Below are 106757 nucleotides of genomic sequence, written 5' to 3' on the forward strand. Positions count from 1 at the left end.
TGCTCCAGCTATACCTTGCGGTCCTGTTAGATTTGGRGTYGTGAAAGTGCTACCGTCCGTATAAGTRATSGTGAAAGTGCCGTTTCCGTTATCGGTTGTGCTGGCAATTCCTTTTCCGTCTGCTCCGTTAGCACCATTGGTTCCGTTTGCTCCAGCWAYACCTTGCGGTCCTGTTAGATTTGGGGTCGTRAAAGTGCTWCCGTCCGTATAAGTGATGGTGAAAGTGCCGTTTCCGTTATCKGTTGTGCTGGCAATTCCTTTTCCKKCTGCTCCGTTAGCACCATTGGTTCCGTTTGCTCCAGCTATACCTTGCGGTCCTGTTAGATTTGGAGTTGTAAAAGTGCTTCCGTCCGTATAAGTAATCGTGAAAGTGCCGTTTCCRTTATCTGTTGTGCTGGCAATTCCTTTTCCGTCTGCTCCTTTTGCTGCAACAGATATATTTATAGTTACCGGAATACCGTTTTCATTTGTATAAGTAATCGTACCATTACCATTATCTACCAATGTAGTAATTGTCTCGGTACCTGTAGTACCCAAGCGATACCACTTATTAACGTACCAATAATAGTAACCTGGTGTAATATCGGCAATTGTTTGTGTATTAAACACCAACAAACTATTTACATTACCATTAGTAATAGTTGCTGCATCTACTGTACTTGTTAACGAAACTCTAGGAATCAAAATCCCCTTATTTACAGAAACAACATCAAGTTGAGATGACCCATTTGGTAAAATCGTCCCTATGCCGACTTGCCCATAACCACAAAAACCAATTCCTACAAAAAGAAGTAATAAGTAATAATTTCTCATAATGATAGTATTTTAAAAGAAAAGCATACTTTTAAGGAAAGTGCTTTTGAATTAGATTTTTTTTAACTTTTTTAATTTGATTAATCACAACTAATGCTTAATAAATATTAACTAATGATAAATTAATATTAGCTAATGCTAAATTAATATTTGCAAGAATTAAAGCTTGTAGAATGTTTTGCTGATCCTTGTAGAACTATATCTACAACGGCGTAGATCGCTTTTTAATAAAAAAATTATCCCGAAAAGTAATCCAAGTGTTAGAAAATAATTACTGGAAAATTTTAAAACTAGACTTCCAAACTTATATTCATAAAAAAGATTTCAATTCCGATTTAAAAAATTACAGAATTGATTCTTAGAAAGAGAATTTAAAGAAAATGGCGCATCTATGGCAGTGGCGGTGCGTTGAATTGATAATGCAAAACGACAATGTTTTTTACTGAAGATAATTCTTTCAAACCAAACAATCCTAACCCAAGTGAGTCTATCCAATCTGGTAACCACGCAGAGTAATACTGAAACACAAAAAAAGTTCCAGACAAATAAAATTCAAAAAAAAGATTCAACGCAGAGCCATCGTGCAACTATAATTAAATCAAGTAAAATGTATTTCTTCTGTATCCTCAAAATACAGTTGAAAAATTTCAATTAAATCAGCCAGATTATCAATTTCTAATTTTTCAAAGGCTCTATTTTTAAAAGTACTAACTGTAGTTTTTTTAATTTGCAGGCACTCTGATATTTCTAAGTTGCCATATCCTTTTATTAATAATCTTGCAACTTCAAGCTCCCTATTAGATAATTGTTCTAATGGATTTATTGGTTTTTTGGAGATGTAGAAATCTGAAATCCTGTCTTTAATATTTTGGTTTATATATTTCCCCGATAGAATCATACTTGTGAATGCTTTTTTCATTTCATCTTCAGAACACCCTTTATTCAGGTATCCGGAAGCTCCGGCATTTAAATATCGCATAGCATAAATATTTTCATCATAAGCTGAAAATATCAAAATTTTGATACAGGGCTGAATACTCTTTACCTCTTTAATAATATTTAAACTATTACCATCACGAAAATTGATATCTAAAACCATTAAATCAATTTTTATTTCTCTTACTACTTTAAAAATATCTTTAGTTTCTGAATGCGTAATTTTAGGGTTAAAAAATAATTCGTTAACTAATAGTGAAACCCCTTTTCTTACTATGCTTTGGTCGTCGGCAATTAAAAAACTATGTGTATTGGATAATCTCATTTTTCTTTTTATAATAAATTTAAAATTATTTGTAAAACGCCTCTTTTTACTATTAAATAGCATAATATTTACAGTATTTACGCATAACTGCAATTTAAATTGATATTTATATATTTTTTTATAATCAATTTCTATTTTAGCAACGGGTGTTTTTTGTCAGAAATCAATAACAGGAGTACTACTGACCCTAATACTATTTTATTTTTCTTCATAGATTTTAAATATTGTCTTATATATTTATTTACAAATAGTTAGTCTCCGCCTTTGATTTAAAACATCCAATAATTTCTGCTTTATTAATCACTATAAAATCATAATTAAATTTGTTTTTATTATTGGTGTTATAAGATTTTGTACCGATTAACGTAGGTTTTGAGACTTATTGTCATTTTGAATATAAAGCAAAAATATATATTTTTACCCCACAAAATTAAACCCTTACCTAAAGGTAACTACTTACTTTTAAACAACCACCCCCTATTATTTATACTATGACAGTTAAAAAAAACAAAAATGATGAAAATAAAAACATTAGAGTGGAAAAAATTATACTATGCAAAACGGAATTAATTCCAATTGTGGATGCTATTTATATCATTACTGGAAAATGGAAAATTCCGATAACAATAGCCCTTATGGAAGGTAATAAAAGGTTCGGTGAAATCATAAAAGAGATTCCTAAAATCACTTCTAAAGTACTTGCACATGAATTAAAAGTAATGGCACAAAATGGATTTGTTGAAAAAAAGGGTTATAATGAAGCCCCTGTAAGAATAGAATATGAACTTACTGAGTATAGCTGGTCTGTGAAACCCGTTATATTATCCTTAAGAGATTTTGGCATTATACACCGTGAAAAACTACGAAAAGAAAGAAATAGAGAAGAGTAAATAAATTACCCAATAATCACTTTCAGAATTGATTCCTCATAAAAAGAGATAAAATCAGACTATTCAAAAAAAATTAAACAAATCGATTAACCAGCAACTTGAATTAATTACTTTTTTGATAACGAGAACATTCTTTTTCGTTCGGTGATAAAAAGAAAGTTTTTCATAATTAGAAATGTCCTTAGTAAAATGATGCAAACAAAGACTTCAGTTTAGGTATACTTGGACTAAATGAAAGTTTTGTGAATCTGAATGAGATAATCGGTTATTAAAAATAAGGCTGTCCGAAAAGTAATTTTCGGGCAGTTTTTTTGCTTTTACTTTGCTTTTCTTTATTTTTTAAGTAGAAAAATCATGATTATCAGCCAGTTTTTAGACCTCATTCGGTTCATCAGCAAGACCTTTTTTCATTGAATCTAAAGAATTTGAATCCAGAGAATTCTGCCAAATTAATAGACAGTGTTGTTGAAAAGTTAGAAATTTCTGCTATTCTCACGCAGTTTAAAGCAGGCGGAAGATCCGGTTATATTCATCCTGGCAATTTTACTGCTGTTTTTGACTTCATAAACCTCCTATACAAGCTTATTGAAGATCATTTTAGCTCAAATTTACAGTTTTCAAGAAAGTCTCTGTAAAAAATCAAATGATATTAAACAAAAAAGAGATTGTCCTTTAGGACAACCTCTTTTGTATAAAACAAAAAAAATATTTTAATATTTTATGAAATGAAATCTATTAACAAACATAAGTCCAATTACAGGTATGGGTTTTCTATTTTGATTAACAGCATTCACTATTCCAGAAATCAAAATAATTAATATCCCAAAACACAATACTGTAAACAGCGTTGAAATAAAAGGGTCAATTGGAATTATTGGAGTAAAAAAGATACTTAGTATTACGCCCAAAACACCCAAACCAAATGATTGTTTTAAATGGTATTGCGCAAATGTAGATCTTCCGCCATTGTAATAAACAACAAAAGATATTACCCACCCTACAATAGTGAGATAACTAATAATTGAAATAGTTTTTCTGTTCATTTAATTTTTTGTTATGATAAGCCGGTTTTTGTTTCTCATTTTGTTTATATACTTTAATTAATCATTTCAAATGAAGCAATACGCACCATCTTTACTGACTTTTTTGATCTGTCTTCAATTGAAGCATCAGGGGCTTTCTTTTTAAGGCATTCAATTCCTTTGTCACGTGAAAATCTGTCTTTAAACATTTTACTTACTCCAATAATTTTTCCGTTGAAGGCTTTTAAATTAAAGTATGTTTCATTATTTAAAGATGTCTTTCGAAAAAACTTTATACTGTCCAGCGAATTACGTTTTACAGATTCGATTCCTTTTAGACACATTAATTTTCTTGTATATCCCCCACTGCTTAGAATAACTTTGCCCTTTTTGTCTATAAAATCAAACTGAAATTCTCCATTTGCCTTTTTATTAATTACAAATTTTTCCATTTTAAAATTTATTTTTTTAGTAATTGATATTAAATTTAGATTCTAAATAATAGAAGATCTAATCATTAAAAATGATTTTAAATGTTGTCCCCTTCCCTACCTCACTCTCAACAGTAACTGCTCCTTTCATAGACTCAATCTGGCTTTTTGTCATATATAGACCTATACCGTTAGCCTTTTCATGTTTATGAAATGTTTTATACATTCCAAATAACAAATGCCCATATTTTTCGAGATCAATTCCTAAACCATTATCTTTTATGGTTAACACTTTTTTTCCTTTTTCCAGGAAGAAAGTGAATTCAATTATTAGAAATTCATTAGGATTAGCATACTTTATTGCATTTGTGCATAAATTCTGCAAGATGCTTTCGAGATAAGCAGGATTAAAATTTATTGTGGTATCCTTTGGAATATTGTTTATAATAGTAGCACTATTTCTATAACTATAAGCATTAACAATATTGAGTACTCTGTTCAAATAAACGTTTAAATTCAATGGCTTAACAATAATATCAACATTATTTTCTACATTAACTATTTGAGATAAATCTTCGATTGTTTTGCTCAAATCATTGGAAACCGTACGCAGATATTTCATCATTTCGCAATTTTGATCAAAACTCTGATCCAAATCAATCATGTCCAGAAGCATTTTAAAATTTCCCGCATGTGAATTTAAATTATGAGATGCGATATGAGAAAAATTCAATAACCTATTATTTTTTTCACTGTATATCTCCATCTCTTTCATAAGTTCCAACTCTTTTTCTTTTTGAGATGAAACATCAGTGTCTATTCCATTTGAAACATCGGAAGTTGAAGTTTCAAGCGCAAACCTAAAATGCTCTTCTAAAACTTTAAGTCTCGATTCTTGGGTCTTAAAATCTGTTATATCGGTTATTTGTCCATAGAACGCAATGCTGCCATCACTATTTAATTCTCTTTTTGCTGAAATCCTGAACCAACACAATCCTTTTGTTGGCAATTGTGCCCTAAAAACCAAATTCCATCTCTTTTCTTTAATAGAATCAATTAAAGATTGCCTTACTAAACACTTGTCTTCCTGATGAATTTGATTATAAACAGAAAGTGTTGTATCCGTAAATACATCATCTGATAAAATTTCAAACATTTTATAAGCAGAATCGTTTATAAAAGGTATATCATAATTATTATCAGCTGAAATTGTCAATACAAAAAGAGCATCCTGAATTTCATCAAACAATTTAGATTTCAAACTATTAATAGTTTTTCCTTTTTTGATTTTATAAAAATCAAATTCCATACTCTTATTTTTAATATCATTCATTAAATTCTATTAGATTAGACTAATCAAAACCTGAACACATTTTCCTTTATAATCAATAGTATTATGCATTTGAATATTATATATTGTTCCTTTAAAATGAAAGTTTAATTGATATTATATTTCCAACATGATGTTTGAAGTATCAATAAAAATATATTATCCAAATCAATCAAAACATCCGATATTCTAATTACTAATATGTTTATGTCACTGTAGAAATAATAAAAAAGAAGAGATTTCATCAAGTTTTAATACCAAAAACTAAATAGCTAATTCTATCGTACACATTCTCTCTTTCCTCTCATCTGCCTGCAACAAAAAAGACCATCCTTAAAACAGAAAAATCCAGAATTAATAATTTAAAAAACACATTAAAACTAACCCATTTGCAATTTTTAATACTTTATCAATCCCTGACATTACAAAAATACTTCCAATAAAATCAATGGCTTGTAGAATGATGAGGAGTCTGTTGTAGAATTATTTCGACAACAAATAAGCTGCAATCAAATATTATTTCACAAAAAAAACAGGGATTTATAAATCCCTGTTTTTTTTGTGTAAAATCCGATAAAAATATTCTAACCCTTTATTTGATCATAAAKTAATTTAAAAGACAGTTACTTCTCATAATATAGCTGGAAAAATTTAATTAAATCGGCTAAATTGTCAATTTCCAATTTTTCAAAAATTCTGTTTTTATAAGTGCTTACCGTAGTTTTTTTAATGTTTAACAATTCTAATATTTCCAGGTTGCCATAACCCTTAATAAAAAGCTGAGCTACTTCAATTTCTCTATTCGATAGCAGATCTAATGGATTAGCAGGCTTTTTTGAAATGTAACAATCTAAAATTCTGTCTTTAATATTCTGAGTAATATATCTCCCTGATGAAATCATACTATTGATCGCATATTTTATTTCATCTTCAGAGATTTCTTTATTCAGGTATCCAGATGCTCCTGCATTCAAATATCTCATTGCGTAAATATTCTCATCGTAAACCGAAAACATTAATATTTTAATGTCTGGCTGAATTGCTTTAATTTCTGACATAACACTAATACTATTTCCTTCTGAAAAACTTACATCTAAAATCAATAAATCAATTTTAAATTCTTTCAGTACATTTAAGATATCTTTAAAATTTCCTGCCTTGTAAATTGAGGCATTTAAAAACATCTCTTTGATAATTAAAGAACCCCCCTGCCTGACAACACTATGGTCATCTGCAATTAAAAAACTATAACTATTTGGTAATATTGTCATTTATATTTCAGTAAAATTTAATGTAGAATTCATCTATTATTTAACTTTTATCTCTTTTAGAATTGCACAATACATGCAACACTTATTACATTTTTATATTCTAAACTAATTTCAGTATCAAATTAAATACAACCGTTGTTCCATTCCCTTCTTCACTTTGAATACTAATTTCTCCGCCAAATAATTCAACAATTTCTTTACATAAATTCAGCCCTAAACCAACACCCAAATCATTTACCTTTCCTGAAACAATACCCTGATAATACAACTCAAATATATTTTTTAAATCATTTTCTGAAATTCCAATCCCATTATCCTGAATTACTACTTTTAAGTTTAACTCCTTGTCCTTTATATTTTCAAGATCAATAGCAATTGAAATAAGTCCGTGGTTTGTAAATTTATTAGCGTTACCAATTATATTATAAAAGAGTTGATGAATTTTCACAGCATCTGAATAAACTTCATAGTCTGAAACTAAATTAGTATGGACTTTTATTTTATTTCCTTTGCTCTCCACTAATGAACTCATGGAAGAAATAATCTGGTTTATTTCGTTTTTTAAATAAAAATTTTTGCTTTTTAATTTAGGCGACTGATTTTCATCTTTAGAATACTCTAAAATTTGATTTGCCAAAAGAAGAAGCGAATTTGTTGTAAATTGAATCGATTCAAAGGTTTCTTTCATCTCAGTATCTTTTACAGACGAGCTAATCTTTTTACTATAAATAGAAATTATGCTTAAGGGAGATCTGATTTCATGGCTTATCATACCCACAATCCTATTTTTAAAATTCAGGCTTTGTCGAATCTGATTTTTTGCATTGGTCAATCTTTCTTCATATTCAAAAGCCATTCTCGTAAAGCTTAAAAGTATAATGGATATAATAAACATCAATACTATCACTATTGCTATCGCATAATTCCTTACTTTTTTATTGGCCTGATATTGAATCTGTAACTGAGTCTGAGCGTCTTTTTGAAGAATGTCTAAAGATTTATTATAAGTAGGTATTATTCCATCTTCCAAATTCAACAGTTCATTATTAAGCTGAATCAATTTAAGGTCTTGCTCTTTTAAACTTGTAAAAGAGTTTTTTAAATTTATAAATTGATTTTTATAATACTTATTAGTAACTGTAAACAAATTTACTATCTGATCTTCAATACTTCCAGACACTATCTTATCAGTATACTTCATTGTCACAATTATATTTAACTGTTCCTTTTGTATATTGATTTTTCCTGCTAATGCATCACCTAATCTTGAAAACAGTCCTTTTCGCGATACACTGTCAGTTTTTATATAAGACTCTATCCCAATACTATTTAAAATCTTTTTGTATTCAAATTTGTTGAGTTTAAATACTTTTGAAGGATTGTTTTTATCAAGGTTAAATTGTATCTCAATAATAGAATCAATGTCAGATTTTAAAGCTGAAATATTAGATTCTAATTGATGTTTTTCCATCAGAATCTTCATAAACTCCTTATTGTCTCTACTATTAGTAATTAGACTATCTAGTAAATAGCTCATCTCTCTTAAAGAAGCAGTATATTTTTGTAACGAAACCTGATTTTTATTACTGCTATAATTATTAAAATTCCTCTGAGATTCAATAAATGAATTATTTACTTTGCTCGTAAAATGTGATATTTTATTCAAAGAATTCATAGAATCCAAAGCTCTTGATATCTTGGATTCATTTGTTGATTCATTATACCAGACAATAACAGCAATTACTTGTAAAAAAATAACACTTGCCAGTAAAGTGTAGTGGATTATTTTTCTATACCTGAATTTTAGCTTTAATAAACTAAATGTATTATTTATTAAAAATTTTCTAATCAAAATTTATATTTTAAAATGATACAAAAAATAATGAGTTAAGAAAGTAAAAACTCATATAATTGTTGTAATTACGTATTATCATTAATGTCAAAAATTTTAACACTTTAAAAAAACTAGCTTTAAATTAAAACATCAACACTAACTTAATGACAGTAAATATTCAAAGAGATTGGGGGAGTCTTTGTAAATGAATAAATTGTCTCAAACAATTCACATAATTATAGTTCATTTTTAGAATATATTTTTAAAATAAGTTGCAAAAATACTCTGTTTAAATAAAATATTATGTAGAACATTATAAAACCAAACGTAGAATTAGTTCTACAAAATGGTTTCTTTTACTATCTAGAATTTTATAAAAAAGCAAATAAATATTTATTATCTGCTTAAAATCTTTATAAAAACTACTTCACTAAACCAGTTTAGAAATAGTTGTTTTCTAAAATTCTTAACAATTAACCTAAATCGCAATATTTGTAAAAAATTAATCTCTTTATAAAATAAAAAACAACGAACTGATTAACAAATAATTAATTTTTTGTTTTATTGACTATCTGTGACAATTAACATCCAGAATTCTGTTTACAATTTACTGCTCATTTTTTTCATTTAACATTGCTTTTTAATTTTGCCGAAAATTTTAAAATTTAATAAAATGAAAAAAAACATAATTACATTCCTTTTTGTATCTGCTGTAACCGCTTTAAACGCTCAGAATAAAATTGAAGAAACTCCAAAAAATGACTTTAACAAATGGTCTGTTGAATTAGCCGGCGGTGTTAACAAACCACAAAGACTAATGTCTCCTGGTTATTTTACTTCAACTCCAAGTCCTTACGTTGTTGATTTGGGAGTAAGATACATGTTTAACAACAAATTTGGTTTGAAAGCTGACTTTGGCTATAACAGTTTTACTGGAAAAAGCAATTCTGTAGATTTTGATACTAAATATTACAGAGCAGACCTTCAGGCTGTTGCTAACTTAGGAAGGATCATGAGTTTCGAAACCTGGACTAATACTATTGGTTTATTAGGACATGCAGGTTTTGGATTAACACAATTAGAAGATGAAAACTCTGCAATAAAAGACAGAATGGGTAATTTTATGACTGGTGTAACTGGTCAGATTAAATTATCTAACCGAATTGTTTTGACTGGAGATTTTACAACTATACTTAATGCTGCTCAGGATCGAACTTTTGATTCAGCAAGTAATACTAATTCCAGAGGATTCTCAGGAATTCTTTTTAATGGAACTGTTGGCTTAACTGTTTATTTAGGCAAAAATGAAAAACATGCAGATTGGGTTATTGACAGCGAAAATGAAGAATTGAAGAAAAAAATTGCTGATATTGAAACTTCAATGTTAGATACTGACAGAGATGGTGTTCCTGATTATTTAGATGAAGAACCAAATACTATTTCAGGTGTTATGGTTAACACTAAAGGAAAATCAATTGATGTAAATAACAACAACATACCTGATGAATTAGAAAGTTATTTATCTAAAACGTATGGAAAAAATACAGATAAGTCTCCTATTGTAAGCAATAATGATTTGGTAAAAAATCTAATCAATGATAATTACATATGTACATATTTTGATTTCGGTAAATCTAATCCAACAAACGTTTCTACAGAAGGCATCGATTTTATTTTAACTTATTTGAAAAATAATCCTGCTGCCTCAGTTGATATTATTGGTCATGCCGATGAAATAGGAAAATCAGCTAACAATGATAAATTATCCAATTCAAGAGCAAACAGTGTCAAAAATATTTTGGTAAAAGCTAACATTAATCCTTCAAGAATAAATGTTATTGCAGCAGGTGAAGACAGTTCAGTAGACAAGGATTCAGAGGGTGCCAGAAAATTGGTCAGAAGGGTAACATTTAAAGTTAAATAAGACGCTTTCAAAACATAAACAATATTTTATTATTTAATTTCGAATCATCCATAAAATGGCTTAAAAATTACCTGAGGGGGCATTAAGAAAGCTTCAGAGAAATCTGAAGCTTTTATTTTTTTCAGAACTAGTACTTGAAAGCCAAATCATATAAGAATTCAGCATCTTTTTTTAATTCCCTGCCATCGAGTAATTCAATCTACAGGAATATTTGGCGGATATATGTGGGGAAATACAAGAAAAACAGCCATCATTGGCTGGGAGGCTGCAAAAAAAAATATTGAGCAAGAAACGGATTTTTTAAAATAAGAATCAGTTGCAATTTTGCATCATAAAATTTAAAAAAATGATGACAAAATTAAAAAACAAATTAGCATTAATTACAGGTGGAACAAGCGGAATAGGAAAAGCCACAGCAATTGATTTCATAGAAAATGGAGCATCTGTAATTATAACAGGGCGATTTCAAAACACTATCGACGAAACTATAAATGAATTAGGTGAAAAAGCCACAGGCATAGTTTCTGATGCAGGGAAAATGGCAGACCTATTGCAATTAGGAGAGAAAGTAAAATTAATTGCACCTCAAATTGACATCTTGTATGTAAATGCAGGTTTTGGAAAGTATGCTTCAATTGAGCAAATAGACGAAAACCATTTTGATGAGCAGTTTAATGTAATTGTGAAAGGAACATTATTTACTGTCCAGCAAATTTTGCCGTTAATGAAAGAAGGCGGTGTTATTATTTTAAATACTTCCATTGTAACAGAAATTGGAATGCAAAATTCTTCTGTTTATTCAGCAGCAAAAGCTGCAGTTCAATCATTTGTAAAAACATTTGCATCAGAATTAGCCTCAAAAAAAATCAGAATTAATGCCGTTAGTCCAGGACCGATTGCAACTAATTATTTTGACCGTTCCAATTTAACAGCTGAACAAATACAAGGTATTTCAGGTGCAGTACTGCCACAAGTGCCGCTTGCTCGTTTCGGAAAACCTTTTGAAGTAGCAAAAGTAATTACTTTCCTGGCATCAGAAGATGCCTCTTTTATGCACGGAACAGAAATATTTGTCGATGGTGGATTTCCTAAAATCAAATAATGGAAAATATAAAAACCAAAATAATGAATATTGACTGGCAGGCAATAACAGAAGAAATGAACGATAAAGGATTTGCAATTGCTGCTGATTTATTATCAAGTGATCAATGCAATGAGATAATTGGCAATTATACAAACCTAAATGCTTACAGAAAAACGGTAGTGATGGAACGCTACCGTTTTGGTTTGGGCGAATATAAATATTTCAATTACCCATTGCCAAATCTTATTCAAAACATCAGAGAAAGCATATATCCAAAACTGGCACCTATTGCAAACTCTTGGATGAAAGTGTTAAATATTGATACAATTTTTCCAGAGACACATCAAGAACTTTTGGAACAGTGTAATGCAAATAATCAACTAAAAGCAACTGTTTTGATTTTGAAATATGGTAAAGGCGGACACAATACTCTGCACCAAGATTTGTATGGAGATGTGTATTTCCCTATTCAAACCGTTTTATTTCTTAACGAGCCAGATCAAGAATTTACAGGTGGTGAATTTGTATTGACCCAACAAATACCAAGGGCACAATCAAAAGCCATTATATTAAAACCAAAGAAAGGAGATATGCTTATTTTTACAACTAATTTTAGACCAGTAAAAGGCAGTAAAGGTTATTACCGTGTAAATATGAAACACGGAGTAAGTGAAATTCATAGTGGCGAACGTCACACTTTGGGAATTATTTTTCACGACGCATTGACTTAAAAAATGATTAAACATCTTTCAATAAACGATGATGATTTACGATATCAAATAAAGCAAAAAGAAATCTGCTTTGGCGGTAATAGCAAATTAAAAATCTATGGGACACTACAATGTAAATCTGGTAAACGGATGAAAAAGGAGAATCGTGTTTTTTTTATTTCTAAAGAAGAAGCTGTTAAAAATGGTTTTCGTCCTTGTGGGCATTGTATGAAAACCAACTATCAAGAATGGAAAAATGAATTTATTTAGCAACGAAATGGACTATACAGAAAATATATTGCCGAGTGACGGAATGGTAAATTATTTTGGAAAACTATTTACACAAAAAGAAGCTGATAATTATTTAGAATGTTTTCTTAATACTATTGAGTGGAAAAATGATGAAGCTATTATTTTAGGTAAACGTATTATTACTAAACGAAAAGTTGGTTGGTATGGAGACACTAATTTTAATTATACCTATTCCAAAACAACCAAACAGGCATTGAGCTGGACAAAAGAACTGCTGGAATTAAAAAACAGTATTGAAAATCAAACTGGAGAAAAATTTAATTCCTGTTTGCTTAATTTGTATCATAATGGAAATGAAGGAATGGCTTGGCATAGTGATGCAGAAAAAGACTTAAAAAAGAACGGAGCAATCGCTTCATTGAGCTTTGGAGCAGAACGGAAATTTGCTTTCAGGCATAAAAGAACTAAAGAAACTGTTTCATTAATTCTTGAACACGGAAGTTTATTAGTTATGAAAGACACGACTCAAACAAACTGGCTTCATAGACTACCCCCTGCAAAGCTGATCACAAAACCAAGAGTGAATTTAACTTTCAGGACAATTGACTATTGCAATGAAACTTGTTGCCGAATTTTGGCCGACAAATACTGAGCTGACAAAAATAATAGCGATTACATCCAAACAAAACGACGGAGCAATAAAGCTTCTTGAACGTGTAAATTTTATTAAAACAGCAGATCTTGAAAATGATGAAATTGAATATCTGTTTGTAAAATAACTTTTGATAAGTATAACTTATATTTAACCAATATCAGGACTTTTTTGTAGTTTCGCAGCTTAGCAGGTTTAGGTCAAACAACTAAGTAATGTTTAAAGAAAATGCAGAGCATATCAAAATAAATCAGACCATATTATGCCGCATTTAATAGGAATCATCATTTCCTTTTTTCTTTCTATCATCCTTTTTACAAAAAAAGGAAAATCACAAGCTGATCTTATTCTGTCGTTTTGGTTATTCTTCATTGGTACCCATTTGTCTTTATTTTACATTCATATTACCGGTCAATATGTTAGATTCCCATACTTCCTTGGTTTTGAAATTCCTCTACCACTAATCCATGGACCTTTTTTGTATTTATACACGAGATCTTTAACAAGTCAAAACAATAAAAATGAACATTGGCTAATCCATTTTTTGCCGTTTATTATCGCAATTGGGGTGTTGTATCAATTCTTTCTCCTTTCTTTTGATAAGAGAATCGAGGTATACATAAATGCGGGTGCTGGTTTTGAAAATATCATGAAATTGATGTACCTAGCTACATTGTTATCAGGTGTGATATATGTTATTTTATCATTGTCACTGCTGAAAGAATATTCCGCATATATTTCTAATCAGTATTCAGACCTGGAAAAAATAAATTTAAACTGGTTAAGGTATTTAATTTTTGGAATTGGCGCAATATGGATATCTGTATTTTTTGCCAATGACATTTATACCTTTACTATACTCGATATTTTCATCCTGTTTGTTGGGTATTTTGGAGTAAAGCAAGTTGGTATTTTTACAAATAGTAATATGACCAGTCAGTTAATTAATGAGAAAGAAGATGAAGTGGACGCCGCTAATATTACAGGAAAAATCAAGTATCAAAGTTCTACTGCAAATGAAACTTTACTATTAAAAATTCATCAGGATCTGCAAGACTTAATGCAGGAAGAAAAGTTATATAAGTATCCGGAACTAAATTTAGAAGAATTGGCGCAAAGATTAAATGTAAATTCCAATATTTTGTCACAAGTAATTAACTCAATTGAGAACAAAAACTTTTTCGATTATATCAATGAACTGCGAATCGCTGAATTTATAAAGATTTCAGTCCTGCAGGAGAACCAAAGATTCACCTTGCTTTCTTTAGCTTTCGAAGTAGGTTTTAATTCTAAAACCTCTTTTAACAGGAATTTCAAAAGAATAACCGGACAAACCCCAACAATGTATTTAAAGGAACAAAAAATACAGTTAAAATAAGTACCAACTTACCCTTTGGAACGATGGGATACGATGTTTAGTTCATTTTTGCAGCTTTATTAAAACTCAAAAAAATGTATCGAAACAAATTACTTTCATCCGTCCTTTTCCTCTCAATTTTTGTCTTTTCTTGCGAAAACGAAATGAAAATTGATGAGCCTGGTAACTTAGTTCCAAAAACAGTTGATCAGGATTCCAGTCTTCCTTCGATTGTGATTAATAACGCAAAACTACATGCCGAAACTTTTGGAAATCCAAACAATCCAATTATTTTCATTTTGCATGGTGGGCCTGCATCAGATTATCGATATCTGCTAAATTGCAAGGAATTTGCAGATAATGGATATTTTGTGGTCTTTTATGATCAGCGTGGAACGGGTTTATCACAACGATTTCCGCGTTCGTATTACACAAGTATTCAAACCTCTTTCGATGATCTGAGTAGTGTAATTGCCTATTACAGAAAATCCCAAGCGCAGAAAATTTTCTTATTAGGGCATTCCTGGGGCGCTATGCTGGCTGGAGCTTACATCAACCAATATCCAAATGCCGTAAATGGTGCCGTTCTGGCAGAACCTGGTGGCTTAAAATGGAAGGATATCGATGACTATGTCAAGCGCTCCCGTAAGATGGACATTACTGGAGAAGCATTAAATAATGCGATCTATATGGATCAATTTCTTACAGGTAAAGAAGATGAACATGCCGTTTTAGATTATAAATATAAATTACTGGCGTCAACTGGCGACGAAAATGCGAATGTAGGTAATGAGGGAACCCTACCTTTCTGGCGTCCAGGTTTTATATTACAGGATGTCTACTTTGACATTATTAAAAAAGAGAATTCCGATTGGACAGCCCATTTAGACCAATTTAAAACAAAAATCTTATTTATATATAGTGAGCGAAACAAAACTTATGGTTTAGTCCACGCCCAAAAAGTATCATCATCCTTTCCAAATGTTCAAATGTTTGAAACAAAAGGAGCTGGRCATGATATGCTTTCTTTTCCAACTGGCTGGAACAATACTTTTCCAACAATCCTTAACTATTTCAACGCTTTAAAATAAGCTCTACAAAGAAAACATATTCAAATGAAACATAAAATTATCATTATTATAACGGTATTATTGTACTCAATAAGCAATTACTGTCATGCGCAAAGTATAAACTGGGCGGGATTAAAAGAAGAACAGCGACACTTGATAAACCTGCAGTTAGGAATAGACTATGGTGTAATTTACGGTCTTGGTTATGGCTATCACCTCAAGTCAAAATTACCTTTAGTAATAAACGCAGAGTTTTCAATACCATCAGGAAATAAGTTTTTTGATGATTTTAAAACTAAAATCGGGATGCATGCGAAGCTGCTTAAAGTAAATAATGTTGCAGTTAGTTTAAATATTAACGGCATTTTCAGGAGGTATGAAAATACCTTGGTGAGTCTTTCAAATTTTGGAGGTTCTGCGAATATTATTATTGGTTATTACAACCCCAAATGGTATGTGAACGGAGAGTTCGGTTTTGACAAGGCAATTGTTACTCATTTTAAGCATACGGATGTTTACAAAAACAACTTTCCTGAAGTTAAAGATGGATGGTATGAAACAACAGGAGGAAATGCTCAACTTGGGATGCAGATTGGTTATTCTTTTACTAAAAGTGATATCTATTTAAAAGGAGGAAAAACTATTTCACAGGATTTTAAAACATCACCAACTATCCCTATTTATGTACAATTAGGTTACAACCTTAAACTTAAATAAGTTAAATCTAGCCTGCGAACATATATTCACTTTACATTTAGCATAGCACTTTAAAAATGACCCTATCTGGTAAACTTGCCCTTAAATAGCATATAGAAAGCCTGTAATTACAGTTACTACTATAAAGCCATCTAAGCCATTTTCTCTAGGAACTATATTATTTTCATGATTTTTCCGAATTTGACATATTTATTTTTTAATTTTGTTTTATTACATATGAATTATAGCATTCATTTTAAACAACTTAACTCTTAAATTTCTCTGTAAAAATGTTTAAAAAACTGGTGTTTTGAGTTTCATGGCAACATCGTGGCGTAATAGGTTAAAAAATTAAAAAAATGCAGGATATACGCGGGTTCTAGCTTATAAGTTCGAATCCTGCTCTCCCCACAAAAAACGTTTCAAGCAATTGAAACGTTTTTTTTTGCTTTATACTTAAAAAATCCAATCTCATTTTACAATGATATGGATCAGGAGCAAAAGCTGGGGATTAGGCAAAAAGATTGGATAATCTGAACAAGAAGAAATCCATTTTCTTTTTGAAAATCCCCGCAATGAAAATAAAATTAGAACAGTCTATCTTAGGATAACTGCTGATGGAATCCAAAGGGAAACATCCACCAAATGAAAATAGAACAGCACTCGCTGGGACCAGAAAACCGAAAGAGCTATCAGTACAAAGAAAGATGCAAGATCTCTTATTTTTTCTGGATTCACTGATTTTAAAAGTCAATGAATGCAAAACAGAAATTATCTATAGCTGCAAGCTGGTAACTTCCGAAAAGGTCATGGACTATGCACTGGGAAAGATTACTCTACGGATTAAGGTACTGAAGGAATTTCAAAGGCATAATGATGAATGACAGCCCTGTTAGGAAAATGATATGCTAAAGAGACTTTTGATCGGTTCACCATCACTAAAAATCACTTAACAACATTTATTAAATTTAATGCTGGTGATTTTGAATTTGCAGACATAAATCTTGAATTCATTAAAGACTTTGAATTTTATCTCAGATCAGTTCGTGACTGCAGTAATTATATCGCGCTTAAATACATTGCTAATTTCAAAAAAAATGTAATTCGTGCAATTGATGATCAACTTTAAATGATGAAAAATTTAAAAAATTCAGCGGAATTTTCATTTCAGGAAGTAATGAATCTTTTTCGGGAAAATGGGCTATGATAGTTATCAATATCTTGTGAGTGGAAAAATGAGGTATAATAAACTCAAAAAGGCCATTCAAGGCATTAATACAAGGATGTTGGTAAAGACTCTTAATGAACTGGAATCAAAGAAAATAGTAAAAATAAAAGCACATACAACGGTTCCTCCAACTGTGGAATACTCTTTAACGGACAAAGCTGCAAACCAAAACCTTAGGTTTTTGCTTTTGACTCGCGAAAGATAGTTGTGTGCAAAAATGACTATCATTGATCATCTTCTGTCAAAATCAATTGACCACCAAAATTCAGTTTAAAATGAACAGCAAATTTTGAAATATTATCCTTAAATTAGTTTGCTTAAATAAAATACTAAAAATCAATACTTTACAGTATAAATACATTCATTTTTAGGACGCTCTTCCTAAACTTAAACTGGGTGATCACTTACTCTGAACCTGATGGTCATATTAGACCAAAAAAAATGGTCAATTTGTCCGTTTTTCATCCACAGCACTAAATACATCAAAAAACATAGATTTAATTAAACGCTATTTGTGATTATCGATTTATTTGAATAAAAATAAAGATGTTAATAATTTTACGACATATCGTAAGTGAAAAATTCATAAACAATATTTAAATACTTGAAAATAAAACACTTACATACAAAGGCATATTCTTTGAAAATAGTATTGAAAACAATAGTATTATTATGAAATATGAAAACAGCACTTAAAAATAAATAAGTCGAATGCAAGATTATTTTTTTCTTAATCTACATTAATCGACAGCCTTTTGCACCTTGGCTAAGTTTGTAAAAGAAATTTAACAACATTTATCAAATCAAAATTAAATTGAATTGCCATTCTGATTTTGACATTTATCAACAAAAATTAATCTAAAACCATAAAAACAATGAGCACATTTAAAGTACAAGACGGAACAGAAATTTTTTACAAAGATTGGGGAACAGGACAACCAATTGTTTTTCACCACGGATGGCCATTATCTAGTGATGACTGGGATGCACAAATGATGTTTTTTCTAAAACAGGGATACAGAGTTATTGCACATGATCGTCGCGGACACGGTCGCTCTGGCCAAAGTTCAGAAGGGAACAATATGGAAACATATGCATCAGACATAGCTGAATTGACAGCAGCTCTTAACTTAAAAGATGCAATTCATGTTGGTCACTCAACCGGTGGTGGAGAAGCAATACGTTATGCCGCAAAATATGGAAAAGGACGTATTGCAAAAGCGGTAATAATTAGTGCTGTAACACCAATTATGATTCAAAATGAAACAAATCCTGAAGGTCTGCCATTAGCTGTTTTTGATGAAATAAGACAAGGAACCGGATTTAACAGAGCACAGTATTTTCATGATTTTCCTATTCCATTTTACGGATGGAACCGTGAAGGAAAATCAGTTCAGGAAGGAATTAAACACAATTGGTGGCGTCAGGGAATGATGGGTTCCGTACTTTCACATTATGAAGGAATAAAAGCTTTCTCTGAATCAGATTTTACAGAAGATCTTAAAAGTTTAGATATTCCGGTTTTGGTATTGCACGGAGAAGATGATCAAATCGTTCCTTACGGTCAGGCACCAAGAGCTGCAGCACTTTTGAAAAACGGAAAACTAATTTCGTATCCTGGATTTCCTCATGGAATGCCAACTACAGAAGCAGAAACAATCAATAACGATATTTTGGCTTTTATTAAATCATAAGCAAAATATTAAATTAATCGAAACTGCCTGTAAAGGTTCGCTTTAAAAGGCAGTTTTAAATTTTCTAATTATGAGTTCGTTTCAACAACCCGCCTTTGATACCGTTACAGAAGCTTTACAATGGCTGAATCAGCAAGGTTTTACAGAAAACTTTAATCTTGATGAAAACTGTATCCGTTATAATAATAACAAACAAACTATGTCTCCGGAAGAATTCAAAATTGAATATGTATTTCGTTTTGAAGGAGATACTGACCCTGGTGATGAAGATATTGTGTACGGAATCATATCTGAAATCTATAATATAAAAGGTGTTTTAACAAGCGCTTTTGGAATTTATGCCGACGCTGTTTCTGCAGAAATGATCAAAAAACTTTCAACACATTAATAATAATTTCAATAAGGCAATAATAATTTTACGAAATATCGTAAGAAAAAAATAGTGCTTTAAAACATAAACATCAATATAACAGCAAATTACAAACTTGGTATTTTATTGGCTTAATTAATAACATTAAATATAAAACTTATGAAACCATCAGTAAACCTATTATCTCCAGAAAACCACGCTTTAGTATTAATTGACTTCGAAGGGCAAATGGCATTTGCTACAACGAGTATTGCGTTAAGCGAATTACGTAACAATGTTGCCATCATTTGTGGTGCGTCAAAAATTTTTAATGTGCCAACAGTCGTTACAACAGTTGCAGAAGAAAGCTTTTCAGGTCCGGTATTCCCGGAAGTTGAAGAATTTTATCCAATCCCAACTTCAGGATATATTGACCGTACAACAATGAATACGTGGGAAGATGAGAATGCTTACAAAGCTATTACCGGCACAAAAAAACAAAAAATAGTACTTGCAGGATTATGGACAGGTGTCTGCATCGTTGGGCCTGCCCTATCTGCAATTGACGAAGGTTATGAAGTTTACATCATTACAGATGCTTGTGGAGACGTAAGCAAAGAAGCTCACGAACGCGCGATACAAAGAATGATACAAGCAGGCGCAAAACCAATAACTTCGATCCAATATTTGTTAGAACTTCAAAGAGACTGGGCACGTCAGGAAACGTATGTTCCGGTAACGAATTTAATGAAAAAACACGGTGGTTCTTACGGTTTAGGCATTCATTATGCGCATAATATGTTGAAACACTAATTCAACTTTTTCATTCATTTTATTATAAATCTCTCACGCTTCATTATGTTGGAATCATCAAAATCCATATTGCAAAAAAAGAACTTCGGAATCATCATAATGTGTTTTCTTTTACTAGGAAGCATTGCATCGGCACAAAATTTTAAACTTTTGCGCTATGACGAAAACTACGAATTTCTAAAAGATTCGAGCAGAAACTTTTATCAGAATTTAAAATTCATTCCTTTAAACAAAGAGAAAGATTTTTATATGTCTCTTGGAGGTGAAGCCCGATATGAATATGTCGATTTCAACAATGAAGACTGGGGAAGACTTAATATTGGCCACAACAACTTTTTATTGCAGCGTTACGATCTTCATGCCGATCTTTATTTAGGAAAAACCTTTAGAGTATTTGCACAATTACGAAGTGCCTTACAAGACGGACGAATCAACGGTCCGCGTGGTATTGACAAAGATCAATTGAATGTTCAGAATCTTTTTTTAGACGTCAATTTATATCAGAAAGAAGATAAAAAGCTAACTATTCGTGCCGGAAGACAAGAATTAGATTATGGTTCCGGAAGATTGATTTCGGTTAGAGAAGGTCCAAATGCGAGACTTTATTTTACAGGGGGAAAAATAATGTACTCCTCTGCCCGATTCTCAATTGATGGATTTGCCATGATGGCGGATACCGTTTACACAGGAGTTTTTGATAATAAAATGTCGAAACAGCTTAATCTTTGGGGAGTTTATTCTAAAATAATATTTCCAAAAGCAGGAAATCTTGATCTTTATTACCTCGGATTCAGGAGAGACGAATCGCTGTTTGAAGAAGGAATCGCTCCGGAAAAACGACATACCATTGGCACAAGATTTTGGAAATATGGCGGTGGTTTTATTTATAATCTGGAAGCGGCAGATCAATTTGGTTCTTTTGGTTCTGGCGACATAAATGCGTGGACTGGATCGATTGATATAGGCTATTCTTTTGAAAACGTGAAATTTAAGCCCACAATAAATCTGCGAAATGATTATATTTCAGGTGATAAAAAAGAAGGTAACGGAAGTCTGCAAACGTTCAATCCGTTATATCCAAAAGGAGGGTATTTTGGTTTTAGTCCGCAAGTGGGCCCGGTAAACCTTATAGATATTCATCCTTACGCCACCATGGATTTATTACCACAGTTAAAGATGCAGCTCGATGTGGTTTTTAACTGGAGATATTCACTGCAGGATGGTGTTTACAGACCAAGTGGCACACTAAACCTTCGCGGAAGTTCTTCGACAGAACGCTATATCGGGACAGCTTATCTTGCCAATTTTACTTATAGCGTAAACAAATATATTTCTGTTGTAAGCGGTATTCAATATTTTAAAACTGGTGCCTTTATCGACGATATCATTCCAAATTCTAAAGATGGCGTTTTTTTTAATGCCAGACTAGGATTTAAATTTTAAAAACAATTAATTTAAACACATAGAAACATAGATTTTGAAACCGCATAAAAGGCGTTTCACTTGCCTTAATACACATAGCTATGTGTGAGAAACTAGTTTCTTTTTATATTCTTTTTTATTCATTTCAGAATATAAATCTATGTTTCTATGTGTTAAAAAAAATTCACGATTACACTGATTACACTAACGTTACCTAAAATTCACAACTATGAAAAATTTATCGATTTTCTCAAAATACAGACTTAGATATACTGCTCAAATTCTTTTTATAACAATATTTGCAAATACTGCTTTAGCACAAACTGCTTCTCTTGGAACTACTGTTACTTGGGGAAAAGTAGACGGAGTTGCCGTAAACGGATTGGTTCAGGGACCATCTGCAGCCGAAGCCGATTTACAAGTTGCCTGTGTTTTTGAATACACAGAAGGTGATATTTTTAACCCTCCTGCCCTTCCTGCAAACCTAAACGGAATGGTACATTTGGATGATGCCTTAAAAGGAATTATTACTGAATTACGCAAAAACGGAAAATTTACAGGTCATTCACTTGAAACTTTACTGATTACACCTCCAAAAGGTACCTTGGCAGCCAAACAATTATTACTTATTGGTCTTGGTGACCGCAATAAATTCACACCTGATTTAATGATTAGTGTAGGAAGTACTGCAATGCGCGAAGCACTGCGTTTAGGTGTTAGTAACTATTCTTTTGCAAGTGATATCAAAGATGCGGGAGTCGATTCTCCAACCGCTTTAGTAGCTGCAAATGTAGTTTTGGGTTCTTTTGAAGCTTATAGAACTCAAACCTATTTAAAAGATAAAAAATTATCAGATTATAAGCCATTAACCAAAATTATTCTGCTTGCCGGACCAGCATTTTATAATGTTGCGGGCGAAGGAATAAAAGAAGCCATTGCTAAACTTAACGCTAAATAACTGAATTATGAAAGCAGATCTCATTTTATTCAACGGTAAAATTCATAGTTTCAATGCCAAAACACCAAATGTTACGGCCGTTGCCATCAAAGACGGAAAATTTATTGCAGTTGGAAGTGACAGCAACGTAATGGAATTTGCATCTGAGGAAACCAAAATAATCGACCTTCAACATAAAACTGTGGTTCCGGGAATCAACGATTCGCACATTCATCTTATTCGAGGCGGTTTAAACTATAATTTAGAATTGCGCTGGGATGGCGTCCCTTCGCTTGCAGATGCGCTTAGAATGCTAAAAGAACAAGTTGATCGTACTCCAAATCCGCAATGGGTTCGTGTTGTTGGAGGCTGGTCTGAGTTTCAATTTGCTGAACGCCGAATGCCAACTTTAGAAGAAATAAATGCAATTGCTCCTGAAACTCCGGTTTTTATTCTGCATTTATACGATCGCGCTATTATGAACAGAGCCGCACTAAAAGCGGTTGGTTATACTAAAAATACGCCGGCACCTCCGGGAGGACAAATTGAAAGAGATTCTAATGGAGAACCAACCGGACTTATTATCGCCACACCAAATGCCATGATTTTATATTCGACTTTGGCAAAAGGCCCAACGCTTTCTTACGAACATCAAATCAATTCTACCCGTCATTTCATGAAAGAATTGAATCGTTTTGGGATTACAAGTGTTATTGATGCCGGAGGAGGTTTTCAGAATTTTCCCGACGATTATAAAGTAGTCAACGAATTGAATGAAAAGAAACAATTAACGGTTAGAATCGCCTATAATCTTTTTACTCAAAAACCAAAAAACGAATTTGAAGATTTTGAGGATTGGATTGATACTGTAAAACTATATCAGGGAGATGATATGTACCGCCATAATGGTGCCGGTGAAATGTTAGTTTTTTCTGCAGCCGATTTTGAAGATTTCCTGCAGCCAAGACCAGATCTTCCTGAAAACATGGAAGCAGAACTGGAAAAAGTAGTTCGTCTTTTGGTAGAAAACCGCTGGCCGTTTCGACTTCATGCAACTTACAATGAAAGCATTACAAGGTTTTTAAATGTATTTGAAAAGATCAATCAGGAAATTCCGTTTAACGGATTACCGTGGATATTCGATCACGCCGAAACAATTGACGAACGTAATATTGAACGTGTCAAAAATTTAGGTGGCGGTATCGCTGTACAAAGCCGAATGGCGTATCAAGGCGAATATTTCACAGACAGATACGGAGCAAAAGCTGCAGAAAATACTCCGCCAATTAAAAAAATGCTCCAAATGGAAGTTCCTGTTGGAGGAGGTTCTGATGCAACGAGAGTTAGCAGTTATAATCCATGGGTTTCAATGTATTGGATGACCGTAGGAAAAACTGTTGGAGGTTTACAATTATATAACGAAAGCAGATTAAGCAGAAAAACGGCTTTAGAATTGTACACCAGAGGCAGTGCCTGGTTTTCGCAGGAACAAACAAAAAAAGGAGACATCAGAACAGGAATGTTTGCTGATCTCGTAGTTTTAGACCGCGATTATTTTTCAATTGATGACGAAGACATTAAAAAAATCGAAGCTGATTTGACTATTGTCGACGGAAAAATTGTCTATGCAAATGGTGATTTCTCTTCTTTTTCTCCACCACATATTCCGATTTTACCAGATTGGTCACCAACAAATATCTATAACGGATATCCGGCTAGAAGTAATTTTCAGAGCACTATCGAAAAAAATTCGAAAGCAACGGCAAAACCCGGCTTAACTTCTCAAATACACAGTTGCAGCGGAAGCTGTGATGTTCACGCTCACAGCCACGACATTGCCAGAATGAGCAACGTGCCGGTAAATAACTATAATGCATTTTGGGGCGCACTTGGGTGTTCTTGCTTTGCATTCTAAATTAAAAGAAATGACTGAGATTATAAAACAAATCCTTTATTCTGATTTAGGATCATCCTTCAATAATACAGCTCTTTTAGTTTTTAGAGTACTGCTTGCCGTTGAACTTTTTAGAGTACACGGAATGAAGAAATTCAGAATCGAAAACGGACAAAGAGAACAAGTCCCCAATCCGCTGCATTTACCGGAAAAATTAAACGGATTAGTCGCTACTTTTTCTGATACTGTAGTTCCATTTCTAATAATTCTCGGACTCGGAACCCGGCTTGTTGTATTACCAACCATTGGCGTTACAGCCATAGGTTATTTTGTTGTACACAGAAAAGATTCCCTCGAAGTACGCGACGTTCCTTATATGTACACATTATCTCTACTATTAATTCTTGCGCTAGGAGCAGGAAAATATTCACTTGATTATTACTTATTAACATTCCTAAACAATTAATTTAAACACATAGAAACATAGTTTTTTGACCGCATAAAGAGGCGTTTCACTTGCATTAATACACATAGCTATGTGTGAGAAACTAGTTTCTTTCATTATCTTTTTTCAAAATCAAAGAAAATCTATGTTTCTATGTGTTTAATATATTCATAATTACCATAACATATTATTTATTAAACTTTATTTAAAATGAAAGCAAACATCGGAATCAAACAAGAAAGCATTACAAAAGTAGTGGATGTATTAACAAAAGTTCTGGCTGACGAATTTGTACTTTATACGAAAACCAAAAAAGCACACTGGAATGTAGAAGGATCTGATTTTTACAACAAACACCTTTTCTTTCAACAGCAATATGAAGCATTAGACGAAATTGTGGATGCTGTTRCAGAAAGAATCAGAACTTTAGGTCATTATGCAGCAGGAACATTAAAAGAATATCTGGCGCTAACTCATCTAACAGAAGAATCCAGAGAGAAAAATGACAGTATTGGTTACATCAAAGAATTACTTCTGGACCATGAAAGCGTTTTGATACACTTACGTAAAAACATCGATCATTTTGCGACAGAATTACAAGATGCCGGAACCAGTGATTTCATTACAGGGCTTTTAGAAAATCATGAAAAAATGGCGTGGATGCTTCGCGCTCACCTGAAATAAAAACAATACTTATGGAAATTCAAAAAAATATTTGGTACGTTACCCTGCTTCTCACAATGATAGCAGGGTACTGTGATACCGTAACTTTTGTTGCAGCAAATTCAATATTTTCTGCACACGTTACAGGTAACTTTATTGTCTTTGCCTATCAAATTATCAAAGGTTCAGACATACACGCGTGGATAAAACTATTGACTTTTCCCATTTTTATCATCGCTGTAATGACTGGAGGAAGAATTGCATTAAAAGCAACAAATCATTACACTATTTTATTCTGGGAAGGCATCATATTGGTTTTAAGTGGTATTGCTTCTTATGTTTTTGGCTATTTAGAAAATTTTTCAGAATGGACGATGTACACCGTTGCAATGGCAACTGTATTTGCAATGGGACTTCAGAATGCTTTTGGAAAATTGTATGCTAAAGAAACACATGGCCCAACAACGATGATGACTGGTAATGTTACACAAGCATCTCTTGATTTAGGAAATCTATTCAAAAACGGATTAAAAGATGCCGAAATATTGCTAAGTTTTAAGAAACAATTGGTTACCATAATCGGGTTTCTTGTAGGCTGCTTTTTAGGAGCCGTTGCCGGAAAGTTTTTTGGATTAGGTACTTTAATTCTGCCAGGAACAGCCATGATCATTTGTTACCTCTACCACCGCAAAAGCTAGGCAAACATAGATTTAAAATTGCCGATTTCTGATAATATATTATCTTTAAAAAATGAATTTCATCCCTTTTATTTCTGTCAAAAAACACCTGTGCATCTTATGTACAGCAGCATTATTTTTACTAGTAACCGTTCATGGAAATGCACAATCAAAAGAAGATCCTGATCAATTAAAAAAGAAAATTGCTCTGGCTGAAAGCGACAGTCAAAAGGTTGAATTACTTTTGGCTTTAAGCAATTATTATCTAACCAAACCGGGCGAATTAAAAGAGGATCTTGACAGCGCGGAGAATTTAAATTTTGAAGCAAAAAAGTTAAGCAATACCTTAGGTTATAAACTGGGAAAAGGAAAATCCATTCTTTTAGATGGCCAGATTTACAGAGAAAAAGGAGATTCAAAAAATGGATTAAATAAAACAAAAGAAGCACTCGCCTATTCTGAAAAAAACAACATTCCAGTTCTTAAAGCCGATGCTTACAGGGAACTCTGTGCTTATAAAGGTTATGAAAAAGAAGATGTAGAAGAAAAAATAAAATATCTTGAAATCGCAATTCCGCTTTACAAAAAAGGAAAAGCTTTCAAAAAACAAGCAGATGCATTAAAAGATCTTGCAGATTACTATGGCATTATCGAAGAGAATCAAAAGGCCTTGGAGCTTTTAGAAAATGCTGTTGCTATTTATAAAGCTGTTGGTTTCAAAGAACTTCAGGGCGTTTATACCTTAATGTCTGACAATTACGGAATATTACAAAACACGCAATTATCACTGCAATATGCATTAATGGCCGAAAAAACAGCCGAAGAAACTCATGACACAAGTTATCAGCTCTGTACAATTTACAATCATCTTGGTCTTGCTTATTATGACCTTCTCAAATATGATTTAGCATTTTTTAATTTTGAAAAAGCACTGAATATTGCAATAGAAAATAAAAATGTAGGCGACATCAATACCATAACGTATAATCTGGCATCATTATACTGCCAGCAAAAAAATTATCGCGGGGCATTGCGCACATTAAAACGAATAGAAAAAGATTATCCGCCAAAAGATGAGATTACTAAAATAAGACAGCGGTTTATATTTGTTGTCAGCTATTCAATGCTCAAACAACTTGAAAATGCAAAACCCTATTATGAGCAGATATTAAAAGACTATCAGAAATCTGATGCTGGTCTTGCCTATAAGCTAACGGGAATTATAATTTATTTACAACAGTCTGGTCAGGTAGAAAAAACATATGCTTACATTGAGAAATTCAAAGAATTTGCTAAAAAATCAAACAAGCTCATTCTTTATTCGCAGATTGAGCTTTTGTCTTTTCAATCTGATCATGCCAGTAAAAAATATGAATCTGCCATAAAACATTTACAAAAGCATCAGCTTTTGAGAGACTCTCTTTTTAATATAGAAAAACTGAAACAGTCTGCAGCATTACAGCTTCAATTTGAAACAGAAAAAAAAGACAAAAACATTAAACTACTTACACAGCAAGGAAAATTACAGCAAATAAAGATTCATAACGATAAGATTATCCGTTATATTTTTATAGGAGGTGTTTTGCTGTTGATACTTTTTATAGCACTTTTATACAACGGTTTCAGGTTAAAAAAGAAAAAAAACGAAGAATTAGAAATTCAACGACAACAAATTAATGAGCAGAACGAACTGAACAAAAAAATGCTGCTTGAAAAAGAATGGCTTTTAAAGGAAATTCACCATCGTGTAAAGAATAATCTTCAGATTGTCATTAGTTTATTAAATACACAATCGGCTTATTTAGATAATGAAGATGCGTTAATGGCCATACAAAACAGCCAGCACAGAATGCACGCTATGTCATTGATACATCAAAAATTATATCAATCTGATAATCTGGCCAATATTGACATGGCATGGTATATTTATGAACTGATTAGTTATATGAGAGAATGTTTTGATACCGACAAAAAAATCAATTTTGTTTTGGACACAGAAAAAGTGTATCTTGATGTTGCACAAGCAGTTCCTTTGGGATTAATTATAAACGAAGCCATAAATAATGCCATTAAGTATGCATTTCCTCTTGACAAAAAAGGAGATGTAAATATTAAACTTAAAAATACGGGAGAGAATAATTATCAACTAATAATTGCCGATAATGGCGTTGGTCTTCCGGAGAATTTTGAAGATGCCGAGAGAAACTCGCTCGGAATGAATTTAATGATGGGATTAACAGATCAGATTGATGGAACTTTTGAGATGAAAAACGATAACGGCCTAAAAATCAAAATTACATTTACAAGAAATACAGAATTTGAAGGAACAACTGAAAATTCTGAAATCATATAAACAACGCAATGAAGGAAAAAATTCTAATTGTTGAAGATGAATTTATAGTAGCAAATGATTTAAAAATCATGCTGATTAAAGCGGGTTATCAAATAACTGGTATTGCTTCTTCTGTGGTTCAGGCCCGAAAACTAATTGAAGAAAAAAGACCGGACTGGGTTTTACTTGATATTATGCTGAAAGGCGATCTCACCGGAATTGATCTTGCCTGGGAGCTGCGCGAAATGCAATTGCCGTTTTTGTATATTTCTGCCAATACCAACCAGTCGACTCTTGAAGCTGTAAAAGCAACTCATCCTTACGGATTTATGGTAAAACCATTTCGCGAGAGAGATCTTATCGTAATGCTTGACATTGCTAAATACAGGTTTGATCAGGAAAAAGGAGCATTGGTGGAGGTTTCTCTTGATGGTGAAATTGACGGAATCATTGGAAAAAGCAGTCTTTTAACAGAAGTCATTGAAAAAATAAGAATTGTCGCTCCAGCCGAAACTTCGGTATTAATTCTTGGCGAAAGCGGTACCGGAAAAGAAAGAGTGGCGCATGCAGTACACGATCTTTCGGCACATAAATCAAATGCAATTGTGGTGGTCAATTGCGCGGCTTTACCATATTCGTTAATAGAATCAGAACTTTTTGGACATGAAAAAGGGGCTTTTACCGGAGCCAATGCTTTACGAATCGGGAAATTTGAACAGGCAAATAACGGCACTATCTTTCTGGATGAAATTGGTGAATTACCACTTGATTCTCAGGTAAAGTTATTACGTGTGCTGCAGGAAAAAGAAATTCAGAGACTAGGAGGAAATAAAACCTTTAAAATAAATGTTCGCGTTGTCGCTGCAACCAACAGATCACTGGAAAAAGAGGTTGCCGAGGGGCGTTTTAGACTTGATTTATATTATCGTTTAAATGTTTTCCCGATACAGCTTCCAACACTAAAAGAACGAAAAGAAGATATTGAAGCTCTGGCAGATTATTTCCTTAAAAAATATGCTGCAAATTCACGCAAAAATGTCAGCAGTATTAGTCTGGCGGCTTTAGAACAATTAAAACAATACGACTGGCCGGGAAATATTCGCGAATTAGAACATTTGATAGAAAGAAATGTGCTGCTTGCCAAAACAAGTGAAATCGAAAAATTTGATATTTCTGCGAATAATTCAAGTCCGTTAGAAGTGAACGACGGCAAAATAAAGTCGATGGAAGAAATGGAAAAAGAGCATATCATGAATGCACTTCAAATTTGTAATGGTAAAGTTTCCGGTTCCGGCGGTGCTGCAGAACTGCTGAAAATGCAGCCACAGACTTTGTATTCAAAAATGAAAAAATTAGGCATAAAACAAGAATATAGTTAAAAGATATGGAAACAATAAAACTAGAATTAGACCAGAAAAAACATGGAGCTTTTAATCTTTATGCTGATGACAAAAAGCTGGGCGAAATGACCGTAAGCATCAAAGACGATTTACTAACTGTTTACCATACGGGAGTTGAACCGGAAGCTGAAGGAAAAGGCTATGCAAAAAAACTTCTGAATGAAATGGTTTCGTATGTACGTGCCAATAATTTAATGGTATTACCGCTTTGTCCATACGTGCATGCACAATTCAAAAGACATCCGGATGAATATCAGGATATCTGGAAAAAATAATCTTAAAAAAATAAACTTATGAATGCAGAAATTATAACAAACGGCATTCCTCTAAATGAGGCAAAAAAGGCTTTGATTATGATTCATGGACGTGGTGCGGGAGCTCATGATATTCTTTCAATTGCAAAACATCTTAAGGTTAATGATTTTGCATTGGTTGCGCCTCAGGCTGAAAACAGAACCTGGTATCCATATTCGTTTTTAGTTCCGATTGAAGAAAATGAGCCTTCTTTTTCAAAATCTTTAGATGCTATTCATCAGGTTGTTGCCGCAATTCAGCAAAACGGAATTGAGAAAGAGAATATTTACTTTCTTGGATTCTCACAAGGAGCTTGTCTTGCTTTAGAATTTACAGCCAGAAATGCTGCAAAATACGGTGGTGTTGTCGCTTTTACCGGCGGGCTTATTGGAGATAAAGTGTATGAAGATCATTATGAAGGAAACTTCGAAAACACACCCATTTTCATCGGAACTAGCGATCCTGATTTTCACGTTCCAGTTGAAAGAGTAAATGAAACCGAAGCACTTCTTCAAAAAATGGGCGCAGACGTTACAAAGAAAATATATCTAAATATGGGACATACTATAAGTCAGGACGAGGTAGATTGTGCAAACGCATTGGTTTTCAATAAAAAATAATGATTACGATAACGCGGGTTTACAGCGATGCAAATGGCGAAAGTCATTTTGAAGATTTTGAAGTTCCGTTGAAAAACAATGGCGATATCGGATTTTTATCTGATGATGAACCAGTTAAATCAATTGTTTTTAGAGAAGTCAAGCCTTCTTATGATTATGATTTTCATAATGCTCCGGATCGTCAATATATTGTTTTACTGGAAGGAGGCGTAGAAATTGAAACTTCGTTAGGAGAAAAAAGAACCTTCGAAACAGGATCAATTCTATTGGTTGAAGACACGACTGGAAAAGGGCACAAAACAAAAAATATTGAACCAAAATTGCGAAAATCAATATTTATAAAGTTATAAAAAATGGAAAAAGAAACTGTAAGAATAGAAGGTTTCAGCGATGCCGTATTTGCAATTGCAATTACGCTTTTGGTTCTTGATCTTCATACACCAGATGCAAATACCGTAAAAAACGGTGCTGAATTATTGGCTTTTTTAAAAGGTGAATGGACATCCTATCTTGCTTTTACGCTTTCTTTTTTCAGTATTTTTATCATGTGGGTTAATCACCACAAGATTTTTAAACAGATTTACAGCCGTAATACAGCAATCATGTTTGCCAACGGATTAATTCTTTTTTTAGTTTCTGCCGTATCATATCCAACAGCATTATTAGCACGTTTTTTTAATGGAGAAGCTTCAAATATTGCTGTAGCAATTTATACCGGAACATTTGTGCTTATCAATCTTTCATACAATCTGTTGTGGTTTACAGCAAGCAGTAACAAGAAACTTTTACGTCCTGAAATTACAAATTCGGCAATAAAAAAAATCAGGAACAATTATTTATATGGACTTCCAACGTATTTAATTGCTTTTGGAATTTCATTTCAATATCCAGCAATTGCTTTAGCTATTAACATGATTTTACTGGTCTTTTGGGCTCTGTCTTCAGGAAAAATAAATATTGTGCAAGAATAAATCAGTCTAAAAAATATTCTTTTTTAATGCCTAATTTCTGCATTTTCGAAATCAAAGTTGTTCAAGGCAAACCTAATAAAATTGCTGCGCCTTGTGGTCCCGAAATTCTTCCCCTGCATTTTTTTACTACTTTCAAAATATGCTCTTTCTCTATTTCCTGCAGTGTTTTAGTATAAAATTCATTTTCAGAAGCCGCAGATTCAGTTTTAAAAATCTCGGAAAAATTCATTTCTTTAATCGTTTCTTCTTTCGCAAACAAAATACTTCTTTCTACCATATTTTCTAATTCGCGTACATTTCCCGGCCATGCATTTGCCATCATGCTGTTCAATACTTTTTTAGAAAAGCCTCTTATCTTTTTACCTATTTTTTGAGTATGTCTTTCTAAGAAAAAATTTCCTAACAATTCAATATCTTCCGGGCGATCCCGCAAAGATGGCAGCCCAATTGGGAACACATTCAATCGATAATACAAATCACTTCTAAAACGGCCTTCTGCAATCTCTTTTTCCAGCGATCTATTGGTTGCCACAATTACGCGAACATTAACTTTTATTGTGTTTTTACCACCAATCCGTTCTATTTCTTTTTCCTGCAAAACACGGAGTAATTTTCCTTGGAGTTCTAAAGGCAGCTCTCCTATTTCATCTAAAAAAATAGTACTGTTTTCGGCCTGTTCAAATTTGCCGATTCTTAATTCTGCTGCTCCTGTAAAAGAGCCTTTTTCATGTCCAAATAATTCACTTTCGATAAGATTTACTGGAATCGAAGCACAATTAACTTTAATCATTCTTTTATTCGAAACCGAAGACAAATTATGAATAGCACTTGCTACCAGTTCTTTGCCCGTCCCGGTTTCTCCAGAAATCAAAACTGTAGACTGCGATGGTGCCACCTGGGCAATCAACTCATAAATGTTTTGCATGGCATTACTATTGCCGACAATTCCATGAAAACCTTCATTTTTAATATTTGCAGCTTGTGTCTTTTTTTCTCCTAAATTCTTTTTCAAAATCTTCAATTCGGCAATCTTACTTTCATATTCTTCCTCCATCATAATATTTCTAATCGTTATAGAAAGCTGTATAGCAATTCCTCTAATGATTCGATTAGATTCTCTGCTAAAAGTAACGGCATTTTTAAAGAAAAGAAAAAGTACATTTCGATTTCCCTTAATATAAGGAAGACTAATCCCAACTCCATTTTTAAAACCTCTATTTTGTACTGTATTTATGTAATCCGGGAAATTATCTTTTTTATCCTTTACTCCTTTTAAATCGAAAATCACAGGATCAGCAGAATCCAGACAGGCATTAAAAAAAACATCATTTATGGGATAACCTTTCTCCTTTAATACTTTCTGTAAAAATTGATAAAAAATTTGATATTCCATTTCATTTTCATTTGATGAAGCAAATATAAAATCATCAAAACAGAGATGCTCTTTTAATACCCCGCTAACGACAATATTAAATTCCTCTTTGGATAAAGCTTGAGCAAGTGCACTACAAATAGACAGAATCAGCATTTGTTCTTTTTCTCTTTCCTGCAATCTATTCATAATAACGGTATTCTGATCTGTCAGTTTTTCCATAAATAATAATTTGGCGGTATTTTAATGTGGTAATAAGGTAAATTTAAAAAATTGCCTTAATTTAATTACTATCGGTTTTTTAAATAAAACAATTACAATTCATAAAATTACGATATATCGTAGTATTAAAATTCAACACACAAGATTAAATATTTAATTTACAACATATTAACACACTTGGAATCTTATTTGATTATTAATTGACAAATGAAAATTGAACGGCTTTTTACTTCTTAATCTAGATTAATCGATGCAGAGCTATAACAGACGTAAATTTGTAAAAGAAAATGAATAACAATTTAATACATATAAAAACCATGGAAAATAAAATTTTAGGCTTACACCATATTACTGCAATTGCAGGTGACGCAAAACGCAATTTCAACTTTTACTCCAACATATTAGGATTACGTTTCATTAAAAAAACAGTAAATTTTGACGACCCGGGAACATACCATTTTTATTTTGGTAATGAAGTGGGGAGCGCAGGAACTATCTTAACTTTCTTCCCTTGGGGAGAAGGAATTCAGCAAGGAAGAAAAGGTTCAGGAATGGCAACAGAAATTGGGTATTCTGTACCAAAAGGAAGTCTTGATTTCTGGCAGAAACGTTTTGAAGAACATAATGTAATTTACAATAAGCCATCTGAAAAATTCAGCGAAAAACATCTTACTTTCTTAGACCCTGACGGATTAAAATTAGAGTTAATTGAATCTAAAACAGACGATAACAGAAAACCTTGGGAAACAGATGAAATAAAAGCAGATGTGGCTACAAAAGGTTTCCACAACATCACTTTGACCTTAAACAGCATAAAAGCAACGGCAGCAATCTTAACCGAAATATTTGGTTATAAATTGATTGAACAAGATGTAAACCGTTACCGTTATGCAACTGATGCTGTAGAAAATGCTGCAATTGTTGACTTAGTAGAATTGCCGGAAGAAAAACGCGGTTTAGGAGCAAACGGAACTGTTCATCACATAGCTTTTAGAGTTCAAAATGATGAGATTTTAATGCACTTCCGTGAAAAAATAGAAGAATACGGATTGTCTATTACACCACAGATAGATAGACAATATTTTCACTCTCTTTATTTTAGAGAACCAGGAGGAGTTTTATTTGAAATTGCTACTGATAATCCAGGATTTACAGTAGATGAAAGCTTAGAAGAATTAGGTCAAAACTTAAAACTTCCTGCACAGTACGAGTCAGACAGAGCTGCTATTGAAGCACATTTGGTAAAAATTAATTAATTCTTTTTAAAAAAGTGTGGTTTTAGATAAAACTACATTTTTATATCTAACAAAACTTTAAGAGGCTGTCCGAAAATTACTTTTCGGACAGCCTCTTTTTGAATTTCTAAGATTTTTTAAAACTTATTCTAATTTAAAACTGACACTTACATTGGCAGTAATTTCAATTTCCCCAACAGCCATTGTTTGTCTTGGAGAGGCACTATCAGCTTCCGTTGCCATCGATTTCATCGCATACACGGGCTGAGGATAGTAGATTTGCGTATTATCCGTAATAGTTATTGCTGCGCCCGCTTTTTGTCCTAAAATAGACACATAGTCCTCTGCTTTCATTTTGGCGTCTTTCATAGCCTGTTTGCGGGCATCCGCTTGATATTGTGCTAACTTTGACGATTGAAAAGTAACATTGTCAATTCGATTAATTCCTTGATCAACCAATCCTTCCATTAATTCATCATACTTTGACAAATCTCTCAACAAAATTTCAATAGTTTGTGTCGCGTTATAGGTATGTTTCTTTTTTTCATAATCATACTGCGGGTTCAGGGAAACTCTTTTTGTTTTATAATCTGCTGAAGGCAAATTCATATTTTTGACTAATTTCAAAACTGCTTCCATTTGCTGATCATTTTGCTTTTTTACATCTTTGGCATTCGTGCCTTTTGTCTCTACTGTAGCAGAGATAGTAACTTGATCTGGCACTGTTTTTATTTTTCCTTCACCCGAAACATTTATTTGAGGAATTAGTTTTACTTCTTGGCTATAAGTCAGCACAGTAAAAAAACAGACTAAGATTGCAATTGATTTTTTCATACTTATTAAATTTAAATTATTATTTTAGAGTTTACCCGTTTTTGCCATTCCAAATAAAATAATAATAGGAATTGCTAATAAAATGGTCATTAAGGTATGTTCTTGTATTAATTCAGGATTTCTCAACAGCGTAATCAGATATCCTCCTATTGCCCCTCCAAAATGAGCTGTATGGCCTATGTTGTCATTTTTGGCTCTCATGCCATAAATTGAATATAATAAATATAAAATTCCGAATAAATAAGCAGGAATAGGAATAATAAAATAAAGACCCAACATCATATCTGGCTGCAGTAAAATAGCGGAGTACAGTATACCTGTTACCGCACCCGAAGCACCAACCGCTCTATAGCCATAATCATTTTTATGGAATGTCATTGTTAGTAAACTCCCAAAGATTAAGCTTCCAAAATAAACCATAAAAAATGAAAAGCTTCCCAAAAAACTAAAAACCACTGGTGCAAAAAAATAAAGCGTCAGCATATTGAATAATAAATGCCCCATATCAGCATGCAGAAAACCTGACGAAAGCATTCTGATTTGTTCTCCTGCACGTATGCTCCCTACATGAAATTCATATCTTCTAAAAAAAGAAAAGTCATTAAATCCTTTATAACTGATTAATACATTAGCAACAATAATTGCAATCAAAATGATATTCATAAATAAATGCGTTTTTTAAAATTTGCTGTAAAGCTAACTAATATTTACTTGGAAAATGCCGCTGTCAGTAATGAATTAAAGGTAATTCTTATTTTTAAAAAGGATTTAACATCAATATATAACTAAATGATTAAATAAATCTTAAAGAACATTTAAACGCAAATTAATACCCTATATTTGGCGAAATTAATAGAATGAAATACCTTGTTTACCTAATTGTTTACCCTTTTTTATGGTGTATTTCAATGCTCCCCTTTCCATTTTTATATCTTTTTTCAGATTTTGTTTATATAGTTTTATACCGAATTATTGGCTATAGAAAAAAAACAGTACGTGCTAATCTCATCTTGACTTTACCTCATTTATCAAATAAAGAACGATTGATTATTGAGAAGAAATTCTACCATCATTTATGCGATATGTTTCTGGAAATGATAAAAACAATGAACATTTCCAAAGAAGAAATCTGCAAAAGATATGTTTTTAAAAATTTTGAAGTCTATGCAGATTTAGAGACAAAAGAAAAAAGCATTGCTATAATGTGTGCTCATTATGCCAGTTATGAATGGGTTATGTCAATGAATTATTATACAAAATTTAAAAGTTTTGGAATTTATAAGCAAATAAAAAACCCATATTTTGACAAATTAATACACAGCATTCGTTCAAAATTTAATGCACACTTAATAAATACAAAAGAAACAATACCTACCATCTCAAATAATTGCAGAAACAAAACATTATCTGTTTATGGATTTGCAAGTGATCAATCTCCAAAAGAAAACTGTGCCTACCACTGGGCAAAATTTATGGGAATTGAAGTTCCTGTCCATACGGGGGCCGAAATGCTGTCCAAAAAATATGACATGAATGTTATTTTTCTTAAAACTAAAAAAGTAAAGCGCGGTTATTATGAAGCTACTATGGAAGTTCTTTCTGAAAACGCCAAAGATGTGCCAAATTATGAAATTACAGACCAGTTCATAAAACTTGTAGAACAGCAAATTTATGAAACTCCTGAATATTATTTATGGACTCATAAAAGATGGAAGCATAAAAGATAGAGTTTCAATACAAATTAAATCGTACAAGGAATTCTGAATTTGAAAGAATATAAAGAAAATATTATTATTTATCTTTGTATAAATTTTGACTACATGCAGTACCTTATATATCTACTTGCCTATCCCCTAATCTGGGGTATATCAATGCTTCCTTTTAGATTACTATACCTATTTTCTGATATCGTTTATTTCTTTGTTTACAGAATTATTGGGTACCGCAAAAAAACCGTTCGTGAGAATCTAGCCTTGGCACTTCCAAAATTAACAGACAAAGAGCGCTTAGTTATAGAAAAAAAATTCTATCATCATATGTGTGATATGTTTCTGGAAATGATAAAAACAATGAATATTTCTAAAGAGGAAATATGCAAAAGATTTGTTTTCAAAAACATAGATATGTATAAAGAGATTGAAAAGCAAGGAAAAAGTATTGCTATTATATGCTCTCATTATGCCAGTTATGAATGGATTATCTCAATGAATTATTATTCAGACATTGCAGGATATGGAATTTACAAACAGATAAAGAATCCGTATTTTGATAAATTAGTCCATAAAATCCGTTCTAGATTCAATGCCAAATTGATTACAACAAAACAAACTGTACCTACAATAATTAAAAATAATAAAAACAATGTTTTGTCTTTGTACGGTTTTGCCAGTGACCAGTCTCCTAAGGCAAAAGCAGCTGTACATTGGTCAACGTTCATGGGAATTGAAGTACCTGTTCATGTTGGTGCCGAAATGCTATCGAAAAGATACAATATGAATTTAATTTATTTGAATACTAAAAAAATTAAGCGCGGCCATTATGAAGCAACTCTTGAACTCCTTTCGGACAATCCAAAAGAAGTTCCAAACTTTGAACTTACTGACCAATATTTAAAACTTTTAGAAAAACAAATATACGAAGCTCCTGAATTCTATTTATGGACACATAAAAGATGGAAATACAGAAGAGAGAATATTTAAGATTTTAGATTAAAAAACACCTTTTCAAAAGTACTAACTTGAAAAGGTGTTTTTTCATATCGATAGTTTCTCAGCTTCTTAATTTTAAAAAGCAAACCAATTTTTAACTAATGCATCTTCAAAGGCTAGTGCACTTTTATGAACAAATTCATTAGTTTCTTTATCATAATCATAATCCAATGACCAGCTTTTATGATTTTCTGCTAAGGATTTTATGCTGTCGCATACATATTCAATTTCAGCAGTTGTTGTAGTTGGATGTATTGACATCCTGATCCAGCCCGGTTTTCTGATTAAATCTCCCAAACTGATTTCATCAATTAATTTATTGGAAGCTTCCTGATCCACATGTAATAAAAAATGTCCGTAAGTTCCAGCGCAGCTGCATCCTCCGCGAGTTTGGATACCAAATTTATCGTTCAATAATTTTACGCCCAGATTAAAATGCAGATCTTCAACAAAAAATGAAATAACTCCCAAACGGTCATGATGCTGCCCAGCAAGAATCTTTATATTCAGGATACTTCCCAATGCATCAAAAACATATTCTACAATTTCGTGTTCGCGCTTAAGAATATTTTCGATTCCCATTTGCTCTTTCAATTGAATTGCCAAAGCAGTTTTAATAACCTGCAGAAAGCCTGGAGTACCGCCATCTTCCCTATCTTCTATATTGTCTAAATATTTATGCTCTCCCCATGGGTTTGTCCAAGAAACAGTTCCGCCGCCAGGACAATCGGGCACCATATTGTGATATAATTTTTTATTAAAAACTAAAACTCCGGAAGTACCGGGGCCTCCCAAAAATTTATGCGGAGAAAAGAAAATAGCATCCAGATAAGATTCTGGATCTTTGGGATGCATATCTATTTTTACGTAAGGTCCAGAACAGGCAAAATCTACAAAGCATACACCATTGTGTTCGTGCATAAGTTTTGCTGCTTCATGGTATGGCGTTTTAATTCCTGTCACATTTGAACAGGAAGTTATCGAAGCAATTTTATAAGCTCTATCCTTGTGTTTTTCTAATAAAGCGGTAAGATTGTCAAGACTAAAAAGACCTTCTTCACATGATGGAATCACTTCAACATCGGCAATAGTTTCCAGCCATGAGGTTTGATTAGAATGATGCTCCATGTGCGAAATAAAAACAATTGGCTTTTTTTCGGCTGGCATATTGAAATATTCTGTTAGATTTTCAGGAACTTTTAGTCCTAATATACGCTGAAATTTATTTACTACACCTGTCATTCCTGTTCCATCCGTAATTAAAAYATCATTAGAATCAGCATTTACATGATGCTTAATAATATGCCGTGCATAATGATAAGCCTTGGTCATTGCTGTTCCAGAAACAGTTGTTTCGGTATGCGTATTGGCAACAAAAGGGCCAAATTCATTCATCAATTTTTCTTCGATGGGACGATACAAACGGCCGCTTGCAGTCCAATCGGTATAGATAATTTTTTGCTGGCCATAAGGTGATTCAAACTCTTGTTCAATTCCTATAATGTTATCTCTAAATTGCTGAAAATATTGTTCTAGCTGTGTTGTAACTTTTGTTGAAATCATTTTAATTTAATTTGGATTCAAATATATTGATTTTTKATCTAATTTAAATTTCAAATTTTGCGTTTTTATAATTTTAATAACGACAAATGATAATTATTATCAAATTAATCTTCCATAACTTTAAATTTCTGATAAATATTCACAAAAATAGGCATTTAAACAAATCATCTATTTACCCTATTTGGCTTATAGATTATAAAAAAGACCCAATTTTTCAGCTTCCAAATATGTAGAATTTTTTTAATGTTTAGAAAAACAAGTCTTAAACTTTTTTTTATTTTAAGCAAAAAAATATATTTGCAATCGAAAAATCGGGATGTAGCGCAGTCTGGCAGCGTACTAGCATGGGGTGCTAGGGGTCGCTGGTTCGAATCCAGTCATCCCGACTAAACATAAAAAAACCGACAAGAGTCGGTTTTTTTGTGTTTTAAATTCCAGCTACAGCTTTTATTTCATCTATAATCCGTAAAGCCAAATCATCTGCCAATTTCTGACTGGACGCTTCGGTATAAATACGGATAATTGGTTCTGTATTTGATTTTCTCAAATGTACCCAGTTTTCGGCAAAGTCAATTTTAACTCCGTCTATTGTGGTGATATCGTCATTTTTATATTTCTCAGTCATTGCAACAAGAATCGCATCAACATCAATTTGTGGCGTCAACTCAATTTTATTTTTGCTCATATAATATTCAGGATATGAAGCACGCAAAGCCGAAACCGACATTTTTTTATTGGCCAAATGAGTAAGGAACAAAGCCACACCCACCATGCTGTCACGGCCATAATGTGATTCTGGGTAAATAATCCCGCCATTTCCTTCTCCTCCAATGATTGCATTGTTTTTCTTCATCAGTTCCACTACATTCACTTCGCCTACTGCACTGGCTTCGTAACTTCCGTTGTGTTTGTTGGTCACATCGCGCAATGCACGTGAAGAGGACATATTCGAAACCGTATTCCCTGGAGTTTTACTCAAAACATAATCGGCACAAGCAACCAAAGTATATTCTTCTCCAAACATTTCACCGTCTTCGCTAATAAAAGCCAAACGGTCTACATCTGGATCAACAACAACTCCCAAATGCGCTTTTTCTTTAACCACCAACTCCGAAATATCCGTTAAGTGTTCCTTCAAAGGTTCTGGATTGTGAGGAAAATGGCCGTTTGGTTCACAGTATAATTTTACTACTTCAACCCCCATCAATTCTAATAATCTCGGAATAATGATTCCTCCTGATGAATTTACGCCATCCACAACAACTTTAAATTTTGCCGCTTTTACTGCTTCAACATCTACCAATGGTAAGTTCAATACTTCATCGATATGAATGTCCATATAAGCATCATTTATAGTGATTTCGCCCAAACTGTCCACATCTGAAAAATCAAAAGCTTCGGCTTCGGCGATCTCAAGAATTTTTTCTCCTGCTGCACCGCTCAAAAATTCTCCTTTTTCATTCAATAATTTCAAAGCATTCCATTGTTTTGGATTATGAGAAGCCGTCAAAATAATACCTCCGTCCGCTTTTTCCAATGGAACTGCTATTTCAACTGTTGGTGTTGTCGATAAACCTAAATCTATGACATCAATCCCTAAACCGATAAGCGTATTGATAACCAAATTGTGAATCATAGGTCCCGAAATTCGGGCATCACGGCCTACTACAACCGTTAACTTATCTTTTTTAGAATAGTTTTTAAGCCAAGTTCCATATGCCGAAGCAAATTTTACAGCATCAACCGGGGTTAAATTGTCACCTACTTTTCCTCCTATTGTTCCGCGAATTCCGGATATTGATTTTATTAATGTCATTATGAATTATGATTTTTGATTTTTGATTAGCGATTTTTGATTGCAGATTTTCACTTTGCAATCAAAATTTTTCGTATTATTTTATTTCTGACAAATATAAAAAAGTTTATGTCTTTATTAGGAAGTAAATTTTAAAAAGGAAATGAATTTTGAGTTGCTATTCTTTTAAAAAGCGTTGATTATTTTTTTATATCTTTATCAAATGACGATCGACTACAAATATCTTCAGACTTGATTTTAAAATCAAAAATCAGAAATCGTTAATCTTCAATCTAAAATCCCAATGAACTTCCTTGCTCACATCTATTTATCCGGAAACAATGATTTGATAAAAATCGGGAATTTTATGGCTGACGGCATTAGAGGAAAACAGTTTGAAACTTATCCTTTGGAAATACAAAAGGGAATTATTCTGCATCGTTTTATTGATACTTACACCGATGCTCATCCCGTTTTTAGGAAGAGCACCAAACGTTTGCACTACAACTACCATCATTATGCCGGCGTGATAACCGATGTGTTTTATGATCATTTTTTGGCCAAAAACTGGAATAATTATTCAGATGAAAGTCTGACAGATTTCACTAATCGCTTTTACCAATCGCTACAGAACAATTATGAATTTTTATCGGAAAGGACCAAAGGAATAATGCCAAATATGATCGAGTTTAATTGGCTGTTAAGTTACCAAACTGTTGAAGGAATAAGCAGAATCCTTAGCCAGATGGATAACCGAACAAAAAACGAGTCCAAAATGCGGTTTTCGTCTAATGAGCTTATTGAATATTACACCGAATTTGAACAAGAATTCACCACTTTTTTTGAAGACATCAGAATGGAGTCACGCCAAAAACTACAATTATTATGAAAAAAATAATACTGCTGATCCTTATCTTAAATACCTATTGTTTTGCTCAAACCAAAGCTGTCACTGGTCTTATCGCTGACAAAGCCATAGTGGTTTCGGCTCGTGAAGAAGCTTCTAAAATTGGTGCAGAAATTATGCAAAAAGGCGGAAATGCCTTTGATGCCATGATTGCGACCGAACTGGCATTGGCGGTAGCTTATCCATACGCAGGCAATATTGGCGGTGGCGGATTTATGGTATTCCGCAAAGCAAATGGAGAAGTTGGTTCGTTGGATTATCGTGAAAAAGCACCTTTGGCAGCAACCAAAAATATGTTTCTTGACAAAGACGGAAAGATAATTAAAGGGGAAAGTACCGAGAGCCCGCTTGCAATTGGCGTTCCAGGAACCATAGCCGGCGTTTTTGCCGTTCACGAAAAATACGGTTCAATGCCAATGTCTGAAATTTTGAAACCCGTTATTGCATTGGCCGAAAAAGGTGTGATTGTAACTCAAAAAGAAGAAGCCAAACTCAATAGTTATAGAGCCTCTATCATTAAGGCGAATGGTGAAAAAACCAAATTTGCTACAATTTACAAACAAAACGACACCATCAAATATCCCGCTTTGGCAAAAACATTAAAAAGAATTGCTAAAAATGGAAAAAATGAGTTTTACAAAGGACCGACAGCAAAAATTTTGATTAAATACCTCCAAGAAAAAGGCGGAATTATAACAATGAAGGATTTATCCAAATATGAAGCCAAATGGAGAACTCCTTTAACCTTTAATTACAAGGATTTGAAAGTCATTTCGATGTCACCACCAAGCAGTGGCGGTATTTGTCTGGCTCAGATTTTAAAAATGATAGAAACATACAATTTATCCCAAAAGGGACATAATTCGGCTGAATCGATTCAAGTAATTGTTGAAGCTGAAAGACGTGCTTATGCCGACAGAAGTTATTTTTTGGGAGATCCCGATTTTGTAAAAATACCTTTGAAAGCTTTGATGGCTGATGATTATTTAAAAGAAAGAATGTTAAGTTTTAATTTAGATAAAGCCTCTTTATCCTCTGAAATTAAACAAGGAAAGGTAACTTATAATGAAAGCACCGAAACTACGCATTACTCCATTGTTGATTCTTTTGGGAATGCGGTTGCAGCAACTACAACCTTAAATGACGCGTATGGTTCAAAATATTATTGTGATGAGTTGGGCTTTTTTTTAAACAATGAAATGGATGATTTTAGTGCCAAACCCGGTGAACCCAATATGTTTGGTTTGGTCGGAAATGAAGCCAACAGCATTGCTCCGCAAAAAAGAATGCTGAGTTCCATGACGCCCACGATTGTTGAAAAAAACGGAAAGCTTTTTATGGTTGTCGGGTCGCCGGGCGGTTCCACCATCATCACTTCGGTTTTGCAGACGATTCTCAATGTTTATGAATACAATTTAGGGATGCAGGAAGCTGTAAATGCCCCCAGATTTCATCATCAATGGCTACCGGATGTGATTACGTTCGAACCCAATACTTTTGAAACAAACACTTTTGAAAAATTAAAATCCAAAGGATATATCATCAATGAAAAAACAACTCCTGTAATTGGTAAAGTAGATGCTGTCTTGGTTTTGCCTGACGGAAAAATGGAAGGTGGAGCAGATTATAGAGGTGATGACAAAGCGGTTGGGTTTTAGAATTTAGATTTTTTTTATTGATATTGCCATTGATATTGTTAATGTTATTGATTTTTTACTCTATAAATTTTATATCCTCTTTAGAAAAAGCGTTCGAAGAAAACTGCAATGCTGAAAACGCTGTTGCCATGTCAAAATACATGAAAGATAACTTTTTCTTCTTTGGAATAAAAACTGAGAAAAGAAGACAGATTTTTAAAACTGTTTGGACTGAAAACCAAAAAGAAATTTTTGATAACCCACGACAAATAGCTTTCTTATTGTTCTCTAAAAAAGAAAGGGAATTGCATTATTGCGCCATAGAAATTTTAGTAAAAAACCTCAAAAACAAGTATCAGAAAGAAGATATTCAGCTTATAGAAACTCTCATAATCACAAACTCTTGGTGGGACAGTGTTGATGTTATTGCTAAATTTATTTTAGGAGAATATTTGCAGCAATTTCCTTTAGAAACCGATAATGTTATTTCCCGCTTCTCAAATTCAGATAATATGTGGCTTAATAGAAGCGCCATTCTTTTTCAGCTGGGCTATAAAGAAAGAACAAATTTTGACTTATTGAAATTGGTTTGTGATAAGCACAAAATGTCAACTGATTTTTTTATTCAAAAAGCAATTGGCTGGGCATTGCGGGAATATGCCAAAACAAATCCCGAAGCCGTAAAGGATTTTGTATTAGTATCCAATCTGAAAAAATTAAGCGAAAAAGAAGCCTTGAAAAATTTATAACAACAGTACCTTTTTTTGGGTATTTTTTTTGTTAATAATATTTTCAATTAAAATAAAATTGTTACTATTTAGTGCGTTTAGTTTTATTAAATTTGTTTCCAAAAAAACAATAAAATGCTAAATAATCAGACTTCTGAAGGAATGAACGAAGCAAGTAAATTGCAAAACAATAACAAATCCAAAAACAAAAAAATTGCATTAATCGCTGGCGTGCTAATTGTACTGGGAATAATCATTATTCCCCGCGTTTGGGCTAAATTCAATAAAAAAGAAGTGGTTTGCCTCAATAATCAAACTCAAATTTATGAAAAATACAAAGATGCAGTAGTTCTTGTCAAACACACTTATGCATTACAAATTTCCATCAAGGGGTCTGAACCATTCCAAATTGAAGTTGAGGACAACTCATTTGAAGAAAAAACAATTTCAGGAACAGGATTTTTCGTTTCAGAAGACGGGAAAATAGTTACCAATCATCACGTTGCCGAACCTTGGAAGTATAACGAAACCAAAGATGATAATTTTAGCGAATTAAAAAATCATATCGTAACAGTTCTCCCGGATTCAATTGACAAAAAAGATTACAAAAGTTATCTTGAATTGCATTGGAATGATTATTATGGAGGTGAAGAAGAAGGAGATTATTCTGAAGAAGAAGGAGAAATTCCCGCTAAAGAAGCTACTGTTGCAAATGTTGATTCCTCAAGCGTAAATAATGAAGTAAATGATTTGATATCAGAGAATAAATCAGAAGAAAAAGCTGTAACAAGCCAAATTGTATACACTAAATTGGAAGATATCGAAATTGTCCCTAAAACAGTTGAAGTAAGCGTCGCTTTGCACGGTTCAAAAGATGATTGGCTACAATGTAAAGTCATTAAAATTGCCGATAGTGATGAAGTTGATGTAGCCGTTTTACAGCTTACAAGTGAAAAATTACCTGATTCCGTATCTGATATTGTTGATTTGGATAATGCTGTGCAAGATGACTCCAGTATAAAACCAGGAACCAATGCAATTTTAATTGGCTACCCAATGGGTCTGCAGCTGGCAAATACCCGCAGAGGGATAAAAGTGCAAGTTTATGAAGGCCAAATCAATAAGGAATCAGATGGCGTAAGTGTACAATATAACGTGACTTCTACTCATGGTGCCAGCGGTTCGCCAGTATTTAATGAATGCGGACAGCTTATCGCCATCAATTATGCAGGTTATGATGAAGCTCAAGGGTATAATTTTGGGATTGTTGCAAAACACGCTATGTCTTTGGTGGAATAATTCAGCTTTTTTTAAGCAAAAAAACTTATTTTTGTGATAAACCAATATTAAAACAGCAATGTTTAAAAAGCTTTTTTCAAAAATTGAGTTCCTGATTGTTTTAGCACAGTCGGCTTTAACACCAAAGCAATTTATTTTTTTATCAAGTGTTTTAGTTGGAATATCTTCGGCCATTGCTGTTATTGTTTTAAAAACATTTGCTCACTGGGTATTTAAGTTTGCTACTTATGTGACTATACATACGAATCTTTTTAAGATAGGTTTGCTCAAAATAATGTTGCCTGTAATTGGCATCATGCTTACAGTATTTGTCGTAAAACGGTTTTTGGGAGGAACTATTGAAAAAGGTACCTCACAAATTTTATATGCTGTAGCTAAAAAAGCGAGCATCATTCCAAAAAAACAGATGTATGCCCAAATCATGACAAGTTCGCTTACTGTGGGTTTGGGAGGTTCGGCGGGTCTTGAAAGTCCCATTGTGGTTACTGGCGCGGCATTTGGTTCCAACTATGCCCAAAGATACAAACTGCATTATAAAGACAGAACTTTGCTTATAGGCTGTGGTGTTGCGGCTGGAATAGCAGCTGCTTTTAATGCTCCAATTGCAGGCGTTTTATTTGCTGTTGAAGTTTTACTAGTTGATGTCAGTATTTCGGCTTTTACACCAATAATGATTGCCGCTGCTACAGGAGCTTTAGTATCTGCAATAGCCTTAGATGAAACCATTTTGTTAAATTTCACAAGCAAGCAGACCTTTAATTACCACAATATTCCTTATTATATCCTTCTTGGCGTAAGCACTGGATTTACAGCCATATTCTATGCTAGAAATTTTCAAAAAACAGAGCATTTCTTTGGACATATGAGGCTATCCCTTTATAAGAAAGCTTTTATCGGAGCATCCATTTTAGCACTTATGATATTTATTTTTCCAACACTTTTTGGCGAAGGATATGAAAGCATCAGAACATTATCTGAAAACGATCCTGGTGAATTATTAGAAAACACTCTTTTTAGGGGATTTAGAGATAATAGCTGGGCTTTATTGGCTTTTGTGGGATGTTCGTTTCTATTGAAAGCTTTTGCTACCGGAATAACTCTTGGAAGCGGCGGTAATGGCGGCAATTTTGCTCCTTCCCTGTTTCTAGGTTCTTATGTTGGTTTTTTCTTTTCAAAATTATTAAATTCAACAGGCTTAACCCATTTGCCAATAGGTAATTTTACTATGGTTGGAATGGCTGGTATTTTGAGCGGATTATTTCATGCGCCATTGACTGCAATTTTCTTAATCGCTGAAATTACTGGAGGTTATGGCTTAATGATTCCTCTTATGATCGTGTCTTCCATTAGTTTTGCCATTTCAAAGCGATTTGAGGTGCATTCTTTGGATGTCAAGAGTCTTGCCAAAAAAGGGCACGCATTTACCAGCAATAAAGACACAAACGTGCTTAGTACATTAAATACTAATTCCATCATTCAAACCGATTATTTAACAATTTCACCTGATGAGACTCTTGAAAAACTAGTTGATTTGATTTCTCATTCCAATCAGGTTATTTTTCCTGTTGTTTCTTTAGACAAAAAACTGTTAGGTATTGTTCATTTCAATGATATTCGGGAAATTATTTTCAATCCATATCGAGTGAAATACACTTTAATCAAAGAAATTATGGTACAGCCAGTTGCTATTGTAAACCCTTCTAATAGTATGGAAATTGTCATGAATAAATTTGAATCGTCCAAAAAAGCCTTTCTTCCTGTAATAAGTGATGATAAATATTATGGTTTTATATCCAAATCTATCGCTCTTGAAGCCTATAGAACTAAGTTAAAATCGATGACCATAGAATAAAATATATTCCTTTTTTAACAGAATCTTCCGTACTGTTCTATCAAAAGAATCAATCAAAATGGTAACTTTGCTTTTTTGCAAAAATTATGCTAGATACAGACAATACGATTGAAGTTCAAGGTGCCCGCGTTCACAATCTAAAAAATATAGATGTTTCCATTCCTAGAGAAAAACTGGTAGTCATTACGGGTTTATCCGGATCTGGAAAATCTTCATTGGCATTCGATACTATTTATGCCGAGGGACAGCGCCGTTATGTAGAAACCTTTTCGGCCTATGCGAGACAATTTCTTGGAGGATTGGAACGTCCAGATGTGGATAAAATTGACGGTTTATCCCCTGTTATTGCCATTGAGCAAAAAACGACCAGCAAAAGCCCGCGCTCTACCGTGGGAACCATCACCGAAATTTATGATTTCCTGCGTTTGCTTTATGCACGTGGTGCCGATGCCTACAGTTACAATACGGGAGAAAAAATGGTTTCCTACTCGGATGATCAAATAAAGGATTTGATTATACAGGATTTTAGCGGAAAACGAATTAATATTTTAGCACCAGTTATCCGTGCCAGAAAAGGACATTATGCTGAGCTTTTCCAACAGATAACCAAACAGGGATTTTTGAAAGTCCGTGTTAACGGAGATATTTTAGACTTGGTTTCAGGAATGAAATTAGACCGTTACAAAACCCACGATATCGAAATTGTTGTCGACAGAATGGTCATTGAGAACACTCCAGATAACGAAAAACGTTTATCAGAAAGCATCAATACAGCGATGCATCACGGTGAAAATGTATTAATGGTTCTGGATCAGGACACAAATGAAGTTCGTTATTTTAGCAGGAATTTGATGTGTCCAAGTACCGGAATATCCTATCAAAATCCGGAACCTAATTTATTTTCTTTCAACTCTCCAAAGGGTGCTTGCGACAACTGCAACGGATTAGGAACTGTGAACCAAATTAATATTCAAAAAATTATACCCAATCCTAAATTATCCATCAAATCGGGTGGATTTGCTCCGTTGGGTGAATACAAATCTTCTTGGATTTTCAAGCAATTGGAAATTATAGGAGAGAAATATGGTTTTAAATTGACCGATGCCATAGAAAAAATCCCAGCCGAAGCAATGGAAATGATTTTGAACGGCGGTAAAGAAAAGTTTACCATAAATTCTAAAGATTTAGGCGTTGCACGCGATTATAAAATTGATTTTGAAGGGATTTCCCATTTTATTAAAAATCAGCACGATGAAAGCGGTTCGACGAGTATCAAGCGTTGGGCTAAGGAATTTATGGACGAGGTGAAATGCCCTGTATGTGAAGGTTCCCGTTTGAAAAAAGAAGCCAATTATTTTAGAATAAACGAAAAAAGCATATCCGAATTGTGCGATATGGACATTTCGGATTTGACGGCTTGGTTTTTGGATTTAGATCATCATTTATCCGATAAACAAAAAAGAATTGCTACTGAAGTAATTAAAGAAATCAAAGACCGCTTGGCTTTCTTGATGAATGTGGGCTTAGATTATTTGGCTTTAAGCCGAAGTTCTAAATCCCTTTCAGGCGGTGAAGCGCAACGCATACGATTGGCTACACAAATTGGATCACAATTGGTGGGTGTTTTGTATATTTTGGATGAGCCAAGCATCGGATTACATCAACGAGACAATGAAAAATTGATTCACTCTTTGGAACAGTTACGGGATATAGGAAATTCCATTCTTGTGGTTGAACACGACAAGGACATTATGGAACGGGCAGATTATGTGATTGACATTGGTCCAAAAGCAGGCAAATACGGTGGTGAAATCATTAGTATTGGAACTCCTGCCGAAACATTGGCTTCCAATACAATTACGGCTCAGTACTTAAACGGAACATTGAAATTGGAAATTCCTTCTAAGCGCCGTGAAGGAAATGGTAAATTTCTAAAATTGGCTGGCGCGACAGGCAATAACCTCAAAAATGTTTCTATTGATTTGCCTTTGGGCAAAATGATTTGTGTAACGGGCGTTTCGGGAAGCGGAAAATCAACTTTGATTAATGAAACCCTCTACCCTATTTTGAACGCCTATTATTTTAATGGCGTCAAAAAACCACAGCCGTATAAAAAAATAGAAGGATTGGAACATATTGACAAAGTGATTGATATTGACCAAAGCCCGATCGGACGCACGCCGCGTTCCAATCCTGCAACTTATACCGAAGTTTTTAGCGAAATACGAAACTTATTTACAATGACTTCCGAAAGTATGATCCGCGGTTATAAAGCGGGACGTTTTAGTTTTAATGTTAAAGGAGGACGATGTGAAACCTGCGAAGGCTCGGGAGTGCGCACCATAGAAATGAATTTTCTGCCCGATGTGTATGTGGAATGCGAGACTTGTCAGGGAAAACGTTTTAACAGAGAAACATTGGAAATTCGATACAAAGGAAAATCAATTTCGGATGTGTTGAATATGACCGTAGACGAAGCGGTTCCTTTCTTTGAAAACATACCAAAAATTTACCGAAAGGTAAAAACGATTCAGGATGTTGGTTTGGGCTATATTACGCTAGGACAGCAAAGTACAACACTTTCTGGCGGCGAAGCACAGCGCATCAAACTGGCTGGCGAATTGTCTAAAAAAGATACCGGAAACACCTTTTATATTCTTGATGAGCCAACTACAGGTTTACATTTTGAAGACATCCGAGTGCTGATGGATGTAATTAACAAATTGGTAGACAAAGGAAATACCATCCTGATTATTGAACACAATATGGATGTAATAAAACTAGCCGATTATATTATTGACATAGGCCCCGAAGGCGGAAAAGGCGGCGGACAGCTTGTAGCCAAAGGAACTCCAGAAGAAATTGTGAAAAATAAAAAAAGCTACACAGCGCAGTTTTTGAAAAAAGAGTTATCTTAGTTAAACATCATTTAACAATGATAAAAACTGAATTAAAAACGGATGCACTAGCCCAGATAGAAGTGGAAATCCTTATGAGCCGGGGTTCGGCTCATAAGATTGAAACGGATAGCTGGAAATAGCTCCTAATAAATATAATGAGAAATTATGAGATTAGAAGATTTTGACAACAATGAAGACAAAGTAATTCAAGATAGTTTTAAACAAAAAACTTGGAACGAAATTAGATCCAATGACAGTTGGGGGATTTTTAAAATCATGTCCGAATTTGTGAATGGATACGATGCAATGAGCCGCATCGGTCCTTGTGTAACTATTTTTGGTTCTGCAAGGATAAAACCAGAAGACGACTACTATTTGCTAGCCGAAAAAATCGCTTACAAAATCAGTAAGGCCGGTTATGGCGTGATAACCGGAGGAGGTCCCGGAATTATGGAAGCAGGTAACAAAGGTGCGCATTTGGGCGGAGGAACTTCGGTTGGACTGAATATTGAATTGCCTTTTGAACAGCATTTTAACCCGTATATTGACAGAGATAAAAACTTAAATTTTGATTATTTCTTTGTTAGAAAAGTAATGTTTGTAAAATATTCGCAAGGTTTTGTGGTAATGCCAGGCGGATTTGGAACTTTGGATGAATTATTTGAAGCTATTACTTTGATTCAAACCAAGAAGATTGGCAAATTCCCAATTGTATTAGTGGGAAGTAAATTTTGGTCAGGATTAATCGATTGGATAAAAGCGGTACTGGTTGAAAAAGAGCATACGATAGACCCAGATGATTTGAACTTATTTAAAATTGTAGACACAGAAGATGAAGTCGTTGATGTCATCAATAAATTCTACAAGAAATACGATTTAAGCCCTAATTTTTAATATTGAAAGCCGTCTCGTCTTTTTAGACTGCCCCCAAATAGTGTCTAACTTTTTGGGGGCAGTTCATTATAGGAACGAGACAGCTTGTTTATTTTAACGCATTTTAATGCATTTCACCCCATTTAATACTGAACTTTTCTTAATTTTTTGTAAATTGTATTAGTTTTATACCTTCACTAAACCTATATACAGTCCCAAATTGAAAACTTACGGTAAAATCATCCTGTCTGTTATTGTTTTACTGGTTACCCAAAAACAATATGCACAGCATCAATCAAAGATGACTGCCGTTGTGAATATGGATTATAAAACAGTAACGATAGATCAGGAAATCACTTTTCACAATCAATCTAATGACACTTTGACTTCAATAGTGCTGAATGATTGGAATAATGCTTTTTCGGATAAGGAAAGTCCATTGGGTAAGCGTTTTTCGGATGAGTTTTACAATAAATTTCATTTGGCATCGGTAAATGAGCTTGGCGGAACTATCAATTTAATAATTGAAGACGCTGATCAGAAAGGTTTTGTTTGGGAAAGATCTAAAAAAAATCCAGATTATATCACAATTAAATTAAATAACACTTTACTGCCCAGCCAAAAAGTAAAACTGCATCTCACTTATATAGAAAAAATCCCTAGCGACAAATTTACCAAATACGGTTATTTTGAAAAATACGGCATGCACCTTAAAAACTGGTTTCTCACGCCTGCACGTTATGAAAATAAAGAATTTGTAAAATACAGCAATGAAAACCTTGATGACATTGCCAATGCTGTTTCTGATTTTGATATTGACTTAAAAATTAATGGCAAAAATGCTGTCACTACTGATTTGGCAATTGACCGATTGACACAAACTGATCAAGAAACCAATATCAGATTGACAGGAAAAAACAGAAATGATATCGACCTTATCATAGAAAAGGAATCCAGTTATACTAGTTTCAAAGTTAACAACTTAGAAGTTTTTACTAATATTAGATCTGGAAGATTTAATGACTCCCTAAAGACAAAAATCATTGAAAGAATTGTAGATTACAGCAAAAATCAAATTGGAGAATATCCATTTGATAAAATAATTATTTCTGAGGCTGACTATGAAAAAAACCCTTTTTATGGCTTGAATCAATTACCTAAATTCATACGTCCTTTTCATACCGATTTTTTATTCGAAATAAAATTTTTAAAAACCTACTTGAATAATTATCTTAAAACCAGTATGAGATTAGATTCCAGAAAAGACAATTGGATTTATGATGGCTTTCAAATCTATACAATGATGGGTTATATTCATGAATTTCATCCTGATAGCAAAATGATGGGATCTGCCTCAAAATTCTTTTTACTCAGAAGTTTTAAGATGGCTCAAACTGATTTTAATGAGCAGTATAGCTATTACTATATGCTGATGGCAAGAAAAAATTTAGACCAGCCTCTTAATGCTTCTAAAAATGCATTGATAAAATATAATGTCCAAATTGCCAATAAATACAAAGCCGGACTGAGTTTAGATTATCTTAATGAATATCTTGGAAATGGAATAGTTCCCTCTGGAATTAAGCAATTTTATAACCAAAATAAACAAGAACAAACCAATAGAAATGATTTCGAAGAGCTGTTAAAATCAAAAACTTCAAAAAACATCGATTGGTTTTTTAACTACATTATTGACAGCAGAGAAATAATTGATTATAAATTTGATGCCGTTTCCAAAACCAAAGACAGTGTTACATTTACAGTAAAAAACAAAGGAGTTCCTTTGGTTCCGATACCTGTATTTGGAATTAGAAACAAACAGGTTATTTTTAAAAAATGGCTGGAAATTAGTGAAATTGACAAGGAGCTTACTTTTGAAAGAAAAAGTATCGACAAACTGGTTCTGAATTATAAAAATGAAGTTCCTGAGTTTAATTTGAGAAACAATTGGAAATCCCTGCAAAAATTCTCTTTTAATCGTCCATTAAAAATGACTCTTTTTCAAGATTTAGAGGATCCGCATTATTCACAGTTGTTTTATGTCCCTACTCTATTTTATAATCTTTATGACGGTTTTTCTCCAGGAATAAGTCTATACAATTACAGCTTTTTTGATAAGCCATTTATGTTTATTTTAAATCCAATGTATTCCATCAATACTAAATCTATTGTAGGCAGCTACACGTTTGCCTACAATCAATATTTAAGAGAAAGCCGTTTATACAACATTAGATATTCCTTAAATGGCTCTTATTTCCATTATGCATCAGACGCGGCTTACCTCAAATTATACCCTAGCCTGTCCTTATTTTTAAGAGAGCCAAACTATCGCGATAATAGGAAACAGGTTATAACATTAAAAGACAATATTATTTACAAAGGGCCATCATCAACAGTAATAGACAGTACCGATAACTACTCCATTTTTAACATCAAATATTTCAATATAAAAACCGAAGTAACCAGCCATGTCAAATTTCTGACTGATATTCAATTATCCAGATATTTTGGTAAAGTATCTGCTGAAATGGAGTATCGTAAGTTATTTAATGGCAAGCATTATCTGAATGGTAGAGTCTATGCTGGAACCTTTTTATACAATAGCAACAATACGCAAAATTACAATTTTGGCGTTTCCAGAATAAATGATTATATGTTTGATTATCCGGTCTATGCACGGTCTGAAACAACCGGAATTCTAAGCCAGCAATATATCCATGCACAAGGAGGTTTTAAATCATTTTTGAAACCGGCCGAAGCTGATCAATGGCTGACAACGGCCAATTTGAGTTATTCTATACTGTGGAATTGGGTTGATGCCTATGCTGATTTTGGTTTTATAAAAAATAGAGGCGTTTCAAATACCTTTCTTTATGATAGCGGAATACGGTTAAATTTGGTACAGGATTACTTCGAATTGTACTTTCCTGTATATTCCTCAAACGGATTTGAACTGTCAGAAAAAAATTATGGAGAGAAAATACGTTTTATCTTCATTTTTAACCCAAAATCATTAATTAATCTTTTTACCCGAAAATGGTTTTAATTCAAAACAAAAACTTTAAAACATTAAGTTATTGTTAGTAAATTCTAAATAAAATTATTTATTTGATAAAAATACATTCATTTTACTAAAAATTATTTGCTAAAAAATTATAAAAATACAGAATTGTATAATGCTATATAGATAGTTTTAATTAAATTTGCAGCATTAAAGTTATACTTTTAAATTATGATTAAAGAAAAAGTCAATACTAGTTTAACATTTGAAGATTTCAAAACTGAAGTATTAAATGATTATAAAATTGCCATAATAAGTCGAGAATGCAGTTTATTAGGGCGTAAAGAAGTATTAACTGGAAAAGCCAAATTTGGTATTTTTGGGGATGGTAAAGAAGTCCCACAGCTTGCCATGGCAAAATGCTTTAAAAATGGTGATTTCCGTTCTGGCTATTACCGCGATCAAACTTTTATGATGGCCATTGGAGAATTGTCTATTGAGCAATTTTTTGCTGGCTTATATGGTAATACCGATATTGATTTGGAACCAATGTCTGCGGGAAGACAAATGGGAGGGCATTTTGTAACCCATAGTTTGAATGAAGATGGATCTTGGAAAAATCTAACACAACAAAAAAATTCCAGCGCTGATATTTCCCCAACTGCGGGACAAATGCCTAGATTGCTTGGACTGGCTCAAGCTTCAAAAATTTACAGAAACGTTCCTGGTATTCCAAATGCAGATCAATTTTCAATAAATGGAAATGAAATTGCTTGGGGAACTATCGGAAATGCCAGCACTTCTGAAGGATTATTTTTTGAAACTATAAACGCCGCTGGAGTACTGCAAGTACCAATGGTAATGAGCATTTGGGATGATGAATACGGTATTTCGGTGCATGCAAAACATCAGACTACTAAAGAAAATATTTCGGAGATATTAAAAGGATACCAAAAAGAAGAAGGCACCAATGGTTTTGAAATACTAACTGTAAAGGGTTGGGATTATGTAGATTTAATTGCAACTTATGAAAAAGCTGCCGAAACAGCACGCGAAAATCATGTCCCTGTTTTAATTCACGTAAATCAGTTAACTCAGCCTCAGGGTCACTCAAGCTCTGGTTCACACGAAAGATATAAAAATGCAGCCCGATTAGCATGGGAAAAAGAATTTGACTGCATCCGACAAATGAAATTATGGATGATTGCTATCAATATCGCTTCTCCGGAGGAACTTGATGCAATTGATCTGGATGCCAAAAAAGAAGTTTTTGAAGGTAAAAAAGTGGCTTGGAATGCTTTTATAAGTCCTATTATTGATGAACAAAACGAGTTGATTGCCATTTTAGAAAGACTCTCAGCTACTAGTACTAAAAAGGAAGAAATTCTAAAAAATATTTCTAGTCTAAAAAACATTAAATCTCCTTTAAAAAAGGAAATAATGATTATTGCCAGAAAATCTCTTCGTCTAGTTGTAAATGAAATTGACAAAACAGAGCTGTCTGATTGGATTACTAATTATATCAAAAAAACACAGCCAAAGTTTAGCAGCAATTTATTTTCAGAATCAGATAAAAATATATTTTCTGTAAAAAAAGTTTTACCGGAATATCCTAGTAATGCTATTGCGGATACTGACGGAAGAATGATTTTGAGAGATAATTTTGATGCACTTTTTTCAAAATATCCAGAAACATTAATTTTTGGCGAAGATGCCGGAAATATTGGTGACGTAAATCAAGGTCTTGAGGGAATGCAGGAAAAATATGGGGAATTGCGCGTTGCCGATGTCGGAATTCGTGAAGCTACAATATTAGGACAAGGAATTGGAATGGCATTAAGAGGATTGCGTCCAATTGCCGAAATACAATATTTGGATTATCTATTGTATGCTATCCAAATCATGAGTGATGATTTAGCTACTTTGCAATACAGAACCGTTGGAAAACAAAAAGCTCCTCTAATTATCCGTACGCGTGGTCATCGTTTAGAAGGGATTTGGCATTCTGGCTCTCCAATGGGAATGATTATCAACGCTATTAGAGGAATTCATGTATTAGTTCCAAGGAATATGACACAAGCGGCCGGTTTTTATAATTCTTTATTGGAATCTGATGAACCTGCTTTGGTTATAGAATGTTTAAACGGTTACAGACTGAAAGAAAAAATGCCTTTGAATTATGGTGAATTCAAAACGCCAATTGGTGTTGTTGAAACACTTAGAAAAGGAACTGATATTACGCTTGTTTCTTATGGTTCAACTTTACGGTTAGTAGAACAAGCTGCTAAAGAATTGTTTGAAACTGGTATTGACTGCGAAATTATCGATTTGCAATCGTTGCTTCCATTTGATATTAATCATGATATTGTAAAAAGCATAATAAAAACCAACCGCTTATTAATCATTGATGAAGATGTTCCTGGCGGAGCGGCTGCGTATATTCTGCAGCAAATAGTTGAAGACCAAAATGCTTACATCTATCTGGACAGTAAACCGCAAACTTTGACTGCCAAAGCTCATAGGCCAGCTTACGGAACTGACGGAGATTATTTTTCAAAACCTTCAGCCGAGGATATTTATGAAAAAGTATATGAAATGATGCATGAAGTAAATCCTTTGAAATATCCAAGTTTGTATTAAGTTAAAATGTAATATTCAAAATCCCAATCTTCAGGTTGGGATTTTTTTTTATCTTTATTAAAAACTATCACCTCTATTTTAAATGACGCCATTAGAAACATTATTTTTAGATTTAGATGACATCAAAGTAATTGATAGCACAATCCCCTATTCACAGTACACTCCGTTGGATTTATCAGCTTCCAATCTAGAATTGAATCAGCTAAACATTACAGATTCTTCACAATTTGAAACTTATGTTGAATATTCATTAGCCAAGAACAAAGCAAAAGTAGCGTATGGTGGTTATAACGAAGTCCGCAACTTATACAAAAGGAGTGCCGTTTTTAATGATTTGAACACCGAGGAACGCAATATTCATATTGGTTTGGATTTATGGATAAAAGCTGGAACGCCTGTATTAACAGCGCTGGATGGTAAAGTGCATAGTTTTCAATACAACAATAACTTAGGGGATTATGGCCCAACCATAATTCTGGAACATCAATTGGAAAATCATGTTTTTTATACCTTATATGGACATTTGTCATTAGAAAGTATTGCTTCTATTAATGCTGGTGATTTTTTTGCAAAGGGACAACAATTGGCAACATTGGGTGATGCCAGTGTAAATGGTGATTATTCACCACATTTGCATTTCCAGATTATTAAAGATATAAAAGAAAATTTAGGGGATTATCCTGGAGTTTGCAGTAAAAGTAAATTGGATTATTATTTGGAAAACTGTCCCGATCCAAATTTATTATTAAAGATTTTCTAAAAATCTGATATTTTGTTTATGCCATAATTGAAAATAACAAAATAATTTTATCCTCATTATATACCAACTTCTATATTATCCATAAGCTTTCTAGTTGTTTTTCAGTAAAATAACTAAACTACTAACCTTACGATTTCTAAAAGATAAACTCTAAATTAATAGTTATTGGTTTTAGTTATTACTACATTTGATAAGGATATGCCCCATTTATGGATGGATTAAAGAGAATACTTCTTTTTAATACTAGTGTCCAAAGTAAATATTGGTACAATGAAATCAATTTTGACCATAGGCGACAATAGTTTACTTAAATCACTACCCAATAACAAATTAATAGCAACAAAAGAAATCAAAATCTCAAAAGTCCCCACAAAATCACTTCGATTTTCAATGAAAGGGGAGCAAGAAAAATCTTTTACCGTCGTAGCTATTGGTGCCTCTGCAGGTGGTCTTGAAGCAGTAACCCAATTATTGAAAAATCTTTCTCCTACCACAGGTATGGCTTTTATTTATGTCCAGCACCTAAGTCCTGATCATAAAAGTCTGCTTGATGTACTTTTGTCTAAAGTGACTCAAATGGAGGTTCAGTTGATTGACAATATGGAATTACTGAAACCCAATAATTTTTATGTTATTCCAAATGATAAAGAAATCGAAGTTATTGACGGACATATCAAATTAATTCCCCGACCCAAAAACAGGACTTCAAACTTCTCTATTGACCTTCTTTTTTCCTCCTTGGCCGAAACGCATCATGAAAATGTTATTGGAGTTATTTTATCTGGATCGGCCAATGATGGCACTCGTGGATTAAAAGAAATAAAAGAGGCTGGCGGAATTACTTTCGCACAAGATGATTCGGCGAAATTCAGCAGTATGCCCAATTCTGCAATCGCCGCAGGAATAGTAGATTTTGTATTATCTCCAAAAGAGATTGGAATTGAATTGACACGAATCAGTCAGCATCCAATACTACTAAAGAATTTTATAAAGAAAACACCAGAAACAGAAATAGAAAATAGCAGTCCCGAATTGAAGGTTATTCTACAACTTTTGCACAAAAGAAAAAATGTAGATTTCAGTCACTACAAAATGAATACTATAAAAAGGCGAATGCTTCGCAGGATGTTAGTTCATAAAATTAAAACTTTAAAAGAATATGCCGAATTACTTTTAAATCAAAAGAATGAAGTAGATATTCTTTATCAGGATTTATTGATTAATGTAACTGATTTCTTTAGAGACACGGAAGCTTTTTTGTATTTAAAAAATATAATTCTGCCTAAATTACTCGAGACCAAATCAGCTGAAGAAACCCTCCGTTTATGGGTAGCAGCCTGTGCCACTGGTGAAGAAGTTTATTCGATAGCTATATTATTGATCGAAATACAAGAAAACAATCCTGACAGTATTCCCTTTCAAATTTTTGCTTCAGATTTGAGTGCAGATGCCATTCGGATAGCTCGGATTGGAGAATATACAGCAAGTCAAGTAATAACTGTTTCCCCAGAAAGGTTACAGCGTTTCTTCACTAAATCGAAAAACAAATACCGAATTTCAAAAGAGCTGCGGGATGTTTGCGTATTTGCAAAGCACAATATTTTGCGGGATCCACCATTTTCGAGAATGGATTTTATCAGTTGCAGGAATATGTTAATCTATTTGGACACAACAGCCCAGAAAAAAGCCATTTCCACTTTTCATTATGCCTTAAACGATGGTGGTTGTTTGATGCTTGGAAAATCAGAAACTATTGGGACAACGACTCAGCTCTTTACGATTCTCGATAAAAAATTTAAATTTTATTCCCGAAAAAAAAATTCAGGATTACGCACCATCCCAGATCTTACTTCACGTCTTTCCCATTCTACTATGCCTGATAAAAATACAATACCGACTTCTACATTCAAAAAAGTATCTGCATCAGCAAATGGTACAATAGGAATGGCTTTTGATACCGTTTTGCTCGAACATCATGTACCAGCAAGTGTTATAATCAATTACGATTTGGAAATTCTTCAATTTCGAGGATCGACATCCTTGTATTTGCAGCATTCCCCGGGCAAGGCCAGTTTTAATATTTTGAAAATGGCACATCTCGAAATAACATTTGAGTTGCGTAATGCCATTCATCATGCCATTAAAACCAAACTTCCCATACGGAAAATGGGGATTGAAATGAATCGGAATCCTATTGACAATACGATTCAGATCGTAAATATTGAAGCTATTCCTCTAAATATTGAAGGAGAAGAACCTCTATTGATCGTTATTTTTACAGGATACATGCAGCACGAAACTGAAGAAGAATCAATAAAAGGACAGCAAAACAACACAATTGCAAAAGACCGTCGAATAAAAAAACTGGAGGAAGAACTTGCAGCGGCTCGAGCAGATATGGGATCTATAACCCATGATCAGGAAGCCGCCAATGAAGAACTGCAAAGTGCCAATGAAGAGATTGTATCGAGTAATGAAGAATTGCAAAGCCTGAATGAAGAACTCGAAACCTCCAAAGAAGAGATTGAATCAACAAATGAGGAATTGGTAACCAGTAATCAGGAATTACATTCCAGAATTCAGCAAGTCGAAGAATTAAATCAATATAATGAAGCCATACTTTCTACAGTTCATGAACCTGTTCTTATTTTGGATAAAGACATAAAAATCAAATCAGCCAATATATCATTTTGCAAAACATTTCATGTAACCGAAGAAGAATGCATTGGAAAATCATTATATCAATTAGGAAATAACCAATGGAATATCCAGCAATTAAGAGAACTGCTGGAAGAAATTGTTTTAAAGAATAATCGTTTTCATGATTTTGAAGTTAAGCATATTTTTCCGATAATTGGTAAAAAAATAATGTTACTCAACGCCCACCGCATCATTCAGGCTAGAGAAAATGAAGAATTGATTGTCCTGACAATCATTGATATTACTGATGTTCGAAATCTGGCCATTGAACTCCAAATTAAAGAGAAAAAAGTATTGGAAGTACAGCTTGAAGTCGAGAAAAAAGCGCTTAAATTGATTGAAGACAGTAATAAGCGCTATAACATGATGTTGATGCAATCGCCTTTCTCTTTTGCCATTTTAAAAGGAAAGAACATGGTGATTGCCCTAGCGAATGACAGTATTAAAGAAATATGGGGAAAAGGAAGTGCTATAGAAGGCAAAACTATCATTGATGTTTTACCCGAATTGAAAGCAGGTCCAATTCCCAAAATGCTCAAAGAGGTTTACACGACGGGTATTGCACAAGAAGGGTATGAACTACTTGTCCCTTTGATGCGAAACGGACAATTAGATGATGTTTATTTCAATTTTGTTTATCAGCCGTATCTCGATACCGATGGAGCCATCTTGGGCGTAACCATTATCGCTTATGAAGTAACGGAACAAATAAATCTAAAAAATGAATTGATCGAAGCCAGACGCATTGCAGAACAAAACACAAAAATTGCAGAAAATGCATTAAAATCAAAGCAACAATTTTTATCCAATATGAGCCATGAGATTCGGACTCCGATGAATGCAATAATTGGGTTCACCAATGTGGCATTAAAAACCGATTTGAATAAAGAGCAAAGAGAGTTTATTACTGCCATTAAATCTTCTGGAAGTGCATTGATTGTGTTAATTAATGACATACTTGATCTTGCCAAAGTCGATGCCGGAAAAATGACATTTGATAAAAAAAACTTCAATATATTTGAATCGATTGCCGATATCTTTTATTTATTTGAATCTAAATGTTCTGAGAAAAATTTAAAATTAGAACAGCAATATGATACCAGAATTCCTGAATTTATCGTAGGTGATTGTATGCGTTTGCGGCAAATTATTTTAAATTTAATAAGCAATGCCATTAAATTTACGGCAAAAGGGAAAATAATTCTGAGCGTTCAATTACTGAAAGAAGATTCGGAAAAAACTACAATAGAATTTACTCTAATAGATACAGGTATTGGAATTCCAAAAAACAAACTGGCACATATTTTTGATAATTTCGAACAGGCTTCTACAGAAATTTCACGGTTATACGGAGGCACCGGTTTAGGTCTTGCCATTGTTAAACAACTGGTGGAACATCAAGGAGGGTCATTAATTGTAAAAAGTGAAGAAGGTAAAGGTTCCACCTTTGGTTTTATTATGGATTTTGAGAAATTCTGCGTAGAAGATCCAGCAGAAGAAGAAAATATTCACAATACGATTGAAGGATTAGAAAATATAAAAATTTTGGTGGCAGAAGATGTACCGTTGAATCAGCTTTTGATAAAAATCATTTTAGAGGAATTCGGTTTTCAATGTGATATTGCGGCAAATGGTAAAGTAGCCATAAAAAAACTAAAAGAAAACAACTATGATATTGTTTTGATGGACATACTAATGCCCGAAATGAATGGATTTGAGGCTACAGATTACATTCGTAATACTATGAATTCCAAAATTCCAATCATTGCGCTTACCGCAGATGTAACCACCGTAGATGTACAAAAATCTAAAATGGTGGGAATGAATGATTACATCTCTAAACCAATTGATGAAAACCTTTTATATAATAAAATTATCAGACAGCTTAGAAAAACACTTTCAAAAAAATAGCGTGGTTATTATTATAATCGACCAGATACTTCATTTGAATTACTTCTCAAAATCTAAACTTTGGGAAAAGTACTTATTAATTTAAAACATTCAACAACCTGTGAATTATACAACAATCTTGTAAATTCTATAACATGATTTGTTGATTTCTAGATGACCTTTACTGAATCTTTTAATTAGAAATAACTTGAAATTATATATAAAATACATGGTTAGTAATCGCTGTAAAATGGCGGTGAAAGAAGAATTGAAAAAACTTGGCCTGCACTTTATTGTGGTTGATTTAGGCGAAGTGGAAATCATGGAAACTATTTCTATGTATCAAAGAGAGCAACTCAAAATAGGCTTAATAGATTCCGGACTCGAATTGATGGATGATAAAAGAGCCATGCTTATCGAAAAAATAAAAAATGTAATTATTGAATTGGTGCATCATACTGATGAAAACATTAAAATTAATTTTTCAGATTATTTGCATGAAAAATTAAATCACGATTACACATACATGTCCAATCTTTTTTCGGAAGTGCAAGGAACTACAATCGAACAATTTATCATTTCGCACAAAACCGAAAGAATTAAAGAATTGATTATTTATGGCGAACTCAATATTACTGAAATTGCTTGGAAAATGGGATATAGCAGTGTCGCTCACTTATCGAGTCAGTTCAAAAAAGTAACAGGCTTATCTCCTACCCACTTTAAACAATTAAAAGATAAAAGACGCAGTCCAATTGAAGAAATTGGAAATTAATTACAATATTATTTGGAAATCCAGCTATAAATTTAACTAACAATACCACGCCTCCCCATGCAAGAATCACAATATGCCAGAAGTCTAATAGAAGCCAGTTTGGATCCTCTGGTTACCATAAGCACCGAAGGCAAAATTACGGATATGAATGAAGCATTGACTCACATTACTGGAATATCAAGAGAGGAATTGACAGGAACCTATTTTAAAGATTATTTTACCGAACCAAAAAAAGCACATGATGTTTATCAAGAGGTTTTTTCTAAAAGTTCAGTTTCTGATTCTCCGCTGACACTTCGCCACAAAAACGGAAAACTAACCGAAGTGTTATTTAATGGTTCCGTGTATCGTGACAATCAAGGCAATATAAAGGGAGTAGTAATTGTAGCAAGAGACATAGCTGAACAAAAATGGGCATTAGAATTAAGAAATGCTAATAAAGAATTGGCTTTTCAAAATGATGAAAAAGAGAAACGCGCAGCGGAGTTGGTTATTGCTAATGAAGAACTGGCCTACCAAAATAAAGTCAAAGAAAAAAGAGCGGCTGAATTAGTTATTGCCAACAAAGAATTGGCTTTTCAAAATGATGAAAAAGAGAAAAGAGCAGACGAATTATACATTGCCAACAAAGAGCTTCTTTTTCAAACAGGCGAAAAAGAAAGTAGAGCAGCCGAACTCGTAATTGCCGATTTGGAACTTGAATTTCAAAGTAAAGAGAAAGAGAAACGCGAAATTGCCAACAAAGAATTAGAAGCCCATAGTTATTCTCTTAAATTGGCTTCCCAATATTCTCTAAGTCTTATTGAAGCCAGTAGAGATCCTTTATTTACCATTTCGCCAAACGGAAAAATAACGGACACCAATGACGCAACGGTACAGGTTACCGGCGTATCTAGAGAACAATTGATAGGGTCTGATTTTATTGACTATTTCACAGAACCGCAAAAAGCACGGGACGGATATAAAAAAGTTTTTTCAAAAGGCTTTGTTGTCGATTATCCGCTTACTATTATGGATGGAAAATTTACCGATGTATTGTTTAACGGTTCGGTTTACAAAGATGATTTGGGAAATGTTGTGGGTGCCGTTGTGGTCGCCCGAGATATCACAGAGCAAAAAAGAATTGCAACAGAATTATTGGAAGCCAAGGTTTTTGCCGAGCTGGCAACATCACTGGCTGAAGAAGCCAAAAGCAAAGCCGAATTGGCTACAGAAATTGCCGAAAATGCCGTAAAAGCAAAACAGCAGTTTTTGTCTAATATGAGCCATGAAATTCGGACTCCGATGAACGCCATTATCGGATTTACAAAGGTGGTTTTAAAAACTGAATTAACAGCCAAGCAAAAAGAATATTTGATGGCGATAAAAATGAGTGGTGATGCTTTGATTGTGCTTATAAATGACATATTGGATTTGGCTAAAGTCGATGCAGGAAAAATGACATTTGAACAAACACCTTTTAAAATTAAAAAATCATTGTCCTCCATGCTTCATTTATTTGAAACTAAAATTCAGGAGAAAAACTTAAAATTAGTATCGGATTACGATAACAATATTCCAGAAGTTTTGGTTGGCGACCCTGTTCGTTTGCATCAAATTATTTTAAATTTAGTCAGTAACGCCGTAAAATTCACAACAGAAGGCGTGATTACCATAAGTGTTCATTTAATGTATGAAGATGATGAAAAAGTAATTATCGAGTTTGCTGTTAATGACACAGGAATTGGAATTTCCGAAAATAAAATAGAAAGCATTTTTGAAAATTTCCAACAGGCATCAAGCGGAACTTCTCGATTATATGGAGGAACTGGCCTTGGACTTGCCATTGTAAAACAACTGGTGGAATCTCAAGGAGGCAGCATAAGGGTTAAAAGTAAAATAAACGAGTATTCCCGTTTTAGTTTTACTTTGCCTTTTCTAAAAACGACTGAAGATGCGGCACTAGAAAATGAAATCATGGAATTGAATAATGAGATTAAAGGCATCAGAGTATTGGTGGTCGAAGATATGGCTCTGAATCAATTGCTTATGAAAACGGTATTGGATGATTTTGGTTTTGAACGTGACATTGCCGAAAACGGGAAAATTGCCATCGAAAAACTCAAAACAAATCAATACGATATTGTTTTGATGGACTTACAAATGCCTGAAATGAATGGCTTTGAAGCTACAGAATACATTAGAGAAACATTGAATTTGACTATTCCCATCATTGCACTGACAGCAGATGTCACTACGGTAGATTTGGCTAAATGTAAAGCTGTGGGTATGAACGATTATATTGCAAAACCTATTGATGAAAGAGTATTGTACAGCAAAATCGTTGGGTTAATAAAAAACCCTAAAAGTTCAAAACCAAATAAAAACAGCACTTTGAAAGTGTCAGAAGTTGAAAAAGTAAAATACATCAATTTAGATTACTTAAACCACCGCACTAAATCCAATCCAAAATTGATGATTGAAATGATTGGTCTGTATCTGGAACAAACACCTGAATTAATTAATACATTAAAAAAAAGCTTGTTAGTTCAAGATTGGAATTTGTTAAATGCTGTCATTCATAAAATGATTCCTTCATTTTCAATTATGGGAATGCATTCTGATTTTGAAAATATGGCAAAAAAAATTCAGGAATATGTGGCGATACAACAACAAAATGATGAAATGGAAAGTATGGTATTAAAACTTGAAGATGTATGTATGCAGGCCTGTAAAGAATTAGAACTAGAATTAGAAACATTAAAAAAATCCCTAAAATGAATACCACAAACAAAATAAAACTGTTCTTAGTCGACGATGACGCCTTATTCTTGAAATCTTTGGAAATTGAGTTTTTGGATCATGCTGATTTTGAAATAGAAACCTACTCCACCGGGGAACTTTGCTTGGCCAATTTATCCAATAACCCAGATGTCATTATTTTGGATTATCATCTGGACGGTATTGATAAAAATGCCATAAACGGTATTGATACCATGGATAGAATAAAAGAATTCAATCCAGAAATTGCTGTGATTATGTTGTCTTCTCAGGATAAAATTGATGTGGCTATCGACTGTATGCATCATCACGCCTTTGATTATGTGGTTAAAAGCGAAACGGCTTTTGTTCGTTTGCAAAAAATCATATCGTCTCTTTTCGAGTTTAGAAAAATGAAAAAGGAATTAAATTGGTATATGGAAAGAATGTAAGGGAAATGACTACAAATTCTATAATTATAAATTTTAAAAAATAAAAATCATGAATATCAAAAGAATCTTCGGCGCATTATTAACGGCTCTAGGAATAGGTGGCCTAATTTATGATGCAGTTATATTTACCAACACTTCTGGTAGTGAGAAAGACATAAAAGCCCTTGTAATTTACGGAATTTTGGGTACAGTTTTCTTTATAGCAGGAATTAGCTTAGTGCGAACTACAAAAGATGAATCTTAGATTTGTGAACCTAATCTAAGACTTTTTTAAAAAATATTTCAATGAAAAAATATACTTTTTCTGATTTGCCAGGCTGGCGCAACGGCCTCAAGAACATAGAAGTTTTCCAGCTTTCCTTCTATGACTATCGAGATAATACACGAGCTTGATACACGCTAATCGATCAATCGTATTCTCTTTGGATAAACTTCATTATTTTTTTCTAGCGCTTGCTTCCAAAATTATTTTCAAAGATTCCTGAGCTCATTTAAGAACAGAAGCAAAGGCAATGCCGTACTTAAATTCTTTTAATTTAAAACCTGCTCGTTTGGCTTCTTTTTTCCAAACGGAATGAGTTCTGCATCTACATTTCCAGTAAAACGATTTTCAAAATTATCTGTAAATTCTATAATTGTTTTCAAAAATTATATAACCCAATTTTACCCTCAAGTTGTCACCTTTGTATTCTAAAAATTTTTGAATTAGATCTAAATCAGATTTTTTTTAAAAAAATATAGTCATAAAACAGCTTTTAAAACAAGAAAAATATGGAATCACAAATTGGAATCGGTAAACAAAATTCACAAAAAAGCATCACATTTTTATCTTCAGTTTTAGCAGATGAAATGACTTTATACATTAAAATACGAAAATTCCATTGGAATATATCTGGCAATAGTTTTATGGAATTACATATATTATTTGAAAACCAATACAAACAATTAGAAGCTTCAATTGATGAAATTGCAGAACGCATCAGTAAATTGGGAGGGAAAGCTATTGGCACTATGAAAGAATTTTCAGAACTGACAAGACTTAAAGAAAATCCAAATAAATATCCTTCACAAAAAGATATGTTACTGGAACTATTAGAAGATCATGAAACCATTATTATCCAGCAACGAAAAGATATAACAGTATGTACTGAAGAAAATAATGATGCTGGTTCAGCCGATTTTTTAACTGGTTTAATGGAAGAACACGAAACAATGGCATGGAAACTTAGAAGATACTTGAGTTAATTCAAAACAAAAAAACTATAAAAATGTATAAAGCAGAAAAAGAATTAGTATTCAGTTCCAAAAGTCATTGTAAAGTAGGTAAAATAACTTCTAGAAAAAGTGCTGCAGTTGATTCTGGCTCTATTCAATTTGATTTTAAAACGGAAGCTTTTAAAAAATCCAATATTCTATTTACAGAAAGAGTTAGAAATCTTTAGAGTTCAAATTATTATATAAATTTTAAAATAAAAATAATTTATCATATTTCAATTATTTCATTGAGTATAAGAACAGGCAGAAAAGTCATAATTAGCCTTGTACCTGCAAAAGTATCTCATAGAAAATAAATCGGGTATGATTCGTTTCTAAAGAAAAAAAAGTCCCAATTCGAGTATTTTTTTGCTGAAACTTCTCCGCAAGAAAATACTCGAATTGATATTTAGAACAACTCTGTATAATTTAATTCATCTAAAAAAAGTAAAAATGACTTCCTCCTCCACTATTGTCGCAAAGAAATTATTTTTATTTTTCCTTATTATTGCCGGTTTATATTATGGTCAGGTCTTTTTTATGCCTTTTGTAATTGGAGGAATTTTGGCGACTTTATTTTTGCCCTTTTGCAATTGGATGGAAAAAAAGAAAATCCCAAAAGAAATGGCAGTATTTCTTTGTTTTTTTACATTAGCACTTTTCTTTTCGGGATTAATAGCACTGCTAAGTTGGAAAATATCTGAAGTAATTAATGATATTACTCTCTTGAAAGAAAAAGCAATAGATACTGCAGCCTACATTCAAAAATACATTTTCAACCATTTCAATATCTCAATAGAGGAACAATTCAAAATCTTGAAAGAAGAAAAGCCTTCCTATTCAAGTATAATGCAAATAATATTGAGTTCGCTGGCTATCATATTAACCAATCTTATTTTGGTCACGGCTTATTTTTTGTTTTTACTCTATTATCGTTCGCATATCAAACAATTTATTCTAAAACTAACCGCCGTTTCAGAGCAAAAAGCAATGGAACAAATAATACATAAAGTGGCCAATGTATCCCAACAATATTTGGTAGGTCTTTCAAAAATGATTGTCTGTTTATGGATTATGTATTATATAGGTTTTAGTTTTTTAGGGTTAGAAAACGCATTCTTTTTTGCCATACTTTGTGGGTTTCTGGAAATAATTCCTTTTGTGGGTAACATTACCGGAACAGCACTTACCATTTTGATAACCGCAATGCATGGAGGAAATCTTGCTCTTTTGGGTGGAATCATTCTTACCTATGGAATTATTCAATTCATACAAGGCTGGTTACTTGAACCTTTGATGCTGGGACCTCAAGTAAAAATTAATCCATTATTTACCATTATTGCATTGGTATTGGGAGAACTGCTTTGGGGAATACCAGGAGTTATTTTGGCAATACCATTAACTGCTATGATCAAAATTATCTGTGATCACATCGAAACCTTGAAGCCTTATGGCTTTTTGATAGGAGAAATAGAACGTAAAAAATCTACAAATTCAAGCTTTTTAAAAAAAATAAAAGCCTTATTATAACGAATAGCTGCATTCTGTTTATTGTTCCAAAAAAGAACTGTCAACCTGCAAACATATTTTATAATTCATTTAAAAATATGTGAATCATACAACTAATAAGAAAAGTTATATAACAGTTGAAATCAATTTGTAAAAGACCTTTGATATAAACAATTAAAAAACTACAAAATGAAAAAATTATTATTTATATGTATGTGCTTAGCATTTACATATATTGCAGAAGCAAATACGGGAAACCGAAAATGGAATATTAAAATATCTGATGGCAAAACTCTATATATTGGGGATTTAGGAAATTATTTTTATAAAACAGATATTTCGTTTTATAGAGCTAGAGACTTAACAGCTACGCTTTTTGAGAAATTAAAAGACACAGATAATGATGGTGTTTCCGATAAAAATGACAAATGCCCAAGTACTCCTGCAGGTGTTGCTGTTGACAAAACTGGATGTCCTCTTGATAAAGATATAGATGGTGTCGCCGATTATTTAGACGAATGTCCAGATACACTAGGATTGGAAACCCTGAATGGTTGCCCTGATAGCGATAAAGACGGAATAGCCGATAGTAAAGATCGTTGTCCTGATGTAGCTGGCCCAGCTGATTTAAAAGGTTGTCAGGATGTTGATAAAGATGGTGTCGCAGACATTGATGATAAATGTCCAAATACAACTGCAGGTTACAAAGTAAATGCATCTGGGTGTCCTTTGGATAATGATAATGATGGCGTAGCCAATGAAGTGGATCTTTGTCCTGATGCAGCTGGACCACTAGCGCTAAAAGGCTGTCCAGATACTGATGGCGATGGCGTAACTGATAATATTGACCGCTGTCCAACCGAAAAAGGAAATATTATTGACAAAGGCTGTCCAAAAATTGCACCTGTAGATGTTAAAAAAATAGCTGATATTGCTGGCAAACTTTTCTTTGAAAATGCTAGTGCTGAGTTAAAAATATCATCTTATGTACAACTTGATTATTTGGTGGTCATATTAAAACGCTATAATGCGACTGATTTGCAAATTGGTGGACATACTGATAATGTTGGCGGCGATATAGACAACATAAATTTATCGCAACAACGTGCCGAATCTGTAAAAACTTATTTAATCAGCAAAGGAATACCGGAAACCAGGCTTACTGCTTTAGGATTTGGAGACGGTAAACCTATTGCCGATAACAAAACTGCTTCAGGCAGAGCCAAAAACAGAAGAGTTGAATTGGTAACAACATATAAATAGTTTATTTTGTTTTTTGAATATTTTTTTTCTGAAAAGAGGCCGTTTTAACAGCCTCTTTTTTTGTACTTAAATCCGAAAACTATTGTGACAATAATAAGTACAAAAACTAAGCCCGCAAAACGGAACATATTACGATTTAACAAAATCACAACAAACTACTGATTATCAATATACAAAATAAAAAAAACCACTTTTATTTATTTTATAAAGGTGTGAATGATACAAGTATTAACAAAAGTTTTGTAACTCAAAAACTCGATTTGTGAATCACCTTTGACTAAATAATTAAATAAAACATAAAATGAAAAAATTACTATTCTTATGTACGTGCTTAACATTTACATTTATTATGAATGCACAAACCGAAGACCGAAAATGGAATATTGGTATATCAGGTGGAGCAACACAATATAACGGTGATCTTGGAAATGATTTTTATAAAACCGATATGACTTTTTATGGAGTTGGAGGTTTGTCAGTTTCCAGATATTTAGGAAAATATTTTGATTTGAACTTAGCTGCAAATAAAGGAACAGTAGCTTACAATCGGCCAAATGGTTATTTCAACAGTGAGTTTTCATCTCTTGCACTGAATTTAAAAATTAATTTATTAAATCCAGACTATGTTGTAAGACCTTATGTATTTGGTGGTTTAGGAGTTATGCTTTTTGACAAAAAACTAGATGTTAACAGTAAAAAAATAGATTATCTTTTACCAACAGCTGGTGGTGGATTAACGTTCAGACTAAGTCCAGTTGTGATGCTTAATGTACAGGAAACTTTTATGTTTACGGATGGAGATGATAGAGACGGCGTTACTGGTGGCAGCAAAGATTCGTTTTTGATGCACACTGTAGGATTGTCTTTCAACTTAGGAGAGAAAAAAGATGCTGATAATGATGGTGTTTCAGACAGAAATGATAAGTGTCCTGACACTCCAGCAGGTATAGTTGTCGACAAAAATGGCTGTCCTCTTGATAAAGACAATGATGGTGTAGCCGATTATTTAGACGAATGTCCTGAAGTTGCAGGATCACCTGCCTTAAATGGCTGTCCTGATAGAGACAAAGACGGTGTATCCGATGCTAAAGACAGTTGTCCTGATGTTGCTGGATCTTTAGCTTTAAGAGGTTGTCCTGATGCAGATAATGATGGCGTTGCAGATATCGATGATAAATGTCCCAATACTCCTGCGGGTCAGAAAGTTGACGCTGCTGGATGTCCTATGGATAATGACAAAGATGGTGTTGTAAACAGTGAGGATCGTTGTCCAGACGCTGCCGGACCAATTGCTTTAAAAGGCTGCCCAGATTCTGATGGGGATGGTGTTCCAGATATTGATGACCGTTGTCCTGCCGTAAAAGGAAATATCATAAACAAAGGATGTCCAGAAATTACTCCACAAGATATCAAAAAAATTGCTTCTATTGCTGGTAAACTTTTCTTCGAAAATGCTAGTGCCAAGTTAAAAACCTCTTCTTATGTTCAATTAAATCAGTTGGTTATCATATTAAATCGTTATGATGCAACTAATTTACAAATTGAAGGACATACAGACAGTAATGGTAGTGATGCCTATAACATTAAATTATCACAACAACGTATGGAATCTGTAAAACAATATTTAGTAAGCAAAGGTATTGCTGAAACTAGATTACTTGCTTTAGGATTTGGAGAAGGTAAACCAATAGCAACTAACAAAACTGCTGCAGGTCGTGCCAAAAACAGAAGAGTTGAGTTAAAAACAACTTACTAAATAATACATTTTTTGAATGTTTTTTGAAAAAGGTTTGGGGGAAGGGGGCTGTTGGAAACAACAGCCCTTTTCTATTGAAAAAAATTATTATTAGCTATTCAAAAAAAATGAAGCCAATAAACTTAGCTACTTAATAATATGTAAATAATATAACTAATTTAAAAAGTTTCATAACAATTTTAGGCATTATAAATAGACCTTTATAATTCTTGTAATTCAAAATTTTTACAAAAAATTAATGCAATACCCTTAAAGATGAGAAATAGAATCACCGCACAGAACCCTAATATCCTTCCAATAGGAGTATTAAACACAGAATTTAAAACGTCAGTTATCAATCATTTGATTCCTAATACAGTCGTAAAACTTCCCGAAATATTGTTCATTACCACTTTCCCTCCTAGAGAATGTGGCATTGCAACCTATTCTCAGGATTTAATTAAATCATTAAATAATAAGTTTAAAAATTCATTCAACATAAAAATTTGTGCGTTGGAATCGGATGCTGAAAAACATCATTATGATGAACCTGTAAAATATATCCTCAACACCGATGAACCAAATTCGTTCAACAATTTGTCCGAAAAAATCAATGCTAATAATTCGATTCAAATGGTATTGCTTCAGCATGAATTTGGGCTTTTTAGAAATAACGAAGCCCATTTGATACCGTTTTTATACAAAATTGAAAAACCTGCAATAATTGTATTTCACACAGTATTGCCTAATCCTAACGATTCACTTAAAGAAAATGTTCAAGTTATAGGACAGCTGGCTCATTCGATAATTGTGATGACCCATTCTGCAGCTTTAATCTTGAAAAATGATTATGGAATCAATCCAGAAAAAATATCGGTAATACCTCATGGAACTCATTTGGTACCTCATTCTGACAAAGAACTTTTGAAAGAAGAATATAATTTGTCCGGAAAAAAAGTGCTTTTAACTTTTGGATTATTAAATTCAGGAAAAAGCATCGAAACGACACTTGATGCCATGCCGAGTATTATCAAAGAAAACAATGATGTTTTATTTCTAATAATTGGTAAAACACATCCATCTGTAGTAAAAGAAGAAGGTGAAAAATACAGAACGATGCTGGACAAAAAAATTCAAAGCCTAAAGTTGCAAAACCACGTATTGTTTGTCAACGCCTTTTTGCCCCTGCCTCAACTTTTAGACTTTTTACAGCTTACGGATATTTATTTGTTTACTTCAAAAGATCCCAATCAAGCCGTTAGCGGAACCTTTTCCTATGCCATAAGCTGTGGTTGCCCCATTATCTCCACTCCTATTCCACATGCATGCGAAGTGTTAAGTGAGGGTGCAGGAATCATAATCGATTTTGGAAATTCTAAGCAATTGGCAAAAGAAGTAAATCGTTTGTTGCTGGATAAACAATTAAGAAAAAACATAAGCGCAAACGGATTGCATAAAATTGTGCCAACAGCATGGGAAAATTCGGCAATTGCCCATGCATTTTTATTCGAAAAAATAGGCGATAAAAATTTGAATTTAGAGTATAAAATTCCGGAAATCAATTTAGACCACATCAAAAGATTAACAACCGATTTTGGCATGATTCAGTTTTCTATTATCAATCAACCAGACTTAGAATCAGGATATACCGTAGATGACAATGCCCGTGCCATGGTAGCTATGTGTGAACATTTTGAATTAACAAAAGACGAATCCGATTTAGATTACATCAAAATCTACCTGACTTTTATAACTTCTTGTCTTCAAGACGATGGTTCTTTTCTAAATTACGTTGACGAGGATGGTGATTTTACCAAGCAAAACAAGGAAACCAATCTGGAAGATTCTAATGGAAGAGCCATTTGGGCTTTGGGATATTTAATTTCTTTAGGAACAATTTTACCTATAACATTGATAGAAGAAGCGAAATCAACCTTACGGCTAGCAACCGTTAGTGTTACAGAAATTCATTCGACTCGAGCAATGGCTTTTGTCATCAAAGGGCTTTATTATGCTAATTCCAAAGAAAAATCACCCCAAAATACGGTAATAATAAAAAAATTGGCCGATAGAATGATTCAAATGTACAAGCATGAATCGAAACCTAATTGGAACTGGTTCGAAAGTTATTTGACCTACGGCAACAGTATTTTGCCAGAAGCTATGCTTTGTGCTTATTTGAGTACAGGAGATACAGATTATAAAGCAGTTGCAAAAATTTCCTTTGACTTTCTTTTGAGTAAAATTTTTAAAGATGGCAGCATTAAAGTAATTTCCAACAAAGGATGGATGCACAAAGAGGACAGCATCAATAAAGAAGTAATTGGAGGAGAACAGCCCATTGATGTAGCTTATACAATTTTGGCGTTAAGCAAATTTTCAAAAGCTTTTAATAACCTGGAATACAAGCGAAAAATAAAAATTGCTTTCAGTTGGTTTTTGGGTAATAACCATTTGCACCAAATTATTTATAACCCCTGCACAGGAGGATGTTATGACGGATTAGAAGATACTTATATCAATTTAAACCAAGGGGCAGAATCTACAGTAAGCTATTTGATGGCTCGATTGGCAATTGAAAAAAATACCAGGAGATCTTTCAAATTGCATGCTTCAAGTCAAATTAACAAAGAAATTTATTTGAAGTTAAGCTATCCTAAACTTATGGTTTAATGCGTGAATAATATAAGATTTGCTCAAAGTTGCGAAACTCTTTTAATACTAAAGCAGTGACCTTTATCTATTGAAAATTTAGCATTTTATATATCAAACAATCCAACCTTAATTTGAATCTGATGAATCCAAAAAAATCTATTGATGTGTTAAACACTTTTGTCGGAATCAATAATAACTGATTTGAAAGTTACATAATGGTTTCAAAACAAATCAATGAATCCTTAGGCATTTACTTAATCAGCTGTACAACTACATTTTTAAAATCATGAATAGTTCTGTAAAAATTTTAAAAGTTTCGATTGCAAAATCCTATCTGAAAAACATTTTTGAAGATATTGGCAAGACAACACTATTTACAACACGCTTTTTTAAAGAAGTTGTAAAATCTCCCTTTGAATTCAAAGAATTTCTTTGGCAGTGTTATGCTATTGGATACAAATCTTTGCCCATAGTAAGCATTACTGGTTTTATAATGGGTTTGGTTCTTACCATACAATCACGCCCAACAATGGCAAAGTTTGGAGCCGAATCCTGGTTACCCAGCATGGTTGGACTTTCGCTAATACGGGAAATTGTGCCTGTAATTACGGCATTAATTTGTGCCGGAAAAATAGCTTCTGGAATAGGTGCCGAATTGGGCTCGATGAAAGTAACCGAACAAATAGATGCCATGGAAGTTTCGGCTATAAATCCTTATAAGTATTTGGTGGCTACCCGAATTTTGGCAACCACAATTATGATTCCCATTTTAGTCATTTACGCCGATTTTATTGGTGTTTTTGGTGGATATATCGGATACAACATTCATGAAAATATGGATTTTTACCGTTATTTCTCCAATGTATTGGAACATCTCGAATTTCTGGACATATTACCTGCAGTACTAAAGACTTTTTTCTTTGGATTTGCCATTGGTTTAGTGGGTTGCTACAAAGGATTTAATGCCGAGAATGGAACCGAAAGTGTTGGAAAAGCAGCAAACACAGCCGTAGTCACAGCTTCTTTAAGCATCTTTATTCTTGATATGATTGCCGTACAAATAACCGACTTATTTTATTAACTCATGATACAGGCAAAACCATTAAAAGATAAGAAAGTAACAACACATTCAACAGAAACTATCCTAGAACTAAAAAATGTTTGCAAATCTTTTGGGGATAATGATGTTCTGAAAGGTATTAATTTATCTGTAAAAAAAGGAGAGAATTTGGTTATTTTAGGCCGATCAGGTTCAGGAAAATCAATTACTATAAAATGTTTGGTAGGTTTAATACGTGCCGATGAAGGTGAAATCAACATTTTTGGTGAAGATATTACTCGAATGAATACTGTAGCTCTAAATGAAATTAGAATACGCATCGGGTTTTTATTTCAAAATGGAGCTTTATATGATTCGATGACTGTAAGACAAAATTTGGAATTTACCTTAAAACACCATTCCCCTTATTTATCCTCCAATGAAGTTGACGAAGCCATTTTAGAAGCTTTAGATAATGTAGGATTGGAAGAAGTCATTGATAAAATGCCATCCGAATTGTCTGGTGGAATGCGAAAAAGAATTGGTCTAGCCAGAACAGTTATCATCAAGCCCGAAATCATTTTATATGATGAACCTACGACTGGATTGGACGCTATAACCTCCAGAGAAATTAGTGAATTGATATTGCATGTTCAAAAAAAATACAAAACAACTTCTATCATTATTACTCATGATATGGCTTGCGCCAAAATAACGGCTAACCGAATTATGATTTTAAAAGATGGCGTCATCTGCGCAGAAGGCAGTTATGCCGAATTAGAAAAAAGTAAAGACGAATGGGTTCGCTCTTTTTTCATTTAACAAATAAAATACTCAAATTATGTATAAAGAATCAGGGTTTACATGGAAATTAGGAATGTTTGTAACTATTGGGTTGATTCTCTTTGTTGGGACCATATACTTTGTTGGGAAACAAAAAAATTTATTTGGATCCACTTTTACCTTACAATCACGATTCAAAACTGTAACGGGACTGAAGGTGGGAAATAATGTTCGGTTCTCTGGCATAAATGTGGGAACCGTAAGTGAGATTGCGCTTATTACCGATTCGACTGTAGCCGTAAAATTGATAATTAAAGACGAAGTGCGCCGCTTTATTAAAACTGATGCCAAAGCCAGTATTGGCTCAGATGGTTTGATGGGAGATAAAGTACTGACTATCTCACCAGGAACAACATCTAAAAGTGCCGTAAAAAACAATGACACAATTACATCCCTCAAAGCAATAGAAATTGAAGACATTATGAAAGGCGTAAAAAACACAGTCGATAATGCTGCAGTTATTACAGATCAACTTGCCGAATTCAGTTTTAAAATAAACAATGGAAAAGGAACTTTATCCAAATTATTAATGGATGAAAATATGGGAAAAAAACTTAATGCAACGATGTCTAATCTAGAGTCTGGAACTAAAGGATTTAGTGAAAATATGGAAGCAGCAAAACACAACATTTTGCTAAAAGGTTATTTTAATAAAAAGGAAAAAGCCACTGCCAAAAAACAAGAGAAAAAAGAAAAAGATTTGAAATCCAAAGATGACAATCCGTAAATTATGAAATCTTTATTATTAATAGTATAACATAATCTTTGGTTTTACATCCCACCTTTGTAACATCAAAGCTGGAAGAGAATATACACTCTTTTAAATGCTGATGAATAAACACATTTAAAACAAAAAAAATGAAAACATTAAAACTAATTGCCCTAGCACTTTTCTTGTTTGCCTCAACAGCAAACCATGCACAAGTTTCTGTAAGCGTCAATTTTGGCACACCACCACAATGGGGTCCGGTTGGCTATTCAGAAGTATCGTATTATTATTTGCCAGATGTACAATCCTATTATGATATTCGTGCAGAACAGTTCATCTTTTTAAGTAATGGCGTTTGGATAAGATCTTATAATTTACCAAATCGTTATAGAAACTATAATTTGTATAATGGATATAAAGTGGTCTTAAATGATTATCATGGAACAAGACCTTACGGTCATTTTCAAGAACATAAAATGAAATATTACAAAGGCTATAATAAAGGCCATCAAGAAAACTATAGAACTGCAGCTAATTACAACAATCATGACAATGGAAACCATGACAATGGAAACCATGACAATGGAAACCAAGGCAATGGAAACCAAGGCAATCATGGTAATGGTAATCATCACGGCAATGGAAACAATGGCCATAAAAATGGCAAGCATTAATCCTTGAATGTTATGAAAACTGAAAAAGAGCTGAATGACTTAATTTTGAAGACAACAATGTTGATACATAAGGAATATCCTGAGTTATCAAAATACCTTCTAGAAATGCCAGAAACCATTCCAGGTATTGAAAACCCTGAAATGAACAAAAAAGCACTGAAAGAATATCTAAATTCTTTAAAAGAAATTTTAGATAAATATGCTCCAAATCAAGGCATTAATATTTGAAAATAAAAAAATGAAATCAGAAAAAACTTAGGTATTTGGATGGGCAACACTCAAAAAACTTTTTTATATCAGATTATTTTGAGACTATAAAAGCGTAAATCTTCTCATAAAAAAAATAAGTTTAAGACAACCTGACCGTTCGTTAAAAATTTAGAATAAGCCCTGCTATTAAATTGGCAGGGCTTTTATATTCGTTATAAAATAAAATATCATGAAAAAATTATACAGCCATACCGAAAATCTTTTCGAAAAATTAGTTTCTGTTGCAACGACAATATTAGGAAACTCTATTTCGTTTCTAATAGCATTATGCCTAGTGCTGTTTTGGTGGATCAATAGTTTGTTTATAAACAATGACACACATCTTATTATTGGAGATATCATTTTTGGAGTTACTTTCCTGAGTTTATTCATTATCCAAAAATCGTTCAATAGATTCTCGGCTTCTCTGCATCTAAAAATAAACGAATTGGTTTCCTCACACGAACCAGCCAGCAATGCCGTACTTAATGCAGAAATTAAAACAGAAAGAGAAATCACTGAATTGTCCAAAGAATATTCTGATTTGGCTGAACAAATTAAAGAGTTGGATGAAGAATTTAAAGATGAGTTTAATAAAGAACTGGACAAAGCTTTGGATGAAGAAGAAAACCATATCAAAGAGTGATATAAATGAAATATTACTATGCGAAAAACTGTAAATGATGTAACTCTTTGCTCAAATTTTGTAACCTTTTTATATCACAATACCTCCACCTTTGTAATGTTGTGAAAATGGTTTCACACATAATATGAACAAGATGAACACAACAGAATTAAAAGGAAACTGGGACGAGCAAAAAGGAAAATTGAAACAAAAATTTGCAGCCTTAACGGATAATGATTTATTATTTGTTGAAGGAAAAAAAGATGAAATGCTGGGAAAACTTCAAATTAAATTGGGAAAAACTAAAGAAGAACTTCACAAAATTATTCAAGCGCTTTAGATAGTTGCAGCAAATTGTATCCATTTAATTCTTAAGTAGCGTAAATGGATACAATTTTTATCAAAAAAAATATAATCTTAAAATATATTAATATGAAAAAATCAATTTTACCCCTTGTAATTGCAGCTTTCCTAATAGGATCAATAGTCACGAGTTGTAAACCAAACACAGAAAAAGAACAAGCTGCTCAAGATAATGTTGACAGCGCGAAAGTTGCCGTAACAGAAGCCGAAGACGATTTGGACGAAGCCAAAAGAGTAGCAACAGCTGAAGAATGGCAAGAATTCAAAGATGCTACCAATGTAAAAATCGAAGAAAACAATGCCAAAATAACCGAATTGAAATTAAAAATCAAAAAAACGGGAAAAGACATCGATAAAGCATATCAAAAAAACATTGATACAATTGAACAAAAAAACAAGAATCTAAAAGCAAAAATGGATTCCTATAAAAATGATGTCAATAGTGATTGGCAATCTTTCAAGAGAGAATTCAACCATGATATGGATGAACTTGGACAAAGCTTAAAAAACTTTACCGTAAATAACAAAAATTAAATAAAAACGTTATATAGTTGTGATAGTGGTGATTGCAACAAATTATTAATCTTATAAAAACAGAAATCATGAGCAATCTTCTTTATACAGTAGCAGTAATACTAGTTATTTTTTGGGCAATCGGTTTCTTTGCCTATAGTGCAGGATCCATAATACACATATTGCTTGTTATTGCAATAATTGCAGTAATATTAAGAATAATCCAAGGCAGAAAAATTTTATAAATAATTAAATACAAACATTATGAAAGCAAGTAAATTAGCATTAGGAGTATTGGGCGGTATTGCCACAGGAGTTACATTAGGTATATTGTTTGCCCCTGCAAAAGGAGCCGATACAAGAAAGAAAATTCTAAAAAAAGGCAATAACATAGCCCATGAATTCAAAGATAAATTGGGTAATTTATCCGAAGAAATAAAAAGCAGTTATGCTAAAATGTTCCAAAATGACAAAGATCTAATTGTGGATGGAAAATCAAAATTTGATGATAACAAAGACGAAATAAAAAGCGGAAGCGTCTAATTTACTAAACAACAATAACCTGGGAGATTACAGCCCAGCCGTTATTTTGGAACATCAACTGAGAAAAAATACCTTTTATCCTTATATGGACATTTCTCTTTAGAAAATATCATAACAGTTAATCTTTCTGAATTATTAAGTAGACCATCTTTTGAAACTGCCCTATTATATTAAAATATTATTTGCCAATATGATTTTTTCTTTTGAAATAATAATGGATACTAAAAAAGTAATGATTTAACTTAATTTTCAGAAATATGCAACTTAATTTTAAGCATGTTTCACTCATTTTTTTTAACGTTATAGTTGTTATATAGATAGATTATGGTTTTTATTTAAATCTAAAACATTAAACAACAGTATCATGAAATCCATAAGCAAAATAGCAGTTTTATTCATTGCTTTCAATACATGGACAATGATAGCACCTCAAAAGGCAACTGCGCAAGTATCAATTAATTTTCAGGTTTTTTATGATGATTTGAGTCCCTATGGAAATTGGGTACTTAATTCACATTATGGATATGTTTGGATTCCCGATGTCGCTATTGGCTTTATTCCTTATGGCACTAATGGTCATTGGGTATTTACAGATATAGGCTGGACATGGGTTTCAAATTATTCATGGGGATGGGCTCCATTCCATTACGGCCGTTGGTATTACGACTATATTTATGGATGGATATGGGTTCCTGATTATGAATGGGGACCTGCATGGGTTGTCTGGCGAAGATGTGAAGGATATTACGGATGGGCTCCGATAGGTCCGGGAATTAGTATCAGCATTGCTTATGGCAGCAATTACAATTTACCCTATAATCAATGGATATTAGTAAGAGACAGAGATTTAGGAAGAACGAATATTGATAATTATTACATTCGTACATCTGACAATACTAGAATTCTTAAAACCTCTACAGTAGTAAACAATATTAGGACCGACAATTCTAATAAGATAAAATACAGCATAGGTCCTGATAGAAGTGAGATAGAAAAAAGAACTGGTAATTCAATCAAGACTGTTGCTATCAGGGAGAGAAACATGCCAGGACAAAACATGGGCAACGGAGAACTTTATGTCTACAAACCAAGAGTGGAAAAACATACTGGCTCTGGCCAGAAGCCTATCCCTTATAGAGTGTTGAGTATGAAAGATGTAAAACCTAATGCTAAAACGAATCCATCAAAACGTTATGAACAGTCTGACCCACAGCCAAAAGATCAGAATCGTAAACAACAAGCTCAACCACTGTCACCACGTTATGAACAGCCTGGCAAACAACCGCACAAAGAGCGTCAAGTACAATATCCTCAACAACAGCCGCAACGTAATGAACTGTCTGTTCCAAAGCCAAATAAACAGTATCCACAACAACAGCCACAACGTTACGAACAACCTATCCAACAGTCTCAACAGCAATCTCAACAACAGTCTCAACAACAGTCTCAACAGCAGTCACAGCACTATGAACATGCTGTCCCACAACAACAGCAACAGCATTCAAAAAAGCAACATTAATATGAATCTTTAAAATTCAAAACTTTCAACCAGTTCTTAACTATATTTGAAAAAAGGGTTCATTTAATTAAAAAGTCAAACCCTTATCTTTTTAAACTTACACACTTTTTAGGATAGTGTCTTATAAATAGATTTTTAATCGGTTTCTTAGCAGCAAAGCCAAATTGTACGAAATACAATTTGGCTTTTTTTGCAGTAAACAATAAAGAAAATGATTTTTGATCACTGCGGAATTATACAACTAATGCATATAATTCTGTAACGTTCTTTTAAGGCTATCCATCCATCTTTGTACATAAATAATCTAATACACAAAAAATGAATACTAAAAAACTATTATCAACAATTGCAATAGTACTTGTTGTTTTAATTTCAGGATGCTCTAAGGATGATTCACAGGAAACTACAGGTGAATCGCCAGTTGTAACAGTTGTTAATCCAGAAAATGGAACTATAAATGTCCCTTTAAGCAAAGCTATCTCAGTTAATTTCAATCAAGAGATGAAAGCTTCTACTTTTAATTCATCATCTTTTACAGTACAAGGAACATCATTGGTTGCAGGAACAGTTTCCATTAGTGGAAAAACAGCTACGTTTAGTCCAACTGCTCCCCTTACTGCCAACACAACGTACACAGGTATTATTAAAACAACAGTGCAAAATATACTTGGCCAAGCCTTAGAGTCTGATTATGTTTGGACTTTTAGCACAGGAACCACGCTAAAACCAATGGTGCTTTCAGCTGATCCTATCAATAAAGCTACCAATGTAGTCCTTAATAAAGTTGTTACTGTAAATTTCAATATGCCAATGGATCAAACTACTATTAATGCAAATAGCTTTACAGTCAAACAAGGAGCAAATGTTGTTACAGGAAGTATTTCATATACAGGAACTACAGCATATTTTAAACCGAGTATTTCTTTAATGGCCAATACACTATATACAGCAACAATTACGACAGAAGCCAAAAATATACAAGGAACAGCATTGAGTTCTAATTATGTTTGGACGTTTACCACTGGAGCTACAACTGCACCAACGGTAGTCTCTACTGATCCTTTAGATAATGCAACAGCAACACTGCTTAACAAATCGATTTCTGCAACATTCAGTATCGCTATAGATCCTAAAACCATTAATGACAAAACATTTACTGTAAAAAATGGAAATACAACATTAATAGGGGTTGTCAGCTATACAGGCACTACTGCTACTTTTAACCCAAGTACTGATCTTTTACCTGGAACAACTTATACTGCAACAATTTCAGGAGCCAAAAATTTGGCAGGCATTGCATTGGCCAACAATTATATATGGAATTTCAGTACGAGTTCCACATTAGTTGGTAACACCGTAAACCTTGGATCAGCAGAAAGATTCGGAATTCTAGCGGGTGTTGGAGTAAGTAATAATGCAGGCTTTAGCGAAATAAGAAATATGGATGTAGGGATAAGTCCGGGAGTTCGATCTTCGGTTACTGGCTTTCCTCCTGCGATAATCGTAGAAGGCGCTATTTATGCTTCTGATGATATTGCTCCTCCTGGGATAGGTGCTATGCTAATAAAAGCCAAACAGGATTTGACAAATGCCTATCTTTTTGCCGAAGGAGCTTCAACACCTGCACCTGCTACGGTATCTGGTGATCAAGGTGGTAAAACACTGGCTCCTGGTATTTATAAATCGACTTCTACCCTTTTAATACAATCTGGAGATTTAACTCTTGATGCACAAGGAGATGCAAATGCAGTTTGGATTTTTCAAGTAGCCTCAGACTTCACAACTGTTGGTGGAGCTGGCGGAAATGTAATTCTAAGCGGCGGTGCTCAAGCCAAAAATATCTTTTGGCAAGTGGGCAGATCTGCAACAATTGGAAACTATACTATATTTAAAGGAAACATATTAGCATTGACATCTATAACAATGAATTCACATGCTACTGTCCAAGGCAGAATGTTAGCCCGAAATGGTTCTATCGTTATGACGCATACTAATATTATCTCCAAGCCATAAATATTATAGTCATAAAGGTCAACTTTAATATAAAGGATAGGTAATTAAAAAAGCCTATCCTTTTTTTGTTTGGAAAAAAAATACAAGGCCATTAAGTATAAAATAGAGAGTGTTTTTCAAATATTGTTAAGAAACAGGTTCAATTCAATTAATATGAAAAAAATTACTATTTTTACTTTTAAATTTTTTTAAAATGAATCCAAACGAACAATTAACACTTAAGTTCTATACTGCTTTTGCAAATGCTGATGCCAAAACAATGTGCGAATGTTATCATCCCAACATCCAGTTTCAGGACCCTGCCTTTGGAATATTAAAAGGCAATGACGCTTGCCAGATGTGGAAAATGCTAATGGAAAAAAGTAAAGGAAACATTAAAATTGAATTTTCAGATATCAAAGCCGATGAATATTCGGGTACTGCTACATGGATTGCTACGTACAATTTCAGTAAAACAAATCGAAAAGTAATCAATGAAGTTCATGCTCAATTTCAATTTCACAATGGTTTAATAATAAAGCATACTGATCATTTCGATATTTGGAGATGGTCTAAACAGGCATTTGGCTTTAAAGGATTTCTATTGGGCTGGACAGGTTTCATGCAAAAACAAATTCAGAAACAAGCCATTGCTTCATTAAAAAACTATACAAAAGCCCAATCCTAATGACTGTTGAAATTTTAAAAACATTATTCAATCGAGACCTCAATAAGCTAAAATCAGAAATTGATTCTTACCATAATGAAAATAAAATTTGGCATATTGAAAAATCAATTTCGAATTCAGGAGGCAATCTCTGCTTGCATTTAATAGGTAATCTAAACACCTATATTGGAGCGCAAATTGGAAACACAAATTATATTAGGAATAGAGAATTAGAGTTTTCCAATAAATTTGTTCCAAAAAGTATGCTTATTGCTCAAATCGATGCTACAATAGCAGTGATTAATACTATATTCGATCAGCTTACTGATGAAGATTTAAAACAAGAACATCCTTATTTAGTTTTTGAAAGCAAAACCTCTGTTGCTTATTTATTATTGCATCTTACAACTCATTTGACCTATCATTTGGGTCAAATTAATTATCACAGACGATTATTGGACAATTAGTATTCCTAATTTGTCAATTGAAAATATCTCAAAGATTGATTTTTTAATCATAAATTTTTACCTCTTTACTTTAACAGATAAAAAGTACATATAATTATAAGTGTTATTTTTCATAAAAACAGGAATAGCATAGAGGATTTTAGATCAATCAGGTAAATTTTAACACTACTAAACTGATTAAAAATATTAACTATAAATTTTATCTATAACGTAATAGTCATAAAAAATAATCATAAAAATAAAAGAAACAATACACAAATAACTACTTACCAATAAATACTTTAATTATTATTTAAAAATAAACAGCGAGGTCAATCAAACATGAAAATTTCTTAAATTTACTAGTATAAAAGCAGCATATTCAACTAAATAATTTCTATAAAAATGAAAAGTACAACTGAAACATTATATTTTAAAACAGGAAATTGGAATAAAGCAATTGATGTCTATGATTTTGTATTGCAAAATATTTCTCCTTATGAAGGTGATCAAAGTTTCTTAGTAGGTCCATCAGACAAAACAAATAAGCTATGGAATGTTTGTAAAGAGAATTTACTGGAAGAAAGAAAGAAAAATGGCTGCTTAGCCATTGATACAAATATAATCTCAAATCTTACTTCATTTGGTCCGGGTTATATTGATAAGCAGAATGAAGTTATTGTAGGCTTACAAACCGACCAAGTCTTAAAAAGAGCAATGAAGCCATTTGGCGGAATTAAATTGGTTGAATCTGCAGTAGCCGAAAGAGGATTGAAAGTTTCTGATGAAGTGATTAAAATTTTCAACTATGCTAAAGATCATAATCAGGCTGTTTTTAGTGCTTACGACAGCGAAATTAGAGCATATCGTTCTAAACACTTATTAACAGGTTTACCAGACAATTATGCCAGAGGAAGAATTATTGGTGATTTTAGAAGAGTTGCTCTTTATGGTGTAGATCGTCTAATTGAAGCCAAAAAAGAAGATTTTGCAGCTATTGCTGGCGAAATGACAGATCACAAAGTCCGTCTTAGAGAAGAAATCTCGGAACAGATTAAAGCTCTGCAGGATATGAAAATCATGGCCAATTCTTATGGCATTGATATTTCTGTTCCTGCTGTCAATGCCAAAGAAGCTGTTCAGTTTACGTATTTAGCTTATTTGAGTGCTGTAAAAGAACAAGATGGAGCCGCAATGTCTCTAGGAAATGTTTCATCATTTTTGGATATTTATATAGAAAATGATTTGAAATCTGGTTTAATAAACGAAGAAGATGCTCAAGAATTTATCGATCAGTTTGTAATGAAACTTCGTTTGGTGCGTCATTTACGCCCAGGAGCTTACGATGAAATTTTTGGTGGAGACCCAACTTGGGTAACTGAAGCCATTGGAGGACAGCTTAACGACGGAAGAACAAAGGTGACTAAAACTTCATTCAGATTCCTGCAAACATTATACAATTTGGGAGCTTCTCCTGAACCGAATTTGACTATTCTTTGGTCACAAAGTTTGCCAAAAGGATTTAAAGATTTTTGTGCCAAAGTTTCTATTGACACCTCTTCTCTTCAGTATGAAAATGATGATTTAATGCGTACTAACAGAGGATCTGATGATTATGGAATTGCTTGTTGCGTATCCTATCAAAAAATTGGAAAAACAATTCAGCACTTTGGAGCGCGTGCGAATTTGCCAAAAGCGTTACTTATGGCTTTAAATGGCGGCCGTGAGGAAGATAAAGGATCTGTTGTTATTAAAAACATTCCTCAAATGGCTGATGGTGTCCTTGATTATGATGCTGTCATGAATATATTCAAAACAACTTTAGCAGAAGTGGCAAGAGTTTATGCAAAATCAATGTATATCATTCATTACATGCATGACAAATACTATTACGAAAGAGCACAAATGGCTTTGATTGACAGTGATCCAAATATTGATATAGCTTATGGTGCAGCAGGAATTTCTATTATTGCCGATTCATTATCAGCTATAAAATATGCAAAAGTGACTCCTGTTAGAAATGACATCGGATTGACTGTAGATTTTAATATTGAAGGGGACTTTCCAAAATTTGGTAATGATGATGACAGAGTGGACAGCATTGCACAAGAAATCACGACTATTTTCATTAATGAATTAAGAAAACACGCAGCTTACAAAAACGCCACACCTACCCTATCTTTATTAACCATAACTTCTAATGTGATGTATGGTTCCAATACAGGCTCAACACCTGACGGCCGTAAAGGCGGTGAAGCTTTTGCTCCAGGAGCAAATCCTATGCACGGCAGAGATACAAATGGGGCTATTGCTTCTTTAAACTCTGTGAGTAAATTGAAATATGAAGATGCTCAGGATGGTATTTCGTATACATTTACAATGGTTCCAAAATCTTTAGGATCTGATAAAGAAGATCAGGTTGTAAATTTAAAAACCATTCTGGACAGCTACTTTGGAAGAAATGCACATCACTTAAATGTAAATGTTTTGAATAAAGAAACATTATTAGACGCATACAATCATCCAGAAAATTATCCTCAATTAACGATAAGAGTTTCTGGATATGYCGTTAATTTCGTTCGATTGTCTAAAGCGCATCAGCTCGAGGTTATCACAAGAACTTTCCATGAAACATTGTAAATTAACCACTAACTATAGATTTTAAATTAAACCACATTAACCTGTCTAAAAAAAAAACTAATTATGTTTTTTAATTAGACAGGTTTTTTAAATCTTTTTATTAAATGTATTTTCCGCAACAACAATATACCGATGATTCGATAGACGTACACAATCCTGACTTACTTCGAGTTCATTCTATTGAAACATTTGGAACTCATGATGGCCCGGGAATCAGAATGGTCATCTTTGTTCAAGGATGTCAATTTAGATGTTTGTATTGTCAAAATCCAGATACTTTGGATATTCATGGCGGGACATTTATGCCTATTGAAGAACTGATTGAAAAAACTTTACATCAAAAATCTTATTTTGGAGAAAATGGCGGTGTAACTGTCTCTGGAGGTGAACCTTTATTGCAAAGAGATAAATTAATCCATTTTTTTGACCGTTTACACGAAAATGAGATTCACACTTGTCTGGATTCTAATGGCAGAGTATTGGATTCTAAAACAGAACAATTATTGGAAAGAACCGATTTATTACTGCTGGATGTAAAACACATTAATAAAGAATGGCATAAAAAGCTGACTGGAGTAAAAAACAAAACAACTCTTCGATTGGCCGAATATAGAGAAAGTACGGGAAAACCAATGTGGCTACGTTATGTATTAGTGCCTGGGTGGAGCGATCAGGAAGAATACCTTCATGAATGGGGAAAACATTTCACTTCATATAAAACAATAGAAAAAGTTGAAATTATACCTTTCCATCAAATGGGTAAAAGCAAATGGGAATTGATGGGTTTAGAATATCAATTGGCTGATACTATTCCGCACACAGCCGAAGAAGTCAATAAAGCTGCCGAAATATTCAAGCTATACTTCAAAAATGTAAAAATTAAATAAAAATTTAATGAATCTTTTTTTACAATAAAAATTTTACGATTATGTCAAAAAATAAATATTTGATAGTATTGGCAGGAATGATCATGCAATTGTCAATAGGATCAATTTATGCTTACAGCAAATGGATAGAGCCTTTATCCAAAGAATTAAACTGGGATGCCCACGATACCAAAACAGGATTTAGCTTAGCCATTTGTTTCTTAGGGCTGACAGCTGCTTTTATGGGTAAATTTGCTCAGAAAATTGGCCCCAAAAAAGCAGGATTAATTGCCGCAACATTTTTAGCAATTGGATTATTAGGCAGTGCATTGGCTGTAAAAATTGGTTCGCTTTATTTATTTTATTTGACATTTGGAGTACTGCAGGGTATCGGTTTGGGATTTGGATATATTGTGCCCGTTTATACTGTTGTCAAATGGTTTCCTGATCGTCCCGGACTCGCATCAGGCATAATTATTATGTCATTTGCGTTGGGATCTTTATTCACGTCTTTTTTAATCGGGCCGCTATGTGCTTCAATGGGATTGACCGGAGCATTTGGAGTTTTAGGAATTGCTTACGGAATTTGTATGCTGGGAAGCGCTTTATATCTAGCCAACCCAACAAGTATCTCCAATAATAAACATTCACATGAAGATTTGACTGCAAAACAAATAATTACTGATAAACGTTTTATTGCGTTATGGCTATTATTATTTTTAAATGTGTGTGGAGGTATTGCCATTATCTCAAAAGCAGCAATTCTTGGAGAAGAAGTTGTTGGAATGAGTACCGCACAAGCAACTATTTTTGTCGCCATTATAGGTTTATTTAATGGAATTGGGCGTTTGTTCTGGTCAAGTATTTCAGATAAAATCGGCTGTTGGACAACTTTTATGATTTTTATCGGAATCAATGCAGTCTGTTTTGCTTTAATACCTACTTTTTCAACAAATCAAATCTCATTTCAAACATTAACCTTTATTATAATTGCGGGTTATGGTGCTGGATTTGCCACAATGCCGTCATTTGTAAAAGATATTTTTGGAGCTGATAAATACGGCCCGGTACTCGGTTATATTTTAACAGCATGGTCCGGCGCCGCATTTGCCGGTCCATTACTATTGGGCTTAACAACTGATATTTCTATTTTCTATTTATTTGCAGTATTACTGCTGGTAGCTTTGTTTGTAGGCTTATGGCTCAAGACATTATTGCTAAAGCCAGTTACATCATAATACAAAAAAAGCTCAAACTTAATCTTAGTTTGAGCTTTTTAAATTTAAAATCAGTGCTTATTTTTTTATAATCTTTTGCAAATATTCTTGACCATCTTTAAAATGAATCTTAACAAAATAAAGACCCGAAGGCAAACTATTTACATCAATAGTATTGCTATTTACCTTTCCAGCTTGAACTCTTGTTCCATTGTTAGATAGAATTTGATAATCCAAAGCAGTTACATCAGAATTAATTTGCAATACATTACTAACTGGATTTGGATATAATGCTGCTGATGTACTTTTTGTGACTACTTCCTCCTTTTTTGTTCCAAGTTTAGCAGTACTAGCTCCCCAAGTATATGAATATCCATCTGTTTTATTTAACAAATCTGCTGTTTGATTGGCAGTTCCACTAGAACCATTATTAAAAATCAAATTAATAGATGCAGGCCCAGTTATTGTATATTTATAAAAACCATTTGCATCTGCAGTCATTGACACACCAGGCCAAGTAGTATTAGCAGCACTTCCTGCTGGAACCGCATTCCAATAATGTACTTTTGGTGTTCCTGTCCATGTAGTTGGAGGTTTAAAATAAACCGTCAAAGTTGAAACACTAACAAAGGAATAAACTTCTGTTTTTACTGCCGAAGATGTTCCTACCGTATTTACAACAAATGCTTTTACAGTAGTATTGGCAGTAATCGAAAGTGTTTTTGTTCCAACAGCCGATGCCGAAGAAGCAGTTGGTGTTGTTCCATCCAAAGTATAATAGATTGTTGATGTATTTACGTTGGCAGTCAATACCACATTTACTGTCGTTCCTGTAGAAAATGTTCCTCCTGCAGACAAAATTGTCAAATCTGGCGCGACAACTGGGCATCTGTTGACAGGTTCAGCGCTTAACCAAGCCGAATCATAATATTTAATTCCGGCTGTAGCTGTTAAATCAGTAGTTTTCAAAGTTCCATCATTAAAAATAATATTGGATGCACTAACTGTCGATGGAAATGTAAATGAATACCAATCTCCACAATCTTGTGTCATGGCAACTCCCGGCCAAGTCACTGCTGATGCAGTTCCAGTAGTCCCCCAATAATAAATTTTTATTGCTGAAGCCCATGCCGATGGCTTTTTAAAATAAACAGTAAATGTACTTGGAGTGCTAAAAGTGTAGGTTTCAGTTTTTATTGCAGAAGAAGTACCAGTTGTATTTTGAACAAAAGCTTTTACAGTTGTATTAGCAGTAATAGAAAGTGTTTTTGTTCCAACTGCTGACGCTGAAGCTGTAGTAGGTGTCGTTCCATCCAAAGTATAGTAGATTGTTGATGTATTTACATTGGCAGTCAAAACAACATTTACTGTCGTTCCAGTTGTAAAAGTTCCTCCAGCTTGCAATATTGTCAAATCAGGAGCAACAACTGGACATCTGTTTGTAGGTTCTGCACTTAACCAAGCCGAATCATAAAATTTAATTCCGGCTGTAGCTGTTAAATCAGTAGTTTTCAAAGTGCCATCAGTAAAAATGATATTGGATGCACTTACTGTTGATGGGAAAGTATATGTATACCAATCTCCGCAATCTTGCGTCATGGCAACTCCAGGCCAAGTCACTGCTGGAGCAGTTCCTGTAATTCCCCAATAGTAAATTTTTATTGTAGAGGCCCATGCTGACGGTTTTTTAAAATAAACTGTAAATGTTGGCACGCTAGCAAAAGTATAACTCTCTGAATACACAGTAGAACTGACATTAGCAGCATTTTTGACAAAAGCTTTCAAAGTAGTATTTGCAGTAATGGAAAGTGTTTTTGTTCCAACAGCTGAAGGTGACGCTGTAGTTGGAGTCGTTCCGTCTAATGTATAATAAATAGTTGAGGAGGCATTATTTGCAGTCAATACTACATTTACTGTCGTTCCTGTAGAAAACGTCCCTCCGGCCTGTGAATTTGTTAAACTAGGCACATCCGCAACTGTACCTTTATCCCAAATAGCAAAACCTGTCCCGGATAACTTCAAAGTCCAGCCTGTTCCAGATGGGGACCAATTATCTGAACCTAATTTCATAGCCACCTTATCATCAATAATAGCTGCATATAAGTTATTTGTAGCAGTAACTATATTCAAGGCTGAGGTACTGCTTAAACCATTATCTTTCCTGATTTTAATCATTGCATCAATTTCATTTTTGATGCCCCAATTAAAATAATGCGGCCACCAAACCATAGGTGTGCCTGGATGAGTTAATAAATATGCATATCCTTTTAGCACTTGATCTCCAGGAAAAATCCACAAGTCTTGTCCATAAGGTTTTGGCCCCGTGTCGTGATTATCTAACATTGTTACTGCATTTGATGGCCACACTCCTATCAATCCGGATGCTTTTCCAGATCCATCCTTTAAATAACTCAGATTATTATCTTTAAAAGCATTTTGTAAAGCGCTCTTGGTAGAGAAATCAAAAGCGGCAGATGAAGCAGTTGCTGTCCCTGCTTTTGTATAATCCATCCATTTTACTATTCTGTTTCTGTCGCCTTCCAGTAATTCACCAACTGAAAAATAGGGATTTGTAGCATCATTATACTCTTTGATGTATTTACCGTCATATCCATGCACAAAATCATAGCGCCATCCGTCAAAACCTATATCATTTTTCAACCAGTTCATCCAAGTTTTAATTCCGTCTCTAACCGATGCATTAGAATGATCTAAATCTCTAGCTGCAGAAAATGAACCTGATTCGCCTGCTGATTTTAAGCCTGCAGCAACTGGATCATAATCAGGATTGCCAGTGCCTTTTTGCCCACTAGCGCTTATATTGGAAGTGTTACAAATAGACCAAGTCTCAGCCGGTGTATTCCAGGAAGGTGTTGAGAAATCATACCATCCTAAGGTTCCGCCTCGATGATTAATTACAATATCAGCAATTACTTTAATGTTTTTTGAATGCAAATCAGTAATTAAAGACACTAATTGTGCCTGAGTCCCTTGCGCATTATTCAAATCATACCATACAGTTGGAATATACCCCATTCCTCCTGTTGATTTACTTGGTGGCGGAAGCCAAATTGCATCAAAACCTGCAGTCTGTAAAGTTGAAGAGTTGCTTTTGATTACTTCATACCATTTCGTGGCAGATACATCAGTAGTCCAATGAAATCCTTGAATCATTACTTCTTTTCCAGTCGCTTTTGTTTGTGAAAAAACAAATGTCTGAAAAAKGAAAAACAAGAATAATAAAAAATAGTTTTTTAATTTMATAAGGTTATTTTTTAATTAATATTTGGTTAATATTATGTGAAATTAACAATAAACAACATTGTTTTTTAMGCATTTAATTTTATTTCTCTAAAAAAAGAATAATAATTAACACTCTAACGTTGTAGTTTAAATTCTTGTTAATAAAAAGTTAACCACAAAACAACCAAATGAATATCAGTTAATTAAAAACAGCAACCAACAAATGATATTATATAAAAAAAGGCTCAAAACTTAGATAAGTTTTGAGCCTTGCATTTGTCTATTAATTTTTTAAACTTTAAGCAATATATTTTCTAAAAAAATTATTCAAGCTGTCTTCCTAATTGAAAAATTTTATTAAGCCATTTTTCACGTTGTTTTTCATCAGAAGTTTTTATAATCCCAACATAGGTGACTTTAACTGGTTTTACACCACAAAATTCTAATGTTGTTTTTTTTAATTGGTTAATGCTCGGTTTTGAGTTAAACAAAAAATAATACCAGCTCGGCTGATCTAGTGTAGTGATGATGCGAGCCGTTTTTCCTTTCAATAATTTGTCCCACCAAACCGAATTTTCCCGATATTGAAAAGCCATTCCAGGCAAAAACAGCCTGTCGATAAATCCTTTGGTAACTGCAGGCAGACCACCCCACCAAACGGGATGAATCCATACTAAATGATCTGCTTTTTTAATTTTTTCCCACGCATCAGCCAAATCAGGTTCTAAATCTATTCTTTTCTGGTAGCCGTAAGCCAAATTGGGGTTAAAATTCAAATCAGCAACGACAATGGTTTCAACATTTGCTTTAGCATCCAAAGCTCCATTTTTATATGATTCAGCCAAGGCAAAATTATAACTCGAAGGATTGGGATGCCCATTTATTATTAAGATATTTTTCATTAGACAGATATTTATTGTTTTAATTATTTTTAACAAAAATATCCTATACTTATTTTTAAAAACAGGACAAATGTCCTAAAATACAACTGCTTGCCTAATGCGGCTTAAATGTCTTGTAGAAACTCCCAAATAGGATGCTAAATAAATCAGCGGAATGTATTGAAGGTATTTTTGATGATTTACAAACAGCGTTTCGTACCTTTCCATTGAAGATTTTTTTTGTAAAGATGAGATGCGGCTATGCATATTGACAACTTCATTTTCGGCAATTTTCCTGCCAATATCAGCCCATCTTAAACTGGAATTGAAAAGTTTTTCTACGGCCGCTCTATCAATTACTTCCAACTCACAATCCGTAATCGCCTGAATGTTCTCATCAGTTGGACTCTGCGTAATAAAACTCGAAAAAGCAGTCATAAACTCATTCTCAAAAGTAAAACAATTGGTTATTTCATCTTGTTTTGAATTGATAAAAAAGGAGCGCAAAATTCCGGATTTCACAAATACAATTTCATTGCATACTTGATCCTCAGAAATCAAATAGTCGCCTTTTTTAAGTTTTCTGTACGTAATCAGGCTATTTAAAAGCTGGCTTTCTTCTGAATTTAATTGAAATAAATATTGAAAAGTCTTTACCATGGTTGATTAATTCTACTCAATTTTTATCTGCAATTAAATTTTGCCATAATACATCGCTTTTACAATACCATCTGACAGTCCAATTTTTGGGACATAAATCTGTCTGGCTCCGCTCCACTTCATTGCATTTAAATAAATACGGGTTGCAGGCACAATAACGTCAGCCCTATCAGGATTCAGTCCTAACTGAGAGATTCTTTGCTCATAAGTCAAGGAATTCAAATAAGCATATTGAGAATTTATGTAAATGTATGACAAAGGTTTTTCCTGTAGCTTTCCAGACATTTTAAATAATTTATTGATATTCCCGCCTGAACCTATCAAAGTAACTTCTTCGTAATCAGCAGTATTTTGTTTAATCCATTTTTCTATTTCTTCCCAAACAACATCACAAACCATTTCATTTAACAGCCTAACGGTTCCCGCTTTAAACGATCTTGAATTCACCATTTTTCCGTTAGAAAATAATGTAAATTCTGTGCTGCCGCCGCCAACATCAACAAACAAATAAGTTTCATCTGTTTTTAATAAATAATGTAAATCTGTTGAAGCAATTATTGCTGCTTCTTTTTTACCATCAATAATTTCTATTTTGATGTCTGCTTTCTTTTTTATCAAAGCGACAACCTCTTTGGCATTATAGGCTTCACGCATAGCTGATGTAGCAAATGCCATATAGCGTTCTACTTTATGCACTTTCATTAACAAATTGAAAGCTTTCATAGCATCGACCATTCGATCTATATTCTCAGGAGAAATTTCACCAACAGTAAAAGCATCCTGTCCTAAACGGATAGGTACACGAACTAATGAACTTTTATTAAATTGCGGGTCTTTATCATCTTCTTCTACAATATTGGTAATCAATAAACGCATGGCATTCGATCCAATATCAATAGCAGCATATTTTTTAATTTTAATCATATTCTCTGGGATGCGATTTAATTCTGTATGTTAGCGTTATTTTAATCTTCTTTCAATTCTTCAATCAGTTCCACTTTTCGCTGGTAATATTTATAGGTTTCCCATTGTGCCCTGAAAATTGGATTATCACCTCTGACTCTATATTTATTATCCAGTTTATAAGAATGATATCTGGCTTTTACATTTCCTTTCCAGCCAATATCAAAATTATCAATCAATTCGTTTTTTATTTCCTGATCATAAATTGGGCAGGTTACTTCGACTCTTGCATCAATATTTCGGGTCATTATATCTGCAGAAGAAATATATACTTCTGTAAATCCGGCGTTGCCAAAAATATAAAGCCTTGAATGCTCTAAGTAATTATCTACAATACTAATAGCTTCAATATTCTCACTTAAACCTTTAACTCCCGGAATTAAGGAACAAATGCCTCTCACTTCTAATTGAATTTTCACACCTGCATTACTTGCTTCATACAATTTATCAATCATAGCTAAGTCAGACAAGCTATTCATTTTTAATTTCATGTAAGACTTTCTGCCAGCCAAAGCATGGGCAATTTCTCTGTCAATTAATTTTGTAAAGCGATTTCTAGTGTACTGTGGCGAGACAATAAGATGTTTATAACGCTGTACTTTATAATTTGTGTCAAAAAAATCAAATATTTTAGATATGTCTTTCAAAATTTGAGGATGACATGTAAAAAGTGTTACATCTGTATAAATTTTGGCCGTAGATTCATTAAAATTTCCAGTAGAAATAAATCCATATCTTTTAATTTTATTTTTTTCATGCCTTTCAATTACACAGACTTTACTATGAACTTTCAATCCTTTTATGCCAAATATGAGTTCTATGCCTTCGGTCTGCATTTGCTCTGCATAAGAAATATTTGAGGCTTCATCAAAACGGGCCTGCAATTCGATTTGGACAATTACTTTCTTTCCATTTTTAGCAGCATTAATTAATGAGCTGATAATTTGAGAATTTTTAGCCAATCTGTATAATGTAATTTTAATTGAGCTTACCTTGGGATCCAAAGCGGCCTCACGCAAAAATTTAATTAAATAGGAAAACGACTGATAAGGAGCGTTCAATAAATAATCTTTCTCAGCAATTTTCCCCAGAATGCTTCCTTCAAGACTTAATCCGGGTATTGGAAGCGGATCATTTTTTTTATATAACAAATCAAATCTCCCAAGATTAGGAAAATCCATATAATCCCTTCTATTGTGATATCTTCCTCCAGGAATAATACTGTCAGTAGAATCGATGTTCATTTTGTCAAGAAAAAATTTAAGGGTATCCTTGCTAATTTCCTGATCATAAATAAAACGCACTGGCTCCCCTATTCTTCTGTCCTTAACACTGGTAGATATTTTTTCGAGCATGCTTTTACTCAAATCACTATCAATGTCTAATTGGGCATCTCTGGTGATTTTTATCATATGAGCCGAAACGCTTTCATAATTAAAAATATTAAAAATACTGCTCAAATGCATTCGGATAACGTCATCAATCAGAATAACATATTGCTTTTCGTTACTTGAAGGCAATACGACAAAACGATTAATCATTTTAGGCATTTCAATGATAGCGTAACGCACTTCCTGATTTTTTTTCATCACAAGTTTTACTGCCAAATATCCTAATGAATCTTTTAAAATTGGAAATTCTGCCAGATCATTCAAAATAATTGTTACCAGCTCCGGACTTAGCTTTTGTATAAAAAAATCTTTTAAAAAAATTTCTTGCTCTTTATTAATATCATTTTCATGAATAATAAAGATATTTTCGGTTTCTAGCCGTTCTTCGATATTATTAAGTATTCTTAAACTTTCGGACTGCTGCTGAATAACAATTTTTGTAATATCCTTAATTAATTGTTGTGCAGTTACCCCGCCAAAATATTTTTCGCCAGAGATGCCACTCAAACTTAATCGTCTGATAGCTGCAAATCTGACTCTAAAAAATTCATCCAAATTATTTGAAAATATTCCTAAAAACCGTAGTCTGTCGAGTAAAGGCACTGTATCATCCGAAGCTTCTTGAAGTACTCTGGCATTAAAAGCCAGCCAGCTTTTCTCTCTATCAATATATTTTTGTTCAAACACTTTTATTTATTTATTTTAAATCTCTGGGGAATACTGTTTTTTTTGTTTTGCCATTACTAATTGCGTCCCAGCTTTCATTATCAAATTCTATATGGACAAATCCGGCCGTAGGCACATTATCAATGTAAACATCTCCAAATTTATTAACAAAATTTGTAATAGCCTCGTTATGCCCGAATATTATTATGTTATCATTACCATTACTTTCTAATTTAATGATCTTTTCTAATTTTCTTTCATCAAAAGTATATAGGTCATCTTTGTAAATAATGCTTTCTAAAGGAAAATTTATATTCTGCGCAAAAATCATTGCTGTTTCTACAGCTCTTTCGGCAGTACTGCTCCATATAGTATATGTTTTTGGCAAAACTTTACTAATATGTGACGAAACCAAATGGGCGTTTTGCATCCCTTGTGAGGTTAAAGGCCTGTCCTTATCATGTAAAGGAGCTTCCCAGCTTGACTTTGCGTGCCGAATTAAGATTAAGTTTTTCATATATTGAAATATTATTTTTTTAAATACAATAACAGTGTTAAAAACACAGAGCCTACTTTCTAAAAATGAATTTTAGAAATCAAATTATTACAATTAAACTAAATAATTTATGATTAAAACACTTAGCAAAATCATTAGKGAATTACAATTTACAAAAAAGTTTTAGAATATTGAACTTAATTTTTATTTGAAATTAAAGCCTTTTGGCTGTCTTCGAATTGCCTTAACATATTAAAAACTTTACAAAGACCTATAAATAAACACACTAAACATGGACGCACTCCTCAAAAGTTAGATTTATAAAAATAAAACTGTTCACTGGATAAATGAAAATTTTGGAAGTCCAAAATTTTTCATACAATCAAATCATTTAATAAATCATGCTTTTATTTAGAAAATTTTATTCTTAAGCAAAATTAATAACATTATGGCCTTATATGATTATTTGAAAATTCACATTTAATTATTCATATAATTAGCACATATTTTTTATGTAAATAAAAATTAATTAACAATTCGTTTATTATATTATCAAAATATTTATGCTTTTTCAAATATAAATTCTTACACACCAAACTCTTCAACGATTATTTAGGTTTTTCAAAGGGAAACATATTTTAATATAAACATTCTTTCTATATTTGACATACAAATTACCGATATGACAATAATTTTTTGAAAAAAAAATTAATCTCATAAAAAATACTTAAGCTTTACGCTAGTTATTAATAATTAGAAAATAATATTATTTTGATTTAGTTCCCAAATCTGAATCAAAAAGGAAAATTAGAAAGTATATCTGTTTTTATTTATTTCATGCACCTAGAATTTTGATTCAGCACCTAAATCTGAATCAAAATAGAAATTAAAAGTATATCTGTTTTTATTTATTTCATGCACCTAGAATTTTGATTCAGCACCTAAATCTGAATCAAAATAGAGATTAAAAGTATATCTGTTTTTTATTTATTTCACGCACGTAGAATTTTGATTCGGTACCCAAATCTGAATCAAGATAGAAATCAAAAAGTACATCTGTTTTATTTATTTCATACACATAAAATTTTGATTCAGTACCCAAATCTGAATCAAGATTAAAAAAACATCCCTACTCACTATTTATTAAGATTTGATTTTCAAATCAAAGATTTAAAAATTATAAAACTCAAGTCATTCCAATTATTTACTTACCTAAAAATCAAAAATTATGATACTCAAAACTACTCTAAACAAATTACAAGATTTTTTTTCGAATACTATTCAAAAAACAATCCTATTTTCATCTTCCTTTCTTGAAAATAAAATATGGGCGTTCCCATTTGAAATTTCATGTACATCCATATCGGTCTTTAATTCCATAACAACTTTTATAAAATCTGCTTTTGATGTACATCATCAAACAGAAAAAAATGGAAAATTTAAAGGTGCACCTCCTGAAGGAATGTATTACATACTATACGTTTCAATATATTGAATTCTAATCAATATACTTATTATTTCATTATTTCATCTCATTATATGTAAATACTTTAAAGTAATTACTCATTTGGTATGCCTTATTATTTGGCTCCATAATAATTACTTAGAATTTTTTCTTATACCATTTAGGTTATTAACCTTAAAATAATTAAAAATGAAAACAATTTTTACTCATTCAACAAAATTAGTTACACTTTTAGTCTTAAGTTTTATAAGTTTTTCTTCAGCAGTTGCTCAAACAGCACCTGTTATTTTCCCATATAATGGTTTTGGTATTGACGGTAATCTTAAGGCAAACACCCCAACTGCAGATGTAGGCGACTGGATATCAGGGACTGGTGGTTCAGGTCAATTTGTATTCAATAATGATGGAAGCGCCGTAAACACGGTAACAACCTACAGATTTACAGATGCATATAATTCCACTGGCGACAATATTTTTACTGGTGGTGGAAAATTTGACGATAACCCAAATACCCTATGGAGCTGGACAAACTCAAAACCTGGAGGAAAAGGAGATATCAATAATGTTTTGATACACTTGGGAGTTGACACAAGCAATAACCAATGGTTAATTATTGCCAGTGATAGATTGGTAACAACTGGAACCAGTTATATTGATTTTGAATTTTTTAAAAACCCAATGTCTGCGAATGCCGGTGGGAGCTTTACGCTAGCCGGTGGAAGAACCGTTGGAGACATTTTACTTTCGGTTGAATATTCTAACGGTGGTAGTGCGGCTAATGTAAAATTTTACAGATGGAATGGGTCTGGGTATTCATTGGTAACCGACTCTGCCACTAATGCTTTTGGGCAAACAAACATGGGTATTGTGGACACAATGACGGGAACCGCTTTTGGTACAAGTCAATATACTGCCTCCCAATTTGTTGAGGCTGCAATAAACATTAGTGCTTTCTTGACACTTAGCGATCCATGTGCAGGAGCAGAATTTGGCTCCGTTTTAATAAAAACAAAATCTTCGAATTCACCATCAGCGTCATTAGATGATTTTGCAGGTCCTTATCCAATAAAATTGGTTTTAGGAACCGCTAGCATCAGTTATGGTGACGGCAGTTTTTGTAAAAACGAAGGACTTGCGAATGTATCCTTAAGCGGAGTTACCGGAGGAACATTTTCAGCTCCATCAGGACTAATTATTAATTCAACCACTGGACAAATTGACATTACCAATAGTACGACTGGTACTTACACAGTTACTTACTCGTTCTCAACTGGTGGCTGTCCAAAAACAGTAACCACATCTGTTTCGATTAATCCTATGCCCATAGCTGCTATTGGCTCTGTTGTGAACGCAAGTTGCAATGGCGGAACTAACGGTTCAGCAACTGCTTCAGCAACCTCAGGAACTCCTACATATTCATATAGCTGGAACACCACCCCTGTTCAAACTACCGCAACAGCAACTGGACTTGGTGCAGGAACATATACAGTAACCGTAACCGACTCCAAAGGTTGTACCGATACAGAACAAGTAACCATTACCGAACCAAGTACTACTTTGGCCCTTGGGGCTTCTTCTAAAACTGATGCTTTCTGTTTTGGTGACAGCACCGGATCGGTGACAGCCGGAACAGTGACAAACGCTGTGGGAACCGTAACATATTCCTGGAAAAACTCAAGCAATGTAGTTGTGGGAACCACCGCAACTGTAAGCAATCTTCCACAGGGGATTTATACCTTGACCGTAAGCGATAACTGTTTCAACCGAACCAATTCAGTAACCATTAATCAGCCTAGCGCAGGTTTAAGCGCATCAATTACAGCTCAGACCAACGTGTTTTGCTTTGGCAACAATACAGCCACCGTAACAGTGGCCGGAGCCAACGGAACTTCCCCTTATACCTATTCTAAAGACGGGACAACCTTTGTTGGAAGCGGCACATTCAGCGGGCTTACCGCAGGGCCTTACACTATTACAATAAAAGACGCCAACGGATGCACCACAACGCAGGCTGTAACCATTACGCAGCCGGGAGCCACATTGAGCGCATCGATCACAGCTCAGACCAACGTGCTTTGTTTTGGCAACAATACAGCCAGCGTAACAGTGGCTGGGGCTAACGGAACTTCTCCTTACACCTATTCTAAAGATGGAATAACCTTTGTCGGAAGCGGCACATTCAGCGGACTTACTGCAGGATCTTACACCATTACGGTAAAAGACGCCAACGGATGCACCACAACACAGGCCGTAACGATCACCCAGCCAGCAGCTGCATTGAGCGCATCGATCACAGCACAGACCAACGTGCTTTGCTTTGGCAACAATACGGGAAGCGTAACTGTCGCTGGGGCTAACGGAACTTCTCCTTACACCTATTCTAAAGATGGAATAACCTTTGTTGGAAGCGGCACATTCAGCGGGCTTACTGCAGGTTCTTATACTATTACGGTAAAAGACGCCAACGGCTGTACCACTACGCAAGCCGTGACTATCACACAGCCGGCAGCAGCATTAAGCGCATCGATCACAGGACAGACCAACGTGCTTTGTTTTGGCAACAATACAGCCAGCGTAACTGTCGCTGGGGCTAACGGAACTTCTCCTTACACCTATTCTAAAGATGGAATAACCTTTGTCGGAAGCGGCACATTCAGCGGGCTTACTGCAGGTTCTTACACCATTACGGTAAAAGACGCCAACGGGTGTACCACAACACAAGCCGTGACTATCACTCAGCCGGCAGCAGTATTGAGCGCATCGATCACTGCACAGACCAATGTGCTTTGTTTTGGCAACAATACGGCTAGCGTAACTGTCGCTGGGGCTAACGGAACTTCACCTTATACTTATTCTAAAGACGCTGTAACCTTTGCGGGAAGCGGCACATTCAGCGGGCTTACTGCAGGGCCTTACACCATCACTATAAAAGATGCCAACGGGTGTACCACAACACAGGCAGTAACTATCACACAGCCAACGGCAGCACTTACTGCATCCATCACTGCACAAACTAATGTATTTTGTTTCGGAGACAGTACTGCAAGCGTGACGGTAGCAGGTGCCAACGGAACTTCACCTTATACTTATTCTAAAGACGCTGTAACCTTTGCGGGAAGCGGCACATTCAGCGGACTTACTGCAGGTTCTTACACCATTACTATAAAAGATGCCAACGGGTGTACCACAACACAGGGAGTGACTATCACTCAGCCGGCAGCAGCTTTAAGCGCATCGATCATAGGACAAACCAACGTGCTTTGTTTTGGCAACAATACGGCTAGCGTAACTGTGGCTGGGGCCAATGGAACTGCACCTTATACTTATTCTAAAGACGCTGTAACCTTTGCGGGAAGCGGCACATTCAGCGGACTTACTGCAGGATCTTACACCATTACAGTGAAAGATGCAAACGGCTGTACCACAACACAAGCCGTGACCATAACTCAGCCCGCAGCAGCTTTAAGCGCATCAATCACAACGCAAACCAACGTACTTTGTTTTGGAAACAGTACTGCAAGCGTGACAGTAGCAGGTGCTAACGGAACTTCACCTTATACTTACTCTAAAAATGGAACAACCTTTGTTGCGAGTGGTACTTTCAGCGGTCTATCTGCAGGTTCTTACACCATCACTATAAAAGATGCCAACGGCTGTACCACAACTCAAGCCGTAACTATCACACAGCCAACGGCAGCACTTACTGCATCCATCACTGCACAAACTAATGTATTTTGTTTCGGAGACAGTACTGCAAGCGTGACAGTAGCAGGAGCCAACGGAACTTCACCTTATACTTATTCTAAAGACGCTGTAACCTTTGCGGGAAGTGGCACATTCACCGGACTTACCGCAGGGTCTTACACCATCACCGTAAAAGATGCCAACGGATGTACTACAACACAATCAGTAACCATCACACAGCCAGCAGCAGCACTTACTGCATCCATCACTGCACAAACTAATGTATTTTGTTTCGGAGACAGTACTGCAAGTGTGACAGTGGCAAGTGCTAACGGAACTGCACCTTATACTTATTCTAAAGACGCTGTAACCTTTGTAGGAAGCGGCACATTCACCGGACTTACCGCAGGGTCTTACACCATCACCGTAAAAGATGCCAACGGATGCACCACAACACAATCAGTAACCATCACACAGCCGGCAGCTGCGCTTACCGCATCGATCACAGCTCAGACCAACGTACTTTGCTTTGGCAATAATACCGCAAGCGTAACAGTGGCTGGTGCCAACGGAACCGCTCCTTATACTTATTCTAAAAATGCTGTAACTTTTGTAGGAAGCGGCACATTCAGCGGACTTACTGCCGGTTCTTACACCATTACTGTAAAAGATGCAAACGGCTGTACCACAACACAAGCCGTGACCATAACTCAGCCCGCAGCTGCTTTAAGCGCATCAATCACAACGCAAACCAACGTGCTTTGCTTTGGCAATAATACCGCCAGCGTAACAGTGGCGGGTGCCGACGGAACTGCTCCTTATACTTATTCTAAAAATGCTGTAACCTTTGTGGGAAGCGGCACATTCAGCGGACTTACTGCCGGTTCTTACACCATTACTGTAAAAGATGCCAACGGATGTACAACAACTCAGGCTGTAACCATCACACAGCCGGCAGCTGCCCTTACCGCATCCATTACTGCACAGACCAATGTATTTTGTTTTGGAGACAATACTGCAAGCGTAACAGTGGCTGGGGCTAACGGAACTTCCCCTTATACTTATGCTAAAGACGGAATAACCTTTGTGCCAAGCGGTGTATTCGGCGGTCTTACTGTCGGTTCTTATACTATTACTGTAAAAGATGCTAACGGATGTACTACAACTCAGGCTGTAACAATTACACAGCCAACTGCTGTTTTAAGCGCAACCGCTGTAATTATAAATAACAATAACTGCGTCGGATGCAGTAATGGCTCTATTACTCAAACTGTTGCGGGTGGTACTTCTCCTTACACTTATACTTGGTCAAATCTTGCTGCAACAAAAGATTTAAGTAATTTGCCAAAAGGCACTTATTCAGTGGAAATAAAAGATGCTAAAGGCTGTACAATAAATAAAGTATATACTATTACCGAATCAGGAATTGCACTTGTTAAAAAAGGTCTTTTTATTGATACCAATGGAGATGGTTTTGCTCAAGTTGGTGAAAAAGTCAATTACACATTTACAGTAACTAATACTGGCAATGTAGATGTATCCAATATAACTATCAGCGACCCCTTACTTGGTGCAATAAATATTACTGGAAATCCAATAGCTTTAATTACAGCCGGAGGTACAAACAATACTGTAACCGGTACTTATACATTGACGCAGAATGATATTAATGCCGGAAAAGTAATAAACTCTGCTACTGCTTTAGGGAAAGATACTGAAAATAAAGACGTAACAGATATATCTGGAACAGCAGTCAATAATGACATACCTACTGAAACACTATTAATTCAATTTCCTGAAATTACAATCACCAAAGACGGCACTTATGTAGATAACAACCACGATGGAATAACTAATGTAGGTGATCTGGTTACTTATAATTTTGTTGTTAAAAATACTGGGAATGTAACACTAACGAATGTAACAGTTACCGATAACAATGCCATAATTACCGGCGGACCAATAGCTACACTTGCTGTTGGAGCAACCGATTCAACTACATTCTCCGGATCACATACCATTACTCAAGGAGATATTGATACAGGTTATGTCTACAATTTGGCAACTGCAACTGCAAAAGATCCAAAAGACAATCCTGTAACAGATACTTCTTCTGACCCTACTCCTTGCACTTCTTGTCCAATCAAAACTGATTGTCTTGATTGTACTATTACGCAACTAACTCAATCTCCTAAGATCGCTTTAGTGAAAACCAATGATATTGCAGTTGGAGAAAATGGATGCGCAGCTCTGGCAGTCGGCAGCGTAGTGACTTATACCTTTACCGTGACTAATCCCGGTAACGTGAGTCTGCACAATGTAGCTGTTGCAGATCCTCATGCCGGATTATCAGCTATTGCGATGCAAAGCGGCGATGCCAACAGTAACAGCATTTTGGAGGTTGGCGAAACATGGATCTATAAAGCCACGTATAATGTGACCCAAGCAGATATTGACAGCGGATCTATTACCAATCAGGCCACAGTCAATGGTACTGCGCCAAATGATGCAATAGTAACCGACCAATCGGGCAACCTGCCAACAAACAACGATCCTAATGTAATTCCTATCTGCACTAATCCTGGTATCGCTTTAGTGAAAACCAATGATATTGCAGTTGGAGAAAATGGATGCGCAGCTCTGGCAGTCGGCAGCGTAGTGACTTATACCTTTACCGTGACTAATCCCGGTAACGTGAGTCTGCACAATGTAGCTGTTGCAGATCCTCATGCCGGATTATCAGCTATTGCGATGCAAAGCGGCGATGCC

The 106757-nt window shown here is 33.8% G+C and carries 84 protein-coding genes, 1 tRNA gene and 3 pseudogenes; 70 read left to right on the top strand and 18 right to left on the bottom strand.

Going from position 1 to position 106757, the window contains the following annotated elements; genetic code table 11:
- Together AC1DVP_RS16160 and AC1DVP_RS16165 are read right to left on the bottom strand one after the other, a co-directional pair.
- A pseudogene (locus AC1DVP_RS16160) lies at positions 1-813 on the bottom strand (hypothetical protein); the annotation flags it as partial.
- A 598-nt stretch (positions 814-1411) separates the two neighbouring features.
- On the bottom strand, positions 1412-2074 hold the full coding sequence (locus AC1DVP_RS16165; RefSeq protein ID WP_477184520.1) for a response regulator: 663 nt from the start codon (positions 2072-2074) through the stop codon (positions 1412-1414).
- 491 nt (positions 2075-2565) lie between these two features.
- Between AC1DVP_RS16165 and AC1DVP_RS16170 the strand changes: the two genes are divergently transcribed.
- Entirely contained in the window at positions 2566-2964 is a 399-nt protein-coding gene (locus AC1DVP_RS16170; RefSeq protein ID WP_477184521.1) for a winged helix-turn-helix transcriptional regulator, read from the top strand.
- 710 nt (positions 2965-3674) lie between these two features.
- Here the strand turns inward: AC1DVP_RS16170 and AC1DVP_RS16175 are convergent.
- The 5 genes from AC1DVP_RS16175 to AC1DVP_RS16195 all read right to left on the bottom strand — a co-directional run bounded on the left by AC1DVP_RS16175 (position 3675) and on the right by AC1DVP_RS16195 (position 8870).
- On the bottom strand, positions 3675-4007 hold the full coding sequence (locus AC1DVP_RS16175; protein WP_477184522.1) for a DUF4870 domain-containing protein: 333 nt from the start codon (positions 4005-4007) through the stop codon (positions 3675-3677).
- Between the two features lie 53 nt (positions 4008-4060).
- A complete protein-coding gene (locus AC1DVP_RS16180; RefSeq protein WP_477184523.1) occupies positions 4061-4438 on the bottom strand; it encodes a YegP family protein in 378 nt (125 codons plus the stop codon).
- 58 nt (positions 4439-4496) lie between these two features.
- The gene (locus AC1DVP_RS16185) at positions 4497-5726 is read right to left on the bottom strand and encodes a PAS domain-containing sensor histidine kinase (protein ID WP_477184524.1); all 1230 of its coding nucleotides are present in this window, start codon (positions 5724-5726) and stop codon (positions 4497-4499) included.
- A gap of 644 nt (positions 5727-6370) precedes the next feature.
- Entirely contained in the window at positions 6371-7018 is a 648-nt protein-coding gene (locus tag AC1DVP_RS16190) for a response regulator (protein ID WP_477184525.1), read from the bottom strand.
- Between the two features lie 100 nt (positions 7019-7118).
- Complete coding sequence (locus tag AC1DVP_RS16195) at positions 7119-8870, bottom strand: sensor histidine kinase (protein WP_477184526.1); 1752 nt, start codon at positions 8868-8870, stop codon at positions 7119-7121.
- 655 nt (positions 8871-9525) lie between these two features.
- Between AC1DVP_RS16195 and AC1DVP_RS16200 the strand changes: the two genes are divergently transcribed.
- The 26 genes and pseudogenes from AC1DVP_RS16200 (at position 9526) to AC1DVP_RS16325 (ending at position 32336) form a co-directional block, all read left to right on the top strand.
- Entirely contained in the window at positions 9526-10776 is a 1251-nt protein-coding gene (locus AC1DVP_RS16200; protein WP_477184527.1) for an OmpA family protein, read from the top strand.
- 168 nt (positions 10777-10944) lie between these two features.
- Positions 10945-11085 (top strand): annotated as a pseudogene (locus tag AC1DVP_RS16205) (MGMT family protein); the annotation flags it as partial.
- 40 nt (positions 11086-11125) lie between these two features.
- A complete protein-coding gene (locus tag AC1DVP_RS16210; RefSeq protein WP_477184602.1) occupies positions 11126-11878 on the top strand; it encodes an SDR family oxidoreductase in 753 nt (250 codons plus the stop codon).
- Positions 11878-12591, top strand: a complete 714-nt coding sequence (locus AC1DVP_RS16215; protein WP_477184528.1) for a 2OG-Fe(II) oxygenase — start codon at positions 11878-11880, stop codon at positions 12589-12591. Before AC1DVP_RS16210 ends, AC1DVP_RS16215 begins: the two co-directional genes overlap by 1 nt.
- 3 nt (positions 12592-12594) lie before the next feature.
- Positions 12595-12840: an Ada metal-binding domain-containing protein gene (locus AC1DVP_RS16220; protein ID WP_477184529.1), complete on the top strand. Its 246-nt coding sequence runs from the start codon at positions 12595-12597 to the stop codon at positions 12838-12840.
- The gene (locus AC1DVP_RS16225; RefSeq protein ID WP_477184530.1) at positions 12827-13474 is read left to right on the top strand and encodes an alpha-ketoglutarate-dependent dioxygenase AlkB family protein; all 648 of its coding nucleotides are present in this window, start codon (positions 12827-12829) and stop codon (positions 13472-13474) included. Before AC1DVP_RS16220 ends, AC1DVP_RS16225 begins: the two co-directional genes overlap by 14 nt.
- 262 nt (positions 13475-13736) lie before the next feature.
- Positions 13737-14852 carry a helix-turn-helix domain-containing protein gene (locus AC1DVP_RS16230; RefSeq protein WP_477184531.1) on the top strand — a complete coding sequence of 372 codons (1116 nt, stop codon included), beginning with the start codon at positions 13737-13739 and terminating at the stop codon, positions 14850-14852.
- Between the two features lie 74 nt (positions 14853-14926).
- Positions 14927-15922: an alpha/beta fold hydrolase gene (locus AC1DVP_RS16235; RefSeq protein WP_477184532.1), complete on the top strand. Its 996-nt coding sequence runs from the start codon at positions 14927-14929 to the stop codon at positions 15920-15922.
- A 24-nt stretch (positions 15923-15946) separates the two neighbouring features.
- A complete protein-coding gene (locus tag AC1DVP_RS16240; RefSeq protein WP_477184533.1) occupies positions 15947-16618 on the top strand; it encodes a hypothetical protein in 672 nt (223 codons plus the stop codon).
- A 901-nt stretch (positions 16619-17519) separates the two neighbouring features.
- Positions 17520-17726, top strand: a pseudogene (locus AC1DVP_RS16245) (phage integrase SAM-like domain-containing protein); the annotation flags it as partial.
- A 67-nt stretch (positions 17727-17793) separates the two neighbouring features.
- Complete coding sequence (locus AC1DVP_RS16250; protein ID WP_477184534.1) at positions 17794-18030, top strand: winged helix-turn-helix transcriptional regulator; 237 nt, start codon at positions 17794-17796, stop codon at positions 18028-18030.
- A 670-nt stretch (positions 18031-18700) separates the two neighbouring features.
- A complete protein-coding gene (locus tag AC1DVP_RS16255; protein ID WP_477184535.1) occupies positions 18701-19519 on the top strand; it encodes an alpha/beta fold hydrolase in 819 nt (272 codons plus the stop codon).
- A gap of 70 nt (positions 19520-19589) precedes the next feature.
- Positions 19590-19907 (top strand): phosphoribosylpyrophosphate synthetase, encoded by a 318-nt coding sequence (locus AC1DVP_RS16260; protein ID WP_477184536.1) that lies wholly within the window; start codon positions 19590-19592, stop codon positions 19905-19907.
- Between the two features lie 141 nt (positions 19908-20048).
- Positions 20049-20681: a hydrolase gene (locus AC1DVP_RS16265; RefSeq protein ID WP_477184537.1), complete on the top strand. Its 633-nt coding sequence runs from the start codon at positions 20049-20051 to the stop codon at positions 20679-20681.
- 99 nt (positions 20682-20780) lie between these two features.
- Positions 20781-22124, top strand: coding sequence for an alginate export family protein (locus AC1DVP_RS16270; RefSeq protein ID WP_477184538.1), 1344 nt, complete (start codon positions 20781-20783; stop codon positions 22122-22124).
- Between the two features lie 208 nt (positions 22125-22332).
- A complete protein-coding gene (locus AC1DVP_RS16275; protein WP_477184539.1) occupies positions 22333-23061 on the top strand; it encodes a M17 family peptidase N-terminal domain-containing protein in 729 nt (242 codons plus the stop codon).
- 7 nt (positions 23062-23068) lie between these two features.
- Complete coding sequence (locus AC1DVP_RS16280; RefSeq protein ID WP_477184540.1) at positions 23069-24955, top strand: amidohydrolase; 1887 nt, start codon at positions 23069-23071, stop codon at positions 24953-24955.
- A 10-nt stretch (positions 24956-24965) separates the two neighbouring features.
- A complete protein-coding gene (locus tag AC1DVP_RS16285) occupies positions 24966-25400 on the top strand; it encodes a DoxX family protein (RefSeq protein ID WP_477184541.1) in 435 nt (144 codons plus the stop codon).
- 189 nt (positions 25401-25589) lie between these two features.
- Positions 25590-26063, top strand: a complete 474-nt coding sequence (locus tag AC1DVP_RS16290; RefSeq protein WP_477184542.1) for a Dps family protein — start codon at positions 25590-25592, stop codon at positions 26061-26063.
- 11 nt (positions 26064-26074) lie between these two features.
- On the top strand, positions 26075-26740 hold the full coding sequence (locus AC1DVP_RS16295) for a YoaK family protein (RefSeq protein WP_477184543.1): 666 nt from the start codon (positions 26075-26077) through the stop codon (positions 26738-26740).
- A 52-nt stretch (positions 26741-26792) separates the two neighbouring features.
- Complete coding sequence (locus tag AC1DVP_RS16300; RefSeq protein ID WP_477184544.1) at positions 26793-29072, top strand: tetratricopeptide repeat-containing sensor histidine kinase; 2280 nt, start codon at positions 26793-26795, stop codon at positions 29070-29072.
- An 8-nt stretch (positions 29073-29080) separates the two neighbouring features.
- Positions 29081-30430, top strand: coding sequence for a sigma-54-dependent transcriptional regulator (locus AC1DVP_RS16305; protein WP_477184545.1), 1350 nt, complete (start codon positions 29081-29083; stop codon positions 30428-30430).
- Between the two features lie 5 nt (positions 30431-30435).
- A complete protein-coding gene (locus tag AC1DVP_RS16310) occupies positions 30436-30726 on the top strand; it encodes a GNAT family N-acetyltransferase (protein WP_477184546.1) in 291 nt (96 codons plus the stop codon).
- A gap of 18 nt (positions 30727-30744) precedes the next feature.
- Complete coding sequence (locus tag AC1DVP_RS16315; protein ID WP_477184547.1) at positions 30745-31365, top strand: alpha/beta hydrolase; 621 nt, start codon at positions 30745-30747, stop codon at positions 31363-31365.
- On the top strand, positions 31365-31715 hold the full coding sequence (locus AC1DVP_RS16320) for a cupin domain-containing protein (RefSeq protein ID WP_477184548.1): 351 nt from the start codon (positions 31365-31367) through the stop codon (positions 31713-31715). Before AC1DVP_RS16315 ends, AC1DVP_RS16320 begins: the two co-directional genes overlap by 1 nt.
- Positions 31716-31718: 3 nt before the next feature.
- Positions 31719-32336, top strand: a complete 618-nt coding sequence (locus AC1DVP_RS16325) for a TMEM175 family protein (RefSeq protein WP_477184549.1) — start codon at positions 31719-31721, stop codon at positions 32334-32336.
- 61 nt (positions 32337-32397) lie between these two features.
- On the opposite strand, the gene AC1DVP_RS16330 is transcribed toward AC1DVP_RS16325, so the two are convergent.
- Positions 32398-33930 carry a sigma-54 interaction domain-containing protein gene (locus AC1DVP_RS16330; RefSeq protein WP_477184550.1) on the bottom strand — a complete coding sequence of 511 codons (1533 nt, stop codon included), beginning with the start codon at positions 33928-33930 and terminating at the stop codon, positions 32398-32400.
- A gap of 317 nt (positions 33931-34247) precedes the next feature.
- On the opposite strand from AC1DVP_RS16330, the gene AC1DVP_RS16335 reads away from it, so the two are divergent.
- Positions 34248-35186, top strand: coding sequence for a ring-cleaving dioxygenase (locus tag AC1DVP_RS16335; protein WP_477184551.1), 939 nt, complete (start codon positions 34248-34250; stop codon positions 35184-35186).
- A gap of 123 nt (positions 35187-35309) precedes the next feature.
- Here AC1DVP_RS16335 and AC1DVP_RS16340 read toward each other — a convergent pair whose 3' ends face one another.
- Both AC1DVP_RS16340 and AC1DVP_RS16345 read right to left on the bottom strand, forming a co-directional pair.
- Entirely contained in the window at positions 35310-35999 is a 690-nt protein-coding gene (locus AC1DVP_RS16340) for an SIMPL domain-containing protein (protein WP_477184552.1), read from the bottom strand.
- A 24-nt stretch (positions 36000-36023) separates the two neighbouring features.
- Positions 36024-36662, bottom strand: coding sequence for a rhomboid family intramembrane serine protease (locus AC1DVP_RS16345; RefSeq protein ID WP_477184553.1), 639 nt, complete (start codon positions 36660-36662; stop codon positions 36024-36026).
- Positions 36663-36856: 194 nt separating this feature from the next.
- Between AC1DVP_RS16345 and AC1DVP_RS16350 the strand changes: the two genes are divergently transcribed.
- Positions 36857-37726 (top strand): lysophospholipid acyltransferase family protein, encoded by an 870-nt coding sequence (locus AC1DVP_RS16350; RefSeq protein ID WP_477184554.1) that lies wholly within the window; start codon positions 36857-36859, stop codon positions 37724-37726.
- Between the two features lie 93 nt (positions 37727-37819).
- The gene (locus AC1DVP_RS16355; RefSeq protein WP_477184555.1) at positions 37820-38698 is read left to right on the top strand and encodes a lysophospholipid acyltransferase family protein; all 879 of its coding nucleotides are present in this window, start codon (positions 37820-37822) and stop codon (positions 38696-38698) included.
- An 84-nt stretch (positions 38699-38782) separates the two neighbouring features.
- Here the strand turns inward: AC1DVP_RS16355 and AC1DVP_RS16360 are convergent, their stop codons facing one another.
- The gene (locus AC1DVP_RS16360; RefSeq protein ID WP_477184556.1) at positions 38783-40270 is read right to left on the bottom strand and encodes an aminotransferase class V-fold PLP-dependent enzyme; all 1488 of its coding nucleotides are present in this window, start codon (positions 40268-40270) and stop codon (positions 38783-38785) included.
- Between the two features lie 312 nt (positions 40271-40582).
- On the opposite strand from AC1DVP_RS16360, the gene AC1DVP_RS16365 reads away from it, so the two are divergent.
- Positions 40583-40656 (top strand) — tRNA-Pro (locus AC1DVP_RS16365).
- A 41-nt stretch (positions 40657-40697) separates the two neighbouring features.
- On the opposite strand, the gene glmM is transcribed toward AC1DVP_RS16365, so the two are convergent.
- Positions 40698-42086, bottom strand: coding sequence for a phosphoglucosamine mutase (glmM, locus tag AC1DVP_RS16370; RefSeq protein WP_477184557.1), 1389 nt, complete (start codon positions 42084-42086; stop codon positions 40698-40700).
- 283 nt (positions 42087-42369) lie between these two features.
- Between glmM and AC1DVP_RS16375 the strand changes: the two genes are divergently transcribed.
- From AC1DVP_RS16375 to AC1DVP_RS16560, 38 genes are all read left to right on the top strand, one after another.
- Entirely contained in the window at positions 42370-42954 is a 585-nt protein-coding gene (locus AC1DVP_RS16375; RefSeq protein WP_477184558.1) for an acyl carrier protein phosphodiesterase, read from the top strand.
- On the top strand, positions 42951-44630 hold the full coding sequence (gene ggt, locus AC1DVP_RS16380; RefSeq protein WP_477184559.1) for a gamma-glutamyltransferase: 1680 nt from the start codon (positions 42951-42953) through the stop codon (positions 44628-44630). The genes AC1DVP_RS16375 and ggt overlap by 4 nt, the downstream gene beginning before the upstream one ends.
- A gap of 41 nt (positions 44631-44671) precedes the next feature.
- Positions 44672-45358 carry a DNA alkylation repair protein gene (locus tag AC1DVP_RS16385; RefSeq protein WP_477184560.1) on the top strand — a complete coding sequence of 229 codons (687 nt, stop codon included), beginning with the start codon at positions 44672-44674 and terminating at the stop codon, positions 45356-45358.
- A 114-nt stretch (positions 45359-45472) separates the two neighbouring features.
- Entirely contained in the window at positions 45473-46636 is a 1164-nt protein-coding gene (locus AC1DVP_RS16390) for a S1 family peptidase (RefSeq protein ID WP_477184561.1), read from the top strand.
- A 58-nt stretch (positions 46637-46694) separates the two neighbouring features.
- On the top strand, positions 46695-48488 hold the full coding sequence (locus tag AC1DVP_RS16395; RefSeq protein WP_477184562.1) for a chloride channel protein: 1794 nt from the start codon (positions 46695-46697) through the stop codon (positions 48486-48488).
- A gap of 86 nt (positions 48489-48574) precedes the next feature.
- Complete coding sequence (uvrA, locus tag AC1DVP_RS16400) at positions 48575-51406, top strand: excinuclease ABC subunit UvrA (protein ID WP_477184563.1); 2832 nt, start codon at positions 48575-48577, stop codon at positions 51404-51406.
- 147 nt (positions 51407-51553) lie between these two features.
- The gene (locus AC1DVP_RS16405) at positions 51554-52282 is read left to right on the top strand and encodes an LOG family protein (protein WP_477184564.1); all 729 of its coding nucleotides are present in this window, start codon (positions 51554-51556) and stop codon (positions 52280-52282) included.
- A gap of 199 nt (positions 52283-52481) precedes the next feature.
- On the top strand, positions 52482-55307 hold the full coding sequence (locus AC1DVP_RS16410) for a gluzincin family metallopeptidase (RefSeq protein WP_477184565.1): 2826 nt from the start codon (positions 52482-52484) through the stop codon (positions 55305-55307).
- 186 nt (positions 55308-55493) lie between these two features.
- Positions 55494-57902: an alpha-ketoacid dehydrogenase subunit alpha/beta gene (locus tag AC1DVP_RS16415; RefSeq protein ID WP_477184566.1), complete on the top strand. Its 2409-nt coding sequence runs from the start codon at positions 55494-55496 to the stop codon at positions 57900-57902.
- A gap of 82 nt (positions 57903-57984) precedes the next feature.
- On the top strand, positions 57985-58662 hold the full coding sequence (locus AC1DVP_RS16420) for a peptidoglycan DD-metalloendopeptidase family protein (protein ID WP_477184567.1): 678 nt from the start codon (positions 57985-57987) through the stop codon (positions 58660-58662).
- Between the two features lie 270 nt (positions 58663-58932).
- On the top strand, positions 58933-63273 hold the full coding sequence (locus tag AC1DVP_RS16425) for a CheR family methyltransferase (RefSeq protein ID WP_477184568.1): 4341 nt from the start codon (positions 58933-58935) through the stop codon (positions 63271-63273).
- Positions 63274-63481: 208 nt separating this feature from the next.
- Entirely contained in the window at positions 63482-64027 is a 546-nt protein-coding gene (locus AC1DVP_RS16430) for a helix-turn-helix domain-containing protein (RefSeq protein ID WP_077377454.1), read from the top strand.
- Positions 64028-64084: 57 nt separating this feature from the next.
- Positions 64085-66787 carry a PAS domain S-box protein gene (locus AC1DVP_RS16435; RefSeq protein WP_477184569.1) on the top strand — a complete coding sequence of 901 codons (2703 nt, stop codon included), beginning with the start codon at positions 64085-64087 and terminating at the stop codon, positions 66785-66787.
- Positions 66784-67218, top strand: coding sequence for a response regulator (locus AC1DVP_RS16440; RefSeq protein ID WP_477184570.1), 435 nt, complete (start codon positions 66784-66786; stop codon positions 67216-67218). Before AC1DVP_RS16435 ends, AC1DVP_RS16440 begins: the two co-directional genes overlap by 4 nt.
- A gap of 49 nt (positions 67219-67267) precedes the next feature.
- Positions 67268-67462 carry a hypothetical protein gene (locus tag AC1DVP_RS16445; protein ID WP_477184571.1) on the top strand — a complete coding sequence of 65 codons (195 nt, stop codon included), beginning with the start codon at positions 67268-67270 and terminating at the stop codon, positions 67460-67462.
- Between the two features lie 527 nt (positions 67463-67989).
- Positions 67990-68463, top strand: a complete 474-nt coding sequence (locus tag AC1DVP_RS16450; RefSeq protein WP_477184572.1) for a Dps family protein — start codon at positions 67990-67992, stop codon at positions 68461-68463.
- 23 nt (positions 68464-68486) lie between these two features.
- Positions 68487-68660, top strand: a complete 174-nt coding sequence (locus AC1DVP_RS16455; protein WP_477184573.1) for a hypothetical protein — start codon at positions 68487-68489, stop codon at positions 68658-68660.
- 265 nt (positions 68661-68925) lie between these two features.
- Positions 68926-70002 (top strand): AI-2E family transporter, encoded by a 1077-nt coding sequence (locus AC1DVP_RS16460; RefSeq protein ID WP_477184574.1) that lies wholly within the window; start codon positions 68926-68928, stop codon positions 70000-70002.
- 168 nt (positions 70003-70170) lie between these two features.
- Positions 70171-71244, top strand: a complete 1074-nt coding sequence (locus AC1DVP_RS16465) for an OmpA family protein (protein WP_477184575.1) — start codon at positions 70171-70173, stop codon at positions 71242-71244.
- A 301-nt stretch (positions 71245-71545) separates the two neighbouring features.
- The gene (locus tag AC1DVP_RS16470) at positions 71546-73000 is read left to right on the top strand and encodes an OmpA family protein (protein ID WP_477184576.1); all 1455 of its coding nucleotides are present in this window, start codon (positions 71546-71548) and stop codon (positions 72998-73000) included.
- 255 nt (positions 73001-73255) lie between these two features.
- The gene (locus tag AC1DVP_RS16475) at positions 73256-75652 is read left to right on the top strand and encodes a glycosyltransferase (RefSeq protein WP_477184577.1); all 2397 of its coding nucleotides are present in this window, start codon (positions 73256-73258) and stop codon (positions 75650-75652) included.
- Positions 75653-75920: 268 nt separating this feature from the next.
- Positions 75921-76715: an MlaE family ABC transporter permease gene (locus AC1DVP_RS16480; RefSeq protein WP_477184578.1), complete on the top strand. Its 795-nt coding sequence runs from the start codon at positions 75921-75923 to the stop codon at positions 76713-76715.
- Between the two features lie 3 nt (positions 76716-76718).
- Positions 76719-77495, top strand: a complete 777-nt coding sequence (locus AC1DVP_RS16485; RefSeq protein WP_477184579.1) for an ABC transporter ATP-binding protein — start codon at positions 76719-76721, stop codon at positions 77493-77495.
- A 19-nt stretch (positions 77496-77514) separates the two neighbouring features.
- Positions 77515-78243, top strand: a complete 729-nt coding sequence (locus tag AC1DVP_RS16490; RefSeq protein ID WP_477184580.1) for an MlaD family protein — start codon at positions 77515-77517, stop codon at positions 78241-78243.
- A gap of 131 nt (positions 78244-78374) precedes the next feature.
- Entirely contained in the window at positions 78375-78899 is a 525-nt protein-coding gene (locus tag AC1DVP_RS16495) for a hypothetical protein (protein ID WP_477184581.1), read from the top strand.
- Positions 78900-78911: 12 nt separating this feature from the next.
- Positions 78912-79127: a hypothetical protein gene (locus AC1DVP_RS16500; protein WP_477184582.1), complete on the top strand. Its 216-nt coding sequence runs from the start codon at positions 78912-78914 to the stop codon at positions 79125-79127.
- Between the two features lie 211 nt (positions 79128-79338).
- Positions 79339-79794: a low affinity iron permease family protein gene (locus AC1DVP_RS16505; RefSeq protein WP_477184583.1), complete on the top strand. Its 456-nt coding sequence runs from the start codon at positions 79339-79341 to the stop codon at positions 79792-79794.
- Between the two features lie 133 nt (positions 79795-79927).
- A complete protein-coding gene (locus AC1DVP_RS16510; protein WP_477184584.1) occupies positions 79928-80113 on the top strand; it encodes a CsbD family protein in 186 nt (61 codons plus the stop codon).
- 92 nt (positions 80114-80205) lie between these two features.
- On the top strand, positions 80206-80670 hold the full coding sequence (locus AC1DVP_RS16515; RefSeq protein ID WP_477184585.1) for a sll1863 family stress response protein: 465 nt from the start codon (positions 80206-80208) through the stop codon (positions 80668-80670).
- A 68-nt stretch (positions 80671-80738) separates the two neighbouring features.
- Positions 80739-80894 (top strand): lmo0937 family membrane protein, encoded by a 156-nt coding sequence (locus AC1DVP_RS16520; protein WP_477184586.1) that lies wholly within the window; start codon positions 80739-80741, stop codon positions 80892-80894.
- 19 nt (positions 80895-80913) lie between these two features.
- On the top strand, positions 80914-81192 hold the full coding sequence (locus tag AC1DVP_RS16525; RefSeq protein WP_477184587.1) for a YtxH domain-containing protein: 279 nt from the start codon (positions 80914-80916) through the stop codon (positions 81190-81192).
- A 364-nt stretch (positions 81193-81556) separates the two neighbouring features.
- On the top strand, positions 81557-82711 hold the full coding sequence (locus AC1DVP_RS16530; RefSeq protein WP_477184588.1) for a DUF6600 domain-containing protein: 1155 nt from the start codon (positions 81557-81559) through the stop codon (positions 82709-82711).
- A gap of 318 nt (positions 82712-83029) precedes the next feature.
- Positions 83030-84724 carry an Ig-like domain-containing protein gene (locus AC1DVP_RS16535; RefSeq protein WP_477184589.1) on the top strand — a complete coding sequence of 565 codons (1695 nt, stop codon included), beginning with the start codon at positions 83030-83032 and terminating at the stop codon, positions 84722-84724.
- Positions 84725-84917: 193 nt separating this feature from the next.
- A complete protein-coding gene (locus tag AC1DVP_RS16540) occupies positions 84918-85391 on the top strand; it encodes a nuclear transport factor 2 family protein (RefSeq protein ID WP_477184590.1) in 474 nt (157 codons plus the stop codon).
- Positions 85391-85837 (top strand): DUF1572 family protein, encoded by a 447-nt coding sequence (locus AC1DVP_RS16545; protein WP_477184591.1) that lies wholly within the window; start codon positions 85391-85393, stop codon positions 85835-85837. Before AC1DVP_RS16540 ends, AC1DVP_RS16545 begins: the two co-directional genes overlap by 1 nt.
- Before the next feature lie 384 nt (positions 85838-86221).
- A complete protein-coding gene (gene pflB, locus AC1DVP_RS16550) occupies positions 86222-88456 on the top strand; it encodes a formate C-acetyltransferase (RefSeq protein ID WP_477184592.1) in 2235 nt (744 codons plus the stop codon).
- 104 nt (positions 88457-88560) lie between these two features.
- Positions 88561-89343, top strand: a complete 783-nt coding sequence (gene pflA / locus AC1DVP_RS16555) for a pyruvate formate-lyase-activating protein (protein ID WP_477184593.1) — start codon at positions 88561-88563, stop codon at positions 89341-89343.
- Positions 89344-89384: 41 nt separating this feature from the next.
- Positions 89385-90560, top strand: a complete 1176-nt coding sequence (locus tag AC1DVP_RS16560; protein ID WP_477184594.1) for an L-lactate MFS transporter — start codon at positions 89385-89387, stop codon at positions 90558-90560.
- A gap of 57 nt (positions 90561-90617) precedes the next feature.
- Here the strand turns inward: AC1DVP_RS16560 and AC1DVP_RS16565 are convergent, their stop codons facing one another.
- The 6 genes from AC1DVP_RS16565 to AC1DVP_RS16590 form a co-directional block, all read right to left on the bottom strand.
- Positions 90618-93713 (bottom strand): starch-binding protein, encoded by a 3096-nt coding sequence (locus AC1DVP_RS16565; RefSeq protein WP_477184595.1) that lies wholly within the window; start codon positions 93711-93713, stop codon positions 90618-90620.
- A gap of 392 nt (positions 93714-94105) precedes the next feature.
- Positions 94106-94684: an NAD(P)H-dependent oxidoreductase gene (locus tag AC1DVP_RS16570; RefSeq protein ID WP_477184596.1), complete on the bottom strand. Its 579-nt coding sequence runs from the start codon at positions 94682-94684 to the stop codon at positions 94106-94108.
- Between the two features lie 75 nt (positions 94685-94759).
- On the bottom strand, positions 94760-95323 hold the full coding sequence (locus AC1DVP_RS16575; RefSeq protein ID WP_477184597.1) for a Crp/Fnr family transcriptional regulator: 564 nt from the start codon (positions 95321-95323) through the stop codon (positions 94760-94762).
- A gap of 33 nt (positions 95324-95356) precedes the next feature.
- Positions 95357-96247: a Ppx/GppA phosphatase family protein gene (locus AC1DVP_RS16580; RefSeq protein ID WP_477184598.1), complete on the bottom strand. Its 891-nt coding sequence runs from the start codon at positions 96245-96247 to the stop codon at positions 95357-95359.
- Positions 96248-96288: 41 nt separating this feature from the next.
- Positions 96289-98364, bottom strand: a complete 2076-nt coding sequence (ppk1, locus tag AC1DVP_RS16585; protein WP_477184599.1) for a polyphosphate kinase 1 — start codon at positions 98362-98364, stop codon at positions 96289-96291.
- Between the two features lie 10 nt (positions 98365-98374).
- Positions 98375-98860 carry a SixA phosphatase family protein gene (locus tag AC1DVP_RS16590; protein ID WP_477184600.1) on the bottom strand — a complete coding sequence of 162 codons (486 nt, stop codon included), beginning with the start codon at positions 98858-98860 and terminating at the stop codon, positions 98375-98377.
- 1633 nt (positions 98861-100493) lie between these two features.
- Between AC1DVP_RS16590 and AC1DVP_RS16595 the strand changes: the two genes are divergently transcribed.
- Positions 100494-106757, top strand: a 6264-nt coding sequence (locus tag AC1DVP_RS16595) for a beta strand repeat-containing protein (RefSeq protein WP_477184601.1), incomplete at its 3' end; no start/stop codon positions are given.

It is taken from the genome of Flavobacterium sp. P3_A6 (assembly GCF_056403035.1).

What these genes read in the sequence shown, in the direction of transcription:
- AC1DVP_RS16165 (WP_477184520.1), bottom strand. Translation starts at nt 2,074, where the DNA reads ATGAGATTATCCAATACACATAGTTTTTTAATTGCCGACGACCAAAGC.
- AC1DVP_RS16170 (WP_477184521.1), top strand. Translation starts at nt 2,566, where the DNA reads ATGACAGTTAAAAAAAACAAAAATGATGAAAATAAAAACATTAGAGTG.
- AC1DVP_RS16175 (WP_477184522.1), bottom strand. Translation starts at nt 4,007, where the DNA reads ATGAACAGAAAAACTATTTCAATTATTAGTTATCTCACTATTGTAGGG.
- AC1DVP_RS16180 (WP_477184523.1), bottom strand. Translation starts at nt 4,438, where the DNA reads ATGGAAAAATTTGTAATTAATAAAAAGGCAAATGGAGAATTTCAGTTT.
- AC1DVP_RS16185 (WP_477184524.1), bottom strand. Translation starts at nt 5,726, where the DNA reads ATGGAATTTGATTTTTATAAAATCAAAAAAGGAAAAACTATTAATAGT.
- AC1DVP_RS16190 (WP_477184525.1), bottom strand. Translation starts at nt 7,018, where the DNA reads ATGACAATATTACCAAATAGTTATAGTTTTTTAATTGCAGATGACCAT.
- AC1DVP_RS16200 (WP_477184527.1), top strand. Translation starts at nt 9,526, where the DNA reads ATGAAAAAAAACATAATTACATTCCTTTTTGTATCTGCTGTAACCGCT.
- AC1DVP_RS16210 (WP_477184602.1), top strand. Translation starts at nt 11,126, where the DNA reads ATGACAAAATTAAAAAACAAATTAGCATTAATTACAGGTGGAACAAGC.
- AC1DVP_RS16215 (WP_477184528.1), top strand. Translation starts at nt 11,878, where the DNA reads ATGGAAAATATAAAAACCAAAATAATGAATATTGACTGGCAGGCAATA.
- AC1DVP_RS16220 (WP_477184529.1), top strand. Translation starts at nt 12,595, where the DNA reads ATGATTAAACATCTTTCAATAAACGATGATGATTTACGATATCAAATA.
- AC1DVP_RS16225 (WP_477184530.1), top strand. Translation starts at nt 12,827, where the DNA reads ATGAATTTATTTAGCAACGAAATGGACTATACAGAAAATATATTGCCG.
- AC1DVP_RS16230 (WP_477184531.1), top strand. Translation starts at nt 13,737, where the DNA reads ATGCCGCATTTAATAGGAATCATCATTTCCTTTTTTCTTTCTATCATC.
- AC1DVP_RS16240 (WP_477184533.1), top strand. Translation starts at nt 15,947, where the DNA reads ATGAAACATAAAATTATCATTATTATAACGGTATTATTGTACTCAATA.
- AC1DVP_RS16250 (WP_477184534.1), top strand. Translation starts at nt 17,794, where the DNA reads ATGGGCTATGATAGTTATCAATATCTTGTGAGTGGAAAAATGAGGTAT.
- AC1DVP_RS16255 (WP_477184535.1), top strand. Translation starts at nt 18,701, where the DNA reads ATGAGCACATTTAAAGTACAAGACGGAACAGAAATTTTTTACAAAGAT.
- AC1DVP_RS16260 (WP_477184536.1), top strand. Translation starts at nt 19,590, where the DNA reads ATGAGTTCGTTTCAACAACCCGCCTTTGATACCGTTACAGAAGCTTTA.
- AC1DVP_RS16265 (WP_477184537.1), top strand. Translation starts at nt 20,049, where the DNA reads ATGAAACCATCAGTAAACCTATTATCTCCAGAAAACCACGCTTTAGTA.
- AC1DVP_RS16270 (WP_477184538.1), top strand. Translation starts at nt 20,781, where the DNA reads ATGTGTTTTCTTTTACTAGGAAGCATTGCATCGGCACAAAATTTTAAA.
- AC1DVP_RS16275 (WP_477184539.1), top strand. Translation starts at nt 22,333, where the DNA reads ATGAAAAATTTATCGATTTTCTCAAAATACAGACTTAGATATACTGCT.
- AC1DVP_RS16280 (WP_477184540.1), top strand. Translation starts at nt 23,069, where the DNA reads ATGAAAGCAGATCTCATTTTATTCAACGGTAAAATTCATAGTTTCAAT.
- AC1DVP_RS16285 (WP_477184541.1), top strand. Translation starts at nt 24,966, where the DNA reads ATGACTGAGATTATAAAACAAATCCTTTATTCTGATTTAGGATCATCC.
- AC1DVP_RS16295 (WP_477184543.1), top strand. Translation starts at nt 26,075, where the DNA reads ATGGAAATTCAAAAAAATATTTGGTACGTTACCCTGCTTCTCACAATG.
- AC1DVP_RS16300 (WP_477184544.1), top strand. Translation starts at nt 26,793, where the DNA reads ATGAATTTCATCCCTTTTATTTCTGTCAAAAAACACCTGTGCATCTTA.
- AC1DVP_RS16305 (WP_477184545.1), top strand. Translation starts at nt 29,081, where the DNA reads ATGAAGGAAAAAATTCTAATTGTTGAAGATGAATTTATAGTAGCAAAT.
- AC1DVP_RS16310 (WP_477184546.1), top strand. Translation starts at nt 30,436, where the DNA reads ATGGAAACAATAAAACTAGAATTAGACCAGAAAAAACATGGAGCTTTT.
- AC1DVP_RS16315 (WP_477184547.1), top strand. Translation starts at nt 30,745, where the DNA reads ATGAATGCAGAAATTATAACAAACGGCATTCCTCTAAATGAGGCAAAA.
- AC1DVP_RS16320 (WP_477184548.1), top strand. Translation starts at nt 31,365, where the DNA reads ATGATTACGATAACGCGGGTTTACAGCGATGCAAATGGCGAAAGTCAT.
- AC1DVP_RS16325 (WP_477184549.1), top strand. Translation starts at nt 31,719, where the DNA reads ATGGAAAAAGAAACTGTAAGAATAGAAGGTTTCAGCGATGCCGTATTT.
- AC1DVP_RS16330 (WP_477184550.1), bottom strand. Translation starts at nt 33,930, where the DNA reads ATGGAAAAACTGACAGATCAGAATACCGTTATTATGAATAGATTGCAG.
- AC1DVP_RS16335 (WP_477184551.1), top strand. Translation starts at nt 34,248, where the DNA reads ATGGAAAATAAAATTTTAGGCTTACACCATATTACTGCAATTGCAGGT.
- AC1DVP_RS16340 (WP_477184552.1), bottom strand. Translation starts at nt 35,999, where the DNA reads ATGAAAAAATCAATTGCAATCTTAGTCTGTTTTTTTACTGTGCTGACT.
- AC1DVP_RS16345 (WP_477184553.1), bottom strand. Translation starts at nt 36,662, where the DNA reads ATGAATATCATTTTGATTGCAATTATTGTTGCTAATGTATTAATCAGT.
- AC1DVP_RS16350 (WP_477184554.1), top strand. Translation starts at nt 36,857, where the DNA reads ATGAAATACCTTGTTTACCTAATTGTTTACCCTTTTTTATGGTGTATT.
- AC1DVP_RS16355 (WP_477184555.1), top strand. Translation starts at nt 37,820, where the DNA reads ATGCAGTACCTTATATATCTACTTGCCTATCCCCTAATCTGGGGTATA.
- glmM (WP_477184557.1), bottom strand. Translation starts at nt 42,086, where the DNA reads ATGACATTAATAAAATCAATATCCGGAATTCGCGGAACAATAGGAGGA.
- AC1DVP_RS16375 (WP_477184558.1), top strand. Translation starts at nt 42,370, where the DNA reads ATGAACTTCCTTGCTCACATCTATTTATCCGGAAACAATGATTTGATA.
- ggt (WP_477184559.1), top strand. Translation starts at nt 42,951, where the DNA reads ATGAAAAAAATAATACTGCTGATCCTTATCTTAAATACCTATTGTTTT.
- AC1DVP_RS16385 (WP_477184560.1), top strand. Translation starts at nt 44,672, where the DNA reads ATGTTATTGATTTTTTACTCTATAAATTTTATATCCTCTTTAGAAAAA.
- AC1DVP_RS16390 (WP_477184561.1), top strand. Translation starts at nt 45,473, where the DNA reads ATGCTAAATAATCAGACTTCTGAAGGAATGAACGAAGCAAGTAAATTG.
- AC1DVP_RS16395 (WP_477184562.1), top strand. Translation starts at nt 46,695, where the DNA reads ATGTTTAAAAAGCTTTTTTCAAAAATTGAGTTCCTGATTGTTTTAGCA.
- uvrA (WP_477184563.1), top strand. Translation starts at nt 48,575, where the DNA reads ATGCTAGATACAGACAATACGATTGAAGTTCAAGGTGCCCGCGTTCAC.
- AC1DVP_RS16405 (WP_477184564.1), top strand. Translation starts at nt 51,554, where the DNA reads ATGAGATTAGAAGATTTTGACAACAATGAAGACAAAGTAATTCAAGAT.
- AC1DVP_RS16415 (WP_477184566.1), top strand. Translation starts at nt 55,494, where the DNA reads ATGATTAAAGAAAAAGTCAATACTAGTTTAACATTTGAAGATTTCAAA.
- AC1DVP_RS16420 (WP_477184567.1), top strand. Translation starts at nt 57,985, where the DNA reads ATGACGCCATTAGAAACATTATTTTTAGATTTAGATGACATCAAAGTA.
- AC1DVP_RS16425 (WP_477184568.1), top strand. Translation starts at nt 58,933, where the DNA reads ATGAAATCAATTTTGACCATAGGCGACAATAGTTTACTTAAATCACTA.
- AC1DVP_RS16430 (WP_077377454.1), top strand. Translation starts at nt 63,482, where the DNA reads ATGGTTAGTAATCGCTGTAAAATGGCGGTGAAAGAAGAATTGAAAAAA.
- AC1DVP_RS16435 (WP_477184569.1), top strand. Translation starts at nt 64,085, where the DNA reads ATGCAAGAATCACAATATGCCAGAAGTCTAATAGAAGCCAGTTTGGAT.
- AC1DVP_RS16440 (WP_477184570.1), top strand. Translation starts at nt 66,784, where the DNA reads ATGAATACCACAAACAAAATAAAACTGTTCTTAGTCGACGATGACGCC.
- AC1DVP_RS16445 (WP_477184571.1), top strand. Translation starts at nt 67,268, where the DNA reads ATGAATATCAAAAGAATCTTCGGCGCATTATTAACGGCTCTAGGAATA.
- AC1DVP_RS16450 (WP_477184572.1), top strand. Translation starts at nt 67,990, where the DNA reads ATGGAATCACAAATTGGAATCGGTAAACAAAATTCACAAAAAAGCATC.
- AC1DVP_RS16455 (WP_477184573.1), top strand. Translation starts at nt 68,487, where the DNA reads ATGTATAAAGCAGAAAAAGAATTAGTATTCAGTTCCAAAAGTCATTGT.
- AC1DVP_RS16460 (WP_477184574.1), top strand. Translation starts at nt 68,926, where the DNA reads ATGACTTCCTCCTCCACTATTGTCGCAAAGAAATTATTTTTATTTTTC.
- AC1DVP_RS16465 (WP_477184575.1), top strand. Translation starts at nt 70,171, where the DNA reads ATGAAAAAATTATTATTTATATGTATGTGCTTAGCATTTACATATATT.
- AC1DVP_RS16470 (WP_477184576.1), top strand. Translation starts at nt 71,546, where the DNA reads ATGAAAAAATTACTATTCTTATGTACGTGCTTAACATTTACATTTATT.
- AC1DVP_RS16475 (WP_477184577.1), top strand. Translation starts at nt 73,256, where the DNA reads ATGAGAAATAGAATCACCGCACAGAACCCTAATATCCTTCCAATAGGA.
- AC1DVP_RS16480 (WP_477184578.1), top strand. Translation starts at nt 75,921, where the DNA reads ATGAATAGTTCTGTAAAAATTTTAAAAGTTTCGATTGCAAAATCCTAT.
- AC1DVP_RS16485 (WP_477184579.1), top strand. Translation starts at nt 76,719, where the DNA reads ATGATACAGGCAAAACCATTAAAAGATAAGAAAGTAACAACACATTCA.
- AC1DVP_RS16490 (WP_477184580.1), top strand. Translation starts at nt 77,515, where the DNA reads ATGTATAAAGAATCAGGGTTTACATGGAAATTAGGAATGTTTGTAACT.
- AC1DVP_RS16495 (WP_477184581.1), top strand. Translation starts at nt 78,375, where the DNA reads ATGAAAACATTAAAACTAATTGCCCTAGCACTTTTCTTGTTTGCCTCA.
- AC1DVP_RS16500 (WP_477184582.1), top strand. Translation starts at nt 78,912, where the DNA reads ATGAAAACTGAAAAAGAGCTGAATGACTTAATTTTGAAGACAACAATG.
- AC1DVP_RS16505 (WP_477184583.1), top strand. Translation starts at nt 79,339, where the DNA reads ATGAAAAAATTATACAGCCATACCGAAAATCTTTTCGAAAAATTAGTT.
- AC1DVP_RS16510 (WP_477184584.1), top strand. Translation starts at nt 79,928, where the DNA reads ATGAACACAACAGAATTAAAAGGAAACTGGGACGAGCAAAAAGGAAAA.
- AC1DVP_RS16515 (WP_477184585.1), top strand. Translation starts at nt 80,206, where the DNA reads ATGAAAAAATCAATTTTACCCCTTGTAATTGCAGCTTTCCTAATAGGA.
- AC1DVP_RS16520 (WP_477184586.1), top strand. Translation starts at nt 80,739, where the DNA reads ATGAGCAATCTTCTTTATACAGTAGCAGTAATACTAGTTATTTTTTGG.
- AC1DVP_RS16525 (WP_477184587.1), top strand. Translation starts at nt 80,914, where the DNA reads ATGAAAGCAAGTAAATTAGCATTAGGAGTATTGGGCGGTATTGCCACA.
- AC1DVP_RS16530 (WP_477184588.1), top strand. Translation starts at nt 81,557, where the DNA reads ATGAAATCCATAAGCAAAATAGCAGTTTTATTCATTGCTTTCAATACA.
- AC1DVP_RS16535 (WP_477184589.1), top strand. Translation starts at nt 83,030, where the DNA reads ATGAATACTAAAAAACTATTATCAACAATTGCAATAGTACTTGTTGTT.
- AC1DVP_RS16540 (WP_477184590.1), top strand. Translation starts at nt 84,918, where the DNA reads ATGAATCCAAACGAACAATTAACACTTAAGTTCTATACTGCTTTTGCA.
- AC1DVP_RS16545 (WP_477184591.1), top strand. Translation starts at nt 85,391, where the DNA reads ATGACTGTTGAAATTTTAAAAACATTATTCAATCGAGACCTCAATAAG.
- pflA (WP_477184593.1), top strand. Translation starts at nt 88,561, where the DNA reads ATGTATTTTCCGCAACAACAATATACCGATGATTCGATAGACGTACAC.
- AC1DVP_RS16560 (WP_477184594.1), top strand. Translation starts at nt 89,385, where the DNA reads ATGTCAAAAAATAAATATTTGATAGTATTGGCAGGAATGATCATGCAA.
- AC1DVP_RS16565 (WP_477184595.1), bottom strand. Translation starts at nt 93,713, where the DNA reads ATGATTCAAGGATTTCATTGGACTACTGATGTATCTGCCACGAAATGG.
- AC1DVP_RS16570 (WP_477184596.1), bottom strand. Translation starts at nt 94,684, where the DNA reads ATGAAAAATATCTTAATAATAAATGGGCATCCCAATCCTTCGAGTTAT.
- AC1DVP_RS16575 (WP_477184597.1), bottom strand. Translation starts at nt 95,323, where the DNA reads ATGGTAAAGACTTTTCAATATTTATTTCAATTAAATTCAGAAGAAAGC.
- AC1DVP_RS16580 (WP_477184598.1), bottom strand. Translation starts at nt 96,247, where the DNA reads ATGATTAAAATTAAAAAATATGCTGCTATTGATATTGGATCGAATGCC.
- AC1DVP_RS16590 (WP_477184600.1), bottom strand. Translation starts at nt 98,860, where the DNA reads ATGAAAAACTTAATCTTAATTCGGCACGCAAAGTCAAGCTGGGAAGCT.